The organism is Sphingomonas echinoides ATCC 14820, assembly GCF_000241465.1.
Taxonomy (GTDB): Bacteria; Pseudomonadota; Alphaproteobacteria; order Sphingomonadales; family Sphingomonadaceae; genus Sphingomonas; species Sphingomonas echinoides.
This window is the reverse complement of the sequence record NZ_JH584235.1, coordinates 2,895,872-2,995,202: the sequence shown is the minus strand read 5'-3', so window position 1 is coordinate 2,995,202 and position 99,331 is coordinate 2,895,872. Positions and strand designations below refer to the sequence as shown.

87 protein-coding genes (1 of these 87 only partly in view) are annotated in these 99,331 nt (G+C 65.1%); 44 read left to right on the top strand and 43 right to left on the bottom strand.

The features are described from left to right. Positions 1–160: 160 nt before the first annotated feature. Both ON00_RS13995 and ON00_RS13990 read right to left on the bottom strand, forming a co-directional pair. Complete coding sequence (locus tag ON00_RS13995) at positions 161–1,363, bottom strand: tyrosine-type recombinase/integrase (RefSeq protein ID WP_010406735.1); 1,203 nt, start codon at positions 1,361–1,363, stop codon at positions 161–163. Between the two features lie 441 nt (positions 1,364–1,804). Continuing rightward, positions 1,805–2,716, bottom strand: a complete 912-nt coding sequence (locus ON00_RS13990; protein WP_010406733.1) for a LysR family transcriptional regulator — start codon at positions 2,714–2,716, stop codon at positions 1,805–1,807. Positions 2,717–2,823: 107 nt separating this feature from the next. Between ON00_RS13990 and ON00_RS13985 the strand changes: the two genes are divergently transcribed. The 3 genes from ON00_RS13985 (at position 2,824) to ON00_RS13975 (ending at position 5,954) form a co-directional block, all read left to right on the top strand. Further along, on the top strand, positions 2,824–4,188 hold the full coding sequence (locus ON00_RS13985) for an alpha/beta fold hydrolase (protein WP_010406730.1): 1,365 nt from the start codon (positions 2,824–2,826) through the stop codon (positions 4,186–4,188). Next, positions 4,070–5,062: an alpha/beta hydrolase gene (locus ON00_RS13980; protein WP_245535636.1), complete on the top strand. Its 993-nt coding sequence runs from the start codon at positions 4,070–4,072 to the stop codon at positions 5,060–5,062. Before ON00_RS13985 ends, ON00_RS13980 begins: the two co-directional genes overlap by 119 nt. Before the next feature lie 112 nt (positions 5,063–5,174). Then, on the top strand, positions 5,175–5,954 hold the full coding sequence (locus ON00_RS13975) for an SDR family NAD(P)-dependent oxidoreductase (protein WP_010406727.1): 780 nt from the start codon (positions 5,175–5,177) through the stop codon (positions 5,952–5,954). A gap of 127 nt (positions 5,955–6,081) precedes the next feature. Here the strand turns inward: ON00_RS13975 and ON00_RS13970 are convergent, their stop codons facing one another. Beyond that, positions 6,082–7,326, bottom strand: coding sequence for an MFS transporter (locus ON00_RS13970; RefSeq protein WP_029622902.1), 1,245 nt, complete (start codon positions 7,324–7,326; stop codon positions 6,082–6,084). Positions 7,327–7,475: 149 nt separating this feature from the next. On the opposite strand from ON00_RS13970, the gene ON00_RS13965 reads away from it, so the two are divergent. Continuing rightward, on the top strand, positions 7,476–9,641 hold the full coding sequence (locus ON00_RS13965; RefSeq protein ID WP_010406725.1) for a glycoside hydrolase family 65 protein: 2,166 nt from the start codon (positions 7,476–7,478) through the stop codon (positions 9,639–9,641). Continuing rightward, the gene (pgmB, locus tag ON00_RS13960) at positions 9,638–10,306 is read left to right on the top strand and encodes a beta-phosphoglucomutase (protein WP_010406723.1); all 669 of its coding nucleotides are present in this window, start codon (positions 9,638–9,640) and stop codon (positions 10,304–10,306) included. The genes ON00_RS13965 and pgmB overlap by 4 nt, the downstream gene beginning before the upstream one ends. On the opposite strand, the gene ON00_RS13955 is transcribed toward pgmB, so the two are convergent. After that, a complete protein-coding gene (locus ON00_RS13955; protein ID WP_245535578.1) occupies positions 10,297–11,304 on the bottom strand; it encodes a LacI family DNA-binding transcriptional regulator in 1,008 nt (335 codons plus the stop codon). The genes pgmB and ON00_RS13955 overlap by 10 nt on opposite strands. Positions 11,305–11,648: 344 nt before the next feature. On the opposite strand from ON00_RS13955, the gene ON00_RS13950 reads away from it, so the two are divergent. After that, entirely contained in the window at positions 11,649–13,967 is a 2,319-nt protein-coding gene (locus ON00_RS13950) for a TonB-dependent receptor (protein ID WP_010406721.1), read from the top strand. Between the two features lie 66 nt (positions 13,968–14,033). On the opposite strand, the gene nikR is transcribed toward ON00_RS13950, so the two are convergent. Next, on the bottom strand, positions 14,034–14,507 hold the full coding sequence (gene nikR, locus ON00_RS13945; protein ID WP_010406720.1) for a nickel-responsive transcriptional regulator NikR: 474 nt from the start codon (positions 14,505–14,507) through the stop codon (positions 14,034–14,036). Positions 14,508–14,691: 184 nt separating this feature from the next. On the opposite strand from nikR, the gene ON00_RS13940 reads away from it, so the two are divergent. Continuing rightward, on the top strand, positions 14,692–16,830 hold the full coding sequence (locus ON00_RS13940) for a TonB-dependent receptor (RefSeq protein ID WP_010406716.1): 2,139 nt from the start codon (positions 14,692–14,694) through the stop codon (positions 16,828–16,830). A 155-nt stretch (positions 16,831–16,985) separates the two neighbouring features. Here the strand turns inward: ON00_RS13940 and ON00_RS13935 are convergent, their stop codons facing one another. From ON00_RS13935 to ON00_RS13925, 3 genes are all read right to left on the bottom strand, one after another. Then, positions 16,986–17,231, bottom strand: a complete 246-nt coding sequence (locus tag ON00_RS13935) for a hypothetical protein (protein WP_010406714.1) — start codon at positions 17,229–17,231, stop codon at positions 16,986–16,988. A 26-nt stretch (positions 17,232–17,257) separates the two neighbouring features. After that, on the bottom strand, positions 17,258–18,868 hold the full coding sequence (locus ON00_RS13930) for a DUF4331 domain-containing protein (RefSeq protein WP_029622900.1): 1,611 nt from the start codon (positions 18,866–18,868) through the stop codon (positions 17,258–17,260). Positions 18,869–18,970: 102 nt separating this feature from the next. After that, positions 18,971–19,684 (bottom strand): hypothetical protein, encoded by a 714-nt coding sequence (locus tag ON00_RS13925; RefSeq protein WP_154651332.1) that lies wholly within the window; start codon positions 19,682–19,684, stop codon positions 18,971–18,973. A 234-nt stretch (positions 19,685–19,918) separates the two neighbouring features. On the opposite strand from ON00_RS13925, the gene ON00_RS13920 reads away from it, so the two are divergent. Both ON00_RS13920 and ON00_RS13915 read left to right on the top strand, forming a co-directional pair. Further along, the gene (locus tag ON00_RS13920; protein ID WP_010406702.1) at positions 19,919–20,392 is read left to right on the top strand and encodes a cupin domain-containing protein; all 474 of its coding nucleotides are present in this window, start codon (positions 19,919–19,921) and stop codon (positions 20,390–20,392) included. A gap of 119 nt (positions 20,393–20,511) precedes the next feature. Then, positions 20,512–21,096 (top strand): RNA polymerase sigma factor, encoded by a 585-nt coding sequence (locus ON00_RS13915; protein ID WP_010406700.1) that lies wholly within the window; start codon positions 20,512–20,514, stop codon positions 21,094–21,096. Positions 21,097–21,110: 14 nt separating this feature from the next. Here ON00_RS13915 and ON00_RS13910 read toward each other — a convergent pair whose 3' ends face one another. Next, complete coding sequence (locus ON00_RS13910) at positions 21,111–21,593, bottom strand: hypothetical protein (protein ID WP_010406697.1); 483 nt, start codon at positions 21,591–21,593, stop codon at positions 21,111–21,113. Beyond that, positions 21,593–22,174 (bottom strand): HupE/UreJ family protein, encoded by a 582-nt coding sequence (locus tag ON00_RS13905; RefSeq protein WP_010406696.1) that lies wholly within the window; start codon positions 22,172–22,174, stop codon positions 21,593–21,595. The genes ON00_RS13910 and ON00_RS13905 overlap by 1 nt, the downstream gene beginning before the upstream one ends. A gap of 203 nt (positions 22,175–22,377) precedes the next feature. Here ON00_RS13905 and ON00_RS19915 point away from each other — a divergent pair, with 203 nt between their 5' ends. From ON00_RS19915 to virB11, 10 genes are all read left to right on the top strand, one after another. Next, the gene (locus tag ON00_RS19915) at positions 22,378–23,205 is read left to right on the top strand and encodes a DUF4198 domain-containing protein (protein WP_010406695.1); all 828 of its coding nucleotides are present in this window, start codon (positions 22,378–22,380) and stop codon (positions 23,203–23,205) included. 73 nt (positions 23,206–23,278) lie between these two features. Beyond that, positions 23,279–23,896, top strand: coding sequence for a lytic transglycosylase domain-containing protein (locus ON00_RS13895; protein ID WP_010406694.1), 618 nt, complete (start codon positions 23,279–23,281; stop codon positions 23,894–23,896). After that, positions 23,893–24,228 (top strand): TrbC/VirB2 family type IV secretion system protein, encoded by a 336-nt coding sequence (locus ON00_RS13890; RefSeq protein ID WP_040601676.1) that lies wholly within the window; start codon positions 23,893–23,895, stop codon positions 24,226–24,228. The genes ON00_RS13895 and ON00_RS13890 overlap by 4 nt, the downstream gene beginning before the upstream one ends. After that, positions 24,225–24,512, top strand: coding sequence for a VirB3 family type IV secretion system protein (locus ON00_RS13885; RefSeq protein WP_010406692.1), 288 nt, complete (start codon positions 24,225–24,227; stop codon positions 24,510–24,512). The genes ON00_RS13890 and ON00_RS13885 overlap by 4 nt, the downstream gene beginning before the upstream one ends. Positions 24,513–24,515: 3 nt before the next feature. Further along, positions 24,516–26,888: a VirB4 family type IV secretion/conjugal transfer ATPase gene (locus tag ON00_RS13880; RefSeq protein ID WP_010406684.1), complete on the top strand. Its 2,373-nt coding sequence runs from the start codon at positions 24,516–24,518 to the stop codon at positions 26,886–26,888. Next, positions 26,864–28,117 (top strand): TrbL/VirB6 family protein, encoded by a 1,254-nt coding sequence (locus ON00_RS13875; protein ID WP_040601675.1) that lies wholly within the window; start codon positions 26,864–26,866, stop codon positions 28,115–28,117. The genes ON00_RS13880 and ON00_RS13875 overlap by 25 nt, the downstream gene beginning before the upstream one ends. Positions 28,118–28,119: 2 nt before the next feature. Beyond that, positions 28,120–28,854, top strand: a complete 735-nt coding sequence (locus ON00_RS13870; RefSeq protein ID WP_010406680.1) for a VirB8 family type IV secretion system protein — start codon at positions 28,120–28,122, stop codon at positions 28,852–28,854. Continuing rightward, a complete protein-coding gene (locus ON00_RS13865; protein WP_010406675.1) occupies positions 28,851–29,657 on the top strand; it encodes a TrbG/VirB9 family P-type conjugative transfer protein in 807 nt (268 codons plus the stop codon). Before ON00_RS13870 ends, ON00_RS13865 begins: the two co-directional genes overlap by 4 nt. Next, entirely contained in the window at positions 29,654–30,784 is a 1,131-nt protein-coding gene (locus ON00_RS13860) for a TrbI/VirB10 family protein (protein WP_010406673.1), read from the top strand. Before ON00_RS13865 ends, ON00_RS13860 begins: the two co-directional genes overlap by 4 nt. After that, a complete protein-coding gene (virB11, locus tag ON00_RS13855; RefSeq protein ID WP_010406671.1) occupies positions 30,781–31,770 on the top strand; it encodes a P-type DNA transfer ATPase VirB11 in 990 nt (329 codons plus the stop codon). Before ON00_RS13860 ends, virB11 begins: the two co-directional genes overlap by 4 nt. 39 nt (positions 31,771–31,809) lie before the next feature. On the opposite strand, the gene ON00_RS13850 is transcribed toward virB11, so the two are convergent. The 3 genes from ON00_RS13850 to ON00_RS13840 form a co-directional block, all read right to left on the bottom strand. Further along, complete coding sequence (locus tag ON00_RS13850; RefSeq protein WP_010406669.1) at positions 31,810–33,135, bottom strand: hemolysin family protein; 1,326 nt, start codon at positions 33,133–33,135, stop codon at positions 31,810–31,812. 88 nt (positions 33,136–33,223) lie between these two features. Next, the gene (locus ON00_RS13845) at positions 33,224–33,652 is read right to left on the bottom strand and encodes a nucleoside deaminase (protein WP_010406666.1); all 429 of its coding nucleotides are present in this window, start codon (positions 33,650–33,652) and stop codon (positions 33,224–33,226) included. Between the two features lie 77 nt (positions 33,653–33,729). Further along, a complete protein-coding gene (locus tag ON00_RS13840; protein WP_010406664.1) occupies positions 33,730–34,017 on the bottom strand; it encodes a hypothetical protein in 288 nt (95 codons plus the stop codon). A gap of 176 nt (positions 34,018–34,193) precedes the next feature. Between ON00_RS13840 and rpmB the strand changes: the two genes are divergently transcribed. Continuing rightward, on the top strand, positions 34,194–34,496 hold the full coding sequence (gene rpmB, locus ON00_RS13835; RefSeq protein WP_010406662.1) for a 50S ribosomal protein L28: 303 nt from the start codon (positions 34,194–34,196) through the stop codon (positions 34,494–34,496). Positions 34,497–34,504: 8 nt separating this feature from the next. Here the strand turns inward: rpmB and ON00_RS13830 are convergent, their stop codons facing one another. Then, on the bottom strand, positions 34,505–35,500 hold the full coding sequence (locus ON00_RS13830) for an esterase-like activity of phytase family protein (RefSeq protein ID WP_010406660.1): 996 nt from the start codon (positions 35,498–35,500) through the stop codon (positions 34,505–34,507). A 151-nt stretch (positions 35,501–35,651) separates the two neighbouring features. Between ON00_RS13830 and ON00_RS13825 the strand changes: the two genes are divergently transcribed. After that, a complete protein-coding gene (locus tag ON00_RS13825) occupies positions 35,652–36,056 on the top strand; it encodes a glycine zipper 2TM domain-containing protein (protein ID WP_010406658.1) in 405 nt (134 codons plus the stop codon). 108 nt (positions 36,057–36,164) lie between these two features. Here the strand turns inward: ON00_RS13825 and phbB are convergent, their stop codons facing one another. Genes phbB through ON00_RS13805 form a run of 4 tightly spaced genes read right to left on the bottom strand, consistent with a single transcriptional unit; the run spans position 36,165 to position 41,924 of the window. Then, positions 36,165–36,887: an acetoacetyl-CoA reductase gene (phbB, locus tag ON00_RS13820; protein WP_010406656.1), complete on the bottom strand. Its 723-nt coding sequence runs from the start codon at positions 36,885–36,887 to the stop codon at positions 36,165–36,167. 36 nt (positions 36,888–36,923) lie between these two features. Continuing rightward, complete coding sequence (hemH, locus tag ON00_RS13815; RefSeq protein ID WP_010406655.1) at positions 36,924–37,937, bottom strand: ferrochelatase; 1,014 nt, start codon at positions 37,935–37,937, stop codon at positions 36,924–36,926. Continuing rightward, positions 37,937–40,174, bottom strand: a complete 2,238-nt coding sequence (locus ON00_RS13810) for a xanthine dehydrogenase family protein molybdopterin-binding subunit (RefSeq protein ID WP_010406654.1) — start codon at positions 40,172–40,174, stop codon at positions 37,937–37,939. Before ON00_RS13810 ends, hemH begins: the two co-directional genes overlap by 1 nt. Before the next feature lie 46 nt (positions 40,175–40,220). Beyond that, positions 40,221–41,924 (bottom strand): class I adenylate-forming enzyme family protein, encoded by a 1,704-nt coding sequence (locus tag ON00_RS13805; RefSeq protein WP_010406653.1) that lies wholly within the window; start codon positions 41,922–41,924, stop codon positions 40,221–40,223. 65 nt (positions 41,925–41,989) lie between these two features. On the opposite strand from ON00_RS13805, the gene lgt reads away from it, so the two are divergent. The 4 genes from lgt (at position 41,990) to pgeF (ending at position 45,310) form a co-directional block, all read left to right on the top strand. Further along, on the top strand, positions 41,990–42,901 hold the full coding sequence (lgt, locus tag ON00_RS13800; RefSeq protein ID WP_010406652.1) for a prolipoprotein diacylglyceryl transferase: 912 nt from the start codon (positions 41,990–41,992) through the stop codon (positions 42,899–42,901). 92 nt (positions 42,902–42,993) lie between these two features. Then, positions 42,994–44,037, top strand: coding sequence for a class I SAM-dependent methyltransferase (locus ON00_RS13795; RefSeq protein ID WP_029622896.1), 1,044 nt, complete (start codon positions 42,994–42,996; stop codon positions 44,035–44,037). Next, entirely contained in the window at positions 44,034–44,543 is a 510-nt protein-coding gene (locus tag ON00_RS13790; protein ID WP_010406650.1) for a GNAT family N-acetyltransferase, read from the top strand. The genes ON00_RS13795 and ON00_RS13790 overlap by 4 nt, the downstream gene beginning before the upstream one ends. 35 nt (positions 44,544–44,578) lie before the next feature. Next, the gene (gene pgeF, locus ON00_RS13785; RefSeq protein WP_040602107.1) at positions 44,579–45,310 is read left to right on the top strand and encodes a peptidoglycan editing factor PgeF; all 732 of its coding nucleotides are present in this window, start codon (positions 44,579–44,581) and stop codon (positions 45,308–45,310) included. A gap of 30 nt (positions 45,311–45,340) precedes the next feature. Here the strand turns inward: pgeF and ON00_RS13780 are convergent, their stop codons facing one another. Then, positions 45,341–45,721, bottom strand: coding sequence for a VOC family protein (locus ON00_RS13780; RefSeq protein WP_010406643.1), 381 nt, complete (start codon positions 45,719–45,721; stop codon positions 45,341–45,343). A gap of 95 nt (positions 45,722–45,816) precedes the next feature. Here ON00_RS13780 and ON00_RS13775 point away from each other — a divergent pair, with 95 nt between their 5' ends. Beyond that, on the top strand, positions 45,817–47,157 hold the full coding sequence (locus ON00_RS13775; RefSeq protein WP_010406642.1) for a cystathionine gamma-synthase family protein: 1,341 nt from the start codon (positions 45,817–45,819) through the stop codon (positions 47,155–47,157). A 44-nt stretch (positions 47,158–47,201) separates the two neighbouring features. Here ON00_RS13775 and ON00_RS13770 read toward each other — a convergent pair whose 3' ends face one another. Next, positions 47,202–47,588, bottom strand: a complete 387-nt coding sequence (locus ON00_RS13770) for a winged helix-turn-helix transcriptional regulator (protein ID WP_010406640.1) — start codon at positions 47,586–47,588, stop codon at positions 47,202–47,204. 86 nt (positions 47,589–47,674) lie between these two features. Here ON00_RS13770 and ON00_RS13765 point away from each other — a divergent pair, with 86 nt between their 5' ends. The 3 genes from ON00_RS13765 to ON00_RS13755 all read left to right on the top strand — a co-directional run bounded on the left by ON00_RS13765 (position 47,675) and on the right by ON00_RS13755 (position 50,122). Next, complete coding sequence (locus ON00_RS13765; RefSeq protein WP_010406638.1) at positions 47,675–48,529, top strand: NmrA family NAD(P)-binding protein; 855 nt, start codon at positions 47,675–47,677, stop codon at positions 48,527–48,529. A 64-nt stretch (positions 48,530–48,593) separates the two neighbouring features. After that, positions 48,594–49,607, top strand: a complete 1,014-nt coding sequence (locus ON00_RS13760) for an adenosine deaminase (protein WP_010406637.1) — start codon at positions 48,594–48,596, stop codon at positions 49,605–49,607. Next, complete coding sequence (locus ON00_RS13755) at positions 49,604–50,122, top strand: phosphoribosyltransferase (protein WP_010406635.1); 519 nt, start codon at positions 49,604–49,606, stop codon at positions 50,120–50,122. Before ON00_RS13760 ends, ON00_RS13755 begins: the two co-directional genes overlap by 4 nt. Before the next feature lie 116 nt (positions 50,123–50,238). Here ON00_RS13755 and murA read toward each other — a convergent pair whose 3' ends face one another. The 4 genes from murA to ON00_RS13735 all read right to left on the bottom strand — a co-directional run bounded on the left by murA (position 50,239) and on the right by ON00_RS13735 (position 54,770). Continuing rightward, positions 50,239–51,522, bottom strand: coding sequence for a UDP-N-acetylglucosamine 1-carboxyvinyltransferase (gene murA / locus ON00_RS13750; RefSeq protein ID WP_010406634.1), 1,284 nt, complete (start codon positions 51,520–51,522; stop codon positions 50,239–50,241). 81 nt (positions 51,523–51,603) lie between these two features. After that, positions 51,604–51,945, bottom strand: coding sequence for an ATP-dependent Clp protease adapter ClpS (gene clpS / locus ON00_RS13745; RefSeq protein ID WP_029622891.1), 342 nt, complete (start codon positions 51,943–51,945; stop codon positions 51,604–51,606). A 131-nt stretch (positions 51,946–52,076) separates the two neighbouring features. Continuing rightward, entirely contained in the window at positions 52,077–52,913 is an 837-nt protein-coding gene (locus ON00_RS21060; RefSeq protein ID WP_010406630.1) for a phasin family protein, read from the bottom strand. Between the two features lie 111 nt (positions 52,914–53,024). Further along, positions 53,025–54,770, bottom strand: a complete 1,746-nt coding sequence (locus ON00_RS13735; RefSeq protein WP_010406628.1) for a PHA/PHB synthase family protein — start codon at positions 54,768–54,770, stop codon at positions 53,025–53,027. A gap of 171 nt (positions 54,771–54,941) precedes the next feature. Between ON00_RS13735 and ON00_RS13730 the strand changes: the two genes are divergently transcribed. Genes ON00_RS13730 through ON00_RS13720 form a run of 3 tightly spaced genes read left to right on the top strand, consistent with a single transcriptional unit; the run spans position 54,942 to position 57,364 of the window. Further along, entirely contained in the window at positions 54,942–56,150 is a 1,209-nt protein-coding gene (locus ON00_RS13730) for an LL-diaminopimelate aminotransferase (RefSeq protein WP_010406626.1), read from the top strand. Between the two features lie 12 nt (positions 56,151–56,162). Beyond that, positions 56,163–56,936, top strand: coding sequence for a sulfite exporter TauE/SafE family protein (locus ON00_RS13725; protein WP_010406625.1), 774 nt, complete (start codon positions 56,163–56,165; stop codon positions 56,934–56,936). Continuing rightward, positions 56,936–57,364: an acyl-CoA thioesterase gene (locus ON00_RS13720; RefSeq protein ID WP_010406624.1), complete on the top strand. Its 429-nt coding sequence runs from the start codon at positions 56,936–56,938 to the stop codon at positions 57,362–57,364. Before ON00_RS13725 ends, ON00_RS13720 begins: the two co-directional genes overlap by 1 nt. Positions 57,365–57,371: 7 nt before the next feature. Here the strand turns inward: ON00_RS13720 and ON00_RS13715 are convergent, their stop codons facing one another. Both ON00_RS13715 and ON00_RS13710 read right to left on the bottom strand, forming a co-directional pair. After that, complete coding sequence (locus ON00_RS13715) at positions 57,372–58,100, bottom strand: hypothetical protein (RefSeq protein ID WP_010406622.1); 729 nt, start codon at positions 58,098–58,100, stop codon at positions 57,372–57,374. A 72-nt stretch (positions 58,101–58,172) separates the two neighbouring features. Further along, positions 58,173–59,624 (bottom strand): helicase HerA domain-containing protein, encoded by a 1,452-nt coding sequence (locus tag ON00_RS13710; RefSeq protein WP_029622888.1) that lies wholly within the window; start codon positions 59,622–59,624, stop codon positions 58,173–58,175. Positions 59,625–59,728: 104 nt separating this feature from the next. Between ON00_RS13710 and ON00_RS13705 the strand changes: the two genes are divergently transcribed. After that, positions 59,729–60,784, top strand: coding sequence for a LacI family DNA-binding transcriptional regulator (locus tag ON00_RS13705; RefSeq protein WP_010406619.1), 1,056 nt, complete (start codon positions 59,729–59,731; stop codon positions 60,782–60,784). Between the two features lie 54 nt (positions 60,785–60,838). Here ON00_RS13705 and ON00_RS13700 read toward each other — a convergent pair whose 3' ends face one another. The 7 genes from ON00_RS13700 to ON00_RS13670 all read right to left on the bottom strand — a co-directional run bounded on the left by ON00_RS13700 (position 60,839) and on the right by ON00_RS13670 (position 69,039). Further along, on the bottom strand, positions 60,839–62,260 hold the full coding sequence (locus tag ON00_RS13700) for a sugar porter family MFS transporter (protein WP_010406617.1): 1,422 nt from the start codon (positions 62,258–62,260) through the stop codon (positions 60,839–60,841). A 27-nt stretch (positions 62,261–62,287) separates the two neighbouring features. After that, the gene (locus ON00_RS13695; RefSeq protein WP_010406615.1) at positions 62,288–63,160 is read right to left on the bottom strand and encodes an SMP-30/gluconolactonase/LRE family protein; all 873 of its coding nucleotides are present in this window, start codon (positions 63,158–63,160) and stop codon (positions 62,288–62,290) included. Continuing rightward, complete coding sequence (gene xylB, locus ON00_RS13690) at positions 63,160–63,912, bottom strand: D-xylose 1-dehydrogenase (RefSeq protein ID WP_010406613.1); 753 nt, start codon at positions 63,910–63,912, stop codon at positions 63,160–63,162. Before xylB (ON00_RS13690) ends, ON00_RS13695 begins: the two co-directional genes overlap by 1 nt. Next, positions 63,909–65,042, bottom strand: a complete 1,134-nt coding sequence (locus ON00_RS13685; RefSeq protein WP_010406611.1) for a fumarylacetoacetate hydrolase family protein — start codon at positions 65,040–65,042, stop codon at positions 63,909–63,911. Before ON00_RS13685 ends, xylB (ON00_RS13690) begins: the two co-directional genes overlap by 4 nt. 114 nt (positions 65,043–65,156) lie before the next feature. Then, the gene (gene xylA, locus ON00_RS13680) at positions 65,157–66,467 is read right to left on the bottom strand and encodes a xylose isomerase (RefSeq protein WP_010406610.1); all 1,311 of its coding nucleotides are present in this window, start codon (positions 66,465–66,467) and stop codon (positions 65,157–65,159) included. Between the two features lie 17 nt (positions 66,468–66,484). Beyond that, positions 66,485–67,939 carry a xylulokinase gene (xylB, locus tag ON00_RS13675; protein ID WP_010406609.1) on the bottom strand — a complete coding sequence of 485 codons (1,455 nt, stop codon included), beginning with the start codon at positions 67,937–67,939 and terminating at the stop codon, positions 66,485–66,487. Between the two features lie 8 nt (positions 67,940–67,947). Then, entirely contained in the window at positions 67,948–69,039 is a 1,092-nt protein-coding gene (locus ON00_RS13670) for a glycoside hydrolase family 43 protein (protein WP_010406607.1), read from the bottom strand. Between the two features lie 194 nt (positions 69,040–69,233). Between ON00_RS13670 and ON00_RS13665 the strand changes: the two genes are divergently transcribed. From ON00_RS13665 to phnX, 6 genes are all read left to right on the top strand, one after another. Further along, positions 69,234–70,529: a c-type cytochrome gene (locus tag ON00_RS13665; RefSeq protein WP_245535577.1), complete on the top strand. Its 1,296-nt coding sequence runs from the start codon at positions 69,234–69,236 to the stop codon at positions 70,527–70,529. Beyond that, positions 70,529–70,999, top strand: coding sequence for a (2Fe-2S)-binding protein (locus ON00_RS13660; protein WP_010406605.1), 471 nt, complete (start codon positions 70,529–70,531; stop codon positions 70,997–70,999). The genes ON00_RS13665 and ON00_RS13660 overlap by 1 nt, the downstream gene beginning before the upstream one ends. Then, positions 70,996–73,302, top strand: coding sequence for a xanthine dehydrogenase family protein molybdopterin-binding subunit (locus tag ON00_RS13655; protein WP_010406603.1), 2,307 nt, complete (start codon positions 70,996–70,998; stop codon positions 73,300–73,302). Before ON00_RS13660 ends, ON00_RS13655 begins: the two co-directional genes overlap by 4 nt. A gap of 75 nt (positions 73,303–73,377) precedes the next feature. After that, on the top strand, positions 73,378–74,688 hold the full coding sequence (locus ON00_RS13650) for a DUF5690 family protein (protein ID WP_040601672.1): 1,311 nt from the start codon (positions 73,378–73,380) through the stop codon (positions 74,686–74,688). Next, on the top strand, positions 74,685–75,821 hold the full coding sequence (locus ON00_RS13645) for a TIGR03364 family FAD-dependent oxidoreductase (RefSeq protein ID WP_010406600.1): 1,137 nt from the start codon (positions 74,685–74,687) through the stop codon (positions 75,819–75,821). The genes ON00_RS13650 and ON00_RS13645 overlap by 4 nt, the downstream gene beginning before the upstream one ends. Continuing rightward, on the top strand, positions 75,818–76,630 hold the full coding sequence (gene phnX, locus ON00_RS13640) for a phosphonoacetaldehyde hydrolase (protein WP_010406599.1): 813 nt from the start codon (positions 75,818–75,820) through the stop codon (positions 76,628–76,630). Before ON00_RS13645 ends, phnX begins: the two co-directional genes overlap by 4 nt. Positions 76,631–76,633: 3 nt before the next feature. Here phnX and ON00_RS13635 read toward each other — a convergent pair whose 3' ends face one another. The 7 genes from ON00_RS13635 to ON00_RS13605 form a co-directional block, all read right to left on the bottom strand. Further along, on the bottom strand, positions 76,634–76,918 hold the full coding sequence (locus tag ON00_RS13635; RefSeq protein ID WP_209609555.1) for a DUF3325 domain-containing protein: 285 nt from the start codon (positions 76,916–76,918) through the stop codon (positions 76,634–76,636). A 5-nt stretch (positions 76,919–76,923) separates the two neighbouring features. Continuing rightward, positions 76,924–78,486, bottom strand: a complete 1,563-nt coding sequence (locus ON00_RS13630) for a PepSY-associated TM helix domain-containing protein (protein ID WP_010406597.1) — start codon at positions 78,484–78,486, stop codon at positions 76,924–76,926. After that, positions 78,483–78,809, bottom strand: coding sequence for a hypothetical protein (locus tag ON00_RS13625; RefSeq protein ID WP_010406596.1), 327 nt, complete (start codon positions 78,807–78,809; stop codon positions 78,483–78,485). The genes ON00_RS13630 and ON00_RS13625 overlap by 4 nt, the downstream gene beginning before the upstream one ends. An 8-nt stretch (positions 78,810–78,817) precedes the next feature. Continuing rightward, the gene (locus ON00_RS13620) at positions 78,818–80,947 is read right to left on the bottom strand and encodes a TonB-dependent siderophore receptor (RefSeq protein WP_029622884.1); all 2,130 of its coding nucleotides are present in this window, start codon (positions 80,945–80,947) and stop codon (positions 78,818–78,820) included. Between the two features lie 138 nt (positions 80,948–81,085). Continuing rightward, entirely contained in the window at positions 81,086–82,492 is a 1,407-nt protein-coding gene (locus tag ON00_RS13615; protein ID WP_010406591.1) for a M20/M25/M40 family metallo-hydrolase, read from the bottom strand. 60 nt (positions 82,493–82,552) lie between these two features. Further along, positions 82,553–83,524 carry a retropepsin-like aspartic protease gene (locus ON00_RS13610; RefSeq protein WP_010406589.1) on the bottom strand — a complete coding sequence of 324 codons (972 nt, stop codon included), beginning with the start codon at positions 83,522–83,524 and terminating at the stop codon, positions 82,553–82,555. Between the two features lie 42 nt (positions 83,525–83,566). After that, positions 83,567–85,978 (bottom strand): ligase-associated DNA damage response DEXH box helicase, encoded by a 2,412-nt coding sequence (locus tag ON00_RS13605; protein WP_010406587.1) that lies wholly within the window; start codon positions 85,976–85,978, stop codon positions 83,567–83,569. A 287-nt stretch (positions 85,979–86,265) separates the two neighbouring features. Between ON00_RS13605 and ON00_RS13600 the strand changes: the two genes are divergently transcribed. Continuing rightward, positions 86,266–87,264, top strand: coding sequence for a ligase-associated DNA damage response exonuclease (locus ON00_RS13600; RefSeq protein WP_010406585.1), 999 nt, complete (start codon positions 86,266–86,268; stop codon positions 87,262–87,264). Positions 87,265–87,370: 106 nt separating this feature from the next. On the opposite strand, the gene ON00_RS13595 is transcribed toward ON00_RS13600, so the two are convergent. Beyond that, a complete protein-coding gene (locus ON00_RS13595) occupies positions 87,371–89,983 on the bottom strand; it encodes a PAS domain-containing protein (RefSeq protein ID WP_010406583.1) in 2,613 nt (870 codons plus the stop codon). A 366-nt stretch (positions 89,984–90,349) separates the two neighbouring features. Here ON00_RS13595 and ON00_RS13590 point away from each other — a divergent pair, with 366 nt between their 5' ends. Together ON00_RS13590 and ON00_RS13585 are read left to right on the top strand one after the other, a co-directional pair. Beyond that, positions 90,350–92,656: a TonB-dependent receptor gene (locus ON00_RS13590; protein WP_010406582.1), complete on the top strand. Its 2,307-nt coding sequence runs from the start codon at positions 90,350–90,352 to the stop codon at positions 92,654–92,656. A 29-nt stretch (positions 92,657–92,685) separates the two neighbouring features. Next, complete coding sequence (locus ON00_RS13585; RefSeq protein ID WP_010406581.1) at positions 92,686–95,304, top strand: M14 family metallopeptidase; 2,619 nt, start codon at positions 92,686–92,688, stop codon at positions 95,302–95,304. A 39-nt stretch (positions 95,305–95,343) separates the two neighbouring features. Here the strand turns inward: ON00_RS13585 and hutC are convergent, their stop codons facing one another. Together hutC and ON00_RS13575 are read right to left on the bottom strand one after the other, a co-directional pair. After that, positions 95,344–96,066, bottom strand: coding sequence for a histidine utilization transcriptional repressor HutC (gene hutC, locus ON00_RS13580; RefSeq protein WP_010406580.1), 723 nt, complete (start codon positions 96,064–96,066; stop codon positions 95,344–95,346). Beyond that, complete coding sequence (locus ON00_RS13575) at positions 96,063–97,445, bottom strand: formimidoylglutamate deiminase (protein ID WP_029622881.1); 1,383 nt, start codon at positions 97,443–97,445, stop codon at positions 96,063–96,065. Before ON00_RS13575 ends, hutC begins: the two co-directional genes overlap by 4 nt. 101 nt (positions 97,446–97,546) lie before the next feature. Here ON00_RS13575 and hutI point away from each other — a divergent pair, with 101 nt between their 5' ends. Both hutI and hutH read left to right on the top strand, forming a co-directional pair. After that, the gene (hutI, locus tag ON00_RS13570) at positions 97,547–98,746 is read left to right on the top strand and encodes an imidazolonepropionase (RefSeq protein ID WP_010406578.1); all 1,200 of its coding nucleotides are present in this window, start codon (positions 97,547–97,549) and stop codon (positions 98,744–98,746) included. Then, positions 98,743–99,331 carry the start of a histidine ammonia-lyase gene (hutH, locus tag ON00_RS13565; RefSeq protein ID WP_010406576.1) on the top strand. The gene runs 941 nt beyond the window's last position, so the window shows 589 of its 1,530 coding nt (coding positions 1–589); the start codon lies at positions 98,743–98,745; the stop codon falls past the right edge of the window. The genes hutI and hutH overlap by 4 nt, the downstream gene beginning before the upstream one ends.

Here is a 99,331-nt window from a genome sequence, read left to right as displayed (position 1 = left end):
ACAACCTGGCTTTGCGTGTAGCGCATTCCTCCCCCTTAGCTGGGATGGCTGCCCCGATCAACCGGGGGTGAACACCGTTTTCGGACACTCTTTGTTCTAATTTTGGAAGTTGGTTGCCTGTCATAGCTTCAGTATTTGGGCGACCGCCAAACCTGCAAATTCACGGAATGGAGCAATATGTCGCCCAATCGGCCATAAGCCGCCGCCGTTTATCGAACATATCACCCCGCCGATACGCGGCCTCAGCCTTGTTGGCGATGACGTGCGCTAAGGCCATTTCGCAAACCTCATGTGCATAGCCCGTGCATTCTGCCGCCCAATCCCGGAACGCCGATCGGAAGCCGTGTACGGTGGCGTCGCGCTCCATTCGACGGAGCAGCATCGTCATCGCCATTGTCGAAAGCGCACCGCCACCGTCCGCTGGGAAAAGCCATTCTTTGCCGAGCGGCTTTGTCGTTTCGAGAATTTCGATAGCGCGCGGTGACAGAGGAACGCGGTGCTCTTTACCCGCTTTCATGCGCGCAGCCGGGATCGTCCAAACTGCCTTGTCAAAATCGACTTCGCTCCATTTCGCGTGAAGCACCTCGCCCGTTCGTGCAGCGGTTATAATGGCAAATTCCAGCGCCGACGCCGCCATTGCGCTGCGCGCCCGAAGCGCGCTCACGAATGCCGGGACTGTGTCATAGGGCATCGCCTTATGATGGCCGCGCGTCAGTCGCGAGCGCGCCGGGAGAATTTGTGCGATGTGGCCGCGCCACCGCGCGGGATTTTCGCCGTTGCGGTATCCGCGCGCTTTTGCCGCGTCCAAAATGGTTTCGATGCGACCGCGAATACGACTGGCGGTTTCGGGCTTGGCTTTCCAGATCGGCTCTAGGATTTGGAGGATGTGCGGCGTGTCAATTTCCGCGACGGGTAATTCGCCAACCACCGGATAGGCGTAAGTGGCGAGTGTATTGCTCCATTGCTGCCGATGCTTTGCATTGCGCCAGCTTCCTTCATTGGCAGCGATGTGAGCGTCAGCAACGGCCCTAAACGTAATTCCGGCTATCTTTGCCGTCTGAGCCGCAGCAAGCGCCTCAGCGGCGTTCTGATCGCGTTCCGCAAGAGGATCGACGCCGGATTTGACCCTCAACCGCAGAGCGCTGGCCTTATCGCGCGCCGTCGCAAGTGATATCGCCTCTGGACCGGATGCAGCGCCTAACCCAACGTCGCGCGCCTTACCTTTCAGCATGAATCGATAGACCCACGATCGCGCGCCGGTTTCCTTTACGAGCAAATGCAGCCCGCCACCGTCCGCATGCCGTCCAGGCTTCGCGCTTTTCACCGCTAGCGATGTAAGCGCATTGCTGAGCTTTTTCGGCATGACCCACGATCCTTGTTCCCAAATCCGTTCCCCGATAATATGCTGGTTTTAGGGGAACAGCAACGGACGGTGTGGGACATTCGTGCTTAATGAAGTCAGCAGAAATCACGGCTTCTCTAGTAGTTAGCTTTCATTGTCGAACGTAGCGGGATGGTAGTTTGGCGGACTCCGTCTCCGCCAATCCATCATTTTCCAGCCTGCGCTGACGCCCGCCAAGGGCGCTTAAATTTCTGACAATGATCGGTATCTATTCGCTGACGTTGATCTGTCTCAGTGGCGATCCGGGTTCCGAGCCGGCCTGAAAATGCTGTGCCTTGGTCATGGAAAACCTGACCATGGATCAAGTCCGCGATCTTTCTGCAGCGGCCGATCTGCGCAAACTTGCCAGGGCGGGTACGATCCCTTGGAGGAGGGCAACAAACAGGGTCTCGCCCTGCAATCTCAGATTTGCTGGTCCGTGACCTCGCCATAATGCTCCGCCAGATAATCGACGAACAGCCGGATGCGTGCTGGGATGTTCGCGCCGCCCACGAAAACGGCGTGGAATACCTCCCGGTCGCCGGGATTAAACGGTTCCAGCAACGGCACCAGCCGCCCGTCCGCAAGCGCGCGGCCAATCCCGAAATTACCGACACGCGCGATGCCGACGCCATCCAGCGCCAGTTGCAGCAGCGTCTCGCCGCTATTGGCCTCAATCGAGCCGTCCACCGTCAGTGCCTTTGTTTCACCGTCCACGCGGAACGGCCAGGTCGGTTCGGCGCGGCGGAAATTGAAATTTAGGCAATTGTGCTGCGCGAGGTCCTGCGGCGCGCGCGGCGTTCCGCGTTCGGCGAGATATTCGGGCGAGGCAACGATGGTGCGACCGTTATCGCCCAGGCGGCGCGCCATCAGCACGCTGTCGGGCAGTGGCCCCGAACGCACCGCGACATCGGCCTGCCCCTGCGCGACATCGACCTTCTCGTCACTCAGGTTGATATCGACGACGATCAAGGGATGCGCCCGCGTAAAGGCCTTGAGCAACGGCACGATACACACCCGCCCATGCGACACGGCGGCGCTCACCCGGATCCGGCCCCGCGGCGCACCTTGGTTGGCGATCCCCTGCTCGACCTCGTCGAGATCGGCGAGGATGCGGCGCGCACCGCCAAGATAGGTCCTGCCCTCCGCCGTCAACGTGAGCGCGCGCGTCGTGCGCAACAGCAGCCGTGTCCCAAGCCGGGCCTCGATCCGGTCGATCGTGCGGCTGACGCCGGACGGCGTCAGCGCGAGTTGCCGCCCTGCGGCGGAGAAGCTGCCGGTCGCGGCAACGGCCGCAAATACCGACAAGTCACGCGCGCGATCAAAGCTGCCCATCTTTGCCTCGGCATCAAAGGTTCTTGCCTTCCGATCCAGCTAATCAAAGCGCGCTATTCTGTCTACTCTTTGCTTGGGCGCATCGAGCCCCCTTGAGGAGACAGACGATGACGACGCACTGCACCCCTCGCCGCCTCGCCTTTGCCGCGGCATCCCTGATCAGCCTCGCGAGCAGCACCGCGCTCGCGCAGAGCGGCCCGCATTTCCCCACAACCTTCCGCGAGCAGGACATCGCGACCAACGGCACCACCCTGCATGTCCGCATTGGTGGTTTGGGACCGGCGGTCGTGCTGCTGCACGGCTATGGCGACACCGGCGACATGTGGGTGCCGCTCGCCACCGATCTCGCCCGCGACCACACGGTGATCGTGCCCGACCTGCGCGGCATGGGCCTGTCCGCGCGGGCCGACACCGGGTTCGAAAAGGCGAACGAGGCAAATGACATCGTCGGCGTGATGGACGTGCTGGGCGCCGCGCGCGCCGATGTCGTGGCGCACGATATCGGCAACATGGTCGGTTATGCGCTTGCCGCGCGGCATCCCGACCGCGTGACAAAGCTCGTGCTCATGGATGCGCCGGTGCCCGGCATTGGCCCGTGGGAGGAAATCCTCAAGAACCCATTGCTGTGGCATTTCCGCTTCGGTGGCCCGGACATGGAGCGCCTCGTCGCAGGCCGCGAGCGGATTTATCTCGACCGCTTCTGGAACGACTTTTCCGCCAAGCCGGCACGCTTTTCCGAAGCCGCGCGTGCGCATTATGCCGCGCTGTATGCGGGGCCAGGGCGGATGCATGCGGGTTTCGCGCAATTTGCCGCATTCGACCAGGACGCGATCGACAACCGCGCCTGGATCGCGGCGCACGGCAAGCTGACCCTGCCTGTGCTCGCGATCGGCGGCGAAAAGTCGTTCGGGTCGACCATGGCGGTGGTCAGTCGCGCAGGTGCCGTCGATGTGCAGGAGCGCGTGATTGCCGATGCCGGGCACTGGCTGATGGAGGAACAGCCCGACGCAACCGTTCGGGCGATCCGCAGCTATCTCGACACGCCCGTCGTCACGACGCGCGTGCGGTTTGCGCCCACTGCGCTCTCGGGCGAGCAGACCGATCGCCTGCCGACTGCGGGAGCCGGTGCCGGCACGTCCGGCATGGCCGGTATCCGCACCGTGCTGCTCTCCGGCGATCCCGCCAAGCCAGGCCCTTACACGCTGGAGATCCGCGTGCCGGCGCACACCACAATCGCGCCGCACACGCACCGCGATGATCGCGTCGCGACCGTCGTCTCGGGAACATGGTATTTCGGCTACGGTACCGATGCATCGAACGCGCCGATCCGCGCGCTTGGGAGCGGCGGTTTCTATACCGAGCCCGGCAAAGTGCCGCACTTCGCCGCCACCCGCGACGAGTCGGCGGTCGTCCGCATCACCGGCACTGGTCCGAGCGACACCGTCTTCGTGGCCGAACCGGCACCGCGCTGATCCACCGCTGTTCAGGAGACAGAAAATGCCACAATTCTCTTCGAGCGCGATGCAGGACCATTGGGTCGACGGGGCTGCCGGACGCTTATTCGTCCGGCACTGGCCCGCGATCGGCACCGCCGCTGCGTCGTTCGTGATCTGCCACGGCTTCAACGCGCATAGCGGGCACTATGCGCGCGCCGCCGAGGTGTTCGCGCAGCGCGGGTTCGCCGTCACCGCGCCTGACCTGCGCGGCCGCGGCCATTCCGAGGGCGAGCGCTTTTATGTCGACTCGTTCGACGACTATGTGTCCGACCTCTCGCACGCGATCGACTTTGCCCGCGCACAGGCACCCGATCTGCCGGTGTACCTCCTCGGACACAGCGCCGGCGGGGTGATCGCGCTGAGCTACGTGCTCGGCCATCAGGATCGCATCGCGGGATTGATCTGCGAGAGCTTTGCGTACCGCGTGTTCGCGCCGGATTTCGCGTTGACGCTGCTGCGGGGCGCCAGCCACGTCGTACCGCACGCGCACGTCCTGCGTTTAAAAATCGCGGACTTTTCGCGCGATCCTGCATGGATCGAACAGCTTGAGCACGATCCGCTGGTGCGCGACGAGGTGCAGCCGGTGCAGACTGTCGCGGCACTGGCACGCGCGGCGGATCGGTTGCGCGCAACCTTCGACCGCGTCGCCCTTCCCGTCCTCATCCTGCACGGGGACGCGGACAAGGCAGCAGACGTCGAAGGCAGTCGGGAATTCTTCGATGCGGCCAGCGCAAGCGACAAGACGCTCAAGCTGTATGAGGGACACTATCACGATCTGCTCAACGATCTCGACCGGGACCGTGTGACGAACGATATCGGCAACTGGATTGCGCAACGCGCGTCCGGCTGAGCACGAATGGCAGCATCAAGATCCACCGCCGCCGCGCCGTCTCGCTTGCGATCCTGACACCCGCCTGACGGCACTGCGGCCTCCCTGTTTTATCCCATCAAAGGAAAAACCCATGAACATCGATCTGCACGGCAAGACCGCTCTCGTCACCGGCTCGACCGAGGGCATCGGCTTCGGCATCGCGCAGGGGCTGGCACGCTCTGGTGCTGAAGTGGTCATCAACGGCCGCAGCCAAACCAAGGTCGATGCCGCTGTCGCGCGGATCGGCGGCAACGCGCGCGGCATAGCGGCCGATCTCGGGACGATCGAGGGCCACGATCGTCTCGTCGCTGCCTTGCCGAAGGCGGACATCGTCGTCAGCAATCTCGGCATCTTTCAGCCGTCCGATTTCTTCGACACCGATGACGCGACCTGGGACCGGCATTGGCAGGTCAATGTGATGGCGGGCGTGCGGCTTGCCCGGGCCTATTTGCCGGGAATGGCGGCAGACGGATGGGGCCGGTTCCTCTTTCTGGCGTCGGAATCGGCGTTCAACATCCCGGTCGAGATGATCCATTATGGTGTCAGCAAGACCGCAGACGTTGCGCTTGCTCGCGGCCTCGCAAAGCGGATGGCGGGGACCGGGGTGACCGTGAACTCGGTTCTTCCCGGTCCGACCCTGTCCGAAGGGGTCGAGGCGATGCTGGAGGCGGAACGTGCCAAGTCGGGCAAGCCGATCGAGGATGTCGCCGCCGCTTTTGTCCAGCAACACCGCTCTACCTCGATCATCCAGCGCGCCGCATCGGTCGAAGAAGTCGCGAATATGGTCGTGTATCTCGCGTCGCCGCTGGCGTCGGCGACGACGGGCGCGGCTTTGCGCGTCGATGGCGGGGTTATCGATACGCTGATGTGAGCCGATCGGCCGATTCCCTGGGCACCCCCTGGGGGATCGGCCATGTCGGTGATAAACGGGTTCTGCCGGAAAAGATCAGGAATCCGCTAGCCCCACGGTCTGCACGATCCCGCACAATGTCTGTTCATCACTGGATGGGTGATGGCTGCCGTGCCAGCCGCTGAATCAGCGTCGCCGCGCCAACCAGCAGCATGATCGGCACCAAGAGGACGTAAAATCCGATCGTTCCGTTGAACGCCGCCAGCAGATGCCCGACGATGAACGACCCGGTCGTGCCGCCCAGCGCGGAAAAGACGACGATCAGGCCGACCATCGCCGGTTGTTCCCGCTGCGGCATCGACGACAGGATCGCGGAGTTCAGCGCCGGGTAGATCGGTGCCATCAACAGGCCGATCATCGGCAACAGGTACGCCGCGATTGGCGCGGACGCCCATCCCGTCACTCGCCCATGCTGCCCAGCGGCGAGCGGCAGCACGGCCAGCATCAACAGCGCCATCCCGGCGAGGCAGCCGCAGACCAAGGGAAACCAGCCCGTTCGCCGCACAACGACGCCGGCTCCAAGCCGCCCAAGCGCCAGGCAGACCGCGAAGATCGAGGCCGCCTGCACGCTCATTTGCGCCGACAGGCCGAGCAATTCACGATTGAACGTCGGCAGCCACGATCCGATGCCCTGCTCGACCAGCACATAGCAGAAGATCGCGGCGATGAAGCTCAGCGTCAGCGGCCGCCAGGCGAGCGCGACCATTTCGGCGAATTTCTGGCGCGCGCCCTGGGGCGCGGCACCCGCCGGTTCGACCGCTGCGCCTTCGTCAAACGGGGTTAAGGCCAACAGCACCAGCGCAACCCCACTCACCGCCGCGAGCCCGTAATAGACATTCAGCCACTGCGGGTCGGCCGGGTTGGTGGGGTTTATGAAAGCGGCAAAGATCCAATATCCGCTCAGCACGCCGAGCATGAACACGCCCTCGATCACATTGAGCAGCGAGGCGTGCTGGGTACTGTCCTTGGTGAGCAGGCCAACGAAGCTATACACCGAAACCTTGGCGACCCCGAAGCCGACCCCGACCGCGAGGAACATCAGCCGGGTCGTCCAGAAGCCCGGGGCCAGCGGCATGGCGAGACACGCGATCGCCACGATGCCAAGCGCGACGACCATTGCGCGACGCAAGCCAAAGCGCGGAAGCTGTGCCGCGAGCAAAAAGCTGGTCGCCGCGATCGACAGATCCTTGAATCCCTCGAGCGAACTCGCCGCGCCTTTGGTGATGTGGAAGGATTCGATCGATTGCAGGATGACGGTGCCGACGCTGTTCAGCAGTACGGCAAAAACCGCATAGGTCAGGGCAAGCCCGACGATCAATCGTGTTCGGTTCATGGTCCTCCCCTGCCGGATCGCCTATCCGGCTTATTGTCTTGACCACCTCCTATTATGAAATGCATATCATTGGCAAATCGGGCGCACATGCGCCGTGTCAGGAGAGAGTTTGCGTGGGGCGGTCATTACCGGAAGCGTCGTTTACTGCCATGCGTTTTGCGCGCGATGGCTGGTGCCTGGCTGCCGAAGGGCAGACCCTGCAGCTGCACCATGTTCCCGCGCTGTTTTCGATCGGCAACGGCTTTATCGGAACGCGCGGCCCGGGAGACGGGGCGGATGCGCCCCGGGTCTATCTGAACGGCGTTTATGAGCGCATGCCGATCGCCTATCATGAGGCGGCACATGGCTATGCGCGCGAAACCGATCTGCGGCTCGCGGTGGCGGATGCGACCCGGCCAGCCATCCTGGTCGAGGGACAGCACGCCGAGGCGGCGAGCAGTGTCACGCTTGATCTCACGCGCTGCGTCCGCGCCGAAACGGTGCGGGCCGGGGGTATCGACGTAACGATCGAACAATTCGTGTCGATGGCGCAAACCGCACTCGTCCTCACCCGCGTCCGGTTTCCCGAGGGCAAAGACGTGGTGGTGACACCGTTGGTAACGCCGCCGCCCGGCAGCGAAGCGCCCGCCATTGCCGAACCGCAAAGCGACGCGATTTACGATCCGCGCATCGCGCCCACGCTCGCTGACAGCCCGTGGCGCAAGCTCGATCTCCGCGCCGGCCCCGGCATCGCGGCGCGCGCCGACCGCCTGCACCGCAGCGGCTTCGTCGTGGCGAGCGCGATGCAGGAAATCGGACGCCGTAGCGTCGGCAGCGTGGTCGAAGTCGATTTCGTATCGGGCTATCGCGCCGCGCGCGACGAACCCGTGCTGGAACCGCTGCTTGCCACGCTCACCGCCGCGCAGGCACAGGGCTATGACGCGATGCTGGCGGAACAGACCGCATGGTTCGCCGACTTCTGGTCGAGCAGCACTATCAACGTTCCCGGCCAGCCCGCAACCGAACTGGCGATCCGCTATGCGCTTGCGGAATTGACGATGGCGGTCGGGCGCGATGGCAAGACCTCGATCGGGGCGAAGGGGCAGACCGGCGAAGGTTATGAAGGCCATGTCTTCTGGGATGCCGATCTTTACGTGCTGCCGGTATTTGCCTTCACGCATCCGGCAATCGCCCGGGCGATGCTCGCATGGCGGATTTCGGGTCTGGATGCCGCCCGCGACAATGCCCGTGCGATGGGCCAGACCGAGGGTGCGCTCTATCCTTGGCGGACGATCGGCGGGCACGAATGCTCCTCCTATTTCCCCGCCGGGCCTGCGCAATATCACATCAACGCCGACATCGCCTACGCGCTGGAAACCTATCTGGCAGCGACCGGCGACCGCACCATTCTCGATCAGGGCGGGGCGGCGATGCTCGTGGAAACCGCGCGGATCTGGCTGGCGATCGGATACCATGACAGCGATCGCGACGACGCCTTCGTCATCAACCGCGTGACCGGCCCCGACGAATATTCGGCGATCGTCGACAACAACCTCTATACCAACATGATGGCCGCACGGCATTTGCGCTTCGCCGCGCGCGAAGGGCTGGCGCTTTCGCTGATTGACGCCGCCGAAGCCGCGCGGATGGTGCGCGCGGCCGACGCGATGTTCCTGCCGTTTGACGATGCGCGGCAGGTCTATGCGCAGGACGATGGCTATTTTGCGCTCGATCCGTGGCCGTTCGCCGACACCCCGCCGGAGAAATATCCGCTGCTGCTGCACTTCCACCCGCTCGCCATTTATCGGCGGCGGGTATCGAAGCAGGCGGACGCCGTGCTGGCCGTGGCGCTGCTGCCAGACGCCTTCAGCGACACCATGCGGCAGCGGATGGTGGAGACCTATGAGGCGACGACGACCCACGATTCGACGTTGTCCGCCAGCGCCTTCGCCACCGCAGCGGCGCGGGCCGGTGATGGTGCGCGCGCCGCGCATTATTGGCGCGTCGCCGCGCTGACCGATTTGTCCGATCTGTTCGGCAATACCGATCATGGGCTGCATATGGCCGCCCTGGCGGGAAGCTGGACGACGCTGGCGATGGGCTTTGCCGGGATGCGGGTCGAGGGCGACACGCTCTGTTTCAATCCGGTCGAGATCCCCGGCCTGCCCGAATACCGCTTTTCGATCACCTATCGCGGCGCGCCAGTCGAGGTGACGGTCTCCGGTGCCACCGCGCGCGTATCGGTACGGGGCGACCACGCCGTGCAGATCCGCATCGCGGGCATCGATGTGGCGGCATCCCCGGAAATTCAGAGCGCGCGAGCGACCGTATCATGACCTTCCGCGCCGCACTTTTCGATCTGGATGGCGTGCTGGTCGACAGCGCGCGCCTGCATTTCGTCGCCTGGAAACGGATTGCCGATGAGCTCGGCATTCCCTTCGACGCGGACGATAATGAAGCGCTGAAGGGCGTCGATCGCATGGGCTCGCTCGAGCACATCCTGCGGCTTGGGGGCCGCACGCTCGACCTGTCCGCGAAAGAGCACCTCGCCGCCCGCAAGAACGGCTTCTACCTCGATGCGCTGACGACGATGAGCGATGCCGACGTGCTGCCCGGCGCGGCGGCATTGCTGGCGCAGGCGCGCGACCGGGGGCTGCTGCTGGGGGTCGCCTCCGCCAGCCGGAATGCCATGGTCGTGCTCGAACGGGCCGGGCTCTCCAATGCCGTCGATTTCGTCGCCGATGCGGCAAAGGTCGCGCACTCGAAACCGGCACCGGACATCTTTCTAGCCTGCGTGACGGCGCTGGGCGTGGCATCCGACGAGTGTGTCGGGTTTGAGGACGCCGCCGCCGGCGTGGACGCGATCAAGGCCGCCAACATGGTGGCGATCGGCATTGGCGACAGCCAGGTTTTGGCCAAAGCCGACTTGATCTTTGCGGCAACCGCCGAGGTCGACCTCGACCGCGTTTTGCGGCTGTCCCCGGCCCGGCCTCAGGTCTGACGGACGATCAGGCGGGTCGGCAACAGGCTCGATTTGGGCTTGCCGCCTTCCAGAATCTGCATCAGCTTTTCGACCAGAATCGCGCCCGCCAAGTGCGTTTCCTGCTCGATTGTGGTCAGCGCGGGCGTGAAATCGGCGGCGGGCGGAATGTTGTTGTAGCCGCACAACGCGTAATCGGTCGGCGCTTCGAGCCCGAATTCGCGGAATGCGGCAACGATCGCGATTGCCGCGGTGTCCGAAAAGGCGAAAACGGCGTCGGGCGGCGGATTTTTCTGCAGCCACGCCACCATGCTTTGATAGGTGGAAGCATAAGCCATCTGCTCGACATCGAGATGCGCCACATGGACATCGCCATGCGTGGCGGCAACCTCGCACAGGCCGTCATAGCGCATGCGGATTTCGGAATGGGCGATATTGCCGACATATAACCAGCGCTTGGCCTGACGCTTGACGAACAGCTCTCCGGCAAGCTGACCACCAAGCCGATTGTCGCTCCCGACCGAGCAATAGGGTTCCTTGGGATCCACCCCGCCCCACACGACAAACGCCGCACCGGCGCGCGCGAGATCGCGCAGCATCGGTTCGCGCACGCCCTGACCCAGGAAAATGAAGCCATCGGCCACGCGCGAGCTGATCAGGTCGAGATGGCTCTGTACGTCGGTCAGGCTGGGCGGCGACAATAACAGGTCCTGGTTGCGCACCGACAATGCCTCGGACACGCCCGCCAGCAATTCAAAGATGAACGGGTCGGCAATCCGGCCTGCGCGATGCGACCCGAAATCGAGCACCACCGCGACGGTGTCATTACGCGCCTGCCGCAGCTTCTGCGCGTTGCGATTGATCGCATAGCCATGTTCGCGCGCCACGCGCAGGACGCGCTCGCGGGTTTCCTCATTGACCAGCGGGCTGTTGTTGAGGACGCGCGACACCGTTGGCTTTGACACGTTCGCAAGCAGGGCAATGTCCCCCATGTTCAAATCCATGGCGCGTCGACGCAAGACAGGGCTCCTCATTTCCTGGGCAGGCAGGCCATTGTTGAAACGGATACCGATAAACGGCGAAAACTGCCCACCCCGCCTGAACGCGGTGAAATAGGCATGGACTCGGCGGCGATGCAACACGTGGTTCTCGCGATGCGCGCAGGCGGCCAGCTACGCGATATCCGATCCAGCGCAGAGTCGCGCGCCACCGGTACGCCTATTCCGGCTTATTTTATTGATTTTATGATATTTTCTACCCTTTTACAGCAACTGTAACAAATCATTGAAATGCAATTCATAGACGTGTATCCCTCCTGTCATAGCCGGTTCCCGAGCAGGAATGCGGCGTGAGGGAGAGGAAGATGAAAATTTCGCGCAATCGCTCATTGGTCGCCGTGTCGGGGTTCGCCCTAGCGATCGCACTCGCCAGCCCCGCTGCCGCCCAGGACGCCCCCGCCCCTTCGCCGCCCGCACAGCCAGCGGCCACCGCGCCGGCTGACCCAGCCGACCAAGCGGACATTGTCGTCACCGGGCGCCCCGCAGGCAGCGGGATCAACAAGCTCGAGGCCGGCTACTCGATCACCACCCTTTCCGCCGACGACCTGAAGCTGCAGGCCCCGAAGAGTTCGGGCGACGCGCTCAAATCGATTCCCGGCGTCTGGGTGGAAAGCTCGGGCGGCGTCGGCACCTCCAACATCTTCGTGCGCGGCATTCCCAGCACCGGCGACGCACCGTTCGTTACGTTGCAGTTCAACGGGATCCCGGTCTACGGCGTCAGCAGCCTATCCTTCATGGATCAGACGGGCCTGGTCCGGATCGACGAAACCGTCGCCGGGATCGAGGGCGTGAATGGCGGCCCGCAATCGCTTTATTCGGACGGCCAGGCCGGTCTCACCACCAATTTGCGCCTGCGTGAAGGCGGCGAGCGCACGCACGGCAGCATCGGCGCGTCGATCACCGATTACAGCGCATGGCGGACCGACGGCTATCTCAGCGGAAAGCTTGCCGACGACCTCTATTACATGGTCGGCGGCTATATTTCGCGCGGGGACAGCGTGCGGCGCGCTGGCTTCGACACCGAAAAGGGCCAGCAATTCACCGCGAACATCACCAAGAAATTTACCGGCGGCAAATTCAATATCTTCGCACGCTACACCGACGATCACGGTGAATGGTTCCTGCCCTTTGCAGCCAACGTGCCGGGCCTCGACCTGGGCCGCTACAACCAGCTCAACCAATATACCCGTTATGCGACGATCATTTCGCCCGGCGCAGCGGGGAGCGGCGCGACCGAGCGAGTCGATCTCGCCCAGGGGCGCGGCTGGAAGGGCGTCGTGACCGGGGCCAGCCTCGATTATGATTTCGGCGGCGGTTTTTCGGTCACCGACCGGTTCGGCTTTACCAGCGGTACGCTGCGCACCGCTGGCCTGGTTCCGGCCGGAGCAGGCGCGATCACGGTTGCAACTGCGCTGGCCACTGCGGGCACGCCCGGCCAGACCACGGTGCGCACGCTCAACACCGGGCAGACGCTCGCTGCAACCGACTATGTGCAGCAATTCGGCTCCTGGCTGGTCGAAAAGAAGCTGCAGAACGTTTCGAATGAAGCCGTGCTGAACTTCAAGCGCGGTGCCAACACGCTCAACCTCGGTTATTATTTCTCGCACTTCACGTCGAATGACGCTTGGAGTCTGGGCGGCAATCGCTGGGCGCAGGTTGGCGGGTCGGGCGATCTGGTCAATCTCAATAACGGAACCCTGTCCGCCTTCGACATTTCCGACCGCGGCCGCGCCGATGTGAACGCGGTCTATCTGTCGGATTCCTTCAACATCACCGAAGCGCTGCGCATCGACGCAGGGGTGCGCCACCAGTGGACCGATATCGATTTCACCATCACCGGCAATGGCCTTCCCAATGCGGCGAAGATCCACCGCGAAGCCACGCCGTGGACCGTCGGCGTCAACTACCGCGCGCTGCGCAATCTGGACGTCTACGCCCGGATATCGCAGGGCTATCACTCGCCGTCGTTCGACGATGTGCGGTCACAGCTCGGCAATACCGGGCCGCGGCTCGACCTGAACTGGAGCGTGCGCTCCTATGAAGGCGGCGTGAAATATCGCGGCGGCGGATTCGAGGCGGCACTGACCGGGTTTTATGACGAGGTCGTCGGCGCGGTGTACAATGACGTGGGCGTGCCCCCGCAAATTGCAGGATCGAAGACCAAGGGCATCGAGCTCGACGCGTCCTACCATCATGCGAGCGGCCTCGGGTTCACCGGCAACGCCGTGCTCGAAGATGCGAAGACCGACACGCCGGGCATCCCGACTATCGACGGGAAGAATGCGCAACGGATTCCGTCCTATCAGGTCCGGGTGACGCCGACCTATACCACCCGCATCGCCGACGACAGCGACGTAACGCTCTATGGCACCTATGAAGCGATCGGGAAGCGCTACAGCGATCTCGCCAACACCCAGCTGTTGCCCGCTTATGCGACGGTGAGCGCGGGGCTTCGCGCCAAGATCAAGGGCTACACCTTGCAGGTCGCTGGCGACAATCTGACCAACTCCCATGGCCTGACCGAGGGCAACCCGCGCTTCCTCGCCGGCCCCGGGGCCGCGCTGCCCGACGTGCGCCCGATTTTCGGGCGGTCGTACCGGGTCACGGTAAGCTACGCCTTCTGACGAAGACGGCCGAGCGGCGCGCCGACCATCGGCGCGCCGCTCATTTTATACGCGCGGCCGCTCGGCTCAGCCGTGCAGTGGCGACAAATGGCTTTTGCTGGCGTGGTGGTGCGCACCTTCGGTGTGGTGATCGCCATTGGGTTCGACCGCCACCACATTGACCGAGCCAAAGCGCACGCCCCGTTCCGCGCGGATCAAATCCGCCAGCGCCCGCACGGCAAGCGTCGGCCCTTTCAAAATAACCGTCTCGAACAAGCTGGTATGATCCAGAATGATCTGCGTTGATGAGACGATGAGATCATGATGCTGATGCTTGATGTCGAGCAACCGTTGCGCGAGCAAGCGCGTGCTGTGGCTGTAGACATAGGCAAGGTTCGCGACGCACTCCCCCTCCGTCGTCGAGTTGCGATGATGCGTCTCCACGGCCTCACGCACCAGATCGCGAACCGCCTCCGATCGCGTTTGGTACCCCTGCTCCTTGAGCATCGCATCGAACAGCGGCGCAATCCTGAGATCTAGCGAAACGGTCACGCGTTGCATCGTTGGGGACGGCTCCTGTTCTCCTGCTGACCGCACATATCGCAGTGGGAGACCGGGCGATATTTTTATCCAGTGCCGATCCACCAAATTTCTTTGCGCGCGGAGGCACCCAAATCGACGGCCCGAAACGTACCCTTTCACGTGTGAACTTTTTGAAAAAACTGCATACGAAAGGGAAACGCCCGTGCCACACAAGACCCCGTCCGCAAGCGCGATCAAAGCCGCGCGGCACCGTGGCCCCGGGCGATCGCGACACTGGCGTGCGCTGCTGTGCGGGGCCGCCACCTTGCTGATCGCGCAATCGCTCGCCGCCAACCTCGCCGCTGCGCAAGAGATGCCGCAAGCCCCGGATTTTCCTGCGCCGACCGACGCGCAGCATCCGGACGACATCATCGTCTACGGTCGCGCCATCGCCCAGATCGGCATTGCCACGTCGGGATCGCAGGGCGTTGTCGGCTATAAGGATTTCGCGGATAAACCGCTCTCGCGCGTCGGCGAGTTGGTCGAGAATGTGCCGGGCGTGATCGCGACCCAGCATTCGGGCACGGGCAAGGCCAATCAATATTTCCTGCGCGGCTTTAACCTCGATCACGGTACCGATTTCGCGGGCTTCGTCGATGGCGTGCCGATCAACATGCGCACGCATGGGCACGGCCAGGGCTATCTCGATCTCAATTTCCTCATTCCTGAGCTGGTCGAACGGATCGATTATCGCAAAGGCCCCTATTTTGCCGATGTCGGGGATTTTTCGGCCGCAGGCACCGTCAAATTCACCACCGCCGACCACCTCGCTCAGCCGATCGCGCAAGTCACCGCAGGGAGTTTCGGCTATTATCGGGCGTTGGCGGCGGGCAGCACCGGGGTGGCGGGCGGCGATCTGCTGCTCGGGCTTGATGGCACGGTGTCCGATGGGCCGTGGGTGCTGAACGAACGGCTGCGCAAGGTGAACGCGCTTGCCAAATATACGCGCGACGGGTTGAGCCTTGGCTTGACCGCCTATCACGCGACCTGGAACTCCACCGACCAGGTGCCGCTCCGCGCGATCGACAGCGGCTTGATCAGCCGCTTTGGCAATATCGACCCCTTTCTTGGCGGCGAGACGACGCGGATCGGGCTGACCGGCAACGGTCATTTCGGCGAAACCGAGGTCTCACTCTTCGGCCTCTATTACCGCTTCCGCCTGACCTCCAATTTCACCTATTTCCTCGATGATCCGGTCAATGGCGACGAGTTTCAGCAGCGCGACCAGCGCGGCGTTTTCGGCGGTTCGATCCGCCACACCATGCCGACCACCATCGCCGGCCTGCCCGTGACGTTCGTGATCGGTGGCGACACGCGCTACGATCATATCGGCAAGATCGGCCTGTATCACACCGTCAAGGGCGTCCCGATCGGCACCGTCCGCCAGGACCAGGTAGAGGAATATAGCGGTGCGCTGTATGGCGAGGCGACCGCCGCGCTGACTCCGCGTCTGCGCCTCGTCCTCGGTTTACGCGGCGACCTTTACGGTTATGATGTGCACGCGCAAACGCAGGCCGCCAATTCCGGGCGCGGAACCGATACCATCCTGGGCCCCAAGGCCGCGCTGGCCTGGCGCGCGACCGACCATCTCGAACTTTACGCCAATTATGGCGAGAGCTTTCACTCCAACGACGTACGCGGTGCCGCGATCACGGTCGACCCGAAGAGCGGCGCACCCGCCGACCGCCTGCCAGTGCTGGTCAAGGCGCGCGGCGGGGAACTCGGTGCGCGGGTGGAATATCAGCGCTTCACCGCATCGATCGTCGGCTATTATCTGACGCTGGGCTCTGAACTGGTGTTTTCCGGCGATGACGGGACAACCGAACCCAATGACGCGACCCGTCGCTACGGCACCGAGGCCACATTGTTCTGGCGGCCGACATCGTGGCTCGCGCTCGACGGATCGGCGGCGTTCACGCACGCACGCTTCCACACTGTCGCAGCCGGGCAGGACCACATCCCCAATTCGGTCAGCAATGTCCTTGCCGGTGGCGCGGCGGTCGATTTCGGGCACGGAATCACCGGATCGGTGCGGCTGCGCCACTTTGGCAGCGCGCCGCTGATCGAAGACGGCAGCGCACGATCGCAGCCGACCACGCTGGTCAATTTCGGCGGCTATTACACGCTGGGTCGGTTGAAACTTGGCGTCGATGTCCTGAATGTGTTCGACGCGAAGGACGCCGACATCACCTATTTCTACACCTCGCGCCTGCAGGGCGAACCAAGCGGTGGCGTCGACGATTATCACCTGCATCCGGTCGAACCGCGCCAGGTGCGCGTCAGCCTGCGCTATGGCTTTTAGCTTCCCCGTTCGCCCTGAGCCTATCGAAGGGGCCGACCCCGCATGAGATTGCCAGGAGGGATGCGAAGAGAAACAAAACGGCCGCTGCGGTAACACCGCAACGGCCGTTTCGCCCTGAACAATCGGGCCGGGTCACAAAGGCCCGGCCCAACCGGTCATTTCGGCAGGGTCTGTGGCGTCGCCGCCGGATCGACCGGGATGACGTCGCCGGGCTTAACCGCCGCCGGGGTCGCGTTGGGCGACGCCTGGAAGGCGCTGTTAAACCCGGTTCCGAACTGCTCCTGGAATGCCGGACTCGGCGTCGGCGTCGGGGTTGGCGTCGGGGCGGTGTAGGACCCCGAGCAACCCGCCAAGCCGAGCGCCAGGCCGGAGACCGACACGATGAGCGCGATTTTTCTCATGCTTCCATTCCTTTCGGAGACGGCGGTCACTGGCCAACCCGGTGCGCGGAGAGCGGCGTGCCGGGCAGCGGGGCGTTCAGATACGGGAAGGATCCCTGCACATCATTGGCGCTGATCGGTGCGCCATCGGTGTAAGGAACCTGGCCGGTCGAAGCATCGGCTGGCTTGCACAGGCCGAGATCCGCCGGAGCCCCGTTCGCGCCGATCGGCACGGGGTAGCACAGCGCGCCCATTGCAACGCGCAGCGTGATATCGACCGTGTCATCGCCCGGACGACGACCGTTCGGGTAACCGGCCAGATCGCCCGCCGCGACGCCGAGATTGGCTTGCTTTGCCTGTGGCGTGACCGGAACATTGGTGTTCAGGCGCATCATTTCCGACGCCGTGACCGTGCCAAGCTGGTTCAAATTCTTGAACCCGGTGAGGAAGGTGGCGACAAGATCGGCACGCGGGAAGTTGGTCGGGGCGAGCGTCTTGAAGTTCGCCTTGGCCAATTGGTTTACCGGCGCGAGGAAGAGCTGGTTGAGCACCTCGGGATAGGTCGGGTTGGTGACATAGGTGGCGAACTGCGCGTCATCCTTGGGGTCCGACGCGTTGAACTTGTCCTTGTCGGGCAAGCCGATGACGAGTTCGTTCACCAGCGGGTTCGCGAGACGCGAGACCTGGGTATAGGCACCACCCGACAGCGTCGGTGCGGCATAGCTTGCCTTGGGATCGACCAGACGCGCCTGCGGCAGGCTTGCGGTCTGCCATGCGCCAATCACGCCATTGCCGCCTTGTGCCGTCAGGCAGCTGATCGGGACTTCCATCGCGATGCTGGTGACGTTCTTCTTGCCGACCAGTTCGTCATTCGCGCGGTTCTGGGTGATGCCGAGCGGGAAACCGCCCTTGTCGCCAGCGCCAGGAGCCGAATCGCCCTCGATCGGCACGAAGTTGACCATGTCGAACACGCCGCCAAGATTGACCGCGAAGGCTTCGGCGCGTTGCCCAACGAACACGCGCCCGGGCATGCCGCAACCGGGGATATTCACGTTATAGATGAATTGCTTAGCGTAGCTGTTATAGTCGGGAAACGTCTTCACCCCGGTATTGTCGAGCGGCTTGGTGAAGGTCGTGCCGCCACCGGCGGCATTGGTGATCGCGGCGCGCGTGCCGGTGTGGCGATCGCCGGTGATCAGCGTGACAGTGTAAGATTCGATTTCGGCGGTGTTCGGGTCAGTGACCTTGGTCACCGGGCCGCTCTGGCGCAGCGCGGTCGCCACGTTGGTGCCGCCGATGTTGAGCATCAGGCCGCCATTTTGCAGCGTGTTGCTGAATTTGAACTGATAGGTCAGATGCTCCTTGGCATCGCCAACGTTATCGATGTGGATTTCATAGACGGCATCGGGGTCCATCGTGAAATAGTTGGGGCCGCCGCCCGGATCCTGCAGCGGCTGATAGTTTGCGATCAGCGTGACATACTGGTCGCGACCGGGTTCGTAGCTGCGGAACATGTAGAGGTCGGTCGAATCGGTCTTCGGCGACTTGGTGATGCCGGGGGCTTCCCGGTGGCTGGAGGCAAAGCTGGCGGCGGCATCGGTCACCAGGACCGTGGTCGCCAACATGAGCCCGACGAGTTTACGTGTGCGTGGTTTCACTGCTATCTCCGGGGATATGGATCGATCCCCGATTGGGACCGCACCTTCGTTACGCAGCCGCGCAAAATCCGGATCACCCCGCCGAAAATATTGTGCCAAAAATTATGGGCTGGTCGTCAGATCGCCCCAGCGCCACTGGCCCGATCCGATCACGATCGTGGTGGTTTTGCCGCTGCTGCCGCTGCTCACGAACAGAAAGTGCGGGCCGATGTTCACGGCGGCACGACAGTCCGGCTTGGCGGCCACCACTTCGCGCAGCACGATCTCGCGCAACATCACCACGCCGGGATCGGTATCGGCGATGATCCAGCGACCGTCCCACAGCAGCAATGCGCCCGCGATCGCGGTCGATCGAGCCGGGATGCGTTCCAGCGCGCGTTGCGCCAGCGGGTTGGCCTGGAGGTCGCGCGCGAGATCCTGCGCCAGGCTACAGGGCGCTTCCGCCCCGTGCTGCCCCGATAGCGGCTCGAACGCGGCGAGGCTCGCTTCATCCGCTTCGTGACTCTCGAGGAGATCAGGATCAATCGCCGCAGGCCCGACCGCCAGAGGTGCGGGCTTTGCCAGTTTCGGTTTGGGTATTGGGAGTGATATCGCCTTTGCCGCGCGTTGGGCAGGACGGGTAGCCGCGACCGCCTGAAGATTAAAGACCGAGAGTGGTGCCGAGATGCCGTTCGCGCCATGGGATGGAGAGGCGGGCACCGGGACCCCGAAGGAAAACCCCCAAAAGGCCAGGATCAGTTCAAGCGCGGCAACACATAGCGACAGGCCGATCGCCGCGAGGCGACGGCGCAGGAGCGGCGGCTCAGGCCACGACACGGTTGATCGCCACATGCCCGTCGCGTCACTTTGCTGAACCGAATGAGACCATGATGCGTTTACGAAGCGATCCATCAAAAGGATGCGCCGTTGGCAGGTGGAACCGCGATCCCCGAGCTTCGGCACGGAGGTGCGCCGGATTGTGGATCATGCGCCATCGCTATGGTAGCGCATCGCAATTGGGAAATGCTGCGTAAGAGCTGAGGAATAGTGGGTGAAGGGCACCGGTTCGATATGACGATGGTTGAAGACGCGGGGCCCGAAAGCGGCCGATCGGATCCATCGGCATCGGTCGATTCGGATGGCGATGCGCGCTGGCAGCAAATCGAGGCGCGCATTGCCGCCTTGGTGGCGGCGCGCCCGCGCTTGACGATTACCAAGGACTCGGCCGTGTGGCTGAGCATCGGCCCCAAGGTGCTGAAGCGCCAACTCTATGTCGATGCCAATGCGGGTTGGGAATCCTATTATCTGAAGCTGGAACCCGGTGCCGAGGTGCCACCGCATCCGCACGCCTCCGTAGAAGAGTGCCTGGTCCTGTCGGGCGAAATCGAGGTCGATGGCGACATCGCCCGCGAGGGCGATTTGCATATCGCCTTTACCGGGCATGATCACGGGACTCTGACCAGCCGCGACGGTGCGCTCCTCTACATTCGTGGCCCGCTGGCCCCGCTTGACGAAAACACGCCCGGCGACCCGTTCGACCTGTAGTCTGCGGGGTTACGCGAACCGCCCCCACCCGCCCCGCATCCTTTCGGATGGCCCGCCCGTATTGGGAATGTCGGTGCCTTCAGGCAGCCCGACACGAGCTTGGGACGGGTGGGGGTATCATGTCGAGTGCACTAAAAACGGCGGAACAAACCGCTGCGATCGACAGGTTCGACCTTGCCCTCTCGCGCTTGCTCAGCGCCACCGCCGCCGGTGACACTCGCGCCTTTCGCGCACTCTATGAGGCGATCAACCGCCGCCTGTTCAACATTGCGCTGCGCATCGTCGGCCAGACCGTGATCGCGGAAGACGTGACGCAGGACACCTTCGTGCGCGTCTGGTCGCAGGCCAAGCAGTTCGATCCCTCCAAAGGCCCGGCGATGGCGTGGATCTCGCGCATCGCGCGCAATGCCGCGATCGACCATGTCCGCCGCAACCGCACACAGTTGGAAGACATTGCCGACCATGTCGATCACATTGCCTCGCTCGCCGACCCGGTGATCGAGCGGCTCGACATGTTCAGCGGCTTTTCGAAACTGGCCGACAAGCAACGCGAGGTTCTGACGCTCGCCTTGGTCTATGGCTATACGCATGAGGAACTGGCTACGGTGCTTTGCGTCCCTGTCGGCACCGCCAAAGCGAGAATGCGGCGCGGAGTGCAGCAGTTGCGGGTGTTTTTCGATCAGGCGGTGGCGCTGTCCTCCTGACGTCACGGTCAGGCTCACTCCATATGATCGGGCTTATACCCTGGCGTCGGTGTCAGCATCAGCACCATCTCCATCACGCCGATCGCCAGCAGCCAGCTTGCCGCGACTTTCAGCACAATCCCGCGCCCGCTCAGCACCAGCCAGCGCGCCGGCACGCACAGCAGCACAAGCGGGAGCGCGACCAGCAGGTTTGCCGCGCCCCCGCCGACGCGCGCCACCAGACAGGCCCACACGCCTGCGTTAAGGCCCAGCACCACAGCGGTGGCGCGGTTCATGCCGTGCGGCAGATGGACGCAAGCCGCCAGCACGACGGTGCTGACCCAGCACCCCAGGAAAATCACATCGGCATGATCGGGCGTGATCGGCGGCAGCAAGGCGGCGGCGCATCCGAACAGCAAGGCCGCGACAGCGCCCCCCCAGATGCGGGTCGGCACAAACCCCAACGCCAGCGCCACCGCGACGCACAGCATCGCCGAGGGAAGCAAACCGTCGCGCATCACAGCAGAGCCTTGGCCAGGAAATACAGCCCGGTCACGCCGATCCCCGCGCCCAGCCCTTTGACGAACAGCGCGCCGCGCGGCGTGTCATTCACGGTCCCGATCGCGATACCGGCGATATGCAGCAGCCCGGTACTGAGCACGAAGCCCGCGCTATAGCCGATCGGATCGGCAGCGGACGGCAATTCGCGGCCATGCGCATAGCCGTGGAACAGCGCGAACACACCCACCATCACGCACGCCAGCCACACCGGCGGGCGCAGGCCGAACGCAATCGCCACGCCCAGCATCAGCACCGACAGCGCGATGCCGAGTTCGACCGGCGGCACCGGCGCACCGACCATGCCAAGGATCGCCCCGCCCGCCATCATCGCCGGGAAGATCACCGGCAACGCCACCAGCAGCGGCCGCCCCAGGATCGCGCCCCACAAACCGACCGATACCATCGCCAGCAAATGATCCATTCCGCTGAGCGGATGGAGCATCCCCGAAACGAACCCACCCGCCAGACCCGTACCGGTATGCGCGCTGGCGGGCGCGGCGAGCACACTCGCCAGCGTGAGCGCGCAGGCCAGTGGCACAAGCGGCGACCCCCACCTCGGCGCGCGCGGATTGTTTGCCCGTCCCTGCACCGAAATCCGCTCCTGTTCCGTAAAGCCAGCATCGCCTGGGAGATTTCGAGACCGTGTCATTTGCAAACCTTGTCGCCCGGGAATGTGCCAGGCTTACGGGCCGGTGCGCCAAATCGATGCCTTCGCGCCGGATAAAACCGCGCAGCGGGACCATGTGGCGCTTAGGCGCAGTGGCGGTTTTGGCGCTGCCCGGCCTGGCGCTGGCGCATGATTTCTGGATCCAGCCCAACGCCTTCTGGATCGCGCCCGGCGGCACCACCAGCATGTCGATCCTGGTCGGTCATGGCAGCTATCGTTCGAAATCGCTGATCGAGGCGAACCGCATCACCCGGTTCGACCGTTATGGCCCCGACGGGCATAGCGATCGGCGACCCGAATTGAAGCTGGGGTCCGCCACGACCGACACCACGCTCCATTTCGGACCGCCCGGCGAATATCTGTACGCACTGGCGACCAATGCGACGCCGAGCGAGCTCCCCGGCATCCGCTTCACCGATTATCTGAAAGTGGAGGGGCTCACCCCTGCACTTGCGCTGCGCCAACGCACCGGCATGACCGATTCTCCCGGACGCGAGCTCTATTCACGCCGCGCGAAGGCGTTGATCCAGGTCGGCAACGCCCCCGCAACCGACGTGGCGACCCGGCGCATTGGCCTCAGCCTGGAACTCGTGCTGGAGCGTGATCCCTACACCTTGCCGCCGGGGGCCGATTTGCCGGTGCGCGTGTTCTTCGAGGGCAAGCCGCTGGTGGGCGGCACGGTCAAGCTCAATAATCTCGATTTCGACGAACGCCCGCTCGCCACGCATGTGACCGACGCCACCGGGCGCGCTTTATTTCGCGTGCCGCGCATCGGAAACTGGCAGCTCAACGTAATCTGGACAAAGCCGATCAAGGGCAATCCCAAAGCGGATTTCGAAACGACGTTTTCGAGCCTGACCTTCGGCTATCCCCGGCCCCCAATGTCGCGCCGCGCGCCGTAAGGCGGCGGCTGGCATCCGGGCGCTATCAAACGCGGTCGGCGACACCATCGCCCCCGCATCGAAGGATCGCGAGATGATGGCGCGGATCGGCGTGTGGAGCATAAGAGCGGCGGCAACGACCGTGCTTGGCCTCGCTGTGCCCGTAGCGGCGCAAGTGATCGAAGTCGGCAGCGATGGGCAGACCAACGTCTATACCGGGCCGACGCAATTCACCGCCGAGGGTAGCCGCGCCATCGTGCCGCCAGCTCCGGTGCGAGAGCGCCGCGTCTCCACCAACCCGACCGCGCAAGCCGCCGCGCGCGCCGGGCTGGCCACCGGGGTCAGCCCCGCTTTGATCGAAGCCGTGGCGTGGCAGGAATCGCGCTTTCGTGCGGGCGTGGTGTCGCGCGCGGGTGCGATTGGCGAGATGCAGTTGATGCCCGCCACCGCCCGCGCCCTGGGGGTTGATCCGTATGATTCGGAACAGAATTATCAGGGCGGCGCGCTGTATCTCGCGCGGTTGATGCGGCGCTATCGCGGCGATCTCGTGCTCAGCCTCGCCGCTTATAATGCCGGTCCCGGCGCGGTCGATCGCTGGCGCGGCGTGCCGCCGTATCGCGAAACGCGCGCTTATGTCGGGGCGGTGCTCGGGCGGCTCGGCAGCACGGTCGAGGGCGTCGCCCCCAAATTCAAGCAGAGGAATGATCGATGATATCGCTTCGGCGTACTCCTATTCTTGCGCGTTCCGTCGCGGCAGGCCTTGGCCTGCTATGGAGCACGATGGCGCACGCCCAATCGGCCTCGCTCGATCCGTCGGGGTCAGGTGTGATCGTCTCGGCGGTCGATTGGGTGCAGGGCACCCTGCTCGGCGCAGTAGCGACTTCGCTGGCGGTGATCGCGGTCGGCGCGACCGGGCTGGGGATGCTCACCGGCCGCATCGACTGGCGGCGCGGCGCAACCGTCATCCTCGGCTGTTTCATCGTGTTCGGGGCCGCCGCGATCGTCGCCGGAATCAAATCCGCCGCGACCGGGCCGGGGCTGTGAACACGGCGCTCGCCCGTGATCCCGTGTTCGGCGCGCTGACCCGCCCGCAAATGTTCGCGGGCGTCACCTACAGTTTCTTCGTGCTCAACGCCGTCATCACGATGGAGGCGTTTCTCCTCACCAAATCGTTTCTGGTGCTGCTGCTGTCGCTCGTCATCCATCTGGGCGGATATCTCGCGTGCCTGCGCGAGCCGCGCTTCTTCGATTTGTGGATGACCAAGCTCGCGCAATGTCCGCGCGGGCGCAACCACGCCTATTGGCGCTGCAACTCTTACTGTCCCTGAGCGATGCTGGCGCGCACTTCCCCAGCCGAACAGGCACCGAGCTTCGCGCGTGAACGCTCGGCGGGCACGTATTTGCCTTATGCCCGCGCGCTCGACGATGCGACAATCGAGCTGCGCGACGGGCGGATGATGCAAGTTATCCGGCTGACCGGCTTTCCGTTCGAAACGGCGGATTCGGAGGAGCTGAATTACCGCAAGACGCTGCGCGACACGATGCTGCGCGGCATCGCCGATGCGCGCTTTGCGCTCTATCATCATGTCGTCCGCCGCGAAGTGCAGCCGGTGTTCGAAGGGACCTTTGCCGATCCGTTCAGCCAGTCGCTGGACACCGCCTGGCGTACCAAGCTGTCCAGCCGCAAACTCTACGTCAACGACCTGTTCCTCACGCTGGTGCGGCGTCCGCTGCCGGGGCGGATCGGGGTGTTGCAAAATCTGTTTCGCGGGAGCGGGCGCGCGGAAAGCAACGCGCGGCGGATGCGCGATCTGGTCGCGCTCAACGCCGCGCGCGACATTCTGCTCGCCTCGCTCGAACCCTATGGCGCGCGCTTGCTCACCAGCTATGCCGGGCCTGCCGGACGCTGTTCGGAGCCGCTCGAATTTCTCGCATTGCTCTATGGCGGTGATCTGCGCCGGGTGATGGAGCCGGGTGGCGATTTTGGCCAGTATCTGCCCGATCGCCGGATCAGCTTCGGGGCCGACGCGCTCGAACTCGCGGCCACCGGCGATGCGCCGCGTCGCTTCGCGGCGATGGTGTCGATCAAGGATTATCCGGCGCAGACCGTGCCCGGCATGTTCGACGATTTGCTGCGCCTGCCCGCCGAAATGGTGCTGAGCGAGAGCTTCGCCTTTGTCGATCGCCAGGCAACGCTCGACCGCATGAACCTCGCTTTGCGCCGAATGAGGGCCGCCGATGATGAGGCATTGAGCCAGCGTTACGAGCTGGCATCGGCCAAGGACGATGTCGCGGCGGGCCGATCGGGCTTTGGCGAGCATCACCTGACCGTGATGGTCAAGGCCGACACGCTCGACGCGCTCAATTTCGCCGCCGCCGATGTGCAGACCGCGTTTAGCGAACTGGGCGTGATCGCGGTGCGCGAGGACGTCAATCTCGAAGCGGCGTACTGGGCGCAATTCCCCGGCAATTTCAAATTCATCGCGCGGCGCGCCTTGGTGTCGAGCGGCAATTTCGCCAGCCTGGCCAGCGGCCATTGCTTCCCGTCCGGCTCGGCGCGAGGCAACCATTGGGGCCCGGCGATTACGGTGTTGGAAACGACATCGGCTGGACCCTATTATTTCAATTTCCACAAGGGCGATCTCGGCAATTTCACCGTGATTGGCCCATCGGGCGCGGGCAAGACGGTGGTGATGGGCTTCCTGCTCGCCCAGGCGCAAAAGCTGTCGCCGCGCACGATCTATTTCGACAAGGATCGCGGCGCGGAGATCTTCCTGCGCGCGATTGGCGGGCGCTATGATCTGCTGCGTCCCGGCCAGCCGACCGGGCTCAACCCGCTGCTGCTGGAGGACGAACCCGCCAACCGGCGCTTTCTGTGCGACTGGGTGGCGAAGCTCGTATCGGGCACTGGCCCCGCGCTCGACGCGGAGGACCTGGCGCGCATCGCCGATGCGGTCGACGCCAATTTCAGCCAGCCGCGCGCGCTCCGGCGGCTGCGTTATTTCGTCGAGCTGTTCCGTGGACGCGGACGCCCGACCACGCTCGATCTCGCCGCACGCCTGGCGGCGTGGTGCGGCAAGGGCGATTATGCTTGGCTGTTCGACAATGAAGAGGACGCGCTCGATCTCGACGTGGCGACGCTCGGCTTCGACATGACGCAAATCCTCGATGATCCCGCCGCGCGCACGCCGGTGATGATGTATCTGTTCCACCGCGTCGAACAGCGGCTGGACGGCACACCGAGCATCATCGTGATCGATGAAGGCTGGAAGGCGCTCGACGATCCCGCGTTCGTGCTGCGCATCAAGGATTGGGAAAAGACGATCCGCAAACGCAACGGCATCGTCGGCTTCTGCACCCAAAGCGCGTCGGACGCGCTGGCGAGCCAGATTTCCAGCGCCATCATCGAACAAGCCGCGACGCAAATCTTCATGGTCAACCCCAAGGCGCAGGCGGTCGATTATTGCGACGGCTTTGGCTTGACCGCGCATGAATTCGACCTGATCCGCACGCTGCCCGACACGGCGCGCTGTTTCCTGATAAAACATGGCAATGACAGCGTGATCGCGCGGCTCAATCTGGGCGGTATGCCCGATTTGCTGACGATCCTGTCGGGCCGCGAAAGCAGCGTGCGCCGCCTCGATGCGATCCGCGCCGAGGTCGGCGACGATCCGGCGCAGTGGCTGCCACGGCTGCTGGCCTAACCGCCATGTCGAACGCCTGCCCCGCCGCTCCGCCCGATGTCCATCTGGTCCATGCGCTGCTGCGCGGGACCGATTGTCAGGTGCGTGCGCTGGTCCACACCGGCTATGACGGGCTGTTCCAGAGCGGGGGCAGCTTCGCGGGCGTCCTTACCACGCTGATGACGCTCTATGTCGCGCTGATCGGCTATCAATTGATGCTGGGCCGGGGCGGCTTGCGCATTGGCGACGTGACGCTCTCGGTGGTGAAGCTCGCCGCGATCCTGTCCTTTGCCACGCAATGGGATACCTATCAGGCGATCGTGGTGCGCGTGCTGTTCGACGGCACCGCGCAAATCGCGACCGCCATGCTGCACCTCGATTCGGCGACCGCCAGCAGCGGCGACATTTTCGACCGGCTGCAGCGCGCCTTCGACATCCTGAGCGCCGCGCCCACCCCGCCCGTGCCCGCCAAGCCGACAGGGCCGCTCGCCGCCGTGCCACAGATCGCCGCGCTGCAAGCGTTGCCGCTGCTCGGCGGCGGGGTGAAGGTGCTGACGCTCAAGGCAGCCGCCGCCATGCTGCTGTTTTTCAGCCTGGGCCTGTTGCTCGCCACCAAGGTCGTGCTGGGGGTGTTGCTGGCGATCGGCCCGATTTTCATCGCGCTGTTGCTGTTCGATGTAACGCGCGGGCTGTTCGAGGGGTGGCTGCGCGCGACACTCACCTTTGCCTTTGCCCCGATGACGACGATCTTTCTGCTGGCGGTGATGCTGGAGATTCTCGAACCATCGCTGGCGGCGATGGCCGAGCAGCGCGCGACCGGGGCAGTACACGCCGACACCGCCTATAGCGTGCTGTTGCTGGTGCTGGTGTTCGCGGCGGTCGCGACGGGTTTGCTGATCGCCGCGGCGACCGTGTTTCGCGGCTTTCGCCTGCCCGAACGCAAGGCCGCCACCGCCACGCCACCCCCGCTTCGCACACCGGCCTCGTCCACACCCGCCGTGGAAGCGCTCGCCTCCCCCGCTGCGCGCACCAGTGCCGCCGTCGCCGCGCTGGCCCGGCGTGAGGATCGGCTGATCCGCACCGAGGGCGGCGAGACCAGCGTCCGCATCCTCGGCAGCACCGGGGCCAGCGCCGCCGCCAGCCGCGATCCTTGGGCTCCACCGCGCGACCAGACCCGCCTTGGCGACGGTGCCCGGCGCATCACCCCGACGCGCACCGTTTCCGGCACCGCCTCAAGAAGGCCCGATTGACCATGCACCAAGCCACCCCCGAACCCGCGTTTACGCGGATCCTGCAGCAACGCCCCGATAGCTGGGGCGACGATCTGATCGCGCGCGCGGAGGCGGCACGGCGGCGGGCGCTGATGCTGGCGGGCGTCGCGGCGCTGATCGCGGTGCTGGAGGCGGTTGCGCTGGCCGGGCTCGCCCCGCTCAAGACCGTGGTCCCCTATACGATCCTGGTCGATCGCCAGAGCGGCTATGCCGAGACGATCAAGGGCCTTGCCCCCGGAGCGCTCACCCAGGACAACGCCATCGCCCAAGCCGCGATCGTCCAATATGTCATCGCCCGCGAGACCTTCGACGCAAGCGATCTGCGCGCCAATTACGAAAAGACCGCCTTGTGGTCCGATGGCCCGATGCGCGCCGCCTATCGCCACCTGTTCCAGAAGGGCAATCCCGACAGCCCGCTCACCCGCTATCCCGCGACCACTATCGTCTCGACCACGGTGAAGAGCGTAACGATGCCGCGCGCGGGCAGCGCGACGGTGCGCTTCGATACGATCCGCCACGATCAGGGCGCGGCTGGCGGCGAACGGCGGAGCTGGACGGCGGTGATCGACTATCGCTTTTCGGGTGCGCCGATGCGGATGGAGGATCGCTTCGTCAATCCGCTGGGCTTCCAAGTGACGCATTATCGCCGCGATGCCGAGGACACCGCCCCCACACCGGTGCAGTTCGACAGCGCGCTCGGGGTGCCCACGCGATGAAGTGCAATACCGCCCCCTGGTTGATCGCGCTGGCGGTGACGTGGACGGCGTGCGTCGCAGCGACGACCGCGCCCGACCGGCCCGCCTGGGTCGATCCGCACATCCGCAACATCGCTTACGATCCCGATCATCTGGTCACGCTGCACGGGCAGCTCGGTTTCCAGGTCATGATCGAGTTCGCGCCCGATGAGCATATCGAAAACGTCTCGATCGGCGATGCGCTGGCCTGGCAAGTGGTGCCCAACAAACGCGCCAACATCCTGTTCCTGAAGCCGCTCGACGCCAACATTTTGACCAACATGTCGGTGGTGACCGACCAGCGCCGCTATATCTTCGATCTCGACGCCAGCCGTGGCAAGGCCGCGCATGGCGGTGCGCGCACCTATGTCGTGCGCTTCGTCTATCCCGCTGCGCCCGTCGAAGTCGCCGCCGCGCCAGCCGCGCCGCCACCACCGGTGCGCAGCAACACGCGCTACAGCTATACCGGCGCGCGGTCGCTGCTGCCGACCCTGGTGTTCGACGACGGCCATTTCACCTATTTCAAATGGGCGGAGCAGACCCCCACCCCGGCCCTCTTCGCCGTGACCGGCAAGGGCGAGGAAAGCCTGGTCAATTATGGCGTGCGGCAAGGCTATACCATCGTCGAACAGATCGCGCCGCGCTTCCTGCTGCGCAACGGCAGCGAGACGACCACGCTGATCAACGAAGGCTGGCGCGAGCCCGATCCCGGCCCCGACGCGCCGCCGCCATTCGACGCGAAAACCGCAAAAGCCGCCAAATCTGCCGAGCGAGCCAAGCCATGACCGATCCGCTTTCCCCCAGCGCCGCTGGCCCACCCCGGCCCGCCGTCGCCTCACCCCGACCACAACGGGGTGGCTGGCTGATTGGTGCCGGGGCGGTTTCGCTCGGGCTGCTGTGTTTCACCTTGCTGTACGCCGCGCGGGCACCCGTTAGCGATGGCATCGTCACGCGCGGTGGCCGCCCTGCCGACTTGGTCGCCCCGCTCGCACCCCCTGCGGAAATCGCGGCGGTAGAGGCGGCCGCGCATGGCGTCGTACCGATGCCGACGGCCACACCCACTTCCGTACCCATCGCCACACCGCTGCCGCCGGTGGCCGTTGCCACCCCCGGCTTTATCGGCCCATCGGCTGCGGCGCTGAACGAGGCGCAGCGGCTGAAAGCGCCCGCGCTGATCGTCGATCTCTCGGTCGCGCCGCCCGCCCCCGCCACCGAACCAGGCAAAGCCGGTGCCACCGATGCCGCCAAAGCCGCAGACGGCAAGAACGGCGGTGCTGCGCGCCTGGACGGCGACGAACAATTTGCCGAGCGCGTCTCGTCCGCCGAGCCCGAGCGCGCGCGCGCCTCGCAACTGCACAATCTGGCAACGGTGGTGCCACAGGGCGCGATCATCCCCGCGGTATTGGAAACCGCGCTCAATTCGGATTTGCCCGGTTTCGCGCGCGCGGTGGTCAGCCGCGACGTGCGCAGCTTCGATGGCAGCATGGTGCTGATCCCGCGCGGCAGTCGGCTGGTCGGCCAGTATAAAAGCGCGGTCGCGCAGGGGCAGTCGCGCGCCTTCGTGATCTGGACACGGGTGATCCGGCCCGATGGTGCCTCGATCCAGATCGGCTCCCCCGCCGCCGATACGCTGGGCCGCGCCGGGCTGGCGGGCAGCGTCAACCGCCATTTCTTCCAGCGCTTCACCAATTCGGTGCTGCTGTCGGTGGTCAATGCCGCAGTAGCATCGGTATCGCGCGGATCGAACACGCAAATCCTGATCGGGTCGAGCCAGGAGGCAACCGGCCTCGCCGCTGCCTTGCTGCCGACACAGATCATCCCGCCGACGATCAAGGTCGCACAAGGCACGCCGGTGCGGGTGTTCGTGGCACGCGATCTCGATTTCACCCCAGTCGGCGGGGCGGCGGAATGAACGCGCTGTCACCGCCCGGCACCTATCTCGACGCCTATCTGCGCCCGCTTTCGCCGTGGCTGGAACGCGGTGATGTCACCGACATCTATATCAACGTACCCGGCGAGATCTGGGTCGAGACGCTCGATGGCCAAAGCACGCGCCACCCCGCGCCCGATTTGACCGAGTCCAATCTGTGGCGACTCGCCACCCAGATCGCCGCGATCACGCATCAAGGCATCAGCCGGGAGCACCCCTTGGTGTCGGCAACGCTGCCCGGCGGCGCGCGCGTGCAAATCGTCGCCCCGCCCGCGACCCGTGGCGCGTTGGTCATGGCAATCCGGCGACAAGTGGTGCGCGCGCTGTCGCTGGCCGACTATGAGGCGGGCGATGCCTTCGCCACCACCGCGATTGGCGATACCCAGCACGAAAGCGCCGAGGACATCGCCTTGGCGGCGTTGCTGGAGGCGCGACAGATCGGCGATTTCCTCCGCCAGGCAGTGCGGGCGCGCAAGAACATCCTGATTTCGGGCGGCACCTCGACCGGCAAGACCACCTTCCTCAACGCGCTATTGAAAGCGGTGCCCGAGCGCGAACGGCTGGTGCTGATCGAGGACACGCCCGAAGTGGAGATGACCCACCCCAACAGCATCGGCCTGATCGCGGTGCGCGGCGGACAGGGCGAAGCACAGGTCGAAGCGGAGGATTTGCTCAAGGCCTCGCTCCGCTTGCGCCCCGACCGCATCATCCTGGGCGAATTGCGCGGCAGCGAAGCGTTCAGCTTCCTGCGCGCGGTCAATTCGGGGCATCCCGGTTCGATCACCACCGTCCACGCCGACAGCCCCGCCGCCGCAATAGACCAGATCGCGCTGATGGTGATGCAAGCGGGCACCAGCCTCGGCCGCGGCGAGATCGTCCGCTATGTCGAAAGCGTGATCGATGTGTCGGTGCAATTGGTGCGTGGCGAAGGCGGGCGGCGAGTCGGTCGGATCGTGTTGCGGCGATAAGGTCCGCCGCACTCGGTTCGCAGTACGAGGCGACGGTGGCTAGGTCGGCCTATAGCCAGCGGTGCGCGCGCGGCTGACCAGCAATTTGTCGATTCGCCGCCCGTCGAGATCGACCACTTCGAACTTCCAGCCCTGTTCGATGAAGCTTTCGCCTTCGCCCGGCAAATGGCGGAACACCGCGAGCGCAAGCCCCGCGACGGTCGCGTAATCGCGATCCTCGGGCAAATCGATGCCGAGCCGCTCGGCCAGCATGTCGACCGCCATTTGCCCGGCAACCAGCAGCGAGCCATCATCGCGCGTCACCACCGAGGGCGCATCATCCGGATCGGTATCTGACGCGAATTCGCCGGCGATCGCGGCGAGCAGATCCGCCGGGGTGACGATGCCTTCGAAATGGCCATATTCGTCGTGGATCAACGCCATCGGCACTTCGGCCTGGCGCAGCGCGTCGAGCGCGTCCATCGCGTCGATCTGGTCGAGCACGATCGGTGCCTGCCGCATCAGCGCGCGCAGATCGAGCGGTTCGCCCTTGAACAAAGCGACGGCAATGTCGCGCGCCTGCACCACGCCGATCACGGTATCGACCGAACCTTCGGTTACCGGCAGCCGACTGTGCGAGGCGGCGACCAATGCCGCGCGCAGCCCGGCATCATCGAGCGTCGCGTCGATCCATTCGATGTCGGTGCGCGGCGTCATCACCTCGCGCACTGGGCGATCCGCCAGCCGCACCACCCCCGAGATGATCGAACGCTCATGCTCCTCGATCACACCCGACTTGCTCGCCTCGGCGACGATCAGATGCAGTTCCTCGGCGGTGACATGCTCTTCGCTCTCGCGCTTCAGGCCCATCAGGCGAAACAGCAGCCCGGAGGACGAATCGAGCAGCCACACCACCGGCGCGGTGCTCCAGGCCAGCGCCAGCACCGGCCCCGCCATCGCGGCCGCCAGCGGTTCGGGCGCGCGCAGCGCGATTTGCTTGGGCACCAGCTCGCCAATGACCAGCGAAGCATAGGTGGTGATGCCGATGACGATCACAAAGCCGATGCTTTCGGTGGTCGCCGCGCTCAGCCCTAGAAAATGCAATCGCGCCGCAACCGGGCCGCCGAGACTGGCCCCCGAATAGGCACCCGCCAGAATCCCGATCAGCGTGATGCCGATCTGCGTCGTCGACAGGATCTTGCCCGGATCCGCCGCCAGCGTCAGCGCGGTGCGCGCACCACGATAGCCGGTGCGCGCCATCGCCTCCAGCCGCGCCTTGCGCGCCGAGACGATCGCCAGTTCGGACATGGCGAAAACGCCGTTCAACACGATCAGCGCGAAGATGATCGCGACGTCGATCCAGGGAAAGGGGGGGAGCGGTGCCATGGCGCAGCCCCTCCTTTGCGCGAATCGCGCCATTTCACAACCGCGCGAGGGCTATCGCCTTGCCGTTATTTGGCGAAGGCGGACGAAATCAGCGAAGTCGGCTAAAAAAATCGCGCAGCAGCGCGCTCGCCTCGCCGTCACCGATTCCCGGAAACACCTCGGGCCGATGGTGAATCGTCGGCTGGGAAAACAGGCGCGGTCCATACTCCACCGCCCCACCCTTCGGGTCGCTCGCTCCATAATAAAGGCGCGCGATTCGGGCATGGGCGATGGCACCTGCACACATCGCGCACGGCTCCAGCGTCACCCACACATCACAATCGCTCAATCGATCCGACCCGATCGCCGCAGCCGCCGCGCGAATCGCCAGCATTTCGGCATGGGCGGTCGGATCATGCAGCGCGCGCGGCGCATTGGCAGCGGTCGCGATGATGCGCCCGTCGAGCACCACCACTGCGCCGACCGGAACCTCCCCCGCCGCCGCCGCATCGGCAGCAGCGGCCAGCGCGGCACGCATTGGGGGGGGAAGCGGAAACATCGTTCTGCCATGCCGTGTTGCCGCCGAATCGGCAACTTGCGGCAAGGGGCGGTCGGTTATTGCGTCGTAACGGCGTTACCGTCAGCGCTGACCGGCTTATTGACCTTTAGCGTCGGTACCGAAATCGTCTTGGTGGTGGTGCCGACCGTCGGCACTTCGATCGTCTTGTTTTCGGTGCCGAGTTCGACCGTTGCCATATTGGCGCTGACTTCGGGTGCCTTGCCGCCATTCACGCTGAGCGTCGGCAGCGAGCCCGCCTTGGTATCGATCTTGAGCATTCCGAGCGAGACGAGCGCAACGACGACAAGCGCGGCAAGGCCGACTAAAGCTAAAAGAAAGCGCATGGATCTTCTCCCGTGTTCGCAACATCGAATCGTTACCGTAACCAAACCGGCGTCCGGCCTTATGGTTGCATCGCGACATCGAATCGCCTCGGACGGTTGACCGACCGCACTGCATTCGGTATGCGCCCCGCCTTCACGAGCCTCTTCATGGGCTCACGGACATTCAGGAATTTACGATGTCGCGGATCTGCGAACTGACCGGCAAGGGCCGGATGGTGGGTAACAACGTTTCCCACGCGAACAACAAGACCAAGCGCACGTTCTTGCCGAACCTGCAGAACGTCACGCTGATCTCCGACGCGCTCGGCACCAGCGTCAAGCTGCGCGTGTCGGCGCACGGCCTGCGTTCGGTCGAGCATGTCGGCGGCCTCGACAACTGGCTGGTCAAGACGACCGACGACAAGCTGTCGCTGCGCGCCCGTCGCCTGAAGCGCGATGTCGCCAAGAAGCTGACCGCCGCGCCGCAGGCCGCCGCGTAAGACCCCTCTCAGCTCCGGTTGCGCTTCGGCGCGACCGGATCGAGCCTGAACTTCAGCAACAGGCTGCGCTGTAGCGACAATTGGTTATCGTCCGAGACGAGCCAGATGATCGTTGCAGCGCCTTCGCGCGTCACCGCCACGCCTTCGAAATTGTCGTGGATGAGCGGGGCCGCCAGCGTCGCGATATCGCGCCCGCGCACCGTCGCCCCCGGCTTGACCTGCGCTGGATCGACCACGGTCAACACATTGGAAAAGCGTGCCCCGGCAAGGCGACGGTTGAGAATCAACCAGCGCCCGTCGGGCAGCACCGTCATGTCGCTGGGATCGTAGCCGCGCGGGGGCAGATAATTGAAGCGATAGCCCCAACGCGGCCGCTGCACCGGATCGCCGAGGAACACGATGCCACCACGCCCGCTTGCCTTGGGCCAGGGCTTGGTTTCGGCAATCGTGACCATCCCTCCTGTCGGAAGCAGCGTCATCGCCTCTGGCCCCTCATTCTCAGGCCATTTCGACATAACCGGCGGAGCCCCGTGCGCTTCCGCTCGGCGGAACCGCGAATCGTAGCGCCACAGCTCATTATAACTCTCGAAACCGACCCAGATCGCCCCCGTCTTGCGGTCGATACTCATCGATTCGCTGTCGCGGTCGCGCTTGAACCATCCCGTGCCGGGGCCAGCGGGCAGTTCTGCGAAGCTCGGGTCACGGACCTTCCAATCCGAGCCCATCGTGAAGCGCACAATGTCACTGCTGTCGCTCAGCAAGGTGAAGCGGTCGCCCGCGACACTGAGCGAGGAGAAGCCCCCGAATTGCGGATCGCGGCTGCGCAACTGCACACCGCCCAGCCACACCAGATCCCCCACGCGGGTGAGGTCGGGTCGGGCCGGATCAAGCATCACCGGCACGGCGCGAAAATGCGGATCGGTGCCGAGCCTCACGCGACGCCCTGGCACCGTCGAATCCGGCACGAACAGCAGGGCAAACAAAACCGACCATAAAATGCGCATCCCCCGCCCCTGCGGGAGCCAGCAGCGACACGCAACCGCGATTCGTCGGGCACTGGCGACGATGAACGGCGGCTAACAGCGCCATTCAGGCTGACCTCAGCCCGACTCGGCCATAACCGGATCATCGGAAACACCAACCGGGAGACGCATCATGTTCAAGAAACTCACGCTCGCAGCCACCGCGATGGTCATGACCGCTTCCGGTCTGGCCGCGACCCCTGCCGCCGCCCAGCGCTATGATGGCGGCCAAGGCTATGCTTACGATCAGGCGTATCGCGACGGCTACAATCGCGATGACGGATATCGCGGGTACCGGGATGATCGGCGCGGCTATCGCGACGACGGCTATTATCAGGACCGCCGCTATTACAGCCGCGCGCGCAACCGCTGCAATAACGACCGCGGGACCATTATCGGCGCGATCGCGGGTGGCTTGCTCGGCAATGTGATCGCAGGCGGCGGCGACCGCACGCTCGGCACCGTCCTGGGTGCAGGCGGCGGTGCCCTGGCCGGTCGTGCGATCCAGAAGGACGGTCAGCCGGGCTATTGCCGCTAACGCGACCGCGACGCTTTTCAGAGTTCCCCCGCGTTGCGGAACAGGGGGCGGAGGCCGGCTTCCCTAGAGGTCGGCCTCCTTTATGTCCGGGCGCGATGCGCCGGGCGATCAATACATATGTTGCCCGCCATTGATGCTGAGCGTCGAGCCGGTGACGAACCCGCCCTCGTCGGAACACAGGAAGGCAACGCCGCGCGCGATTTCGCTCGCTTGCCCCAACCGACCGACCGGGATCTTGGCAACGATCTTCTCCAGCACGTCCGCCGGGACGGCGGCGACCATGTCGGTATCGATATAGCCGGGCGCGATCGCGTTGACCGTTACGCCCGCCCGCGCGCCCTCTTGCGCCAGCGCCTTGGTGAAACCGTGAATGCCCGATTTGGCGGCCGCGTAATTGACCTGGCCATATTGCCCGGCCTGGCCGTTGATCGACCCGATATTGACGATGCGCCCCCATTTGCGGTCGCGCATGCCCGGGAACACCGCCTTGGCCATGTTGAAGCAACCGCCCAAATTGGTGTCGATCACCTCTTTCCACGCCTGGTAGCTGAGCTTCATGATCGTGCCGTCGCGCGTGATGCCGGCATTGTTGACCAGCACGTCGACCGGCCCCAGCGCCTCGACCACTTTCGCCGTGCCTTCCTGGCAGGCCTCGTAATCCGCCACATCCCATTTGAAGGCGGCGATGCCGGTGCGTTCGGTGAAGTCGCGTGCACGATCATCGTTGCCGGCATAGGTCGCAGCGACCGTCATGCCATGATCCTTCAGCGCGAGGCTGATCGCCTCCCCAATCCCGCGAGTGCCGCCGGTTACGATCGCGACGCGTGCCATTAAACTCTCCTCCCAGGATCTATCGCCTAGCCCACGCTAGGCGGATGGCGTCCACCCTTCAAGTTGACGCGCAAGTAAAACCCGTAGCATTTCGATGCCGATCTCATCGGCATTGAGGCAGGGGATATAGGCGAAATGGGTGCCGCCATTTTCCTCGAAGCTCTCCCGCCCCCGAATCGCCAGTTCCTCCAGCGTTTCAAGGCAATCGGCCGAAAAGCCGGGGGCGAAAATCGCGACCTTGGTGATGCCCTTGGCCGGCAGCGCATCGAGCGTCGCGTCGGTCGCCGGTTCGAGCCACTTCGCGCGCCCGAAGCGCGATTGGAAGGTGACCGTCATCGGCCGCCCCAGCCGCTCGCCCAGCAACCGCGCGGTCTTCTGGCAATGGCAGTGATAGGGATCGCCCAGTTCGAGCGTGCGCTGCGGCATGCCGTGGAAACTGGCAACGATCGCCTGCGGCTCGAAATCGAGCGCGGCCAGCCCCGCCGTCAGCGATTGCGCCAGCGCCTCGATATAAGCGGGGTCGTCATAATAAGGCGGCAAGGTGCGCAAGGCCGGTTGCCAGCGCATCTTGGCCAAAGCGGCAAAGGCTTTGTCATTGGCGGTCGCGGTCGTCGCCCCGCAATATTGCGGATAGAGCGGCGCGATCAGGATCCGTTCGCAGCCAGCATCCTTCATCGCCTGCAGGCGATTGGGGATGGAGGGATTGCCATAGCGCATCGCCCAATCGACCAGCACGTCCGCGCCGAACGCCCCTTGCAGCGCCGCGCTCTGCGCCTTGGTGATCGCGGCCAAAGGCGAGCCGTCGGCGCTCCACACCTGGGCATAGGCTTCCGCTGATTTTTGCGGACGGGTGTTCAGGATGATGCCGCGCAGGATCGGCTGCCAAATCAGCGGCGGAATCTCCACAACGCGGCGGTCCGAGAGAAATTCGGCGAGATAGCGTTTGACCGACTTGGTATCGGGCCCGTCCGGCGTGCCGAGATTGGTGAGCAGAACGCCGATCTTCGGCTTGGGCACGACCGGATGTCCGGCGGGGAGAATCGGTGGCATCAAACGGTTCCCGGAGTGAGCGGCAGGCGGCGCAAGCGATAGCCCGTAGCGGCTTGCAGGGCATTGGCAATTGCGGGCGCAACCGGCGGCACGGCGAGTTCGCTCACCCCGCCCGGCTCCGCCTCGCTCGAAATCAGCTCGACCGTAATGTCAGGGGTGTCGGCCAGTCGTGGCAGGCCGAGATCGCCAAAGCCGCGCGCCTGGGCCAGATTGGCCTTGAACCCGGTCGCGCTGCCGGTCGCCGCCGCCATGCCGAACAGCAACCCGCCCTCGATTTGCTGGCGGACGATGTCGGGATTGATCTGCCGCCCGCAATCGACCGCCGCGACGATGCGATCGACGCTGACCGCCTGCCCCTCGCCGACATGCGCCTCGACCAGCACCGCGATATGGCTGCCGCGAAAGCTGTGGCAGGCAATGCCCTGCCCGCTTCCCGCAATGCCGCCTTCCCAACCGCCAAGCGACGCGGCGGTCGAAAGGCACCGCGCCAGCCGCGCATCCCCGCCCAGCATGCCGATGCGGAAGGACAGCGGCTCGGTTCCCGCGACATGCGCCAGTTCGTCCAGAAAACACTCGGTAAAAAACGTCGTGTAGCTATGCGCGCCCGAGCGCCAATGTCCGGTTGGCACACCGATATCGGCCGGGTGATGGTCGATCGCATAAGCCGGAATACGGTAAAACGGCGTGGCCCCGGCCACCGCATAGCCATCGCCGAACGGCGTGACGGCTTGCGCCGTGCGGAACCCCGTATCGTGCGCCAGTAAGCGCGCCGCCAGATCCTGCCCGGTGGCAGGGGCGGCGATCTTGGCCAGCCAGCCGAGGATCTGTCCGTTGCCGCCGAGCCGCGCCGCCATCCGGGCCATTGCCGGGGGGCGATAGCGATCGTGCAGCAGATCCTCCGACCGGCTCCACACCAGTTGCACCGGGCGTTTGAGGCTGTGCGCCAGCACCGCCGCCTGCGCCGCGCACTGCGTTTCCAGATTCGCGCCGAACGATCCACCGATCAGCATCGGATGCACGAGCACCGCATCCTCGCTAACACCGATCGCCGCCGCCGCCGCGCTGCGCGCCAATCCCGGTGCCTGGGTCGGCAACCACAGTTCCAGCCGCCCGTCCCGATACTGCGCGGTCGCCGTCATCGTCTCGATCGCGGCGTGCGCGGCAAGGCCGACATGGTAATCGGCGGTCACCACGCGCGCGCCCTTGAACACCGCCGACAGATCGCCCTGCCGCGCGATGCGTGCGCCGGGCCCGTCGAGCGCGGCCTTCAGCGCCGCAGTGATGCTGGCGGTGTTGACCACGCGGCTTTTCGTCTCGAACCGGGGGGCGAGCGCATCGAGCGCCGTGTTCGCCGCCCACCAATTATTGGCGATCGCCGCGACCCAGCGATCGTTGGTGACGACCTGCAACACGCCGCGAACGCGCTCTGCCGCCGTGCGATCGACCCGCACCAACGTGCTGTCACCCACCGGGCCTTGGCGGATGCTGGCATAGACCATGTCGGGCAAGCGCACGTCGCCTGCGAAATTGGCCGATCCGTCGATCTTGGAGGGGCCATCGAGCCGGGGCAGCGACTGGCCCGACAGCCGGTCGCCACCATCCCCGCGCAGCGGCAACGGATCGGGCAGGGTGCCACCGACCGCCTCAGCCGCCAGCTCGGCGAAGCGCAACCTGTCCTTGCCGTGGACGACAAAACCCTCGGCGGTGGTGCACGCCTGCCACGCGACCTTCCACCGTTTGGCCGCAGCCTGGCACAACAACACGCGCGCCGCCGCCCCCGCCGCGCGCAAAGGGTCCTCAAATGCGCGGATCGAGGTCGATCCGGCGGTCAGCATCAGCCCCATCCGCCCGGCATGAGCCTGGCGCCACGCCTTGACCAGGCCGTCGCCCGGCTGCTCGAACAGTTCGCGCGCGCCAAGCGCATTGGCGTAGAGCGGATTGAACGGGGCTGCCTCCACCGCGACCGTCCGCCAGTCCGCACCCAGTTCGTCGGCGATGATTTGCGGCAGCGTCGTGTAGACGCCCTGCCCATGCTCGGCCTGCGGCACGGCGACGGTGACATGGCCATCGTCGCCGATCTTGAGCCACGCGCCAAACACGCTCTCGCCCTTGTCGGCGGTGAGATTGCCGGAATAGCGCCGTGGCCATAGCCCCCACGCCACGACCAGCCCGATCCCTGCCCCACCACCGATCAGCAGCGTGCGACGATCGATCTTCGGGGGTGCGGGGGAAGCCATCGCCTTGCTCTATCGCGCCAAGCGCCGCACCGCCAGTTCGGTGTGGCTATGCCGTCACGGTCTCCGCCGCCGCCAGTGCGCGATATTTGGTGCGGATCGATACCTTGTCGATCTTCTCGGTGCCCAGGCGTGGCAGTGCGTGATCGACGATCCAAATGCGCTGCGGCACCTTGAAGGCGGCAACATGCGCAAACAGGAATGCGCACAGCGCCTCGGTCGTCAGCGTCTCGCCCTCGCGCGGCAGCACCACCGCGCCCGGCACTTCGCCAAAGCGTTCGTCGGGAAGGCCGAATACGGCTGCCTCGGCCACCGCCGGATGCTCGTAAATCGCCGCCTCGACTTCCTGGCACGAGATATTCTCGCCGCCGCGGATGATGATGTCCTTCTTGCGATCGACGATGAACAGATACCCATCCTCGTCCAGATAACCGATGTCGCCGGTCAGAAAATAGCGATCGGCGGTGAAGGCGGCGGCGGTCGCATCGGGCCGCCCATAATATTCGGTGAAGTTGCAGATCGAGCGGATACCGACCTCGCCGCGCTCACCCTGCGCGACTGGTTTGCCCGCGCCATCCAGGATCGCGAGATCGACCAGGGGTGCCGATGCGCGGCCAGTCGAATTGGGTTTGGCGAGGTAGTTGTCGCGGAAATTGCCGCAGCCCACGCCATTGGTCTCGGTCAGGCCATAACCGAGCAGCGGCTTGGGGCCGCCCATTTCGTCGGCGATGCGGCGGACATGCTCGACCGGGCGGGGCGCCCCCCCCGCCGCGAAATCGGTAACCGAGGACAGATCATACTCGGCGCGCTTGGGGTGCGTCAGGATTTCGAAGCTCATCAGCGGCACACCGACGAAATAGCTGATCTTTTCCGCCTGGATCAGCCGCATCGCTTCTTCGGCATCCCATTTCGGCATCAGCACCAGTTTGCGCCCCATCGCGAAGCTTTGCAGGAACACCGGGACTTCGGCGGTGACATGGAAGAGTGGCACGTTGAGCAAGGTCGCGGGCTGGCCGACCGGCGGAGTGCCGTCCGCAGTCGTGATACCGAGCATCACCAGCGCTTGCGCCAGATAGTTGAACACGCCCTGCGTGACCGCACGGTGGTTGCTGATCGCACCCTTCGACTGCCCGGTCGAGCCCGAGGTGAACAGGATCGTGGCGGGGTCTTCGGGCGCGATCGTCGGCAGGGCGACATCGGCCGGTCCGGCCAGCGCCGCCAGCGCGATGCCAAGCGGCCGCACGTCATCGACCGTCACCACCGCGACATCGAGCCCATCGATATCGGCCAGCCGTTTGGCGCGCGGCGGGTCGGCAAAGACCAGACGGCATTCGACCTCGGCCACCGCCGTCGCCAGCTCTTCGGACTGCCACCAGCCGTTGAGCAGCGTCGCGACACCGCCCGCCATCACGATGCCCATGTACAGCGCGATCCATGACGGCGAATTGCGCATCGCGATGCCGATCCGGTCGCCGGGGGCAACGTGATGGTGTGCAATCAGGCTCTTCGCGACGCCCTGCGCGACCGCATAGACCTCGGCAAAGGTCAGCCGCTCGGGCCCCGCCACCAGGAAAGGCAGCTCGGCGTGATTCGCACAATAATGCGCGAAATAGGGGGGCAAGGTCTGCGGCACGCCGGTGATCAGCGGCAGCTCGACGCCACCTGCCGTTACGGATCCCAAGCCGAATGGTGCCCCGGGGCCGGTCAGCCCCGCCAGCGCGGCATCCATCCGCAGGTCCAGTTTGCTCGGCATCTCGCTCTCCACTTGGTCTTATCGCCTTCCCCCATTATGGAGGCGCAAATCCTCGGGGAAAAGCCTTGATCCTGACCGCCGCCCTGCCCGTGCTCGCCAATGCCGCCTCGGCCGCGCAGGGCCACCTCCATTTCGCCGATCTCCACCTCAATCCGGTGGCGATCGACCTGCGTTTCTTCCAGATCAAATGGTATTCGATCGCCTATATCACCGGCATCCTGGTCGGCTGGTGGTATCTGCTGAAGCTGCTGCGCCAGCCGGGCGCACCGATGGCGCGGCGTCATGCCGATGATCTGGTGTTCTACGCTACGCTCGGCATCATCCTAGGCGGGCGGCTGGGCTATGCGCTGTTCTATGCGCCGCAATTGCTGACCACCTGGGGCCTGTTCAAGCTGTGGGATGGCGGCATGTCGTTCCACGGCGGGATGATCGGCACCTCGATCGGCATCATCCTGTTCGCACGCTCGCAAAAGCTCGATTGGCTGCGCGTGCATGATTATCTCGCCTGCGCGGTGCCGTTCGGCCTGTTCTTCGGGCGGATCGCCAATTTCGTGAACGGCGAATTGTGGGGCAAGCCCGCCGACGTGCCATGGGCAATCGTGTTCAACGACACCGTGCAAAGCGGCATGATCGAACCCGCACGCCACCCGAGCCAGCTCTACGAAGCCGGGCTGGAGGGCGTCGCCTTGTTCGCGGTGCTGTGGTTTGCCTTCTGGAAGACCAAGGCGCGCTATGAGCCGGGCAAATTGGTCGGGCTGTTCCTGCTTGGCTATGGCCTGGCGCGCTTCACCGTCGAATTCTTCCGCGAGCCCGATGCGCAATTCAACCAATGGTGGGGCGGCTTCTTCGCGCACACGATCCATATGGGCCAGGTGCTGACGCTGCCGATGATCGTGGCCGGGCTCTATCTGATCGTCACCGCCAAGGGCCGCCGCCACCGCGTCGTGCCGATCGCGGGCGACGCGAGCGTGGCATGAAAAAGTCCCCCTCCCGCGTGCGGGAGGGGTTAGGGGAGGGAATGGCCGCAGCGTCCCTCGATCCTATAACAGCCCCTCCCCCAGCCCCTCCGATGAGCGAGAGGGGAGATTTGGCCGACCGCCTCGCCCGTGCGATCACGCTCGCCGGGCCGATTTCGCTCGCGCAGTTCATGGCGGCGGCCAACCAGCAATATTATGCGACGCGCGATCCGCTCGGCAGCGGCGGCGATTTCACAACCGCGCCCGAAATCAGCCAGATGTTCGGCGAGTTGATCGGCCTGTGGGGTGCCGATCTGTGGGACCGCGCCGGGCGGCCGCACGCGGCGTGGGTCGAACTCGGCCCCGGTCGCGGAACGCTCTCGACCGATGCGCTGCGCGCGGCGGGCAAGGCCGGTTTCGTGCCGCCGGTGCACCTGGTCGAAACCAGCCCGGTGCTGCGCGCCGCGCAAGCCGAGCGCTTGCCGCACGCGACCTGGCACGACGCGATCGACACATTGCCCGCCGATCGCCCGCTGATTGCCGTCGCCAACGAATTCTTCGACGCGCTGCCGATCCGGCAACTCGTCAAGGGTACAGGCGGCTGGTTCGAGCGGTTGGTCGCCTGCCAGGACACTTTGTTCCTGCCGATTGCCGGCAAGCAAGTGCCCGATGGCGTCATCCCCGAAGCCTTGCGCGATGCCGCCGCCGGATCGGTGATCGAGACGTCGCCCGCCAGCGTGGCGATCCTGCGCAGCCTCGCCCAGCGCATCGTCGCGCAAGGTGGTGCGCTGCTGGTGGTCGATTACGGCTATGATGGCCCCGCCGTCGGCGACACGCTGCAGGCGGTGCGCGGCCATGCCTACGCCAACCCCTATGAGGCGCCCGGCGAGCAGGACCTGACCGCGCATGTCGATTTCGGCACGCTCGCCGCGGCGGCGATCGTCGAGGGGGCGCAGGTTGCAGGGCCGATCGGCCAGGGCGCATTCCTCGGCGCGCTCGGTATCGCCGCGCGCGCGGCGGCGCTCGCCAAGGCTGCGCCCGACCGCGCCGAGCGTATCACCGCCGATCACCAGCGGCTGACCCAGGCGATGGGCACTTTATTCCAGGTTCTGGCGGTTTCCTCCCCCGACTGGCCACTCCCAGCGGGGTTTGCATGATCCATTACCGAGACGCCCGGACGATCGACGGGCCAGCGCTGGCCGCAATGGCGCGCCAGTCGTTCACCGAAACCTTCGGCATGCTCTATCCCGAATCCGACCTGAGCGCGTTTCTCGACGAGGCGTTCGGGCCCAATGGCTTGCCCGCGCAACTGTCCGACCCCGATTTCGCGATCCGGCTGGCGCTGGACGAGGGCCAGATCATCGGCTTCGTCAAAATGGGGCCGGTCACCTTCCCCGGCGAATGGCGGCCTGATGCGATCGAGCTCTACCAATTCTATGTACTCAGCGACTGGCACGGACAGGGCGTCGCGCAGGAGCTGATGGCGTGGTCGCTCGACCATGCGCGCAGCCACGGCGCGCGCGAGGTGATCCTGAGCGTCTATGTCGACAATCACAGGGCGCACCGTTTCTATGAGAAATACGGCTTTCACGACATTGGACGGATCGCCTTCCGCGTGGGCGCGACCGTCGATGACGACAATCTGATGCGGCTGGTGCTGTGAGCGCGCCCGCACTCGTCGAGGTGATCCGCGCGCCGATGCTGGCGGGAATCCCGCATGGCTTTCTCGGGCGGATCGGCGGCGTATCGACGGGTATCCATGCCTGGCTGAACGTCGGCATCGGCTCCGACGACGATGCGGCCGCCGTCATCGAAAACCGCGCGCGCGCCGTGGCGGCGGTGCAGCCCGGCGCGCGCTTGCTATCGCCCTATCAAGTGCATTCCGCCGATTGTGTCACCGTGGTCACGCCGTTTGCGGACGATGCGCGCCCGCATGCCGATGCGCTGGTGACCGATCGCCCCGGTCTCGCGCTCGGCATCGTCACCGCCGATTGCGCGCCGGTGTTGCTGGCGGATGTGCAGGCCGGCGTCATCGGCGCGGCGCATGCCGGGTGGAAGGGCGCGCTCGGCGGCGTGACCGATGCGACGATCGAGGCGATGGAAGCGCTCGGTGCGCAGCGCGACCGCATCGCCGCCGCGATCGGCCCGTGCATCGCGCGCGCAAGTTACGAAGTGGACGCGGGCTTTGCGGATCGCTTCGCAGCCGACGACCCGGCCAATGAACGCTTCTTCGCCGAAGGCCGCGCGGGCCATTTCCAGTTCGACCTGGAGGCCTATGTCGCGCACCGCCTGGCCAGCGTGGGGGTGACTCGCGTGGCGATGCTCGGGCTCGACACCTATGCCGATGAAGCGCGCTTCTTCAGCTTCCGCCGCGCAACGCATCGCGGCGAGCCGGGCTATGGCCGTCAGATTTCGATCATCGGCCTCTGACGCCTCGCCCAGCGGGCGGCCAAAAGCCCGTTACCGCGTCTTCACTTCGTCGGGATTGGTCAATTGCGCGACGATCCAGCCATTGCCGTCCGGGTCCTGCAGCATGGTGAAGCGCCCCCATGGCTGTTCGTCGACCGGTGACACCGTCGCCCCGGCCGCCGCCAGCCGCGCATGTTCGGCATCGATATCGTCCACCGCCAGCATCAGCCCCTGCACCGATCCAGGGGGCATGGCATCGAACCATGTCACCAGCGCAACCGTCGCGCCGCTATCCTTGGGCTGCAACTGCACCCAGCGCATGTCAGGGCCCATCGCCTCGTCGCGCAGCACCACCAGTCCGAGCGTTTCCACGTAAAAAGTCCGCGCGCGTGCCACATCGGTCACGGGCACTGAAACGATTGCGATCGGCATGTCCTGTCCCCCCACGGATCCGCCGCGAAATAGTATCATTCGAGACTATCTCGCGGTAAAGCCTCCTATCATTTTTCGACACAGGATGCACCCTTATGGCGACGCCCACCGACCGGACCGACCCGCAGACCGAAGCCGATCTGACCGGCGTCGCGCCACGCACCAAGCCCAAGCCCTCGATCGAAAAGATCGGCGACCGCAAGCTGAAGGCGTCCACGCTGATGATGGGCCATGGCTATGATCCGATGCTGTCGGAAGGCTCGCTCAAGCCGCCGATCTTCGCGACCTCGACCTATGTTTTCCCCAATGCCGCCGCAGGCAAGCGCCATTTCGAGGGCGTCACCGGCAAGCGCCCCGGCGGCTCCGAAGGGCTGGTCTATTCGCGCTTCAACGGGCCGAATCAGGAGATTCTCGAAGATCGCCTGGGCGTATGGGAAGAGGCCGAGGACGCTTTGGTCTTTTCCAGCGGCATGTCGGCGATCGCGACGCTGTTCCTGTCGATGGTCAAGCCGGGCGACACGATCGTCCATTCGGGCCCGCTCTACGCCGCGACCGAGACGCTGATCGCGCGCATTCTCGGCCGCTTCGGCGTGCATTGGCTCGATTTTCCGGCGGGCGCGACGCGCGAGGAAATCGATGCCGTGATGAGCAAGGCGGCGACCGGCAATGTCGCGTTGATCTATCTCGAAAGCCCCGCCAACCCGACCAATGCGCTGGTCGACATTCAGGCGGTGGCGGCGAGCCGCGACGCGATCTTCACCGGTGCCACCAAGCCGCCGATCGCGATCGACAACACCTTCCTCGGCCCGCTCTGGCTCAAGCCGCTAGAACATGGGGCCGACATCGTCGTCTACTCGCTGACCAAATATGCCGGCGGCCATAGCGATTTGGTTGCAGGCGGCGTGCTGGGGTCCAAGGAGCACATCAACACGATCCGCCTGATGCGCAACACGATCGGCACGATCTGCGACCCCAATACCGCGTGGATGCTGATGCGCAGCCTGGAGACACTCGAACTGCGCATGAGCCGCGCGGGCGAAAATGCGGTCAAGGTGTGTGGCTTCCTGCGTAGCCACCCCAAGGTCGAGCGAGTCGGCTATCTCGGCTTCCTAGCCGATACGCCGGGGATGGAGCGCCAGGCCGACATCTATGCGCGCCATTGCACCGGTGCCGGATCGACCTTTTCGCTGATCCTGAAGGGCGGCGAGAAGGAGGCGTTCGCCTTCCTCGACGCGCTGAAAATCGCCAAGCTGGCGGTGTCGCTGGGCGGCACCGAGACGCTCGCCTCGCACCCGGCGGCGATGACGCATCTGTCGGTGCCCGATGCGCGTAAACAGGCGCTCGGCATCACCGACAATCTCGTGCGCATCTCGATCGGGGTCGAGGATGCCGACGACCTGATCGCCGATTTCGAGCAGGCGCTGGCAGCGATCTGATAAGCGTGGCCCGGGCGGCGCAAGGCGTCCGCCCGGGCTGACTATCACGCCGCGACCGGTCCTGGCTCCAGCAGAAAGGGCAGCGATGATTCGATCCAGTCCGCCAGCGCGGCGACTCGGTCGGCCGCCTCGCGCCCGAGCGGGGTCAGCGTATAGTCGACGCGCGGCGGCACTTCGGCATAGCTCCGCCGATCGACCAGGCGGCACCCCTCCAATTGCTGCAGCGTCTGCGCCAGCATCCGCTCGCTCACGCCGCTGACCTTACGGCGCAGGGCGCTGAAGCGCAGCGTGCCCGAGCGCAACGACAGCAGCGTCAGCACCCCCCATTTGCTGGTGACATGATTGAGGATGAGGCGGGACGGGCAGTCCGGGCTCAGCACGTCGCCGCGTTCCAGCGCATCCGAAAGCGGGGTGGCGCTCCACTCTACCATTTTATCACTTACCTTTTTGTGCGTACTTATTTTTCATAAGCTATACCCCTAAATGGTGCGTCTCAATGGTTTTTGGGAGTGCTATCATGATTGCCGTTACTGGAGCTTCGGGCCAACTCGGCCGCCTCGTCATCGCTGGGCTGCTGGAGAAGGTTGCGCCTGACACCATCGTCGCGCTGGTGCGTGACCCCGCGAAACTGGCCGATTTAGCTGCACAGGGAGTGGTCGTCCGGGCGTTTGACTATAATCAGGCAGACACCCTTGCCGGCGCGCTGGCCGGGGTCGATCGGCTGCTGCTGATCTCGTCGAGCGAGATCGGACAGCGCGTAGCACAGCATCAGGCCGTCATCGCCGCCGCCAAGGCCGCCGGGGTCGGCTTCATCGCCTATACCAGCCTGCTCCATGCCGACACCAACCCGCTCAACCTCGCGGTCGAACATCGCGCGACCGAGCTGGCCTTGGCCGACGGCGGCGTGCCGCACGCGCTGCTGCGCAATGGCTGGTACACCGAAAATTATGCGCAAAGCGCGCCGATGGCGGTCGCGCATGGGGCGGTGTTAGGAAGCGCGGGCGCGGGCCGCATTTCGGGGGCTGCGCGCGCCGACTACGCGGCAGCGGCTGTGGCCGTACTGACGGCAGACGCGGCCAAGCCCGCCATCTATGAACTGGCTGGCGACGAGGCGTTCACCCTTGCCGATCTGGCGGCGGCGCTGAGCGATCTTTCGGGCAAGCCAGTCGCCTATCAGGATTTGCCCGAGGCCGACTATCGCGCTGCACTGGAGGGGGTTGGCCTGCCCGCAGCGATTGCCGCGATGCTGGCCGAAAGCGACACCAAGGCGGCCAACGGCGCGCTGTTCGACGATAACCATGCGTTGAGCGAAGTGATCGGCCGACCGACCACGCCGTGGCGCACGACGCTGGAAAGTGCGCTTAACGGGTGAAGCGGGTGCCGTGGGTGGTGGTTCGCCGCTTGCCCACGGCCAGCAACCTGGCAATGGTGCGCGAATGACCGATCCCGACTTCATCACCGGCTTGCCCAAGGCCGAACTCCATTTGCATATCGAAGGCAGCCTTGAGCCCGAGCTGATGTTCGCGCTCGCCCAGCGCAACCAAGTGGCGATCCCGTTCGCGAGCGTCGAGGATGTCCGTGCGGCGTATAACTTCTCGCGGCTGCAGGACTTTCTCGACCTTTATTATGCCGGGGCGGACGTGCTGCGGACCGCGCAGGATTTCCACGATCTCGCCGCTGCCTATTTCGACCGCGCCGCGGCGGACGGGGTGGTCCACGCCGAAATCATGTTCGATCCGCAGACGCATACCGCGCGCGGCATCGCCTTTGAGACGGTGATCACCGGGCTGCTCTCCGCCATTGCCGAGGCCGAGGCGAAGCACGGCATGACCGTGCTGCTGATTATGAGCTTCCTGCGGCACCTCGACGAAGCCGATGCCTTTGCCACGCTGGAGGCCGCCGAGCCGTGGCTGGAGCGGATTGCGGCGGTCGGGCTCGACTCGTCCGAACTCGGCCACCCGCCGGAAAAGTTCGCGCGCGTTTTCGCCGCGGCCCGCGCGAAGGGCTTGAAGCTGGTCGCCCATGCCGGGGAGGAAGGCCCGCCCGACTATGTGCTGCAGGCGCTCGACCTGATCGGCGTCGACCGGCTCGACCATGGCAATCGCAGCCTGGAGGACCCGCTGCTCGTCACCCGGCTCGCGCGCATGTGCATGACGTTGACGGTGTGTCCGCTGTCCAACCTCAAACTGTGCGTGGTGGGTGACATGGCCGAGCACCCGATCGACCAGATGCTGCGCGCCGGGTTACGTGCGACAATCAATTCCGACGACCCCGCCTATTTCGGCGGCTATGTCGGCGACAATTATCGCGCGGTCGCGGCCGCGCGCGGGCTTGATCGCGGCGATCTCGTCGCGCTGGCGCGCAACAGCTTTCTGGGATCTTTCCTACCCGATGCCGCCGTGGCGGAGCATCTGGCGCGGCTGGATGCCTATGCGGAGGCGGCGGCATGACCCTCTACACGCCGATTGCGCAGGAGCGTTTCGTCGCCGACATCCATCTGCTGGCGGCACGACTGGGCGAGGATGCGGCATGGGCACCGACCTTCCTGATCGGCATAGGGCGCGGCGGGCTGGTCCCGGCGGTGTTCCTCAGCCATGCGAGCGGGCTGCCGATGCTATCCGTCGATTTCTCGGCGCAGGTCGAGGATTTCGCGCTCGACCCGATCGCACGCCTGGCAGCGCGGACGCGCGGCGGCGAGCGTTTCCTGTTCCTCGATGACATCAACGATACGGGCCGCACGATCGCGCGGTTGCGGGCGATGCTGGCGGCGGCGGGCGCGGTGCCGGGCAGCGTGCGGTTCGCGACGCTGCTCGACAATATCCGCTCGGGCGAGCGCGTCGACTATCACGCACGCGAAATCGACCGCGCGGTGACCAAGGACTGGTTCATTTTCCCATGGGAAGCGGTTGCGCCCGACCTCGCCATCCAGGCCGACGCCGCGGCCGTGCCGGAGCGGACGGCTTAATCGTCGCGGACTTGCCCGCGCCCCGTTCGTTTCGAGCGTAGTCGAGAAACAGCAACAAGCGCTGTGCCAGGTTTCTCGACTACGCTCGAAACGAACGGGAGTGGTGGCGGACGACTTTAACCGTCGCCGACGCGCTCGATATCGGCACCGACCGCGCTCAGCTTTTCCTCGAGCCGTTCATAGCCGCGATCAAGGTGATAGACGCGGCTGACCTGCGTCTCACCCTCGGCGACGAGGCCGGCGATGATCAGGCTCATCGACGCGCGCAAATCGGTCGCCATCACTGGCGCGCCGACCAATTTGGGCACGCCGCGCACGACCGCGGTGCGGCCCTGCACCAAGATGTCTGCGCCCATCCGCGCCAGTTCGGGCACGTGCATGTAACGGTTCTCGAAGATCGTCTCGGTCAGTACGCTGGCCCCATCGGCCAGACACAGCATCGCCATGAACTGCGCCTGCATATCGGTCGCAAAGCCGGGGAAGGGCGCGGTCGACAGCGTCAGCGGCTTGATGCCGTTGGTGGCGGAAACCAGCAGATTGTCGCCGCGCTCCTCCAGCGTCACCCCGGCCGCGATCAAGGCGGCGGTGGTGGCGCGCATATCGTCCATCTTCACGCCGACCAGTTCGACCGAACCGCCGGTGATCGCGGCGGCGCAGGCATAGCTGCCCGCCTCGATCCGGTCGGGCATCACGCGATAGGTCGCGCCGTGCAGCCGGTCGACGCCTTCGATTTCCAGAGTCTCGGTGCCGATGCCGGAGATCTTGGCACCCATCGCCACCAGCAGATTGCACAAATCGACGATTTCGGGCTCGCGCGCGGCATTTTCGATGCGGCTGCCGCCCTTGGCCAGCACGGCTGCCATCACAACATTCTCGGTAGCGCCGACCGAGACGATCGGGAAGGTATAGGTGCCGCCCGACAGACGCCCGCCGGGCGCGATCGCCTTGACATAGCCCGCTGCCATTTCGAGCTGCGCGCCGATCGCCTCCAGCGCTTTCAGATGCAGGTCGATCGGGCGATTGCCGATCGCGCAGCCGCCCGGCAGCGACACGGTCGCTTCGCCCGCACGCCCGATCAACGGGCCCAGCACCAGAATCGACGCGCGCATTTTGCGCACGATGTCATACGGTGCTTCGGTCGCGGTCAGCTTGCCCGCGCGGATCGTCATCACCCGACCGAAATCCTCTGGCCGCGCGCCCTCGATCCGAGTCGAGCAACCGAGCTGGTTGAGCAGATGCCCGAAGCTGTCGACATCGGCCAGGCGCGGCAGATTGCGCAGCGTCACCGGCTCTTCGGTCAGCAGCGCGCACGGCATCAGCGTGAGCGCGGCGTTCTTTGCACCGGAGATGGGGAGGCGGCCCGACAGGCGATTGCCGCCGCGAATGAGAATACGATCCATGGATCTCGTTTATCGCCTCGCACCGCCCGCGCAAGCACGATAGCCGAATTGCGACGAGGCGCGCAGAAACGTCCGGCTAAATCAGGCCTTTTCCAACATGCATTGCAGCGGATGCTGGTTTTGCCGCGCGAAATCGATGACCTGGCTGACCTTGGTCTCGGCGACTTCGTAGCTGAAAATGCCGCACACGCCGACGCCCTTCTGGTGGACGTGGAGCATCACCCGCGTCGCCGCTTCCATATCCATGCGGAAAAAGCGCTGCAGCACCAGCACCACGAATTCCATCGGGGTGTAATCGTCATTCAGCAGCAACACGCGATAGGGCGTCGGCTGCTTGGTCTTGGCGCGGGTGCGCGTCGCAACGCCCAGGCCGGTGCCGTCGTCCGGCCCGTCCCCGGTTCCGTCATCACGGCGTTCCGCCATCGAGATTGCGCTGCTGTCGATCATCTGGTGCCTAAAATATGGCATTGCCGGGGGTGAGGGCAAGGGGGCAAACGAAAAGGGCGGCCCCATTCGGGACCGCCCTCTCCTGTCCGATACGGACGAAGATCGGCTTAGGCGCTGATCTTGATCTTCTCGGCGGCAAGCGCAACGCGGTTCGAGATCGGCTGGGCGACCTCACCGGCGAGCTTCACCAGCGACTCGGTGTTCTTCGAGGTTTCGGCGACGATCGAGTCGAACGCGCTGCGGACATAGTCGCTCTGCAGCTTGAAGAAGTCCGACGGGGTCTTGACGCTCGACAGGCTCTTCAGCGCCGCGGTCGCGCCTTCGAAATGCTTGCGGCCATATTCGGCGGCGTCCTGGCCCATCGTCTCGATGCCCTTGGCAGCGATCTTCGACGATTCGACGATGGCTTCAACGTTGCCCTTCGAGAATTCGTTGAATTCCTCGACCAGCTTGGTGCCCTTTTCAACGGCGGTCTTGGTGCGATCGTTGACATCGGCGAACAGCGCCTTGGCCTGTTCCTGGACCTTGTCGGTAGCGGCTTTGATGGTGTTTTCCATGGTGAAGATTTCCTTCTGCGATACAGTCGGCGCGGCGGCGGCGACGGGTTTGGGGGCTTCGGCGGTAACAATCGGGTCTGGGGTACGCACAGGCTCGGGCACAGACACGATCGGCGCAGCGACCTCGGGTTCTGCCACGATCGGTGCCGGAACGATCTCGTCGGCGGCAGGGGCCGCGACGACCGGTTCCGACGCTGCCGAGACCGAAACCGGAAGCGCTGCAGGAACCGAGGGAGCTTTTACGGCCGCCGCAGCGGTCCGCGTCTTGGGCGCGGCGGGTTTTGCCGGAGCAACAGCCGGGGGGGCCACAGCCGCCGGAGCGTCAACCTTCGCGGTCGGCTTTGCGGCTTTTGGTGCCGCGTCTGACTTCGGGCCTTTGCTTGCCATGACCGGATTTCTCCCACACCAATGCTGCACTGCAATATAGCAGCATTGGCGGTCAATACAAGCAAAATGTTGCACTGCAACATAAGTGAAATTACGAAGTTCCCGCGCGCTTCAGCGCGCCTTTACGTAGCGTCCCGGCGCATCTTCGATTGCCTTCAGCGCCCCCTTGCCCGGCTGGCGCGCGCCCTTGGCCGGGACCATCGCCGCGTCCTGATCACGCAGCCATGCCACCCAATCGGGCCACCAGCTCCCCTTGGTCTCGTGCGCCCCGGCGACGAAGGCCTCAAGCGTGTCGACCGGTTCGGGATTGACCCAATATTGATATTTGTTCGCGCTCGGCGGGTTAACCACCCCGGCAATATGCCCCGACCCCGCCAGCACGAAGCGCCGCTCGCCCGAGAAGAGCCGCATCAGCGCCCACACGCTTTCGGCCGGTGCGATATGGTCCTCGCGCCCGGCCTGAATATAGCTCGGCGTCGTCACCAGCCCGAGGTCGATCGGCGTGCCCAGCGCGCTGAGCGCCCCAGCCTTGCTCAGCAGATTGTCGCGGTACAGATCCACCAGATAGCGCATGTGCCACTGCGCGGGCAGATTGGTGGTGTCGCCATTCCAGTGGAGCAGATCGAACGGGGCATAATCCTTGCCCAGCAGATAATTGTTGGTGACGTAATTCCAGATCAGGTCGCGCCCGCGCAATTGGTTGAACACCGCCGCCATATAGCGCCCGTCGAGAAAGCCGTCGGGGGTCAGCGTCTTGAGCAGTTCGAGCTGATCGTCAGCGACGAAATACAACAATTCCCCCGCTTTCTCGAAATCGACTTGCGCGGTGAAGAAGGTCGCGCTCTTGACCGTGTCCGCTTCCCCGCGCGCTGCGAGCACCGCGAGCGTCGCAGCGAGCGTCGTGCCCGCCACGCAATAGCCAATGGTGTGCACCGCCGACACCTTCAGCGCGCGTCGCACGGTTTCGATCGCGTCGATCTGTGCGGCGATATAATCGTCCCACACCACATCCTTCATGCTGGCGTCGGCCGATCGCCACGAGACCATGAACACGGTGATGCCCTGTTCGACCGCCCAGCGGATGAAGCTTTTCTCCGGCGTCAGGTCGAGAATGTAGAAACGGTTGATCCAGGGCGGGAAGATCACCAGCGGCACCGCCAGCACGTTGGGCGTGGACGGGGCATATTGGATCAGTTCGTAGAGATCGGTGCGGTGGATTACCTTGCCCGGCGTCGTCGCCAGATTACGCCCCAGTTCGAACGCGGTCTGGTCGGTATGCGTCACTTGCCCCTTGGCGAGATCGGCAAGCATATTCTGCAGGCCCTTGAGCAGGTTTTCGCCGCCGGTCTCGATCGTCTTTTCGAGCACTTCGGGGTTGGTCGCGGGGAAATTGGACGGGCTGATCGCATCCAGAAAACCGCGCGTGGCAAAGCGCATCTGCTCGCGCTGCTTGTCGTCAACGCCCTGCAGCGCGTCGACCTGAGCGAGCAACTGGTCCGAGAACAGGAAGTAGCTTTGGCGAATCCAGGCGAACAGCGGGTCCTCACGCCAGCGCGCATCCTTGAAGCGTTTGTCGCGCGCGCGCTCGGCCGGCTCATCGACGGGCGGTGGTGCCTCACCGGGGGTGAGCATCCGCTGCCACAGGGTAAGGCTGTCGGTCCAGAAATCCCGCGCACGCGTCAGCGTTTCCGGGTCGGTCAGGCCGGGGATCGGCGGCAACGGCGTTTCCGCCGCGCCCAAGGTGGCCAGGCCCTGTTCCAGCAGCATTTGCTGCGCCCGCCCAAGCACCCAGGTCCAATGCTGCAACTCCACAAGGCTGGGCATGGCAGCGGTGGCGGCTTTGGTGGATTCGGCCATGACATCCTCTTCTCGTGCCTGCCATCCTTACCCCGACGAGCCCCGTTCATGAAAGCGCACATCATCGCCTTGGCGCAAAACACCCCCCCCCGGTCATATTGGTGTGCGGCGGGGTGACGGCGCGACACATAATGGCGTAAGGAAGGCCTCCCTCCAGCCGGAATCCCTGCAATGTCCGACGAATTCTATCGCATGAAGCGCCTCCCGCCTTACGTCATCGCCGAAGTGAACGCGATGCGAGCGGAAGCGCGCGCGACGGGCGAGGACATTATCGATCTCGGCATGGGCAACCCGGATTTGCCGCCGCCGCCGCACGTCATCGAGAAATTGATCGAGGTGGCGCGCAAGCCTGATGCGCATGGCTATTCGCAGTCGAAGGGCATTCCGGGGCTGCGCCGTGCGCAAGCCAATTATTACGGTCGCCGCTTCGGCGTCGATGTCGATCCCGAGACCGAAGTGGTCGTGACGATGGGCTCGAAAGAAGGGCTCGCCAGCCTCGCCACCGCGATCACCGCGCCGGGCGATGTCGTGCTTGCGCCCAACCCGTCCTATCCGATCCATACCTTCGGCTTCATCATCGCCGGCGCCACGATCCGCGCGGTGCCGACCACGCCCGACGATACCTATTTCGAGTCGCTGGAACGCGCGATGGCCTTCACCGTCCCGCGCCCGTCGATCCTGGTCGTCAATTATCCTTCCAACCCCACGGCGGAAGCGGTCGATCTGGCGTTCTACGAACGGCTCGTTGCCTGGGCGAAGGAGAATAAGGTCTGGATCATCTCCGATCTCGCCTATTCCGAGCTGTATTTCGACGGCAAGCCGACGCCGTCGATCCTGCAGGTGCCCGGCGCCAAGGACATTGCGATCGAGTTCACCTCGCTCAGCAAGACCTATTCGATGGCGGGCTGGCGGATCGGCTTCGCGGTCGGCAACAAGACGCTGATCGCGGCGATGAGCCGGGTGAAGTCGTACCTCGATTATGGGGCGTTCACCCCGATCCAGGCGGCGGCGTGCGCAGCACTCAACGGCCCGCAGGACATTGTCGAGACCAATCGCCAACTCTACCACAAGCGCCGCGACGTGCTGGTCGAGAGTTTCGGGCGCGCCGGGTGGGATATTCCCGCCCCGCCTGCCTCGATGTTCGCCTGGGCACCGTTGCCGCCCGCGCTCGCGCACCTAGGCAGCCTTGAGTTCTCCAAACAATTACTGACTCACGCCAAGGTCGCGGTTGCGCCAGGGGTGGGCTACGGTGAAAACGGGGAAGGCTTTGTGCGCATCGCGATGGTCGAAAACGAACAGAGGCTCCGCCAGGCGGCGCGCAACGTGAAGAAATATCTGGTGTCGATGGGGGTTAATATTCCCAGCGCAAAGGTCGGCTGACCGCCGCCCCGGATGATCATCACCCCGCTGTATTCGCTGGCCGGCGTGCTCGTCGGGCTACTCGTCGGGCTGACCGGAGTCGGCGGGGGATCTTTGATGACTCCGCTGCTGGTGCTCGCCTTCGGTTTCCACCCGGCGACTGCGGTCGGCACCGACTTGCTCTATGCTTCCGCCACCAAGAGTGTCGGCACCGTGGTGCATGGCTGGCGCGGCACCGTCGACTGGCGCGTGGTCGCGCGACTGGCGGCGGGCAGTGTGCCCGCCACCATCGTTACCATCATCGCGCTGCATTATGCCGCCGAGAAGCAGGATATGGGGCAGGCGATCTCCGCCATCCTCGGCGTCACGCTGGTCCTGTCGGCGGTGGCGACGGTGTTCCGGATGCGCATCGTCGGATCGCTGACACGGCTGTTCGGCAAGATCGGAACGGCGCGGCTCGCCTGGCTGACGGTGTTGCTGGGCGTGGTGCTAGGGGTGCTCGTGTCGATCACCTCGGTCGGCGCGGGGGCGCTCGGCATGACCGCCTTGCTGATCCTCTACCCAAGCTTGCCGATCAACCGCCTGGTCGGCTCCGACATCGCCCATGCCGTGCCGCTGACGCTGCTCGGCGGTTTTGGTCACTGGCTGCTCGGCTCGGTCAACGGCACCTTGCTGTTCTCGCTATTGCTTGGGTCTATCCCCGGAATCATCGTTGGCAGTTTGATCGCATCGCGCATATCCGACCGCATTCTGAGCCCGATCCTTGCGGCGGTGCTCGCCCTTGTCGGTTTAAGGCTGCTGTTTTGATGACGCGTCCCGGTTTCGCTTTTTCGACTCGTTTCAAGGTGCGCTATGCCGAAATTGACGGGCAGAAGGTTGTCTTTAACTCGCGCTATCTCGAATATGCCGATGTCGCGGTCAGCGAGTTCTGGGAATGGACCGGCATTGGCGCCGCGCTTGGCGAAGCGTGGACGCACACCGAATTCCATGTCCGCCGCACCGAGATCGATTATCTGAAGCCCTTCGTGTGGGGCGATACGATCGAAGCGTTCGTCCGCATCGCGCGGGTCGGCGGGTCGAGCCTGACGCAACGCTTCGAGCTGTGCCATGCGGAGACCGGTGCGTTGCACACCGTGATCGACATGGTGATCGTCAACGTCCACTTGCCCACCGGCAAGCCGCTGCCGATCAGCGATGCGGTTCGTGCCTATCTGGACACGCTGCCGACAGGCTAAGCCCGCGCTACTTCTGGAAGCCGACGGTCAAATCGAAGCGGATCCGCACCCACGCACCGATCATCGGCTTGCCGCCGATTCGCGGCGGCCGCACCCGGAATTGCCACGCCGCCAGCCGCAGCGCGCGCGCCAGCCCGCCGCCTGGCGGTGATTCATCCAGCGCGCGGCAATTCTCGACCCGATAATCGGGCGCGGTCTTGCAGGCGATCAGCGCCGAACCCGAATCCGCCTTCGCATAATCGCGGAGATATGGTGCCATCTCGGCCCTGCTCGGCTGCCCGTGTAACCATTCGGCATTGTACAGCGCCGCCCCGCCCGGCCCCTGGCCCGGGCCATAGGCTGCGACGCTATCCTTGCCGCTGCCAGAATCGTCGCCCTCGCCCTGATGCGCCGGAATTTTGCCAATGTCAGAAGCAGCGAATTCCTCGGAGCTCAACTGAATCAGCTTGGAGGGCACGGGGCTTTTCACCGGCGGCGGCGCGACGGGCGGCGGCGGTGCGGCCGAGGCGGTGGTCGTCTGCTTCTGCTTGTGCGCGACCTGGGTCTTCTGCGCCTGTTTGGAAACCACCGGGCCGATTGGCTTCACGTCGAAGGTGATGAGCGGTTTTTGCTTCTCGGTCTTGTGAAAGATGCCCGTGCCGAGCTGCAGAAGCAGCAACGCCACCAGCGCCTCGACAACAAGTGCCAGCGCGATGCCGCGGAATCGTCCTTTGCCCGACTCGGATCGATAGGACATGGCAGACATCGTGCCGCGCCTAGAGTGCGCCGTGCCGCACTGCAACCAGTTCGGCGTAACCTGAACGCTTTGTCATCCAGCGTCGGCGGGCGCGGTGGTCCATCCCAAAGCGGGAATCGTCATCGAGCGCTTGCCCGACAGATCGGTCCGCGTCACCAGCAGGTTGCGGCCCTCTATATAGCCGATCACGCGCCGCGCACGCCCCAACGAACTGGTGCCATAGGTCTGCGCCACCGCCTCATCGCTCGGGCATGGCAGCCCCTCGCGCGCGGCCTTCGCCACCAATAGGAAGCAGCCAAGCATTTCGTCCGGCAGATCGCGCGCCAGCGCCAGCGCCTCGCCCCAATCGCCATCAAGCCCTTCGAAGATCCCCGCGCGCCCCGCCGCCAGCCGCCGCGAAAAGGCGGACGGGTCGAGCGGCGCGGGATACACGCCGACCATACGGCAGCGCACCTGGAAATCCTGATACAGCACCGCCGCCGGGCGCGCGGTCGAATCGGCATCCGCGACAATCGCGCGCAGCACGTCACACACGATCTGCGCCAGTTCCTCGGGGTCGCGTTGCGGCACCTCGGGAACGGGATCAAGCGCGGCGACGGTTTCGATCTGCGCGAACACCGATTCGGCCGGGGCCGCGCGTGGCGGCGGCGGTGCCGGGCGCACCGGCTCTTCCATTTCCGCAAACAGAAATTGCCGCATGTCGCTGGCTTGCGCGTCGGGCAGCGGGATCAGCGCCGGGCCACCGCCACGCGAGCCGGTTTCGACCGCACCGATCCGGATCGCCACCGGGCGGCGCGACACGGCAGGCCCCAGCGCGAGGAAGGTGCCGCGCGCAAGATCGCGGATCTGCTCGGCCTGACGCCGCTCCATCCCCAGCAAATCCGCCGCACGCGCCATGTCGATGTCGAGGAAGGTGCGCCCCATCAGGAAATTGGACGCCTCGGCGGCGACGTTCTTGGCCAGCTTGGCCAGGCGCTGCGTCGCGATGATCCCGGCGAGCCCGCGCTTGCGGCCACGGCACATCAAATTGGTCATCGCGCCCAGCGAGGCACGGCGGACCTCCTCGGTCACCTCCGCCCCCATTGACGGCGCGAACACCTGCGCTTCGTCGACGACGACCAATGCCGGGAACCAATGGTCGCGCGGCGCATCGAACAGCGCGGACAGGAAGGCGGCGGCACAGCGCATCTGCCCTTCCATCTCCAGGCCTTCGAGATCGAGCACGACCGAGGTGCGATGTTCGCGGATGCGCGCGGCAAAACGGGCGACTTCCGCCACCGAATAATCCGCCGCCGTAATGGCGACATGGCCATAGCGTTCGCCGAGCGTGACGAAATCGCCCTCGGGATCGATGATGATCTGTTGCACCTGGCCCGCGCTGCGTTCGAGCAGGCGACGCAGCAGATGCGATTTTCCCGAACCCGAATTGCCCTGCACGAGCAACCGCGTCGCCAGCAATTCTTCGAGATCGATCGGGACGGGCGCGCCGCCCGCGTCGAGGCCCATGTCGACTTGAAACGTCATCGCGGCCACATGGCCGATGCGGGGGGGCATGGGCAAGCACCATCGCGACGCCGACTTGCCGTAGCGCACCACTCCGCCATAGAAGTGGCATAGAAAGGACGTGCATGAAGCAAATTCGGGGCTCGCGTCGTCAGCATAATGTTCCCACCATCACCGATGTCGCGGCACACGCCGGGGTTTCGCCGATGACGGTGTCACGTGTCGTAAATGGCAAGGGCAGCGTTCGCCCGGCCACGCGGGCAAGCGTCGAATCCGCGATCGCGGCGCTCGGCTATGCGCCGAACGCCGCCGCGCGCGCGCTGGCGGGTGGCGAGGAAATCCGCATTTGCCTGCTGCACACCAACCCGTCATTGACCTATTTCAGCGACTTCCTGGTCGGTGGGCTCGATCAGGCGAGCCGCAGCAACGTGCAGCTCGTCATCGAGAAATGCGAAGAGGACGGCCACGAGGCGGCGACGATCGAACGCCTGTTGCAAGGGCGGATCGACGGAATCGCGCTCCCCCCACCACTGAGCGATTCGCCGGTGGTGCTGGCGGCGCTTGAAGGCCACGGCATCCCGGTGGTGGCGGTGGCAACCGGTCGCGCGCCCGATTGGGCCCTGTCCGTCAGCATCGATGATCGTCGCGCGGCCTATGACATGACGCGGCATCTGGGCGCGCTGGGGCACACGCGGATCGGCTTTATTACCGGCGACCCGAAGCAGACCGCCAGTGGCGAGCGGCTGGCGGGATACCGTGCCGCGCTGTCCGACCTTGGGCTGGCCTTCGCGCCCGAACTCGTCGGTCACGGGCTGTTTACCTATCGCTCGGGGCTCGATGCTGCCGAACGTCTGCTGGATCTGACCGAGCGGCCGACCGCGATCTTTGCCTCAAATGACGACATGGCCGCCGCCGCCGTGGCGATCGCCCACCGCAAGGGGCTCGACGTGCCGACCGATCTGACGGTGTGCGGGTTTGACGATACCGTGCTGGCGACGACGATCTGGCCCGAACTCACCACCATCCGCCAGCCGGTGACCGAGATGTCGCGCACCGCGATCGAGCTGCTGGTGCGCGAAATCCGCATGCGCAACGCCAATGACAGCAGCGTCGATCATCCGCACGTACTGGCGGACTATGCGCTGATCCGGCGCGAATCGGATGCGCCGCCGAAACCGTAAAAAAGGGCGCTGACCGAAATCAGCGCCCCCTTTTTACCCGCCACGTGAAGGCGCTTATCCCTCCATCGCTTCCAGTTCGCGACCGCGCGTTTCCTTGACCATCGCCTGGACGAAGAAGAACGAAATGCCGGCAAACACGGCATAGCCCGTGTAGGTGACCGCCAAGCCGGGCGACACCGCCAGCGACGGGAAGCTGACCGAGATCGCCGCATTGGCGATCCACTGTGCAAAGCCCGACACCGCCAGACCCGACCCGCGAATCTGGTTCGGGAACATTTCGCCCAGCATGACCCACATGATCGGGCCCCAGCTGAAGTTGAAGAACACGACGTAGAGGTTGGCCGCGACCAGCGCGATCACGCCGTTATTCCCGGGCAGCGAAACCCCGCCGCCAGGCGCGGTGACAGCGGTCGAAAAGGCATACGCCACCGTCGCCAGCGTTACCGCCATGCCGGCCGAACCGATCAACAGCAGCGGCTTGCGCCCGATCTTGTCGACGAACGCGATCGTGAAGACGCACGCGCCGATCGACAGCACGCCCGACAGGATGTTGGTCTGCAGCGCATAATCCTCGGAGAAGCCGACCGCCTCCCACAGCGTCGCGCCATAATAAAAGACGACATTGATGCCGACGAGCTGCTGGAACACGGCGAGCCCGATGCCCGCCCACAGAATCGGGCGAATCTTGCCCGTGGTCTTGTCGATCAGGTCGGACAGGCGCGGCTTGTGATGGTCAGCGGCAAGGCTCGCGGCAATCTCGGCGACCTTGCGATCGGCCTCGTCGGATCCGAACAGCTTGGTCAGCACCGCGCGGGCGCGCTCGGTATGGCCTTTGACGACAAGGTAGCGCGGGCTTTCCGGGATGGTGAGGAGAGCCAGAAAATAGATCGCGGCCGGCAGCGCCTGCAGCCAGAACATCCAGCGCCATGCCGGAAAGCCGAGCCAGAAATGCGCGGTCGAGCCGCCCGCATAGCGTGCAAGCGCGAAGTTGGCGACGAACGCGCCGGTCAGGCCGGTGATGATCATCACTTGCTGCACGCTCGACAAGCGCCCGCGGATCGAGGCCGGGGTCACTTCGGAAATGTATACTGGCGAAATCACGCTGGCGGCACCGACGCCAAGGCCACCGATGATGCGCGCGACGATGAACAGGATCGAGCTGCTGGCACCGCCTGCGAGCAGCGCGCTGATCAGGAACAGCACGGCGGCCCCCATCATCACCGTGCGGCGGCCATAGGCATCTGACAAACGCCCCGCGCCGAAGGCACCGATCGACGAACCGACTAGGATCGCGCCGACATTGATGCCGATGCCGAGCTTGCCCAGCTCGAACGCGGCCTCCAGCCCCTTTTGGGTGCCGTTGATAACGCCCGAATCATAGCCGAACATGAAGCCGCCGATCGTCGCCACCACGACGATCGAGGCAATGAAACCTATATTGACCCGTTGCAGGTCCGGTTGCGCCAGCGTTGCCATTGTCCGTCTTCCGCTCCCTATCGATTGTTATATTTTTGCCGAATGTGTCGCCATACCCGCCACGCCGGGGTCGAAGGCGAACAGATTGCCCGCCTCGGGCTGCGCCGCCAATTCGGCGGCACTCAGGCCCTTGCGCGCAGTGGTCGCATAAGCCGTGCGCAGATCCGCGCCGCCAAAGGCGATCTTGGTGATGTTGGCGACCGGAAAGCGCACGGTCTCGATCAGCGTGCCCGCCGGATCATAATGCCGCACACCCCAGCCGCCGAACAGCGCAACCCATACGCCGCCCTCGGCATCGGTGGTCGATCCATCGGGATGGCCTTCGCCCGCCGCAATCTCGACGAACGGCGTGGGATCGCCCAGCGTGCCGTCGTCCCTTATCGGCACGCGCCACACCGTCCGCCCCAGCGTATCGGTATGATAGAGCGTGGTGCCATCGGGCGAGATCGCCGGGCCGTTGGTGATCGCAACCGGCGCGAGACCCGCATCGGCGCAGCCACGGTGATCGTGCCGGTACAGCCGACCGCTCTCCGCTTGCTCGCCATTGTCCATACTGCCGAACCAGATCCGTCCGGCCGCATCGGTCGTCGCATCGTTCAGGCGGTTGCCCGGCATATGCGGCTCGGGGTCGATCAGCGGCGTGAAGCTGCCACCAGCCGGATCGAACCCGTACAGGCCCGATTGCACCCCGACGACCATTCCGCCGCCCACACGCGGCAGTACCCAGCCGACTTCGCCCGGCGCGGTCCAGGATGACAGCGCCGCAGTCGCGGGATCGAACCGGAACACGAGATGCCGTTTGATATCGACACACCACAATGTCTGCGTGGCGACGTCCCACATCGGCCCTTCGCCGAGCGTTGCGCCGAGCGGCGCGATCGTGACGGGTGCGCTCGCCATCAGCGCCAGCCCGCGTCGACGAAATAATCGTGGCCCGTGCACATATGCGCGTCGTCCGAAGCCAGGAACAAGGCAAGCGCCGCAACGTCGACCGGCTGGATCCGCCCCGACAGGCATTGTGCCGCGACGATCTCGGCCTCGCCTTCGGGCGTGTACCAGCGCTGCTGGCGCGGCGTCTGCACATTGCCGGGCACGATCGTCGTCACGCGGATGCCGTCGCGCCCGAGATCGCGCGCGAGGCCGCGCGTCATGCCTTCGATCGCGGCCTTGGCGGTCTGGTACAGCACGAGATCGGGCAAGCCCAAATGCCAGCTGATCGACCCGAAATTGATGATCACACCGCCGCCCGCCGCGCGCATACCCGGCACCACGGCTTGTGCAGCGAAGAACAGATGGCGCAAATTGGTCGCCATCCGCTCGTCCCAATATGCCGGGGTCACCTCGTCAACGCTATGGCGATCGTCGCTCGCGGCATTGTTGATGAGAATGTCGATCCCACCAAGATCCTCGGCAATCGCCGCGATCGCCGCACCCAACGCCGTCGGATCACGCAGATCGCAAAAGTGGAAGCGACCGGGGGCAAAGCGCTCGGCGATGTCCGCGCCAGCAGTCTGGTCGACATCGATAAAGGCGACGTTGGCCTGTTGCTCGGCAAAGGCTTGGACCAGGCCTGCGCCAATGCCGCTGGCACCGCCCGTCACCAGCACCCGCTTGCCGACAAGGCTCGGGTAAATCGCACGCGTGCCGGTCACTTGCTCGTCTCCAACAGCCCGCGCCCGGCCAGATTTGCGATCAGCGCGCGAATTCCGAAATCCCACGGTGCCGCATCGCGCGAGGTAACCACGCGATTGGTGAGACGCCCGAGCCGATCGCTCGCGATCGTCACCCGGTCGCCAATCTTGTGGGTGAAGCCCCGGCCCGGTTCATCGCGGTCCTGCACCGGCGCGAACAACGTGCCGAGGAACAGCGCAAAGCCATCGGGATATTGGTGTTCACTCAGCGTCTGGCGCACCAGATCGAGCGGGTCACGGCTGATCTGGCTCATGCTGCTGGTGCCCTCCAGCACATAGCCATCCTCGCCTTCGATCCGCAGCCGCACTTCGGCGCGGCGCACATCGTCGATCGTGAAGCCAGCGTCGAACAGCCGCACCAGCGGCCCGAGCGCGCACGACGCATTATTGTCCTTGGCCTTGCCCAGCAGCAGCGCCGAGCGGCCTTCGAAATCGCGCAGATTGACGTCATTGCCAAGCGTCGCGCCGACCGCTTTGCCACGGCTGTCCACCAGCAAGGCAATCTCCGGCTCGGGGTTGTTCCAGGTCGAGTCCGACCGGATGCCGATCTCGGCATCGGGCCCGACGCTGGAAAGCACCGGGGCCTTAGTGAACACTTCGGCATCGGGGCCGATCGCGACTTCGAGATATTGCGACCACAGGCCGTCCTCGATCAGCGCCCGTTTGAGCTCAGCCGCTTCTGGCGTGCCGGGAACGACCGCGCGGATCGACCCGCCGACGCGCGATTCGAGCCGCGCGCGGATGTCGGCGGCAGCGGAGGAATCCCCGCGCGCGCGCTCCTCGATCACGCGTTCGATCGCCGAAAGCGCGAAGGTGACCCCGCACGCCTTCACGCATTGCAGATCAACCGGTGCCAGCAGCCGCGACAGATCCGCTCCAAACGCGCCGAGCGACACTCCGCCCGACGCGCTGAAATCCCCCGATTCAACCAAATCGACGACCGTCGGCGCGCGCGCGGACATGTCGAACGCTTCGCCCCGCACAACCAAAACCGGGCTCGGCCCAGCATCGGTCGCGATGCGACCGACAAACACGCCGTCCTGCCAATCCACCGGTAGCGCCGACGCGCTCGCGTCGTTCTCGCCCGCCATTAACCCCTCCACGCGACCCTCATCCTTGATAGCGTTACCTTGACGACCGCCCCGGCGCTGTCAAGCGCTGGGGCGGTCGGCTGGTGACACCGATACTGCGTATCCTAACCGCTGTTAAATGAAGCGGTTGATCAAATTTTCGATTCGCTCCTGGCGGCCCGAACGCGGCTTGGGGTCGATCGCCTGTTCGACCGCCAGATCGGCGATCGCGGCGAGATCGAGCGTGCCGATCTGCTGGCCAAGATCGCCCTCCCATCCCGCATAGCGTTCGGCCTTGATCGCGTCGAGACGACCGTCTTCGATTAGCGCGGCGGCATTGAGCAGCCCCTTCGCCACCACGTCGATTGCGCCAACATGGCCATAGAACAGGTCGATCGCGTCCATCGACTGGCGCCGCACCTTGGCATCGAAATTGAAGCCGCCGGTGGTGAACCCGCCCGCGCGCAGGATTTCGAGATTGGCGAGCGTCAGTTCCTCGACCGAATTGGGGAATTGGTCGGTGTCCCAGCCATTTTGCGGATCGCCGCGATTGGCATCGATCGAGCCGAAGATGCCGAGCGCCGCTGCGGTAGCGATCTCATGCTCGAAGGTGTGGCTGGCGAGGGTCGCGTGGTTCGCCTCGATATTGACCTTCACTTCATTCTCAAGGCCATAGCGCTTGAGGAAACCGTACACCGTTGCGGTGTCGAAGTCGTACTGGTGCTTGGTCGGCTCGAACGGCTTGGGTTCGATCAGAATCGTGCCGGTGAAGCCGATCTTGTGCTTGTGCTCGACGACGAGCGACAGGAAGCGGCCGAGATTGTCGAGCTCGCGCTTAAGATCGGTGTTGAGCAGCGTCTCATAGCCTTCGCGACCGCCCCACAGCACATAGTTTGCGCCGCCCAGACGATGCGTGGCTTCAAGTGCGTCGCGCACCTGCATCGCGCCAAACGCGAACACTTCCGGGTTAGGGTTGGTCGCGCCACCAGCGGCAAAGCGCGGATGGCTGAACAGGTTCGCGGTGCCCCACAACAGCTTGCGGCCCGATGCGGCCTGAAGCTGCTCGAGATGATCGACGGCTTCGGCGAAATTGCGGCGATGCTCGGCGACAGTGGTCGCATCGGCCATCACGTCGACATCGTGGAAGCAGTAATAGGGAATATCGAGCTTGGTGAAGAACTCGAACGCAACGCGGCGTTTATGCTCGGCGGCGGCGGCATCATTGGCACCGGCATGCCACGGACGGTTGAACGTGCCCCCGCCGAACACGTCCGATCCCGGCCAGCAGAAGGTGTGCCAGAAGCAGGCGGCGAAGCGCAGATGGTCTTCCATCCGCTTGCCGAGCACGACCCGGTCCTTGTCGTAGAAACGGTATGCAAGCTCGTCGTCGGTGCCTGGGCCCTTGAAGGTGATCTGGGGAATATCGGCGAAGAAATCGGTGGCCATCGGGCGCTCCTTGGGGGTCAATTGGAGTGAGTAAGGGGAGAAATCTGGGCGTAAGCGGCGCGGAACACCGCTTTCTTAGGCGCGAGCCGCGCCGCCAGCTCGGCATTGGGGGCAATGCGGTGCGACACTGGCGGGGCGACGCACACTTCGGCGGGAGTGCCGCCATCGACCGCAATCTGCGCGAGACGTGCGGCCCCGAGCGCGGGGCCGACCTCGCCGCCCTGGAGATACACCATGGGCACCTCCATCGCGGTGGCGAGCGTCTCGCCCCAGTAACGCGACCGCGCACCGCCGCCGATCACGGCGAGTTCGGCGACTTCGGTCCCTGCCTCGCGCAGCACGTCGAGCCCGTCGGCGAGCGCGAACGCCACGCCTTCCAGCACCGCCTGCGCAAGCCGGTTGGGATCGGTATCGTTGTCGAGCCCGACGAACGCGCCGCGCACCTGCGCATCGTTATGCGGGGTGCGCTCGCCCGAGAGATAGGGGAGGAAAATCTCAGGCCCGTTCGCCACGCCCGCCGCTTCGGCGCGGTGGAACACTTCCGCCGCGCCGCTCGCGCCCGTCAGCCGCGCGACCCAGTCGATGCACGAGGCGGCGCTGAGGTGCACCGACATCTGGTGCCACATCTCGGGCAGGCAGTGGCAGAAGGCATGGACCGCGCGCGCAGGATTGGGCCTGAAGCGATCATTGGCAACGAAGATCACGCCCGACGTACCGAGCGACAGCAATGCCTTGCCATCGGTCACGACACCCACACCCGCAGCCCCACCGGCATTGTCGCCAGCCCCGCCCGCGACGGGAACCTGTGCCATGCCCCACGCCTCGGCGATGTCCGCGCGGAGCATCCCGGCGACATCGGTGCCTTCGACCAGGCGCGGCATCTGCGCTTGCGTCAGCCCACAGGCCGCGAGCAGCGTATCACTCCACCGCCGCCCGGCGACGTCAAGCCACAAGGTGCCGGCGGAATCCGACATGTCGGACGCCTTCTCGCCGGTCATGCGCAGCCGGACATAATCCTTGGGCAACAAGACGGTGGCGACCTGTGCAAAAACCTCGGGTTCCTGCCGCCGCACCCATTCGAGCTTGGGCGCGGTGAAGCCCGGCATCACGATATTGCCGCCGAGCGTGCGGAACTCGGGCGTTGTCGCTTCCAGTGCAGCGCATTCGGCGAAGGAGCGCCCATCATTCCACAGGATCGCGGGGCGCAACGGCCGATCGTCCGCACCAAGCAAGGTCGCACCGTGCATTTGCCCGGCGAGCCCGATGCCGCGCACCGCGCGACGGACCGCCGGGTCGATCGCCAGCACGGCCGCACTGGTCGCCTTCCACCAATCCTCAGGGTCCTGTTCGGACCATAAGGGGTGCGGGCGCTGCACGCTGAGCGCAGCGGTGCCCTGCCCGACGACCACGCCGTGCGTGTCGAGCACGACCGCCTTGACGCCCGACGTACCGATATCAATTCCAAGAAACATTGCGGGCCTTATTTGACGAACGGATCGATTGGCTTGATCGTCCCGTCGGCGTTGAAGGAAAGCTCGGTCACCTTGACGTTGCGCAGGTGGTTTTTGTTGCTGAGCTGCGTGTCCGCATAGAACAGCCACCATTTGCCGCCGGTCTGGATGATCGAATGGTGCGTCGTCCAGCCCTGCACTGGCAGCAGGAAGTGCCCGCGATAGGTAAAGGGCCCGTAGGGATTGGTGCCGGTCGCATAGTTCAGGAAATGCGTGTCGCCGGTCGAATAGGTGTAATAATAGTGCCCGCCGCGCTTGAACACCCACGATGCCTCGAAGAAGCGCCGGTCATGGTCGCCGCCCAGGATCGGCTTGCCCTGTTCGTCGAGGATCACCGCATCGCGCGGCGTCTCGGCAAAGCTCTTCATATCGGCATTCATACGCACGACCTTGCCGGTCAGCGCCGGCTGATCATCCTGGTGCAAATCGGTATCGCTGCCATTGGGGTCGAAGGTGCCATTCTTCCAGCGCTGGAGCTGCCCGCCCCAGATGCCGCCAAAATACATATAGCTCTTGCCGTCCTGGTCAGTGAACACCGCCGGATCCATCGAGAAGCTGCCCGCGATCGGCTTGGGCTCGGCCTTGAACGGGCCCATCGGGCTCTTTGAGGTGGCCACACCGATGCGGAACGTGCCCAACCCGTTTTTGTCACGGGCTTTGTCGCGCGCCGGGAAATACAGATAATAAGTGCCGTTCTTATAAGCGGCATCGGGTGCCCACATTTGCTGCGACGCCCATGGCACCTGCTTCACATCGAGCGCGACCGGACCGACCGTGACGGGGCCGCCAATGCGATCCATCCGCAGCACACGGTAATCGTGCATCGCATATTCGTTGCCCAGATCATCGTCGGGAATGGCGGTCGGCACGTCGTGGCTTGGGTAGACGTAAATCTTGCCCGCAAAGACATGCGCGGACGGGTCTGCCGTGTAGATCGATGTCACCAGCGGCTGCGACAGATATTTCCGGCCATCCGGGGCCCGATCCGGAATCCGATCCTGGGCAAGCGCCAGCGTGGCCACGCCACACATCATCACTGCCCCAATCACGCGATACGCCATCATTCCTCTCCCGATGCGCGTAACCGCGCTATGATGAGAGAGGTAGCGCTAACATTTGCACGACGCAAGCGCCGCGCGCGCGTGTCGGCGGGATAAGCGCGATTTGTTTCTGGACGTCGGGCGCGGAAAGCGCGATTGCCCTGTCATAAGCACGCGAAGCACAGGGTGAATATGATGGCGGCGGGCACGGCGTGGTGAAACGCATTTTTCTCGGTGGCGTCCTCGCCCTTCTTGTTGGCCTGGCGATCTTTACGGGCTTTGCCTGGCGGCCTGCGATTTCCCCGATTGCTCGCCCGGCTGCCGCGTCCTTCGCGCCCGCCCTCGTCGCCAAGGGCGCAGTGCTGGCGAGTGCCGGCTATTGCGCGTCGTGCCATACCGCCAAGGGCGGTGCTGCGCTGGCGGGCGGTTATGCGATGGCCACCAGCTTCGGCACGATCTATTCGACCAACATCACCCCCGATATCGACACCGGCATTGGCGGCTGGTCCGAAACCGCCTTCCGCCGCGCCATGCATGAAGGCGTGCGGCGCGACGGCGCACATCTCTTCCCCGCTTTCCCTTATGACCATTTCACCAAGCTGACCGATGCCGATGTCTCGGCGCTCTATGCCTATCTGATGACGCAGCCTGCGGTGCGCGCCGAGGACAAGGCCAATGGCCTGCCCTTCCCGCTCAACATCCGCCTGTTGCAGGCGGGGTGGAAACTGCTGTTCTTCAAGCCTGGCCGCTATGAGCCCGTCGCGACCAAGGATGCGACCTGGAATCGCGGGGCCTATCTTGCCGAAGGAATCAGCCATTGCGCAGCGTGCCACACGCCGCGCGGGGCGCTGGGGGCCGAGCGTAAGGAAAAGGCGTATGCCGGGGCCGCGATCGACAATTGGATCGCGCCGCCGCTCGACAAGACCAACCCCGCGCCGATCGCGTGGAGCCAGAGTGAACTGGTCGCCTATCTCGGCACAGGGGTCAGCCTGTATCATGGCACGGCGGCGGGGCCGATGGCGGCGGTGCCGCGCGGGCTTTCCCGTCTGCCCGCCGCCGATGTGGCGGCGATCGCCACCTATTTCACCAGCTTCAACGGCTCCGCCGCGCGCGCCGGGCAGGATGCCGCGCTGATCCAGAAGGCGCTCGCCACCGACCGTATCGGCACCGGCCTGCAATATGATGCGGGGACACGGCTGTTCACCGCCGCCTGCGCATCGTGCCATTATAATGGCAGTAAGGGGCTCAACCCATTGCGCCCCGATCTGGCGCTCAACAGTACCGTGCATCTCGACGATCCGACCAATGTGATCCGCGTCATTCTCTACGGCATCGACGCCAAGGACGGTGCACCGGGCGTGGTGATGCCGGGCTTTGGCACCGGGTTCAGCAACGCCGATGTCGCCCGCATCGCCGCCTATCTGCGCGCGACGCGGACGACCAAGGCGGCGTGGCCCGATCTCGAACAGAAAGTCGCGGCGATCCGCGCGCAGGGCAAGGGCCAGGAGTGATGACCAGTTTCACGATCAACGGTCGCCCCGTTTCCACCACAATCGAGGACGACACTCCGCTCTTGTGGGTGATCCGCGATGAAATCGGGCTGACCGGCACCAAATTCGGCTGCGGCATTGGCATGTGCGGGGCGTGCACGGTGCATGTCGGCGGGCGGGCAACGCGGTCGTGCATCACCCCGGTCTCCGCCGTCGACGGTGCCGATGTCACCACGATCGAAGGACTCGACCCGAAGGGCGAGCATCCGCTGCAACACGCGTGGCGCGAGATCCAGGTGCCGCAATGCGGTTACTGCCAATCGGGCCAGATCATGCAGGCCGCCGCGATGCTCAAGGATTTCCCCGCGCCGACCGATGAGGACATCGATGCGGTGATGACCGGCAATCTGTGCCGCTGCATGACCTATGTCCGCATCCGCGCCGCGATCCGGCAGGCGGCAGGCACGCTCGCGGAAGGACCAAAGGCATGAGCCGCCTCGCCTCCACGGCGGAAGCCACCCGCAATGCGCTCTCGCGCCGTGGTTTCCTCGTTGCCAGCGGTGCCGCCGGGATCGCCTTCGGGTTTTCGCACGTGCTGGCGGCGATTGATCCTGCCGTGCCCGGCGGCACCCCCGCTGCCCCCACGGGGCCGCAATTCGAACCCTCGATCTGGTTCGGTATCGATGCTGCCGCCATCGTCACCGTCAACATCATCCGCGCCGAGATGGGGCAGCATGTCGGCACCGCGCTCGCGCGCATCCTCGCCGATGAGCTGGAGGCCGATTGGGACAAGGTCCGCATCGTCCATGTCGATACCGATCCCAAATGGGGGCTGATGGTCACCGGCGGGAGCTGGTCGGTGTGGCAGACCTTCCCGGTGTTCAGCCAGGCGGGTGCCGCCGGTCGCATCGCCTTGATCGAGGCGGGCGCGAAGCTGCTCGGCACCAGTGCGGCCAATTGCACCGCGCGCGGTGGCGCGGTCCATGCGGGTGGCCGCTCGATTTCCTATGGCGACATCGCCAAGCGTGGCGGCGTCGCCCGCCAATTCACCCCCGAGGAACTGAAGGCGCTGCCGATCAAGCCGGCCAAGGACCGTCGCCTGATCGGCAAGCAGGTCGCTGCGCTCGACATCGCCACCAAGACCGATGGCACCGCTCTATACGGCATCGACGCCAAGGTGCCCAACATGGTCTATGCCCGGCCCAAACTGCCGCCAACGCGCTTCGGCTCCAAGGTCGTGTCGGTCGATGACAGCAAGGCCAAGACGGTGCGCGGATATTTGCGCTACCTCGTCATCGAGGACCCGTCGGACACGGTGCCTGGCTGGGTGATGGTGATCGCGCAAAATTACCCCGCCGCGATCCGCGCCGCCGATCTGCTCCAGGTCACCTGGACCGCCGGGCCGGGCGCGACCACGTCTGAAAAGGACCTGCAAGCCCATGCCGCCGACCTGGCAGGCAAGGCCGAGAGCGGCGTCGCGCTCGACATCGTCAACGCTGGTGCCAAACCCACCAACGCCGCCAGCACGTTGGAGCGCGTCTACACCACCAGCACCGTGCTGCATTTCCAGTTGGAACCACTCAACGCGCTCGCCTTCGAGAAGGACGGTCGCTTCGAAATCCATACCGGCAACCAATGGCAAAGCCTGATCCTGCCGACGCTGGCCAAGGCGCTCGGCGTGCCCGAGACAAAGATTATCCTGCGCACCTATATGCTGGGTGGCGGCTTCGGGCGGCGGCTCAACGGCGATTATGCCGTCCCCGCCGCGCTCGCCGCCAAGGCGCTGGGTCGTCCGGTCAAGATGGTGCTGACGCGGCAGGATGATGCGCTGTTCGATTCGGTGCGCTCGCCCTCGGTGCAGCGCGTGCGGATGAGCTTCGACAAGGACAATGCGGTGATCGCGATGGAGCATCACGCGGCCGCCGGTTGGCCGACGCAGATGAACGCGCCCGCGCTCCTCGCCAAGACCAAGAGCGGCGGGGCCTATGATCCCTTCGCCATTTCGGGCGCGGACCATTGGTATGAGGTCGGCCACCAGACCGTCCACGCCATCCCCAACGATCTCGCCAACACCACCTTCCGCTCGGGCTGGCTGCGCTCGGTCGGGCCGGGCTGGACCAATTGGGCCCTCGAAAGCTTCATCGATGAAGCCGCGCTGCAGGTGAAAAGCGATCCCGTGGCCTTCCGCCTGAAATTGCTGACCGGGGCCGGTCGCAATGCCGGGTCGGCCCCCAGCGCCATTGGCGGGGCGCTGCGCCAGGCCGAAGTGGTACGCCGCGCCGCCGCCCGCGCGGGCTGGGGCGAGAAACTGCCGCCCGATACCGCGCTCGGCATCGCCACCAGCTTTGGGCAGGAACGTGACATGCCGACCTGGGTCGCCTGCGTCGCGCGCGTCCATGTCGATCGCAAGACCGGCGTGGTGCGCGTCGAGAAGCTGACTTTGGTCACCGATGCCGGGACGATCGTCGATCCCGATGGCGCGCTCGCACAAACGCAAGGGGCCGCTTTGTGGGGCCTCAGCATGGCGCTGCATGAAGGCACCGAATTCGCCAACGGATTGGTCAAGGACACCAATCTCGACACCTATCTGCCGTTGCGCATGGCCGATGTGCCCGAACTCGACATTACCTTTGTCGAAAGCGAGCACGTCCCCGTCGGCCTGGGCGAGCCTGCGACGACGGTGGTCGCGCCCGCAATCGGCAATGCGATCTTCGCTGCGGTGGGCGCGCGGGTGCGGCATTTGCCGATCACCCCGGCGGCGGTGCTCGATGCGCTGGCGGGTCGATCGGCCTGAGCCGAACAGCCGACGCGAGACTGTCATACAGCGCGCTTAGGGCCAGTCGCAGTGGGATCGGGCCGGGGTACAGAGGTGGAAAGTCGTTTTCGACGCGCTTTGGGGCAGGCCCATCCTGCGGTGTTCACGGCGGTCGCCGGAACCGCGGGTTTCTGCGCCTATTTCGCGATGTACGCCTTTCGCAAGCCCTTCACGGCAGCGACCTTCGAGCTGGTGCCCGGCTGGCATTGGGTGCTCGATTACAAGATCGCGCTGATCGTCGCACAGGTGGCGGGCTATGCGCTGTCGAAGTTCATCGGCATAAAGGTCGTGTCGGAAATCGCGCCGCGCCACCGCGCCGCCGCCATCCTCGCCCTGATCGGGCTGTCGTGGCTGGCGCTGGTCGCCTTCGCGATCATCCCGGCACCCTGGAACGTCGCCGCGTTGTTCCTCAATGGCGTGCCGCTTGGCATGATCTGGGGGCTGGTCTTTGGTTTCATGGAGGGGCGGCGCGTATCCGAGGTGCTTGCCTCGATGCTGTGCGCGAGCTTCATCCTGTCGTCGGGCGTGGTCAAATCGGTCGGCACCTGGCTGATGCAAAGCGAGCATGTCGACCGTTTCTGGATGCCCGCCGCGACCGGCCTGTTGTTCATGCCGCTGCTGTTCGTTTCGGTCTGGGTGCTGAGCGCGCTGCCGCCGCCCAGCGCGCGCGACGAAGCGGAGCGCATCAAACGCGCACCGATGACCGGGGCCGAACGCCGCAGCTTCCTAAAAGCCTATGCGCCGGGGCTGATTGCGATCGTCGTCGCTTATGTCCTGCTCACCGCCTTTCGCGATTTCCGCGACAATTTCGCCGCCGAGATCTGGGCGGCGCTCGGTTATGGCGGGAAGGCTGCGATCTTCTCGGCAAGCGAACTGCCCGTCGCACTGATCGCGCTCGCGGGCATGGCGCTGGTCATCCTGGTGCGCGACAACCGCCGTGCCTTGCTCGTCATCCACATCATGATTGCGAGCGGTTTCGCGCTGCTTGGGGTCTCAACGCTCGCGTTTCAGGCGCATTTGATCTCGCCCTTTGTGTGGGTGGTGCTGTCGGGATCGGGGCTCTACATCGCTTATAGCCCGATCAACGCGGTGCTGTTCGACCGGATGGTGGCGGCCAGCGGCCGGATCGCGAATGCCGGTTTTCTAATTTATGTCGCCGATTCGTTCGGCTATCTGGGCAGCGTGGCCTTGCTGCTGTGGCGCAATTTCGGGCAGCGCTCGCTCGACTGGCTGAGCTTCTTCATGGGCGGGGCCTATGTCACCAGCGTGGTCGGCACGGTGCTGACGCTGTTCGCCGCGCTGTATTTCTTCCGCCGTGCGCCGGAACAGCGGGCCGCTGAGTCCTTGGCACCGGTGCCGGCATGAGCGAAATCGACTCCTACGACGTCGCCATCGTCGGTGCCGGGATCGTCGGCCTCGCCCATGCACTCGCCGCCGCGCGGGGTGGACGGCGCGTGCTGGTGATCGACCGCGATGCGCAGGCCAATGGTGCGTCGATCCGCAATTTCGGCTTCGTCACCGTCACCGGCCAGGAACAGGGCACCGTCTGGCGGCGCGCGCGCCGGTCGCGCGATGTGTGGATGGAGGTCGCGGGTCCCGCCGGGATCGCGGTCGAGCATCACGGCCTGACGATGGTCGCGCAGCGGCCTGAGGCACGCGCAGTGTGCGAGGCCTTCCTGCAAACCGACATGGCGGAAGGGTGCGCCTGGCACGACGCCGATGCAGCGCAAGCGCTGCTCGGCCCGATCCGCCCGGCGACACTCGAAGGCGTGCTGACCAGCGCGATCGACATCCGCGTCGAATCGCGCACTGCCATCCCCAAGCTGGCGGCATGGCTCGCGGCGCATCACGGCGTCGAATTTTGGCGTGGCGTCGCGGTCCACAGTGTCGAGACCGGGCAGCTCGAGACTTCGGTCGGCACGATCCCCGCGCGCGCGATCATCGTCTGCCCCGGTGACGATCTTGCCACGCTCTTCCCCGATGCGCTCGCCGGAATCACGCGCTGCAAATTGCAGATGCTGCGCCTCGCCGACCCGGGCTATCGCTTGCCGGGGGCGATCATGTCCGATCTCGGCATGGTGCGCTATCTTGGCTATGCCGCCTTGCCCGAGGCGGCGGCGCTGCGGCAGCGGCTCGAGGCCGAACAGGCCGACCATCTCGCCAATGGTATCCATCTGATCGTCGTGCAAAGCGCCGATGGCAGCCTGGTTGTCGGCGACAGCCATCATTATGCCGCCACGCCCGATCCATTCGGCAAGGACGCGGTCGACGCGCTGATCCTCGACGAATTCCACGCGGTATTCGGTCATGTCCCGCCGGTGCTCGAACGTTGGACCGGTACCTATGCCTCCGCCGCCAGCCACAGCCGCGTCGCGCGCCCGCTGCCCGGCGTGCAGGTGGTGACGGTGACCAGCGGCACCGGTGCCTCGACCGCCTTTGCCCTCGCCGAGGAAACGATCGCGGCGATTGCGGCGCAACCCCAAGGAGCCGTTGCATGAGTTTTCCGATCAAGGCCGTGGTGCTCGATTGGGCGGGCACGATGATCGATCATGGCTGCTGCGCGCCCGTTATCGCGCTCCAGCGCGTCTTCGCCGATGCGGGCGTGACCATCTCCGAAGACGAAGCCCGCGCCGATATGGGCCGTGCCAAGCGCGACCATATCCGTGCGATCCTGGCCAAACCCCGCGTGGCCGAGGCCTGGCAGGCGGCGCACGCGACATCCCCCGCCGAAAGCGACGTGACCACCTTGCACGATGCGGTCGAACCGATGATGCGCGGCGCGGCCAAGGACTGTGCGGCACTGATCCCGGGTGCGGCCGAGCTCACCGCCACGCTGCGCGCGCACGGCGTGAAGATCGCCTCCTGCACCGGCTATACGCGCCCGATGATGGCCGACATCCTGCCGCTCGCCGCCGAACAAGGCTACGCCCCCGATGTCGTGGTCTGCTCGGGCGAGACGCTGGAGGGCCGCCCCTCACCGCTGATGCTGTGGAAGGGCCTGGTCGAACTCGGCGTATGGCCCGCCGCGGCGTGTGTAAAGGTCGATGACGCCACGGTCGGCATTGGCGAGGGCAAGGCAGCCGGAGCCTGGACGGTCGGGCTCGCCGCGTCCGGCAATGGCGTCGGCCTCAGCCATGATGCCATGCTCGCGCTCGAACCCGAAGAGCGCGCCCGGCGCATCGCCGCCGCTGCCGCCGATCTGCACGCAGCAGGCGCGGATTATGTCATCGACAGCGTGGCCGATCTGTGGCCCGTGCTCGAAACCATCGCCCGTCGGATCGAAGCGGGCGAACGCCCCGCCGCATAAGGGCTAAGGCCTCGCTTTGCGGTGCGGGGGCGGCGCAGGCAGCAGGTTGAGCAACAGAAAGGTCGCGGCCGCGCCGACCATGCAGCTTGCTACCCAGCCGATCGGCCCGAACACGGCGCCCCACGCCGCGATCGCCATCACGAAATCGACCCCGACGCAGACCCACGCCGCGATGCGCAAACCGGTCGCGGCGCGCGGCGAACACCGTCGGCCCCAGCCGCGCTCGTGATGGCGATTGGTCGAGAGCGCAAACAGCATGAAGGCGATGAGCCCGAGCAGGAACGCCACGGCCTTCATCCTGCAAGCACCGTGGCGGCGGCGCGCGATCGTGCGCGGCGCGGGTGCGCGCGATGCCGCGCGACGGCCCGCGCCATCCAGCCAAAAGCGCCCCCCACGGCGAGGAAGGTCAGATCGACCCCAGCCAGCGTCCAGTCCCCGCTGGCGATCGTCCGAGGCAAACCCCTGTCGGTCGCCAGCATGTCGAAGACGGGCAGCGCGAGCAGCAAGCCCGCCGTCAACCCTAGCAGGTCAACCCACGCCCGCGTCGGTTTGCGCAGGAAGGCGTAGAGCAGCAGCACGCCCCATATAGCGAACAGGACATTCACTTCCGCGTCTGCACGCTGCGGCAGCAGCGGCGGCAACAGGCGATTGGCCCAGAGAAAGCCGACCATCGCCGCCGGAAACCCCGCGATGAACCCGACATTCAACCGCTCAACCAAGCGGAAACCGAAATGCGGTCGCGCTGGATCGGGCAGCTTCTCGCGCCGCTTGACCGTCCACAGCACCAGCCCGCTCGCCACCATCAGCGTGCCACCGATGCCGCACAGGAAATACACCCAGCGGATCGCGGCATCGGCGAAGCGGCCAGCATGCAGCCCGATCATCGCGCCCGCCGTCACCTGTGCTCCGCCCGGCGGCGGCGACGCCCAGATCAGGCGACCGCTCACGCCATCATAGCCAAGCTTTGGGGTGAAGTTGGACAGTGATGCCTGACTGCTTCTCGCCAGCGTGACTCGCGCCGCCGCATCCCCGGCAAAGGTCACCAGGATCGCATCGACGGGCCCACCCAACCGCGCTTCTCCATCGCGTACCACCCGCGCCAGATCGACCAGCGGCGCCGCCCGCCCAGTCCGCGCCACCACCGGAGCCTGCGGGTACAGGATTCCGGCGAAGCTGCCGGTATCGCTATAATTGGCGACCACTGCCCACGGCATCAGCATCGTCGCCAGCGTGACCAGCCCGGTATAGGTAATCATCACATGAAACGGCAGGCCAAGCACGGCTGCGGCATTGTGCCCGTCCAGCCATGATCGCTGTCCCTTGCCCCGCCGCAACGTGAAGAAATCGCGGAAGATTTTCTTGTGCGTGACGATCCCCGTCAAAATCGCGACCAGCATGAACATCGCGCACGTACCGACGATCCAGCGCGACCACAGCACCGGCAAATAGAAGAGGTCGAAATGGAAGCGGTAGAAAAAGTCCCCGCCGCGTGTCGCGCGTGCAACCACCGGGTGGCCAGCACCGTCAATCGTCGCGGAGGTCTCGCCACCGTCACGCTTGGGCGGCGTGCCCGGCCCCGGCACCCAATAGACGCTTCCGCTCGCCGAGCGCGTGGTCGGCACGGTGATGAACCACGAGTCGGCACCGGGCGCTTCTCGCGTGAGAAAGGCTTGCGCGCCCCGCACGACCGTCAACGGATCGGTGATCGCGGGCAATTCCGGCTGTGCCCAGCGGTTCAGCGCCTCACGCCAATAGGCCGTGGTGCCGGTGAGGAACACGACGAACAACACCCAGCCGACCAGCAAGCCGGACCATGTGTGCAGCGTCGCCTGGCTCTGGCGGAACCCCGTCTTCATACCCGGCCCCATGCGTGGATCGACACAGCGGTGATGCAGGCCGCAACGATCCCCGCCAGCACGATCGTCCACAGCGCGCGCCAGCCACTCCGGGCGGCAAAGGCCCACATTGCGGTAATGGCGCAAATCGCGAAGGCGACGATCGTGGCGGCGAAGGTCGACTGCGCCGGTCCAAAGGGCAGCACCCGCGCCAGCGCCATCGCCCACAGGCTGGCGACGGCATAGCCGCCCGGGATCGCTGCGACGACGCGGAGTGCCGTATCGCCGCTTCGTCGCCAGGCGCGGGCGGCGTCTCGCTTGGGAAAAGTCGGACGTTGCGACACTGCCGCCCTCACCAGCGATAGGCGATCGTGCCTTGCACGGTACGGCGGTTGCCATACCAGCACCAGGCATAATCGAGATAGCACGTCGTCACATACTTTTTGTCGAAGATGTTGGCGGCGTTCACCCCCAAGGTCAGCCCCTCGAGCCGTGGCGCAAGCCGACCGAGATCATAGCGCACTTGCCCATCGAACAGCGTGAAGCCCGGCGTGCTGACCCGCGCGGAGGTCCCAGCATAGATGCTGTCGACATGCCGCACCGCCCCGCCAATCGCGAAGCCTTGCCACGCACCGTGGCGCGGTGCCCATTCGAGATTGGCGGAAACCCCGCCGCGCCCGACGCCGAGAATGCCATTGCCGATATTGGCGGGATCGGCATCGGCAATGGTGCGCACCTTCTGCCGACTATAAGCAAGCTTGCCATTGAAATCGTAGGGCAGCGGCGCATTGGCTTCCACTTCGAAGCCGGTCGAGCGCACCTTGCCGCTTTGCAGCGCGAACAGCGAATTGGGGATCGCGGTCAGCAAATTGGTCTGGTCGATCTGGAACCAGGCCGCCGTAACGAGGATCTTGGTGCCCGGCACGGTGTATTTCGCGCCAAGCTCGATCTGCTTGCCAAGCGACGGCTTGGCCTGGCGGAGCGTGCCATCGGCATTCTGCACCGTTCCGCTCTGCGGCTCGAACGAGGTCGAATAACTGGCATACGGTGCCAGCCCGAACCCTGTGGTGTATAGGACGCCCGCGCGATAGGTGAATTTCTGCGACGTTTCCGGCGCAGCGCTGCCCGCCGTCGTCCGCGCCCAATCCTGCCGACCGCTCAGCACCACGCGCAGCCCGCCCGTCGAAATCTCGTCCTGCGCGTAAAGGCCGGTCTGCGTCTTGCGCGGCGCAAGCACCCCGACCGTGCCGCCGGGCACCGTCTCGGGCGTTAGCGGCACCGCCATCGTGCCATACACCGGACGATACCCATCAAGCGGCGTCGCCGTGCCAAAGGCATAGACTTCGCGCGCGTGCCCGGCTTGATGGTCGACCCCCAGCAGCACCGCATGCGTCAGCGGCCCGGTCGTGAAACTGCCTCGCACCTGATGGTCGAACACCCAGGAATCGCTGCGTTCGCGCGTCGCATAGGAAGCGCGGTCGTATAGCGTGGTGCTGGTCGCGCTGTTGGTCAGCGATCCACTGGCGTAGACGATGCCGAGATTGGAGGTGGCGTGCTGATAGCGGCCCGACGCACGGAAGCTCCAGCCCGATCCGAAATCATGGTTCAGGATATAGGTGCCCGCCACCTGCTCGCGCTTGAAGACATTGCCCGGCTCGCCGAAATCGCGCGTGGTCGGGATCTGGCCATTGGGATTGGCGAGGAAGGTGCCTGATGCCGGGAACACGCCGTAGGTGCCGTTATACGGATCATGCGAATAGGCACCGAGCAGCGTCAAGCTGGTCGCGTGGCCCGCGCCGCTCGTCACCGCGCCCGAGATCGCCTCGCGCTCGCGCTTGCCGAAATCCTGCTGCGTGTGTGCGCCGTTGACCGTGCCGTTGACGCGCCACAGGATCGACGATCCGGCGCGCCCGCCAACATCGGCATCGGCACGGTACTGGTCATAGCTGCCGTAGCTGCCCGACACTGCGCCGTAAAAGTCGCGGTCGAGCGGCAGCTTGCTCGACATCGCGACCAGCCCGCCGGGGCCCGACTGCCCATAAAGCACCGATGCCGGACCCTTCACCACCTCGATCCGGTCGAGCCGCGACACGTCGATCTGCGGCGCAAGATACCCCGCGCCCTCGATCAGTTTCAATCCATCGAGAAATTGCGGCGCGTCGAAACCGCGCAGCTTGAACTGGTCATAGACCTCGGCGCTCGATCCGCGCTGCTCGGTGGTTGCACCCGCGACAAAGCGCAGCGCCTGGTTGAGGTTCTGCAGCCCGAGATCGGCAATGTCGGCCGCACTGATAACGCTGATCGACTGCGGCGTCTCGGCGATCGGGGCGGCGCTCTTGGTGCCTGCGGACGCCTCGGTGCGCGGACGCTGGCCGGTCACCACAATCGTGCCGTCCTCCAAATCGGCCTGATTCTGCGCCAAAGCCGGGCTGCCGATCACCGCGGTGCCAAGGAGGAGGGCCGATACCAAATGCTGCTTCACTGCGAATCCCTTTTTTATCGAGGGCTGCGCAATGTCTCTTTTGCGATCGATTATCAATAGCAATTATGCAGAAAACGTGGCTCGGCTGTTGCCGTTGCCCGGTGGGGGCAGGCCTGCGCCTTCCCCCACCGTTCGCGCTTACCCTGCGAAAGTCTTCACCAAATCAAACAGATAGTCGCGCCCTTGATAGAGCGAATCCTTGCGCATCCGCTCGTTCAGGCCGTGCATGCCGTTGCCGTCATTATCCAGGAAGAAGCCCGGCACGCCGTATACCGGAATGCCAACCGCCTCGAGGAACACGCCATCGGTCGCGCCGGTCGACATGAGCGGCAGCAGCGGCAGGCCCGGAAAATGCTTCGCCGCCACCGCCTTGACCGGGCCGACCACCTTGGGATCGAGCGCGGGCGGGATGGCGGTCGGGCGGATCGGCGGATTGGCGGTCACCTTTACCTTGGGGCCAGCGAGTTCCTGCAATTTGGCGAGCGTGCCTTCCACCGTTTCGCCGGGGAAGATGCGGCAATTGACGTTGGCGGTGGCGCGTTGCGGCAACGCGTTTTCGGCGTGCCCAGCACTCACCATCGTCGCGACGCAGGTCGTGCGCAGTGTCGAATGCATCATCTTGTCGCTGCTGACGACCTTGTCCGCCGCCGCATCCTGCGGATTGGCGAGCAAGGCGGTGATCCCCGTGCGCAGCGGCGCTGGCGAGCCGAGCGCGACCATGCTGAAGAACGCGCGCGTCGTCTCGGTGAACTTTATCGGGAACTCATAGCCCTGCACGGCCTTCAATGCATCCGCGAGCTGATAGATGGCATTGTCGGGCACTGGCTGCGAGCTGTGCCCGCCCGGATTGGTCGTCTCGAAGGTGTAGTTTTGCGCGGCCTTTTCGCCGACTTGCAGCGCGATCAACTGCGGCTTGCCATCGGGGCCATAGCGCCCGCCCCCGCCTTCGTTGAGCGCGAATTCGGCATCGATCAGCTCGCGCTTGTTCTTGGACAGCCACTCGGCACCGTTAAAGGCAAAGGTGGTTTCCTCGCCGCAGGTCAGCGCCAGCTTGATCGTGCGCTTGGGGTGATACCCTTCGGCCTTGAAGCGGATCATGCTGTCGGCCCACACCGCCGCCATCGCCTTGTCGTCAACCGTGCCGCGCCCGTAATAATAGCCGCCCTCATCGATCAGCGTGAACGGATCGCGCACCCAGTCGGCACGCTTGGCCTCGACCACGTCGAGATGCGCGAGCAGCAGGATCGGCTTGGCCTTGGCATCGCTGCCCTTCAGCACCGCGACCAGCCCGCCATCCTTGGGGTGATCGGGCACCGCAAAATAGGTGATGTCCTGGTCGGCATAGCCCGCCGCCTTCAACCGCGCGCCGATCTGCGCCGCCGCCGTCGTGCAACTGCCGCTCGACAGTGTCGTGTTGGTTTCGACCAGTTGTTTGTAGAGGCCGAGATACGCCTGCTGGTCGGGCCGATCCTGCGCCGAGGCCGCGCTGGCCAGCCCCGCCATTCCCAAAATCGTCGCCCCCAAAAATGTGCTGATCGCGCGCATGGCAAAGCCCCCAAAAGTATGTCGGGAGGAGGCTAACGCAGCTTGGGCGTAACGCAACCGTTAGCGCGTCGCGGCACGCTTTGGTTTGGCGAAGCGCAGTTCGTGATTGGCGAAATCGATCCGCACCTGCCCGAACAGGCGCAGCGCATCCATGCCGAGGAACAGCGCCGGGCGTGCGGTCAGCCCAAGCCGGGCAAAGGGTGCCGCATCCGAAAAGGCGACCGGCAAATTGGCAAAGCCGGTGTCGCCGATCGCGAAACGCGGGACCAGCCCAAACTGCGTCTCAAGCTTGCCGCCGGTTACGCTGAGCAAGGTCATCGGTTGCGCTTGCGCCAGATCATCCCCGACCAGTCGCTTCAACGCGAGATTGCCCATGCTGACGACTGCGCCGGTATCGATCACCACCCGCACCTTATGCCCCTCATAGTTGGCATCGGTGACGACGAGCTGGCCCGCGCGATTGCGCGCACGGACCACGATGTCGCCCGGGCCGAACACCTCGCGCTTGGTGCGCTTGGTCGCCGGCACCACCGTCATCGTACGCGCGGCAAAATCGATCGTGACCGCACGGCCCTGCAGCGTATCGATCCCGACCAGCCCCTGCCCGCCCAGATTTCCCGCGAGCAGCGCCGGGGCCTCAATCCCCGATCCGCGCAGCCGCACGCCCTCGGCCAGCGTCTCCGCACCGATGCTGATTTCGGGCAGCACATAAGTGTCTGCCCCGGTCGAACCCGCCATCGCGCTGATGCGAACGCGCTTGCCCGGTGCCAGAGCCAGCGTCGTCGCGAGGTCGCGCGCGATGACGGTGCGTTCGGCACCGGTATCGACAATGAAGCGAAACGGGCCGTTCTGGCCGATCATCACCGGCACCGACAGGCGCAGCCCATCATCGGTAAAGCCAAGCGCGTCGGCGGTCGCACCCGGTGCCTCTTGCTGCGTCGCAGCAGGCGGCGGGGGTGGCACGCGGGTCTGGGGCGGCGCGGCGGCAAGCACCGTTGCCAACGGCACGATCAAGAGGAGCGCCGGGGCCATTTGCACAAAGCTACGCCCGCATCCGGCCCGTAACAAGCCCGATCAATCGAGCCGCATCGCCTCCGCCGCCAGCACTTCGGCTTCCATCAACAGCGCATCGTCGGCCAGCCCCTGCGCGATATGCTCGCGCCCGATCAGCGTCAGCACCGGCACCGCGAGCGGCGAAATCCGCTCCAACGGCACGTGCAGCATCGTGTCCTGTGCGCGGTCGAGCAGATCGGCCAGGCGCCCGACATCGGTCATCCGCGCACGCGCATCGGCCCAGGCCGCCTGCAACAACAAATGGCCGGGCTCATATTTGCGCAGCACGTCATAGATCAGATCGGTCGAGAAGCTGACTTGCTTGCCGGTCTTGCGCTTGCCCGGAATCTGCCGCTCGACCAGCCCGCCAATCACCGCGACCTCGCGAAACGCGCGCTTCAGGAGCGAGGATTGCTGCACCCAGTCGACGAATTCATCCTCCAGGATATCGCGCGAGAACAACGCCGCCGGATCGGTGACGGACTCAAGCCCGAAGCACGCCAGCGCATAATCATTGGCGACGAAGCCGATCGGCTTCAGCCCCTGCGTCTCCATCCGCCGCGTGATCAGCATCCCCAGCGACTGATGCGCATTCCAGCCTTCGAAACTGTACGCAACCAGATAATGCCGCCCCTCGCGCGGAAAGGTTTCGACCAGCAATTGCCCCGGTCGCGGCAGCACCGAGCGTTGCTGCTGCACCTCCAGCCATTCGCGCACATCGTCGGGGAAGCGGTGCCACTGCGCCGGGCTCGCCAGAAACCCGCGCACGCGCTCGGCGAGATTGGTCGACAGCGGCATCCGCGCGCCGCCATAGCTCGGGATGCGCGCCGGGCGCGAGGTCGCGCGCACCACCACCGCCTCGGTATCGATCCGCTCGACCTCCAGGCTCAGCCCGGCAAAGAAGAAGGTGTCGCGCGGCGACAGCGTCGCGGCGAACCCCTCCTCCACGCGCCCCAGCGTGCGGCCATTGCCGAAGCGCACGCTCAGCATCGTCGCCTCGACGATGATCCCGGCGTTCAAGCGGTGCTGCGCGATGAAGCGCGGATGGCTGACGCGCCAGCTTCCGTCCGGGTCCTGCGTCAGCCGCCTGAACTTGTCATAGGCCTTCAGCGCATAGCCCCCGTCGCGCACGAAGCCGAGCACTTGCGCGAACGTGTCCGCCGTCAGCGCGGAGTAGGGCAAGGCCGAGCGCACTTCGTCGAGCAGCGCCTCTTCGCGGAACGGCGCGGCACAGGCGCACGCCATGACATGTTGCGCCAGCACGTCGAGCGCGCCCATGCGGAACACATCGGCATCCAGTTCGCCCGCCTCGATCGCATCCAGCGCCGCACGCGCCTCGAGATATTCGAAGCGATTGCCGGGCACGACGATCGCCTCGGACGGTTCGTCGAGCCGGTGGTTGGAACGCCCGATGCGCTGCAACAGCCGCGACGATCCCTTGGGCGCGCCCATCTGGATCACGCAATCGACATCGCCCCAATCGACCCCCAGGTCGAGCGACGACGTCGCCACCAGCCCGCGCAACCGCCCATCGGCCATCGCGCCCTCGACCTTGCGCCGCGCCTCCAGGCTGAGCGAGCCGTGATGCACGCCAAGCGGCAAGTTCATCGCATTGACCTTCCACAGATCCTGGAAGATCAATTCGGCGAGCGCGCGCGTGTTGCAGAACACGATCGTCGTCTTGTGCGTCTCGATCTCGGCGATCACCTGTTCGGCGGCATAGCGCCCCGAATGGCCCGACCATGGCACCCGCCCCTGCGGCAGCAGGATCGTGACATTGGGCGGCGCGCCCGCCGCCCCCCGCACCAGCCGCACCGCATCGATATCGCCATCGGGCGCGAGCCAGGCGCGATAGGCATCGGGATCGGCCACCGTCGCCGACAGCGCGACGCGCCGCAGACCGGGCGCGAGGCGTTGCAGCCGCGCCATGCACAGGCTCAGCAAATCGCCGCGCTTGCCGGTGGCAAAGGCGTGGACTTCATCGACCACGATCGTCTTCAGCCCTTCGAACATCAGGCTGCTATCGGGATAGCTGAGCAACAGGCTGAGCGATTCGGGCGTGGTCAGCAGGATCTGCGGCGGGCGGATGCGCTGCCGCGCCTTGCGGTCAGAGGGCGTGTCGCCAGTGCGGGTCTCGACCCGGATATCGAGCCCCATCTCGGCGATCGGGGTGAGCAGGTTGCGCTGCACATCGACCGCCAACGCCTTTAGCGGCGAGACATAGAGCGTGTGCAGTCCCTCGCTCGGGGCCGCGACCAGATCGGCGAGCGTCGGCAAAAACCCCGCGAGCGTCTTGCCCGCACCGGTGGTGGCGACGAGCAAGCCATGATCCCCCGTGCGTGCGACATCCAGCATCGCCAGCTGATGCGCGCGCGGCACCCAGCCCTTGGCGGCGAACCATTCGGTGATGGCGGGGGGAAGCGGAGCAGTCAAACCGTGCCCCCAAATCCCTCTCCCTTTGGGAGAGGGAGGGAGCCGCAAAGCGGCGGAAGGGTGAGGGTGATAGGGCGCACACCGGCGAAACTCATCACCCTCACCCTTCCCACGCCTGCGGCGCGGGCCCAGTTTCGGGTGAACAGCGCCCCGCGCTGTTCAGGTCGTGCCGGGGGCACGACCGACCCGAAACTCCTCTCCCAGGGGGAGAGGGAGATAAGGGAGAGGGAGATCGGAAAACAATCTCCAAGCTGGGAACCATCGGCCATCCCGCCCATATAGGCACGATGGCAAAGCTCGGCGACTGGGTCGAACCGCACCCGCACGGTCTCTATGTAAAACCCGCCGACCTGTGGGTCGATTCGGCGCGCCCGTCGCCGATGGCGCTGGTGACGCATGGCCATGCCGATCATGCGCGCGGCGGCCACGGCGCGGTGTGGGCGACGCCCGAGACGCTCGCGATCATGGAAACGCGCTATGGCCCGCAAGCCGGGCATCCGATCGCTTATGGGCAAAGCCAAAGTTTCGGCGATGTCACCGCCACCTTCGTCCCCGCCGGGCACGTGCTGGGATCGGCGCAGATCCTGCTCGAATATCGCGGCGAACGCATCGTCGTCTCGGGCGATTACAAACGCCGCGCCGACCCCACTTGCGCGCCGTTCGAGCCCGTCCCCTGCGACGTGTTCATCACCGAGGCGACCTTCGGCCTGCCCGTCTTCCGCCATCCCGATACCGGCGACGAAATCGACAAATTGACCAGCGCGCTGCACGCTAATCCGACGCGCTGCGTGCTGGTCGGGGCCTATGCGCTGGGCAAGGCGCAGCGCGTCATCGCCGAATTGCGCGCACGCGGGCATGATGCGCCGATCTACATTCACGGCGCGCTCGAACGGCTGTGCGCGCTGTATGAAGACCACGGCGTGGCGCTCGGCGAACTGCGTCCCGCCACCACCGCGAGCAAGGCCGAGATGATGGGCCATATTGTGCTCGCCCCGCCCGGTGCGCTGGCCGATCGCTGGTCGCGCCGGCTGCCCGATCCGATCACCGCGATGGCGAGCGGCTGGATGCGCGTGCGCCAGCGCGCGGTGCAGCGCGGCGTGGAACTGCCGCTGATCCTGTCCGATCATGCCGATTGGGACGAATTGACCGACACCCTCACCGAAATCGCCCCGCGCGAAGTGTGGGTCACGCATGGCCGCGAGGATGCGCTGGTGCATTGGTGCCAGACGCACCAGATCAAGGCGCGCGCGCTGGCGTTGCTGGGCTTTGAGGATGAGGACGATTAGCATCCCAACCGTTCGTTTCGAACGAAGTCGATAAATAGCGTCCCTCGAAACGAATGGGTAAAAGTACTGCATTTACCTAACGGCTAACACCGCCCCACATACGCCCTCATCGAAGCGTCTTGTGCAACATGCGCGAGAGTTGTTCGACCGAATAGGGTTTGTGCAGCAGCTCAAAGCCATCGGGCACGCTTTCGACCAGCACGCTGCTATAGCCGGAGGTCAGCACCACGGGCAGATCGGGATATTCCTGCCGGATCAGCTTGGCCAGGGCCACGCCGTTCATTCCGGGCATCACCACGTCCGAAAAGACCACGTCAAAGCGTGCGGCATCGTGCTCCAGCTCCGCGAGCGCTTCCTGGGCATTGGCGGCCCACACCGTGACATAGCCAAGCTCGGCCAGCGACTGGGTGGTGAACGTGCCCACTTCGATATTGTCCTCCACCACCAGCACGCACGCGCCATGGCCATCGGCAACGCCTTCGACCGGCGCATCGGTCGTGCGTACCTTCGGCGCGTCGGCCTGTGGCAGATAGAGCGTGAAGGTTGCCCCCTCGCCCGGGCTGCTCTCGACCGTGATATCGCCGCCCGATTGTTTGGCAAAGCCGAACACCTGGCTCAGCCCGAGCCCGGTCCCTTGTCCGACGCTCTTGGTCGTGAAAAACGGCTCGAAGATGCGCTCGATCTGGTCGGACTCGATGCCGGTCCCGCTGTCGCGGATCGAGATCGCGACATAGCGTCCCGCAACCGCCGGATGCGCGCGCACCGCCGGAATGCCCGGCACCGCGCGCACCGCAATATCGATATGCCCGGCACCGTTCATCGCATCGCGCGCATTGACCGCCATGTTGACCAGCGCGGTGTCAAGCTGGCTGGGGTCGACATTGGTGAAACACGGGCTGTCGGGCACGTCGATCGTAATATCGATGCGCGATCCGGTCAGCGTGCGCAGCATGTCGGAAATCACATACAGGCTTTGCCCGACATCGATCACCTCCGGCTTCAACGCCTGCCGCCGCGCAAAGGCCAGCAACTGCCCGGTCAATTTGGCGGCGCGTTCGGCGGTATCGGAAATGGCATCGATATAGCGCTCTCGCCGCTCGTCGCTTAGGCCGGGGCGCTTCAGCAAATCGGTCGCCGATTGGATGACGGTCAACAGATTGTTGAAATCGTGCGCCACACCGCCCGTCAATTGCCCGACCGCTTCCATCTTCTGCGATTGGCGCAGCGCGTCCTCGGCGGTCTGCAGCGCGCTGGTCCGCTCGGCGACTTGCTGTTCGAGCGAGGCGGCGAGCAGCGCCAGTTCCTGCTCGGCGCGACGACGCTCGGTCGCGATGCGGGTCCGCTCGGCCACCTCGCGCATAAACGCGATCTCATCCGCATGCCATGTCCGCCGGGTCGCGTGATTGAGGTAGAGCAACGCCACCAGGCCGCCATGTTCGGTCAGCGGCATGTTGACGAAGGCCCGCGCCGAAATCCCCTCCAGCTGCGCGGCGGTTTCGGCGGTGCGCGGGTCGGTACGCGCATCCTCGACGATCACGGTTTCCCCGCGTTTCAGATCGTCGATATAGCTGCCATAGTCGCGAAACTGCAGCACCCCGGCCAGCGTTTTCACCCCCGGCGCATTCCAGTCGCGCGCGATCGTGATCGTCTCGGCGCGCGTATCGACCTCGCCATACCCAGCCCGGCTGACATCGAGCGTGCGCCCAATGATCGCCGCCGCGGCAAAGGAAATATCGTCCGGCTCTTCGGTATCGCGGAACACATCGGACAGATCGACCAGCGCCGATCGCATGCGCTCGGCACGGCGTTGATCGGTGATATCGGTCGACACCCCCGCGATCCGCAACGCGCGGCCCTGCGCATCAAAGAACGGCTGCCCGCGCGAGGCCAGCCAGCGCAATTCACCATCCGACCGATGAATGCGGTAGACGATGTCATAGTCATTGCCCTCCGCGATGCAGCGCTCGACCTCGGCCACGCTTTTGCCGCGGTCGTCGGGATGGATCGCCTCCAGCCGATCCTGGTAGGTGAAGGGCTGATCACCGCGCAGTCCGAAAATCTCCTTGCAGGTTTCCGACGCGGTCAGGCGCTTGCTGGCAATGTCGAGGCTCCACGTGCCGAACCGTGCCGCCCGGAGCGTAAAGGCGAGTTCGCGCTCATGCTCTTCCTGCAGCCGCAGCCGGTCGGTCAATTCGGCCATTAGCGAGGCGTTATCGTCCTCCAGCCCCTTCAACCGCTCGCGCTCGATCGTGACATCGACCTGGCTGGCGAAGAAATAGGCCAGCACGCCCTCGGTATCGAACACCGGGGCCATCAGCAGCCGGTTCCAGAAGGTCTCGCCGTCCTTGCGGTGGTTGAGAATGTCGATCTCGAGCGGCTCGACCCGCTCGACCGCCTCGCGAATGCGCCGCACCGTTGCTGGATTGCTTTTTGGGCCTTGCAGGAAGCGACAATTGCGTCCGAGAATCTCGTCGCGGGGATAGCCGCTCAAACGACAAAAGGCGTTGTTGGCGAACACCACCGGATTATCGGGCAGGCGCGGATTGGTGATGATCATCGGCATGCGCGTCGCGCGCACCGCCGCGACGAAAGGATCGGTACCAAGGTCCGTCCCGGTCACCTCCGCGGCAATGCGCTGAGCATCCGCGCTCATTGGAGAAAGGGTATTGGCGACGCGGTCGCCGGGCGCGGTCACATCCGCCTTGTCATGGGTCGTCACGGAACACTCTATCGCAAGCTGGTCTCTACCATCACAACGCGACGAGCGGCGGAATGGTCCATTCCCTCGCACCGAAGCCATAACCGGTGAGTCAGGCCTCACAGAACGGCGATCCGTTTTCCGGACATCACCCCGTTATTCGCGCGCCTGGAAGGGGCAGAACGGCCTGTGCGGCGGGCCGCAACTCCACTGGAGAAGGATAAAAGTCTTTGCCTAAAAAATAAGCAATCATCCATTGTTCTGCCTACAATTTCGGCAATAAAATTTCTTGTCTAGACATTATTTTTGCATCATGATCCGAGTCGAAATACGCCCGGAGAGGCAAGGTCGCAGGAGGGAGGAGCAACGACAAACAAGGGGACTTTTATGCGTATCATCTCGGTAACGTCTCGGCTGCTTGGTTGCACTGCCGCTTTCGCTCTTTCGTCCGCCTTTGCCAGCGCCGCCTGCGCGCAAAGCACCACTGCGCCCACAACCGCTTCAGCGGCACCCGACAAGAACGCGCCCGATGGGGATATTGTCGTCACCGCCACCCGCCGCGACACATCGCTGCAAAAGACGCCGCTGGCGATCACCGTGCTGACCGGCCAGACCTTGACCAATGCCGGTGTCACCAACATCGCCGATTATGCCAAGTTCGTCCCCAGCCTGCGCATCCAGGACAATGGTCCGGGGCAGCGTCGCGTCAGCTTGCGGGGCGTGCAGACCTCAGGGGAAGCGACGGTCGGCGTTTATTATGACGACACGCCGGTCACCGGCTCGGTCGGCGTATCGAGCGACGCGGCCGGGCGCACCGCCGATTTCACCTTGTTCGACGTCAACCGCATCGAGGTGCTGCGCGGACCGCAGGGCACCTTGTACGGCGCGAGTTCGATGGGCGGCGCGATCCGCGTCCTCCTCAACAAACCGACCCAGGATTATGAGGGAAAGATCGAATCGCAGGTGGCTGGCACCAATGGCGGCGGCTTGAACTATTTCGTCCAGGGCATGGTCAACGTGCCGCTGGTCAAAGACCTGCTGGCCGTGCGCGCGGTGTTGTATCGCCGCGACAGCGATGGCTATATCGACAACACCTACCTCAAGCGCCAGAACGTCAACGATTATACCGCGACAGGCGGTCGCCTGATGGCACGCCTGACGCCGTCGTCCAACCTGACGATCGACGGCATGGCGATGATCGAAAATACCGACGCTTTCTCGTCGAACTGGAACCCTGCGGTCGGCACCTACAAATCCGCGACCAAGGTGATGCTGCCCTACACCGACCGGTCGCAGCTCTACAATCTGACCGGCAAGCTGGATCTCGGCCCTGCTACGGTCACCTCGATCACCTCATATCAGCATCGCCGCTCGGCTTATGCAGCCGACGACAGCTATTACATCGCCAGCTATCGCACCGCTGCGAAATGCGCGGGCTATGTCAATGCCAGCACCGGTGCCGCCTGTTCGAGCGATCAGCTCACCAATTATTATGGCTATATCGACAGTCTGAGCCCCGCCGCGATCTATTACCCCGGCTCGACCAAGGACTTTACGCAGGAGGTGCGGATCAGCTCCGACGGCACGCATCTGTTCGATTGGACGATCGGTGGCTTTTACCAGAACCGCAAGAACAACGTGACATCGGAGGATGCGCGCGCCGACGCAACCACCGGCGATATCATCACGCCCAACCAGATTTTCTATCGTCGTGAGATCTTCGACAAGCTCGAGCAATATGCAGGCTTTGGCGAGGGGACGTTCCACCCGACGCGCACGATCGGCTTAACCGCAGGCATCCGCTATTTCAGCTATAACAAGACCGTGTCGGGTTTCACCGACATCGCCTGGACGCTGATCGGCGCGCCGGCGCGCCCGCTGTCGACGGTGAACTCGTCGGAAAACGGGACTTTGCTCAAGTTCAACGCATCGTGGCAGGCGAACCCCGACATCCTGTTCTACGCAACCGCTTCGCAGGGTTACCGGCCGGGCGGTGCCAATCAGGTGATCGGCCTTTCGGCGGATTTGACGCCGTATAAGTCGGACAGTCTGTGGAATTATGAGATCGGCACCAAGCTCGGCCTGCTCGACCGCAAGCTGACGCTCAATCTCGCAGCTTATCAGATCGACTGGAGCAACATCCAGGTCAGCGGCCGCACCACCAATGGCGCGTTCAGCTTCCTGTCCAACGCTGGCGCGGCGCGCATTCGCGGTGTCGAAGCCGAGGCGTTCGTGCGGCCGACGCGGGGGTTGCAGTTCACCTTCTCGGGCAATTACATCGATCCGCGGCTGACCCAGGATCAGGTCAACGCCTCGGTCGTCGCGGCGGGCCGTGCCGGTGATCGCATCCCCTACATCCCGAACTGGACCGGAGCCGCCGGTGCCGAATATACCGCGCCGATCAGCCCCACGCTCGATTTCTTCGCGCGCGCCGACTTCAACTATGTCGGATCGTCTTATTCGGAATTCCGGCCAACCAACGTCTATCGCGTCAAGATCGGTGCCTATTCGCTGACCAACCTGCGGGTCGGCATCGACCTCAAGCACAACGATGCAGGGGTCTACCTCTTCGTCAACAATCTGTTCGACGCGGTGGCGATCAATCGCGCGTCGCAATCCTCAACCGCGAACTCCTACTCGGCCACCTCGGCAGCCCCGCGCACGATCGGGATCAACGTCCGCAAGAGCTTCTGAACGCTTTCTCCAGACAAAGGCAGACCTTCATGACCAGATCGCTTTCGCGCGCGATACGCGTGCTGTTCCTGACCTCGGCGCTGGGGCTGTGCGCCCCCGCCATGGCGCAAACCGTCCCCAGCCCCAAGGCAGTGCTGGGGCATGACCCCGGCGACGATTATTACCTCGCCAATTACGAGGACTCGATCCGCTATTTCCGCGCGCTCGCCGCCGTGTCGGACCGGATCAAGCTGTTCGATGCGGGCAAGACCACGCAAGGGCGAACGATGACCTATGCGGTCATTTCCTCGGCCTCCAACCTCGCCAATTTCGAGAAATACAAGGCGATCTCAAAGCAGCTGGCCGACCCGCGCGGGCTGACCGACGACATCGCACACACGCTGGCGCGCGACGGCAAGATCATCGTCCATATCGATGGCGGAATGCATGCGAGCGAAGTGTCCGACCACCAACTGCCCCTGGCGCTCGCCTACAAATTGCTGTCGGCGAAGGATGACCGCGAAATCGACGCGATCCTCGACAAGGTCATCCTGGTGCTGTGGCCGACGCTCAATCCCGACGGGCAGGACATGGTCGTCGACTGGTATCGCAAGCAGCGCGGGACCAAATGGGAAACCAGCCGAACGCCATGGCTGTACCAGGAATATGTCGGCCACGATAACAATCGCGACGGCTACATGCTCAACATGAAGGAAAGCCAGGTCGTCGTCGCGACCGAGCAGACCTATTCACCCGTCATCTGGTATTCGCAGCACCAGACCGCGCCGTGGCCCGCGCGCATCTGGGTGCCGCCGTTTGCCGATCCGGTGTCGCCGAACATCAGCCCGTATATGCGGATCTGGACCAACGCGCTCGGCACCAACATCATGACGCGGATGCAGGCCGAGCAGAAGCCGGGCGCGATCGCCCAGGCGCGGTTCGACAATTGGTATGCCGGTTTCCTCGATTACATCCACGTGTTCCGCAACACGATCTCGTTCTTCACCGAAACGGCGCATGACAGCGCGACGCCGATGACGAGCAAAGTCGCCGATTTCCCGGCCAACATGCGCGATCTCAAGCCGCAGATCATGTATCCCGATCCGTGGCGCGGTGGCGAATGGCACCTCAAGAACTCGGTCGATTATATGGTTACCGCGTCGATGGCGGTGCTCGATACCGCGCAAAAGTATAGCGAGACCTTGTTGTACAACCGCTACCAGGCCGGGCGCGACATGGTTGCGGCCTCCGCCAAGGACGGTCCCGCCGCTTATGTCATCCCTGCAGGCCAGACCGACATGCCCGAGGCGGCATCGCTTGCGCAGTTGATGATCGCGCAAGGGCTCGATGTGCTGCAGACTGACAAACCGACGCTGATCGGCGGGCAGAGCTATGCCGCCGGCAGCTTCGTCGTGCCGACCGACCAGCCCTTTGCCGGCCTCGCGCGCGAATTGTTCGAAAAGCAGACCTATCCGGATGCGATCCTCGACGGCAATGGCAAGCCCGTCGACCTGCCCTATGACGTAACCGGGTGGACCTTGCCGATGCAGATGGGGGTCAAGGTCGACCGCCTCGTTCAGCCGATCGCAGCGGAGGTGCGTGGCGATATGCACAAGATCGCCAAGGCCGCGCCGCCTGCCGGCCTCGTCAGCGGAGCGGGCACGACCTATCTGGTGAGCCGCCGCATCAACAACAGCTACCGTGTCCTCAATGCAGCACTCGCCGCCGGAGGCAAAGCGGCGTGGACCAGTGCCGCGCTCAAGGCGGGAGCGGCACCCGAAGAGGCGATCGCGATTTCCGGCGTAAGCGCCCCGACCATGAGCAAGATCGCGGCGGACTTCAGCGTGGGCGTCACGGCCATGGCGGATAAGGCCAGCGGGGTGCCTGTGCACAAAGGCCGCGTCGCGCTGTATCGGCCATGGGGTTCGAACATCGACGAAGGGTGGACGCGCTGGCTGCTCGAACAGTATGATTTTCAGCCGAAAAGCGTCTACAATGCCGACGTGAAGGCGGGCCTCAGCGGCAAGTTCGATACGATCGTTATTCCCGACATGGGCTCACCCAGCAAAGGGCGTCCCGGCGATACTGCGCCCGCGCCTGACGTGATGTCGTCGTATAAGGGCCCGCTCGGCACGCTGATGGACGGCTTCGCCGCGAGCCAGATGCCCGCCCCCTATGCTGGCGGGATCGGCAAGGAGGGTGCGGCCAAGCTGATGGCGTTCGTCCGCGAGGGCGGTACGCTGGTCGCGCTCAACAACGCGTCCGATGCCATCATCGACCTGTTCGATTTGCCCGTCACCAATATCCTCAAGGATGTGAAGAGTGAGCAGTTCTTCTGTTCAGGCGCGCTGCTCGCGGTCGACCTGACCCCTGGCCTCGCGGCGACCGCCGGGATGCCGACCGACCCGATCGTGATGTTCGAACGCGGGCCAGCCTTCGCGCCCAAGCCCGGCTTCCAGGGTGAGATCCTTGCGTCCTATCCCGCAACCGGAAATCCGCTGCGCAGCGGCGTGCTGCTCCACCCCGAGAAGATCCAGGGCAAGGCAGCCGCAGTGTCGGTCCGCTACGGCAAAGGCACAATCTACCTCTACGGCTTCAAACCGCAGTGGCGCGCCCAGTCGCACGGCACCTACAAATTGGTGTTCAACACACTCTACCCGAGCCAGTAAGCCACGCTCCGCTCCGGTCCTTGCGGCGGACCGGAGCGGCTAGCGCGTCGCGCCGTTAGTGGCACCGAAACGCGCGACCAGATCATAGCTGTTGCCGACAAAGAGCTGCCGCACATAGGTGATGCGGTCGCTCCCGCGCCAGGTGCGGCGTTCGACGCACAGACAGGCGGAACGCTGCGGAATCCCCAGCAGACGCGCTTCCTCCGGGGTCGCATCCAGCGCCGAGATGCGCGTCTCCGCCTCGGTCCACGGCACGTGCTTCAACAGCCAACTGCCCGGCGAGATCGCCTCAATGTCCGCCGCATCGCCGATATCGGGCACCGCCGCCACGCTGATCAGGCGAAACTCCAGCGCGAGCGGGATGCCGTCGGCAAGGTGCAGCCCTTCCAACTCGAACAAATCGCCACCGCCGGCCAGTTGAACCTCGTCCTCCACGCCGGGCATGGGAGGGCGCGAGCGGTGGCCGATCGGTTCATAGGCATAGGTCTGGCCGCGCTCGCGAATCTGCGAGGGCAGATCGGGCACGTCGAGCACCATCGAATGCATCCGCGGCCGCGCCACGAACGTGCCCGCGCGCTTGCGCCGGTCGATCAGCCCGGCCGCAAGCAACGCCGACAGCGCCTTGTTCACGGTCATACGCGCGCAGCCATAATGCTGCATCAACTCCTGCTCGATCGGCAAGCGATCGCCGGGCGCGAGCGCGCCCGACAGGATGCGCGCCTCAAAATCCGAGCGGATGCGTTCGTGGAGGGGCTGTCTCATCCGGAAAGCGTCTCCAGCACAGTGCGATAGCGTGCGACGATGCGCGCGCGCGCGTGATGTCGACCATGGCTAACCAACTTTGTGCCGTATCGCCAGACGCAATCGATCCCCGCGCGTCCCGCCGCGAAGGTCAGCGCGTCGATCAATCCGTCGCCAGTCCGCCCGACAAGCGAAGGATGGTCGAGATCGAGGCTGACGATATCCGCTGGCAACCCGACCGCGAGCCCGGACGGCACGCCCAGCGCTGCCGCGCCACCGGCAAGCGCCGCTGTGTAAATGTCCCCGCCGGTCGACCGCCCGGTCGCGCGCGCCAGCAGATTGCGGCTACGATGCGCGAGCCGCTGGCCATATTCAAGCAGGCGCATCTCCTCGGTCGCGTCGATCAGCACGTTGGAATCGCTGCCCAGCCCATACAGGCCACCGGCGGCGAGGAACGGCGCGGTCGGGAAGATGCCGTCACCCAGATTGGCTTCGGTGATCGGGCATAGACCGGCAACCGCACCCGAGCGCGCCATTGCCGTGGCTTCGGCATCGGTCATGTGCGTGGCGTGGACGAGGCACCAGCGCGCATCGACCGCTGCGTGGTCGAGCAGCCATTCGACCGGCCGCTGCCCGCTCCAGGCGCGGCACGCATCGACTTCGCCGGTTTGCTCGGCAATGTGGATGTGGATCGGGCGGTCGGCGGCAAGCGCGGTGAGCAGCCCCAGTTGCTCGGGCGATACCGCGCGCAAACTGTGTGGCGCGACACCCACGATCGCATCGGGCAGCGCCGTCGCCGCAATATCCGCCGCGCGCGCGATGAGGCGCGCATAGCCATCAATATCATGCAGGAAGCGCGCCTGCTCCGCTCGCGGAGCCTGCGCGCCAAAGCCCGCATAAGCGTAGAACACCGGCAGCAACGTCAGTCCGACCCCGCTCTCCGCCGCAGCCGCGATGATCGCAGCGCTCATCTGCGCCGGGTCGGCGAAGCGCGCGCCATCGCGATCATGGTGCAGGTAATGAAATTCGCCGACGCGGGTGAAGCCGCCCTCCAGCATCTCGACATAAGCGAGCGCGGCGATCGCCTGCACGTCATCCGGGGTCATCCGCGCAACGAAGCGGTACATAACGTCGCGCCACGTCCAGAAACTGTCCTGCGCGGGGCCGCGAATCTCGGCCAGCCCGGCCATACCGCGCTGAAAGGCGTGACTGTGGAGATTGGGCAGGCCGGGCAGCGCGCAGCCATGCCGGTCGTCATCGGGCATCGCGGCACAGTCGGCATCCAGCGTGGCGACGCGTCCGTCGACGATGGTGATGCGCACATCGCGCGCCCAGCCCTCGGGCAGCAACGCTTGCTCGAAAAACAGCGAAGACTGCGGTGCGCCGATGGTCGTTTGCATCGTCTCGATCCCTGCCAAAAGCTGCACTTTTTGTCTATACATTAAACGCGAAGGGTGCAATCACTCTGCCCGCAAACGGTGATGCGCGGGAGTAAGGGACTGTGCGATGCGATACGCTTTGGAGCAACGCGCGCTTGGTGACAGGCGTGGGCGAGGGCCTCGGGTTGGTCGAGCGCGGCTGCGTCGCGGCGCTTGACGGCAAGATCCTCTATGCCGGTCCCGCCCTTGACGCGCCGCCCTTCGAAGCGACCAGCACGATCGACTGTGACGGGCGCTGGATCACGCCCGGCCTGATCGATTGCCATACCCATCTCGTCCATGGCGGCGATCGGTCGCAGGAATTCGAGTTGCGGCTGGCGGGGGCTTCGTATGAGGAGATCGCCCGCGCCGGTGGCGGTATCGTCTCGACGATGCGCGCAACGCGCGCGGCGAGCGAGGACGCGCTGGTGGCCAGCGCGCTGCCCCGGCTCGATGCGCTGATCGCCGAGGGCGTGACGACCGTCGAGATCAAGTCGGGCTATGGCCTCGACGGGCCGAGCGAGCTGCGGATGCTGCGCGCCGCGCGTCGGCTGGGCGTAGAGCGGCGCGTACGGGTTGCGACGACCTTCCTCGGGGCGCACGCGCTGCCGCCCGAATTCGCGGGTGACGCCGATGGCTATATCGCCATGCTGTGCGACACGCTGCTGCCGCAGGTCGCGGCGGCCGGCCTTGCCGATGCGGTCGATGCCTTTTGCGAGGAAATCGGCTTTTCGCTCGCCCAGACCGAGCGGGTTTTCCAAGCAGCGGCGGCGCACGGCCTGCCGATCAAACTGCACGCCGAACAGCTCTCCAACTTGCAGGGTGCCGCCCTCGCCGCGCGCTATCACGCGCTTTCGGCGGATCATCTCGAATATCTCGACGATGCCGGTGTCGCGGCGATGGCGCAGGCCGGCACGGTCGCAACGCTGCTCCCCGGTGCCTATTACTTCGTACGCGAAACCAAGCAGCCGCCAATCGCCGCGCTGCGCTCGGCTGGCGTGCCGATTGCCTTGGCGACCGACTGTAATCCGGGGACATCCCCGCTGACGTCGCTGTTGCTGGCGATGAACATGGGGGCGACCGTGTTCGGGCTGACGGTCGAGGAATGCCTGCTCGGCGTCACGCGCAACGCCGCCCGCGCGCTCGGCTTGGCCGACACGGTCGGTACGCTCGCAGTCGGATTGGCGTGCGACCTCGCAATCTGGGACATCGAGCGTCCCGCAGAACTGGTCTATCGCATGGGGTTCAACCCGCTCCATGCCCGTATCTGGAGGGGTCAATGAACACGATTTTGCTAAAGCCGGGTGCGGTCACGCTGGCGCAGTGGCGTGCCTTATATCGTGGAGCCCCCGCGCGGCTCGACCCGGCGTGCGCACCGCGCATCGCCGAGAGCGCCGCTGCGGTCGCGCGCATCCTCGCCAAAGGCGCGCCGGTCTACGGGATCAACACCGGCTTTGGGAAACTGGCGAGCGTGCGGATCGGCGATGACGATCTCGCGACGCTCCAGCGCAACATCGTACTGAGCCATGCGGCCGGCACCGGCGCGCCGTCGCCTGTGCCGATCGTCCGGCTGATGATGGCGCTGAAGCTGGCGAGCCTGGGGCAAGGGGCATCGGGCGTGCAGCCGCAGACGATCGCCTTGCTCGAGGCGATGCTCGACCAGGGCTTGACCCCGGTCGTCCCGTGCCAGGGCTCGGTCGGCGCGAGCGGCGATCTCGCGCCGCTGTCGCACATGGCGGCGACGATGATCGGCGTGGGCGAAATCTGGGTGGGCGACAAGCGCGTTCCGGCGCGCGCGGCGCTCGAACAGGCAGGGCTCGCGGTCCTCGAGCTCGGCCCGAAGGAAGGGCTGGCGCTGCTCAACGGCA

Excerpts from the sequence above, each read along its gene's own strand:
- ON00_RS13760 (WP_010406637.1), top strand. The coding sequence starts at position 48,594 with ATGACCGATCCCGACTTCATCACCGGCTTGCCCAAGGCCGAACTCCAT.
- ON00_RS13805 (WP_010406653.1), bottom strand. The coding sequence starts at position 41,924 with ATGCCGAGCAAACTGGACCTGCGGATGGATGCCGCGCTGGCGGGGCTG.
- ON00_RS13890 (WP_040601676.1), top strand. The coding sequence starts at position 23,893 with ATGATATCGCTTCGGCGTACTCCTATTCTTGCGCGTTCCGTCGCGGCA.
- ON00_RS13860 (WP_010406673.1), top strand. The coding sequence starts at position 29,654 with ATGACCGATCCGCTTTCCCCCAGCGCCGCTGGCCCACCCCGGCCCGCC.
- virB11 (WP_010406671.1), top strand. The coding sequence starts at position 30,781 with ATGAACGCGCTGTCACCGCCCGGCACCTATCTCGACGCCTATCTGCGC.
- ON00_RS13645 (WP_010406600.1), top strand. The coding sequence starts at position 74,685 with ATGAGCGAAATCGACTCCTACGACGTCGCCATCGTCGGTGCCGGGATC.
- xylB (WP_010406609.1), bottom strand. The coding sequence starts at position 67,939 with ATGTTTCTTGGAATTGATATCGGTACGTCGGGCGTCAAGGCGGTCGTG.
- ON00_RS13795 (WP_029622896.1), top strand. The coding sequence starts at position 42,994 with ATGAGCGAGAGGGGAGATTTGGCCGACCGCCTCGCCCGTGCGATCACG.
- phbB (WP_010406656.1), bottom strand. The coding sequence starts at position 36,887 with ATGGCACGCGTCGCGATCGTAACCGGCGGCACTCGCGGGATTGGGGAG.
- ON00_RS13880 (WP_010406684.1), top strand. The coding sequence starts at position 24,516 with ATGCTGGCGCGCACTTCCCCAGCCGAACAGGCACCGAGCTTCGCGCGT.
- ON00_RS13575 (WP_029622881.1), bottom strand. The coding sequence starts at position 97,445 with ATGCAAACGACCATCGGCGCACCGCAGTCTTCGCTGTTTTTCGAGCAA.
- ON00_RS13615 (WP_010406591.1), bottom strand. The coding sequence starts at position 82,492 with ATGCGCGCGATCAGCACATTTTTGGGGGCGACGATTTTGGGAATGGCG.
- clpS (WP_029622891.1), bottom strand. The coding sequence starts at position 51,945 with ATGGCGGAACGCCGTGATGACGGAACCGGGGACGGGCCGGACGACGGC.
- ON00_RS13995 (WP_010406735.1), bottom strand. The coding sequence starts at position 1,363 with ATGCCGAAAAAGCTCAGCAATGCGCTTACATCGCTAGCGGTGAAAAGC.
- ON00_RS13965 (WP_010406725.1), top strand. The coding sequence starts at position 7,476 with ATGCGTTTTGCGCGCGATGGCTGGTGCCTGGCTGCCGAAGGGCAGACC.
- ON00_RS13765 (WP_010406638.1), top strand. The coding sequence starts at position 47,675 with ATGATTGCCGTTACTGGAGCTTCGGGCCAACTCGGCCGCCTCGTCATC.
- ON00_RS13870 (WP_010406680.1), top strand. The coding sequence starts at position 28,120 with ATGCACCAAGCCACCCCCGAACCCGCGTTTACGCGGATCCTGCAGCAA.
- ON00_RS13850 (WP_010406669.1), bottom strand. The coding sequence starts at position 33,135 with ATGGCACCGCTCCCCCCCTTTCCCTGGATCGACGTCGCGATCATCTTC.
- ON00_RS13985 (WP_010406730.1), top strand. The coding sequence starts at position 2,824 with ATGACGACGCACTGCACCCCTCGCCGCCTCGCCTTTGCCGCGGCATCC.
- ON00_RS13725 (WP_010406625.1), top strand. The coding sequence starts at position 56,163 with ATGATCATCACCCCGCTGTATTCGCTGGCCGGCGTGCTCGTCGGGCTA.
- xylA (WP_010406610.1), bottom strand. The coding sequence starts at position 66,467 with ATGGCCACCGATTTCTTCGCCGATATTCCCCAGATCACCTTCAAGGGC.
- ON00_RS13950 (WP_010406721.1), top strand. The coding sequence starts at position 11,649 with ATGAAAATTTCGCGCAATCGCTCATTGGTCGCCGTGTCGGGGTTCGCC.
- ON00_RS21060 (WP_010406630.1), bottom strand. The coding sequence starts at position 52,913 with ATGGCAAGCAAAGGCCCGAAGTCAGACGCGGCACCAAAAGCCGCAAAG.
- ON00_RS13710 (WP_029622888.1), bottom strand. The coding sequence starts at position 59,624 with ATGACGTTTCAAGTCGACATGGGCCTCGACGCGGGCGGCGCGCCCGTC.
- ON00_RS13825 (WP_010406658.1), top strand. The coding sequence starts at position 35,652 with ATGTTCAAGAAACTCACGCTCGCAGCCACCGCGATGGTCATGACCGCT.
- ON00_RS13715 (WP_010406622.1), bottom strand. The coding sequence starts at position 58,100 with ATGTCCTATCGATCCGAGTCGGGCAAAGGACGATTCCGCGGCATCGCG.
- ON00_RS13975 (WP_010406727.1), top strand. The coding sequence starts at position 5,175 with ATGAACATCGATCTGCACGGCAAGACCGCTCTCGTCACCGGCTCGACC.
- ON00_RS13770 (WP_010406640.1), bottom strand. The coding sequence starts at position 47,588 with ATGGTAGAGTGGAGCGCCACCCCGCTTTCGGATGCGCTGGAACGCGGC.
- ON00_RS13970 (WP_029622902.1), bottom strand. The coding sequence starts at position 7,326 with ATGAACCGAACACGATTGATCGTCGGGCTTGCCCTGACCTATGCGGTT.
- ON00_RS13705 (WP_010406619.1), top strand. The coding sequence starts at position 59,729 with ATGAAGCAAATTCGGGGCTCGCGTCGTCAGCATAATGTTCCCACCATC.
- ON00_RS13910 (WP_010406697.1), bottom strand. The coding sequence starts at position 21,593 with ATGCGCGACGGTTTGCTTCCCTCGGCGATGCTGTGCGTCGCGGTGGCG.
- ON00_RS19915 (WP_010406695.1), top strand. The coding sequence starts at position 22,378 with ATGTGGCGCTTAGGCGCAGTGGCGGTTTTGGCGCTGCCCGGCCTGGCG.
- ON00_RS13895 (WP_010406694.1), top strand. The coding sequence starts at position 23,279 with ATGATGGCGCGGATCGGCGTGTGGAGCATAAGAGCGGCGGCAACGACC.
- ON00_RS13600 (WP_010406585.1), top strand. The coding sequence starts at position 86,266 with ATGGCAAAGCTCGGCGACTGGGTCGAACCGCACCCGCACGGTCTCTAT.
- ON00_RS13630 (WP_010406597.1), bottom strand. The coding sequence starts at position 78,486 with ATGAAGACGGGGTTCCGCCAGAGCCAGGCGACGCTGCACACATGGTCC.
- ON00_RS13685 (WP_010406611.1), bottom strand. The coding sequence starts at position 65,042 with ATGGCGGGCGAGAACGACGCGAGCGCGTCGGCGCTACCGGTGGATTGG.
- murA (WP_010406634.1), bottom strand. The coding sequence starts at position 51,522 with ATGGATCGTATTCTCATTCGCGGCGGCAATCGCCTGTCGGGCCGCCTC.
- ON00_RS13590 (WP_010406582.1), top strand. The coding sequence starts at position 90,350 with ATGCGTATCATCTCGGTAACGTCTCGGCTGCTTGGTTGCACTGCCGCT.
- nikR (WP_010406720.1), bottom strand. The coding sequence starts at position 14,507 with ATGCAACGCGTGACCGTTTCGCTAGATCTCAGGATTGCGCCGCTGTTC.
- pgmB (WP_010406723.1), top strand. The coding sequence starts at position 9,638 with ATGACCTTCCGCGCCGCACTTTTCGATCTGGATGGCGTGCTGGTCGAC.
- ON00_RS13920 (WP_010406702.1), top strand. The coding sequence starts at position 19,919 with ATGACGATGGTTGAAGACGCGGGGCCCGAAAGCGGCCGATCGGATCCA.
- ON00_RS13655 (WP_010406603.1), top strand. The coding sequence starts at position 70,996 with ATGAGCCGCCTCGCCTCCACGGCGGAAGCCACCCGCAATGCGCTCTCG.
- ON00_RS13915 (WP_010406700.1), top strand. The coding sequence starts at position 20,512 with ATGTCGAGTGCACTAAAAACGGCGGAACAAACCGCTGCGATCGACAGG.
- ON00_RS13660 (WP_010406605.1), top strand. The coding sequence starts at position 70,529 with ATGACCAGTTTCACGATCAACGGTCGCCCCGTTTCCACCACAATCGAG.
- ON00_RS13840 (WP_010406664.1), bottom strand. The coding sequence starts at position 34,017 with ATGCGCTTTCTTTTAGCTTTAGTCGGCCTTGCCGCGCTTGTCGTCGTT.
- ON00_RS13845 (WP_010406666.1), bottom strand. The coding sequence starts at position 33,652 with ATGCGTGCCGCGCTGGCCGCTGCTGCCGATGCGGCGGCGGCGGGGGAG.
- phnX (WP_010406599.1), top strand. The coding sequence starts at position 75,818 with ATGAGTTTTCCGATCAAGGCCGTGGTGCTCGATTGGGCGGGCACGATG.
- ON00_RS13755 (WP_010406635.1), top strand. The coding sequence starts at position 49,604 with ATGACCCTCTACACGCCGATTGCGCAGGAGCGTTTCGTCGCCGACATC.
- ON00_RS13830 (WP_010406660.1), bottom strand. The coding sequence starts at position 35,500 with ATGCGCATTTTATGGTCGGTTTTGTTTGCCCTGCTGTTCGTGCCGGAT.
- rpmB (WP_010406662.1), top strand. The coding sequence starts at position 34,194 with ATGTCGCGGATCTGCGAACTGACCGGCAAGGGCCGGATGGTGGGTAAC.
- ON00_RS13735 (WP_010406628.1), bottom strand. The coding sequence starts at position 54,770 with ATGGCCGAATCCACCAAAGCCGCCACCGCTGCCATGCCCAGCCTTGTG.
- hutC (WP_010406580.1), bottom strand. The coding sequence starts at position 96,066 with ATGAGACAGCCCCTCCACGAACGCATCCGCTCGGATTTTGAGGCGCGC.
- ON00_RS13775 (WP_010406642.1), top strand. The coding sequence starts at position 45,817 with ATGGCGACGCCCACCGACCGGACCGACCCGCAGACCGAAGCCGATCTG.
- ON00_RS13700 (WP_010406617.1), bottom strand. The coding sequence starts at position 62,260 with ATGGCAACGCTGGCGCAACCGGACCTGCAACGGGTCAATATAGGTTTC.
- ON00_RS13935 (WP_010406714.1), bottom strand. The coding sequence starts at position 17,231 with ATGAGAAAAATCGCGCTCATCGTGTCGGTCTCCGGCCTGGCGCTCGGC.
- pgeF (WP_040602107.1), top strand. The coding sequence starts at position 44,579 with ATGCTGGCGGGAATCCCGCATGGCTTTCTCGGGCGGATCGGCGGCGTA.
- ON00_RS13670 (WP_010406607.1), bottom strand. The coding sequence starts at position 69,039 with ATGGCGTATCGCGTGATTGGGGCAGTGATGATGTGTGGCGTGGCCACG.
- ON00_RS13610 (WP_010406589.1), bottom strand. The coding sequence starts at position 83,524 with ATGGCCCCGGCGCTCCTCTTGATCGTGCCGTTGGCAACGGTGCTTGCC.
- ON00_RS13730 (WP_010406626.1), top strand. The coding sequence starts at position 54,942 with ATGTCCGACGAATTCTATCGCATGAAGCGCCTCCCGCCTTACGTCATC.
- ON00_RS13865 (WP_010406675.1), top strand. The coding sequence starts at position 28,851 with ATGAAGTGCAATACCGCCCCCTGGTTGATCGCGCTGGCGGTGACGTGG.
- ON00_RS13990 (WP_010406733.1), bottom strand. The coding sequence starts at position 2,716 with ATGGGCAGCTTTGATCGCGCGCGTGACTTGTCGGTATTTGCGGCCGTT.
- ON00_RS13585 (WP_010406581.1), top strand. The coding sequence starts at position 92,686 with ATGACCAGATCGCTTTCGCGCGCGATACGCGTGCTGTTCCTGACCTCG.
- hemH (WP_010406655.1), bottom strand. The coding sequence starts at position 37,937 with ATGCCACCGATTCTCCCCGCCGGACATCCGGTCGTGCCCAAGCCGAAG.
- ON00_RS13810 (WP_010406654.1), bottom strand. The coding sequence starts at position 40,174 with ATGGCTTCCCCCGCACCCCCGAAGATCGATCGTCGCACGCTGCTGATC.
- ON00_RS13780 (WP_010406643.1), bottom strand. The coding sequence starts at position 45,721 with ATGCCGATCGCAATCGTTTCAGTGCCCGTGACCGATGTGGCACGCGCG.
- ON00_RS13695 (WP_010406615.1), bottom strand. The coding sequence starts at position 63,160 with ATGGCGAGCGCACCCGTCACGATCGCGCCGCTCGGCGCAACGCTCGGC.
- ON00_RS13790 (WP_010406650.1), top strand. The coding sequence starts at position 44,034 with ATGATCCATTACCGAGACGCCCGGACGATCGACGGGCCAGCGCTGGCC.
- ON00_RS13720 (WP_010406624.1), top strand. The coding sequence starts at position 56,936 with ATGACGCGTCCCGGTTTCGCTTTTTCGACTCGTTTCAAGGTGCGCTAT.